The organism is Agrobacterium sp. ST15.13.015 (genome assembly GCF_027871645.1).
Lineage (GTDB): Bacteria > Pseudomonadota > Alphaproteobacteria > Rhizobiales > Rhizobiaceae > Agrobacterium > Agrobacterium leguminum.
In genome coordinates, this window is record NZ_JAQAHF010000001.1 from 337,774 (window position 1) to 450,386 (window position 112,613).

The following is a 112,613-nucleotide window of genomic DNA, read 5'->3' on the forward strand; positions in this document are numbered from 1 at the left end:
GCCTTCGGCAATCGGGCAACCGACGATGGAAAGCCAGCGCTCCGCGACGGGCCTTTGCACCGCCATGCCGCCGCCGAGAACCAGAATAAGCGACGACAGATCGAGTTTGCGGAAATCCTCATTGTTCATCAGCGCATTGAAAAGCGTGTTGATGCCAGGGAAAACATGCGGCTGATAATGCGTCAGTTCCTTCACGAAGCCGGGAATGTCGCGCGGATTGGCGATGAGCAGATTATGACCGCCGAGCGCAATGCCCATCAGCGAATTCACCGTCAATGCGAAGATGTGGCAGAGCGGCAGCGCGCAGATGAAGTTGAGAACTTCCGGGCGGTCCTTTCGGCCATTAAAAGCGGCGTCCAGCCACAGGCTGATCTGAAGCTTGTTGGCCAGAAGATTGGCATGGGTGAGAACCGCACCCTTGGATACGCCGGTTGTGCCGCCGGTATATTGCAGGAAGGCGATGTCCTGCGCCGTAAGGCTGACCGGCTTCAGCGAAAATCCCTGGCCTTCCTTCAGCATCGCCTTGAAGCTGATGGAACCGGGAATGGTGTAGGCGGGCACCAGTTTCTTGACCTTGCGAACCACCAGATTGACGATATGTCCCTTCAGGCCGAGGAGATCGCCCATCGCCGCGACGACCACATGCCGCACCGCGGTTTTAGGCACAGCCTGCTGTGCCACATGGGCGAAGTTTTCCAGCACGAAGATCGCCTTTGCGCCGGAATCCTTGAGCTGATGTTCCAGCTCGCGCGGGGTATAGAGCGGATTGACATTGACCACGATCATGCCCGCCCGCAAAATCCCGTACACCGCGACGGGATTTTGCAGGATATTCGGCATCATCACGGCAACCCGGTCGCCTTTTTCCAGCCCTCTGGATTGCAGCCAGGCAGCGACCGCGCGGGTTTCAGCGTCCAGTTCCCGATAGGTCAGGGACTTTCCCATGCTGGAAAAGGCCTTGCGGTCGGCAAATTGCGCACAGCTCTTTTCGAGAAGTTCGACAAGGGAGGCATGGGCGGATGCGGGGATTTCGGAGGGTACGCCCGGCGGATAGGATGCCAGCCAACGCCTCTCTGCGCTGACGTTTTCCGGGTGTCCCAGGGACAGTTCACTCATGCTTCTCCTCCCAGAGTCTTTGTCGCGCCGCGCATTCCTTGAAACGCGTGAAGGGCGCTTTCGGCTGCCTGATGTTCACGAAGCTCCCGCATTCAGCCGGCCCAATCGGCCGGGTTGAGGGAACCTCATGTGGCGTCACCGGATCGACCGCTCCTCTCGCTCCCCGGTGACGAATGATAGACGCCTAATCCCTTGACGTCTATCTCGTCGGCAAAACCTATTTAACTCTAACGTAAACGTCAATATTGCTGCCGCACATCTCGCCAACTCGTGAAGGGAAAAGCATTTTGCCCGGCTTTTTTGACTTTAATCCTGATTTGAGCGATCAACATAATTCGCAAAGCAGGGCAGGATTGGAAATGGCAGGCAGGGCAGCGCTTGAACTGAAATCGGTCGGGAAGAGATTCGGCGAGACGGAAGTGCTGTCCGATATCGATCTTTCCGTCGAACGCGGCGAAATCATTTGTCTGGTAGGGCGCTCCGGCTGTGGAAAATCGACCCTGCTGCGCATCGTGGCGGGCGTGGAGACGCCGGACCATGGCAGCGTTTCCCTGAACGGCGCTGTCGTTGCCGGCCCTGCTGTTTTCGTCGAGCCGGAAAAGCGCAATATCGGTTTTGTCTTTCAGGATTATGCGCTGTTTCCGCATCTGACCGTCGAGCAGAATGTCATGTTCGGTCTTCGGTCTTTGCCGAAGGTGGAAGCCCGCCGCCGCGCTGCCGAGATGATAGAACATGTTCACCTGCAGGAACTGGCGAAACGTTATCCGCATACGCTGTCTGGCGGCGAGCAGCAGCGTGTGGCGCTCGCCCGCGCGCTTGCCCCGCAGCCCGGCCTGCTCCTGATGGACGAGCCCTTTTCCAATCTGGACAGGGGATTGCGCGACAGCGTGCGCGAGGAAACGCTCGGCCTGTTGCGGCAACTGGGTACGACGGCGATCATGGTGACGCATGATCCGGAAGAGGCGCTTTCGGCAGGCGACCGCGTGGTTCTGATGCAGCGCGGGCGCATCGTGCAGAGCGGCACGGGTTACGAAATCCACGATCATCCCAAGACCCGTTATGCCGCCGATTTTTTCTGCGCCTTCAACAAGATCGAAGGCCGGGTAAGACAGGGCCGCGTCGAAACGCCGCTCGGGCTTCTGGGCGATGCGTCCGATCTGCCTGACGGTCTCGCCGCCGTTGCCTATGTTCGCCCAAATGCGATTTCGATCATCGAGGACGGTGCGGCGAAAGAAGGAATTGCCGGCGAAATATCGAGCCGTGTCTTCCTCGGGGAAATCGAGCAGCTTGGCATAGCCGTGCCCGGACTGTCGGCCGATCTGCGTGTGAGGACAATGCAGCGCACACCCGCCCGGACGACGGCGGTGCGCTTCGGTATCGACCCCAAGGGCGTGCTGATATTTACTGCAAGTTGAGTGAGCGGATTTGTATGTTTATTTCCGCTCCATTTTCAACTCTTGGTGATCGAATCCGCCCGAAAAACAGAGAAATAAAACTTGATTTGGGTCATCAGGTATGATGTCTGCTCCCTCTATATTGCCGCTATCGGAGAGGGAGACAAAACATGACGAAATTTACCAGATTTGCCCTGCTTGCCAGCACGGTTGCCTTTGCAGCCGGAACGGCCAGCGCTGCGGAACTCAACATCTACACCACCCGCGAACCGGGCCTGATCCAGCCGCTGCTGGAATCCTTCACCGCCTCGAGCGGCGTCAAGGTCAATACCGTGTTCCTGAAGGACGGTCTCGCCGAGCGCGTTCTGAGCGAGGGCGCAAGCTCGCCTGCCGACGTTCTGATGACGGTGGATGCCGGCAACCTCGTCGATCTCGCTGAAAAGGGCGTCACCCAGGCAGTCGAATCCGAAACCCTGACCAAGGCTATCCCGGCTGAACTTCGCGACGCCAAGGGTCATTGGTTCGCGCTCTCCATGCGCGCCCGCGTTCTTTATGCGGCGAAGGATGTCGATCTCGCCTCCTTCAACTATGAAGATCTGGCGGATGCGAAGTGGAAGGGCAAGGTCTGCATTCGCGCCGGCCAGCACCCCTATAACACGGCGCTTTTTGCCGACTACATCGCCCATTACGGCGCTGCGGACACCGAAAAGTGGCTTGCCGGCGTCAAGGAAAACCTGGCCCGCAAGGCAGGCGGCGGCGACCGTGACGTTGCCAAGGATATCCTCGGCGGCATTTGCGATATCGGCATCGCCAACTCCTATTATGTTGGCCTGATGCGCTCGGGCAAGGGCGGCGAGGAGCAGGTGAAGTGGGGCGACGCCATCAAGGTGGTTCTGCCGACCTTCAAGAACGGCGGCACGCAGGTCAATATCAGCGGCGCGGCCGTGGCCAAGAATGCACCGAACAAGGCGGAAGCCGTCAAGCTGCTGGAATATCTCGTCTCCGACGAAGCCCAGAAGATCTATGCTGAAGCCAACTACGAATATCCGGTCAAGCAGGGTGCGGCTCTCAACGAGATCATCGCTTCCTTCGGCACGCTGAAGATCGATAACAAGCCGCTGACGGAAATCGTCTCGCACCGCAAGCAGGCGAGCGAGCTGGTCGACAAGGTCGGTTTCGACAAGTAAGGGCCAATCAGCGATAACATGGTGGAAGGCGTTCGCATTCGCGGGCGCCTTTCCGCGTATTTTCTAAAAGCACATGAATCCAGACGCCATCCAGCCATTGACACCTCGTGCCCGAGCCAGGTTTTCATCCTCCTTCTGGTGGCTGTGCCTTTCCGTGCTGGCGGTCTGCGGCGCCATGGTGCCGGTTCTGGCGCTTGTATCGCAGGCGTTGCAGGGTTCTGAAGGCCTGTGGGCGCATCTCGGCTCGACCGTGCTCTGGACGGCGCTTCCGGATACGGCGATCCTTCTCGCCGGGGTCGGGCTGCTGGCCGGCGTCGTCGGAACCTATGCCGCCTGGCTGGTCACCGCCTATGATTTTCCCGGCCGCAAAATATTGGAATGGGCGCTGCTGCTGCCGCTGGCCATGCCCACCTATATCGTCGCTTACGCCTATCTGGATATTCTGCATCCCATAGGACCGGTGCAGGGCGCGATCCGCTGGCTGCTCGGTTATTCCAGCCCGCGCGAATTTCGCCTGCCGGACATAAGGTCCATGGCGGGCTGCATCGTCCTTCTCGGCTTCGTGCTGTTTCCCTATGTCTATATTCCCGTGCGCGCCATGTTCCTGACACAGGCGGGCAACCTGCTGGAAGCGGCGCGAACGCTCGGCGTTTCCAGACGCAAAGCCTTCTTCAAGGTCGCGGTGCCGCTGGCGCGACCGGCGATTGCGGTCGGCATCAGCCTCGCCTTGATGGAAGCGCTCAACGATATAGGCGCATCGGAATTCCTCGGCGTCCGCACGCTCACCGTTTCCGTCTACACCACCTGGGTCACGAAATCCGACCTGCCGGGTGCGGCGCAGATCGCGCTTTCCATGCTGTTCATCGTTGTCGCCCTCGTGGCGCTGGAGCGCTGGGCGCGACGCAAGCAGCGTTATGCCGTTTCGGCGCAGAAAAGCAGGGAACTGGAGCCGCTGCGGCTCAACGGCCTGAAGGGCTGGGCCGCTTTCGTACTCGGCGGCCTGCCGGTCCTGATCGGCTTTGTGGCGCCGGCCGCCTATCTCGTCATCGAGGCATGGAAACGGTTCCGTTTCAGCGGCCTCTCCGCCCGCTTTGCCGACGAAGCTCTGAACACCATCGTCTTTGCCGGACTGGCGACGATCATCACCCTTATCCTCGGCCTTGCGGTTGCTTACGCCATGCGCCTTGCACCGGGGCGTCTCTCGCTCTGGTCCTATCGCCTTTCGACGGTCGGATATGCGGCCCCCGGCACGGTCATCGCCATCGGCGTGCTGATCGCGCTTGGCGGCTTCGACCGGTTTGTCGACCAGACCATGCGTGACTGGTTCGGCATCTCTACCGGCCTCATCTTCATCGGCAGCGGCGCCGCGCTGATCTACGCCTATTCGGCGCGTTTCCTCACCATTGCGGCGGGCGGTGTGGATGCCGGCCTCAGCCGCATACCGCAATCCTTCGATCACGCCTCGCGAACGCTCGGGCGATCCGCGACGCAGACATTCCGCCAGATTCATCTGCCGCTATCCAAGGCGTCGCTTGCGGCAGCGGCGCTGCTGATCTTTGTCGATTGCGTCAAGGAGCTTCCCGCCACACTTCTGTTGAGGCCGCTGAATTTCGAAACCTTCGCTACCCATCTTTATGGCGAAGCGGCGCGCGGCACCTATGAGGAGGCGGCAATCGCAGCGCTGGCAATCGTCGTCATTGGCATGCTTCCGGTCATGCAGCTTGCAAGGATCGGCCGGCGCAAGGGTTGATATCGAAGCCCTGTCCGATAAATCACGGGCGCAAAACTGTGCGAGAGGCCAATAAGCTTCAAATCCCGCCAGAAAACGACAAGCATCCTGCCTTAATCCTGATGTAAATACTCAGCTTAATTGAGGTGCCGCGGCCTGTCGAATTTGGACATCGGCCGCGATCTGTTTCGGGGCATATCTTGAAAAATTTGCATGGGATGTTTTTGAGCCGTCTGGCTTTGGGCACGGCCGCCGTCGTTTTGCTGGCGCCAGCGATGGGCCACGCGCAGGACACGACCGTTCTGCAGCAGATTACCGTTGAAGGGCAGGGCGCGGAGAACGCGACGGGTCTGGTCCGGGGTTATGTTGCGAAGAAAAGTGCGACCGGTTCGAAAACCGAGACGGAAACCAGGGATATTCCGCAATCCGTATCGGTCGTCGGCCGCCAGGAAATGGATGACCGCGGCGCGGTGACGAAAATCGACGAGGTACTGCGTTACACCCCCGGTGTGACGGCGGAGCCCTTCGGCTCGGACCCGGATACGGACTGGATTTACATCCGTGGTTTTCAGGCCACCCAGACTGGCGTGTTTCTGGATGGTCTGAACCTGTTCAGCTACGGTTTCGGCGGTTTCCAGATGGATGCCTACGGTCTGGAGCGCGTGGAAATTCTGAAAGGCCCGGCCTCGGTGCTTTATGGCGGCGCCAATCCCGGCGGTATCGTGCAGATGGTCCGCAAGCGCACGCAGGATGAGCCGGTGCGCGAAACGGAAATCGGCATCAATAATTTCGGCAATGCCTTCTTCGGTTTCGATCTCGGCGACAAGGTCGATGGTGAAGGCGTGTGGAAATATCGCGTCACCGGCAAGGTCTCCGGCGGCGATAATTACACCGATTATTCCGAGGATTTGCGCGGCTTCATCATGCCGCAGATCACCTTCGAGCCGGACGCGCAGACAAGCGCCACGCTCTACGGCTATTTCTCGGCGCTCGATCAGGTTCATATCGGCAACGGCTTCCTGCCCTATGTTGGCACCGTGGTCGACGCGCCCTTCGGCAAGCTCGACCGAAAGGCGTTTTATGGCGAGCCGGATATCGACAATGGCCGCGTCTACCAGTCCATGGTGGGCTACGAGGTCAGCCACGAATTCGACAATGGCTGGAAGATCAGCCAGAACGCCCGCTATGGCCACCTCTACAAGCACGAAACCGGACCCTATGCCGGGGGCTGGGCCAATACAGATGCAAACGGCCAGCCGATCCTCGATGCCACCACCAACGACTATATGCTGACCCGCTTCGGTTATGATGGCGTGTCGAAAGTCGACAGTTTCGGCGTGGATAATCGGGTCGAAGGCCAGTTCGATACCGGCGCGGTCAATCACTCTCTGCTCTTCGGTCTCGACTATAAATATTACCGGCTGGACCAGGTGCAGGCCTGCTGCGGATCGAATGCCATCGGTGCGCGCAACCCGATCTATGGCTCGACGCAGGGAACAAATTTCGTTTATGCCGACAATATCGTGACCCAGCAGCAGATCGGCATCTACGCGCAGGACCAGCTGCGTTTCGGCGATGGCTGGCTGGTCACGCTGAATGGCCGTTACGACTATGTCGACACGGAACTGAACAACAGGCTGCCTGCGGGCCTCTCCCGCCGCTCGAATGACGATGCGCTGAGCGGCCGCGCCGGTCTCGCCTATGAATTCGACAATGGCCTGACACCCTATGTCTCGGCCGCCACTTTCTTCAATCCGCTCATCGATACGCTTGCGGATGGCACTCCTGCTTCGCCGGAAGAGGGACACCAGTTCGAGGCCGGCATCAAATATGAGCCGACCTTCTTCGACGGCAGCATCACGGCCTCCGTCTTCAAGCTGGTCAAGGACAATGCCATCGTTTCCTATACGGCCGGTGGTGTGACCACGAGCGGTCAGTTCGGGCAGGTGGAATCCACCGGCTTCGAGCTGGAGGCCAAGGCCAATCTCAGCGAGAACTGGAAGGCGCTCGCCTCCTATTCCTATACGGATCTGGAGATTACCCGCGATGCCAATCCCAATCTGATTGGCAAATCGCCATGGATCGTGCCCGCCCACACCGCCTCGCTGTGGCTGGACTATGCCTTCACCACAGACGCGCTGGAAGGCCTGAGCCTCGGCGGCGGCGTACGGTATCAGGGCAAATCCTGGGCGGATGAGGCAAATACGTTGCGCGTTCCGGATGCTGCCGTCTTCGACGCGGCAATCCGCTATGAGAAAAATGACTGGACCGCATCGATCAACGTCGCCAATGTCTTCGACAAGGAATATGTGAAGAGCTGCGCCGGCGTCTCCGTCTGCGGCTGGGGCGATAGCCGCACCATCACCTTCAAGCTTTCAAAGAAGTGGTAAGACTTGGCCGAAGGCTGGCGGTTGCGGGGAAAGCAGTTTGCCACTATAAACATGAATAGATTTATCATGTTTATAGTGGCGCCATGGCGCCCTGCGGGATCGAGAGGCCATGGCTTTCCGCGTGCGGATGGAAAATGAGATCGAGGGTTTTGCCGTCATTGGCGGCCCACGCTCGCGGGTCTGGAACGGCATCGTCGCCGATCTCTGGGATGTGCGTTGCGCCCCGAAGGCCGGCGGCCGTTACGTCGGCAAGGATCCGCGTTTCGTTTTCCTGCTGGATATGGACGGGACGGATGACGGCAGGTTCATGATAAACCGCTTCCGTCGCGACAATTACGGGTCGTCCAAGGCGAACCGAATTTCCTTCGTCCCCGCCGATCTGGATGTGCATGCCGAACTGAGCAACGTCTCCTTCGTGCGCCACCTTGATCTGCATTTCGATGCGGGATTGCTGGGTGCCCGGCTGGTGCAGGGCTTCGACCCGCACAGCCTGCTCGATCCGCATCTGATGTTCGAGGATGAGCGCCTGCTGGCGCTGGCGCGACTGATTGCCGCCGAATGCGACAATCCCGATCCGCTGCATGACCTTTATGGCGAAAGCCTCGTGCTGGCGCTATTGACGGACTTCCTGAAAGTGAAGCGGGAGCCGGTTAAAAAACGCAGCAAGCTCGCCGCATGGCAGTTGAGAGCGGCGACGGATTACATCCGCGAACATTGCCTGCGGTCGATCCGGCTGGAGGAGCTGGCGGAACTCACCAATCTGTCGCAATCGCATTTCAGCCATGCCTTCAAGGCCTCCACCGGCGTGCCGCCGCACCAATGGCAGATGCAGGCGCGCATTGATCACGTCAAGGAACTGATGATGCGGACCGACATGGCACTGACAGACATCGCCATTGCCGCCGGGTTTTCGGATCAGGCGCATTTCTCCCGCGTCTTTCGCAAGATGGTCGGTGTTTCTCCCTCCGTCTGGCAGAAAATCCGCCAATAAGGTCGTTTTCGTTCCATTCTCCTTCAAAAAAATTCCCGCCGAAGGGCCTGAAACGCCGCGGAACGAATTGTCCGTCGAGGGGTTTACTAGACGTGACACAAATGAGGAAAATCAAGGAGGAAAGGCACATGATGCATCAGGAACCCCGCGCCGGACAGGACCCCTATGTCAAGGATACGCCGAGCCTGATCGCCAGCGACAAGGTGGAAGGCACGCGTGTTTACGGCGCCGACAGCAAGCATATCGGCTCGATCCAGCGCATCATTCTGGAAAAGCGCGGAGGGCGCGTTGCCTATGCGGTCTTGAGCTTTGGCGGCTTCCTCGGCATCGGTGACGACTATTATCCACTGCCCTGGGAAAAGCTGCATTACGACGAAGAACTCGACGGCTACCGCATCGATCTCACCAAAGAAGAGATCGAAAACGCGCCGCACTTCGCCAATCTCGACGATAACGATCTGCTGAACGCCAAGGACAGCAAGGTCTATGATTATTACGGCGTCGCACCCTATTGGATGTAAAGCGCTTCCGGCCGCTCGATCACCGAAAGCGTCGCAAATAAAAGAACGGCTCCTTTTCAGGAGCCGTTTTCTTTTGGGTGCGTCAATGCGGGTTTTTCTGCATCTCGGAAACCGCGTCGGTGAAGCACTTGCGTGCTTCTTCGGGCGATTTACGTCCGTCAAGGGCGGCACGGCAGGCGCTTCTCGCTCTCACAAAGCTCAATCCGCCAGTTTTGGGCCAGCCTTCGGTCAATAATGTCAATGCTTCGAAGGGGCCGGCGATGACGCTCTTGCCATTCGCCTCGAGATTGACCTCGACAGGCTCTGTCCATCTCTCGTTCTTCATCGTGCACCTCCCAGAGCAACGCGATCCCGAAATACACCCGACAGCGAAGCAACCCATGAACGCAGTCGTGTGTCACTGCTGCTTAGGATATGCGCAAGCGATCGAATTGACAACGGGGATCAGCGGAAGCCGAAAAACGACAGGATCGCCAGAACGATGACGACGAGGCCGACGATGTAGATGATCTGGTTCATGATTTTCTCCTTGACTGGTGTCATCACCATAACGTGAGGGAGAAGACGAGGTTCCAGCAGCCAATGAGAATTTAATCACGTACTAAAATGTTGCGGACGTCCCATCGCCGATGAGAGCGGATATCACCTCCGCAGGATCACCCAGATCGCGTGGATAATGCCGGGAACATAACCGCACAGCGTCAGGAGAATATTAAGCCAGAAATGCAGGCCGAGCCCGACCTGAAGAAACACGCCGACGGGCGGAAGGATGATGGCGATCAGGATCCGAATGACGTCCATGTTGAGAGCTTTCAAGTTAATCAAAACTAGACAATTAACGTGAGTGGAGCCCGGTTGGTTTCAACGTGACGACGAATACCTTCCTTCCATCGGTGTAGCCGGCAGCCGGAAGCCGCCAATTCTGATGAACCCACTCCCGTATGAGGCATCAGGTCGGAGCGACCGGTATCATTCAGCCCTCGTTCAGGCCTGCCGCATCACTCTTCCTAACGGAACCGAGGACACGGACAGACGTTGAGGTCGGTTATTGGGAGATCAGTTCATGAAGATTCTAACCGCAGCAATCTGCCTCTTGTCGGTCGGCATCCTGAGCGGATGCGTTGACGATGGCGGTTACCGCACGGGCGGATATTATTCGTCCGGCGTCTATTATCGAGCTTATGATCGAGACAGATATTACCGCGACTATGACCGCCGGAACTGGCGCCAACACAGAGAATGGCGGGATCGCAGGGAATGGCGCGGTGACTATCGCCACCGCCCGCGCCCACCGTATTACGGTCAGTACGGCGTGATTGTTCGTTAATCGCAGCGCTTTTATCTCGCGGGTCTGCACGGCCGGCCCTATGTCTCGGACTGGTCCTGACAGCGCGTGTCTATTCAGATAATAGTCTGTGAAAAAATGGTGCCGCTTACGTGACTCGAACACGTGACCCCGTCATTACGAATGACGTGCTCTACCAACTGAGCTAAAGCGGCCCGATTGTGACCCGTTTGTTGCGGATCAGCTTCATGGCGGGCTGATACAGGCAATGCTGACGGATTTCAAGCCTTGAATGTGCTGGTTTTGAAATTTCCGCAAAAAGCTTTGCCTGTCCATTGTTTGCCGGAGACTTCAGCCTTTCCCGCAGATGCGCTTTTTGGCCGTTTCATATTCCTTTGCCAGCCGATCGACGAGTGCGGCCACCGGTTCCACCGCCTTGACGGCGCCGATGCCTTGCCCCGCGCCCCATATATCTTTCCAGGCCTTGGCGCCGCCGGAGACCGTTTCGAAGTCCATTTTCGAAGGATCGGCTTCGGGCAGATTGTCGGGATCCATGCCGGAGGCGACGATCGAGCTTTTCAGGTAGTTGCCGTGTACGCCCGTGAAATAGTTCGAATAGACGATATCCTTGGCCTGCGCTTCGACAATCGCCTGCTTGTAGCCTTCGGAAGCGCGCGCCTCCTCGGTGGCGATGAAGGGGGAGCCGATATAGGCCATATCCGCGCCCATGGCCTGCGCCGCGAGAATGGAGCCGCCATTGGCGATGGCGCCGGCCAGCAGCAGCGGGCCGTCGAACCATTCGCGGATTTCCTGAACGAGGGCGAAGGGCGAAAGCGTGCCCGCATGTCCGCCGGCACCCGTCGCCACCGCGATCAGCCCATCCGCGCCCTTGCGAATGGCGGAGCGGGCATGGCGGTCGTTGATGACGTCATGCAGCACGATGCCGCCATAGGAATGCACGGCCGCATTGACCTCCGGCACAGCGCCAAGCGAGGAAATCACCACCGGCACCTTGTATTTCACGCAAAGGCCGAGATCGCGCTCCAGCCGCCGGTTGGACATGTGCACGATCTGGTTGACCGCGAAGGGCGCCGCCGGGCGCTCGGGATCGGCCCGGTTGTGAGCGTCAAGCTCCTCGGTGATCATTGCCAGCCACTCGTCGAGCTGGCTTTCGGGCCGCGCATTAAGCGCCGGGAAAGCGCCGATGACGCCCGCCTTGCACTGCGCCAGCGTCAGCTGCGGATGTGAAATGATGAATAGCGGTGATGCTATGACCGGAAGACGCAGATTGTCTTTCAGCACGGACGGTAGCATGTCTCCTCCCACGAATTACGTTTACGCGCACGTAAGTCAATATCGCGTTCAGCAGCAGATTGAAAGCGAAAACAGCGTGGCGTTCGCCTATGGAATCTGCGTTCGTAGCGCCACAATGAATTGATTTTCCCCAAGGCAATCCGGTCTTTATCACAAACGATGCTTGCGGAGGGGCGGTATAGCCGTTACCGAATCGTGAACCCATGGCGCAGCGCCGCATATTTTTTGCAAAGCGCAATAGAACAAGGATCGGTCGTGAGCGGACTGGAAACGGCAATCAGAAATGCTCTGGAAAAATCGGACAGATCGAACGCCGAAGTTCGTGCACGGATTTACCAATCCTCCCGCCAGGCACTGGAAGCGGGCCTGCGCAAGCAGGGCATAGACGATCCGCAGGTTGTCTCCCAGCAGCGCCAGCGGCTTGAAGGCCTGATCCACCAGATCGAGAATGAAGAGCGCAACCGGCTTCTGGACAGGGTGGAGCAGCAATTGCGCCCGCCCGCACCGGAAAGTCCGGCGCCGGACGATCACTCGGTCGATCCCGTTTCGCAGCCGTCCGATCACGGCGATATGGGTGTTGAGCCGGAACTGCGTGGCGAAACACGCGATGTCCGGCCGGGCGCCGCCGCTGCTGCGGAGCCTCTGAGTGCGGGGCAGCGCAATGGCAAGCCGCCGAAGAGAGGCTCCCGCGCGGGCGATTCTTCGCTTGCCTTCCGGCCGGAAGGCGCGGTTGGCCGCCGCAAGCGCCGGGGGCTGTTTGCCCGGCTTTTCATTTATGTGACTCTTCTGGCCTTTATCGGTTTCGGCGCCTGGTGGGTCTATTCCTCAGGCCTCCTGCTGTCGCCGGAGCAGCGCGATACCAGCGTGCCCAATCCGCCGGCGCAGGTGCAGGCGGAGGATTTCAACGGGACGGAGCCCGCGCCGAGCCTTTCCGCCGGTCGTGGTTTTTCCGATGACTGGGTGGAAGTCTTCAATGCGGAGCGTGGCAGTTCCGGTGTTTCGGCTGGTCCACGCGCCAATGTCGAAAACATCGCCACACCCGCTGGCAAGGCGATAAAGGTAACCTCGAGAAGTGTCTCGCAGGATGGCGCCGTCAGCGTCGAGGTTCCGGTGGAGGTGATGCGGGATATGGCGGGCAAGTCCTCGACCATTTCGATCACGCTGCAATCCTCCAGCGACCGTCAGACCCAGGTGTCCGTCGCCTGCGATTTCGCGACATTGGGCGATTGCTCCCGCCACCGCTTCACGGCTACGGCCGAGCGCGCGGACATGCTGCTGAACGCGACATTCGAACGATCTCTCGCCCCCAATGCGCCGGGCAGGATCTTCATCAACAGCGATATCGATGGCAGCGGCCGTCCGGTCAATCTTTATTCCGTGCGCATTCTGCCGGGCCAGTAAGGGAAAACAGGCGTCTCGAATGGAGGCGCCTGTCAACGTCTTCCGGTCCTATTTGAGAAAATCTGGCCCAGATCCCAAAATCTTGTCGTCGATTTCGCCGATTGCCTTTTTGTCCTTGCCCTCATAGTCGAGCGCAAGAAGGATGTGACGGATGAGGTTTACCCGCGCGCGGCGCTTGTCGTTGGCGCGCACCACCGTCCAGGGGGCGGCGTCGGTGTGGGTCTTTTCCAGCATTTCGTCGCGCTTCTGCGTGTAGTCGTCCCATTTCGTCAGCGCCGCTATGTCCATATCCGAAAGCTTCCAGCATTTCAGCGGGCTGTGGCGACGGTCATGGAAGCGTTCGATCTGCGTTTCGCGGCCGATGTCGAGCCAGAACTTGAACAGATGAACGTCCTCATGGACCAGCATCTTTTCCAGGCGCGGCGTTTCCTTGAGGAAACGCTTGTGTTCCTCAGGTGTGCAGAAACCCATGACCGGCTCTACGCCTGCGCGGTTATACCACGAGCGGTCGAACAGAACGAATTCGCCGGCGGTCGGAAAATGTGAGATATAGCGCTGGAAATACCATTGGCCACGTTCGGTTTCCGTCGGTTTGGTCAGCGCCACCACGCGGGCATAGCGGGGGTTGAGATAGGCCCGGGTCGCGAAGATCGCGCCGCCCTTGCCCGCCGCATCGCGGCCCTCGAAAACCGCCATGACCCTTTTGCCGGTGGCCTGCAGCCAGAACTGCACCTTGACCAGCTCCACCTGCAGCGCCTCGAGGGTGCTGTCGTAGTCCTCCCGCTTCATCTTCTTGTCGTAGGGAAAATTGCCGGCGGAAAGTTTCTTTTCCTCAACCCAGTCAGGAAGAACCGGATCGTCGATGTCGAAGCTGCGCAGTTTGCCGCCTATGGTGATATCGACCGTCCGCTTCTTCGTTTCTTCGCCCATGGTTTCCTCCGGCTGTTGTTGTGTAAAGGCAACTCGACGCCAATGAGTTCACATCCATTGCCAGAATTCAAGTGAAACAGGACCGCTTGACCGGGGTGCTGCGGCGGCAGCGATTGCGGCGTCGATTTTGCGCATATACGTTGTGGAAAATGCGCGATGATGAATCTCTGTCATGAAACTGGCCTATGAGATTTCGATGCGCTGTCAGATGAAAGTGGAAAGAGCAGGCTGAAATGGCAGTCATGGAAGGCGATGGTGGGTTAAGGCGTTTGGGAAGGAAGCTCGGTCGAAACTGGTTGCCCGTTCTCATCGTCAGCATGCTCGCCATCGTGGCCGTTGCCGAGCTCAACACGCCCTACATGCCCGCCGCCCTGTGGCTTTGCGCCGTCATTGCCATCCTCGCCGCTCGGGAGCGGCCGGCGGCGGCTCCCGCAAAGGACGGGAGCCCGGCTGAGGAGGCAGATGAGCAGGAAGTGCCCGGCGAAAGCGTCATTTCCGGCGTAAGGGCGGGCCTCGCGGTTCTGGATACCCCCGTTTTCATTCTCGACAGGAACGCCAGCGTGCTGTTTCAGAACGGCGCGGCCGAGCGTGCCTTCGGCCAGTTGCCCGCCGGGGCGCATATTTCCGCCCGGTTGCGCTCTCCCGGCCTCCTGGATGTCATTCGCGAAACCATCACCACCGGCCAGCCTAACCAGGTCGAACATTCGGAGCGCTTCCCTTCCGAACGGGTCTTCATCGTTCGTATCGCCCGTGCGGATGTGGGAGAGGGGGCAGGCCCGCCATTCTATATCCTGTCGTTCCGCGACGTCTCGGAGCTTCGCCGCATCGACCGCATGCGCAGCGACTTCGTCGCCAATGCCAGCCATGAATTGCGCACACCGCTCGCCTCGCTGCGCGGTTTCATCGAAACCATGCAGGGGCCGGCGCGCAACGACCCGAAGGCGCAGGAACGTTTCCTTGCCATCATGCTGGATCAGGCAACCCGCATGAGCAGGCTGGTGGACGATCTCATGTCCCTGTCGCGGCTGGAATTGCGGGCCAACATAGCGCCCGACCAGAAGGTCGATCTCGTTCCCGTCATCGGCCATGTGCGCGATACCCTGCTGCCGCTTGCCGACGAGCTGGATGTGACCATCACGCTGCACCTGCCCGACCGGCCGGCAGAGGTGCAGGGGGACCGCGACGAGCTGGTGCAGGTATTCCAGAACCTCGTTGAAAATGCTTGCAAATACGGCCAGGAAGGCAAGGTCGTGGATGTCTGGCTGCGGGCCGAACCCGGCAAGCCGGTGGAGGTGAGCGTTATCGACAAGGGGCCGGGCATTCCCGCCGAACATGTGCCGCGTCTGACGGAGCGTTTTTATCGCGTCAGCGTCGCCGACAGCCGCTCGAAAAAGGGCACGGGTCTCGGGCTTGCCATCGTCAAGCACATCCTCACCCGCCACCGCGCCCGCCTCATCATTAAATCGGAATTGGGCAGCGGCACGGACTTCACTGTGAGATTCTGACATAAAATATGCATCTGCTTTCAATGTCGCGCATATTTATAAATAAAATCAATAAGTTAGGTTGTCACAAATCTTTCGTGAAAGTGACATAAAAGGATGGGGCTACGGTGGTTAAGAAAAGGTCGCCGAGCGCAAGCTAAGAGCGAGTGTCGCTATCGGCTGCGTCCACAACAAAGCCCACGACGGGAGAGACAAATGAACATCGTTAAATTTTCCGCAGCAGCTCTGGTGGCTTCTGTCGCCTTCGCTGGCGCCGCCGCTGCTCGCGACCAGATCCAGGTTGCCGGTTCCTCCACAGTTCTGCCTTACGCCAAGATCGTTGCCGAGACCTTTGCCGAAACCTTCCCGAACTTCAAGGCTCCCGTTGTTGAGTCCGGCGGCACGGGCGGCGGTCTGAAGGCGTTCTGCTCGGGTGTCGGCGAAGGCACCATCGACATTGCAAACGCTTCCCGCAAGATCAAGAGCGACGAACTTGCCGCCTGTAAGGCTGCTGGCGTTGCCGACGTTCAGGAAGTGAAGATCGGTTACGACGGTATCGTTTTCGCAATGGACTCTTCCAACAAGGACATCAAGCTCGAGCCGAAGGATCTGTACCTTGCGCTCGCCGCTGAAGTCGTCAAGGACGGCAAGCTCGTTGCCAACCCTTACAAGAAGTGGTCGGAAATCAACAAGGAACTGCCTGATGTAGCAATCGCTGCTTACATCCCGGGTTCCAAGCACGGCACGCGCGAAGTCTTCGAAGAGAAGATCATGGCTGACGGCTGCAAGGAAGCCAAGGCGACGGACGTCATCAAGACGCTCATCACCGACGCCAAGCAGGCTGCTGCCAAGTGCGTTGCAGTCCGTAAGGACGGCGCAGCAGTCGACATCGACGGCGATTACACCGAAACGCTTGCTCGCATCGATGCCAACAAGACCGGCCTCGGCGTTTTCGGTCTCGCTTTCTATGAAAACAACGCTGACCGTCTGAAGGTCGCGACCGTTTCGGGCGTCGTTCCGTCCACCGAAACCGTTGCCAGCGGCAAGTACCCGGTTTCCCGCCCGCTGTTCTTCTACGTGAAGAAGGCTCACCTGGGCGTTATCCCGGGCCTTAAGGAATATGTCGAGTTCTTCGTTTCCGATGAAATGATCGGCCCGGATTCCCCGCTCGCCAACTACGGCCTGGTTGCTGCTCCGGACGCAGAGCGCGAAGAAATCCGCTCGAAGTTCTCGGCCGGCTCCACGATGTAATGAAGAAAGAGGGGTGCGGCTTTGCCGTGCCCCTCATTCGGCTTCGCTTGGGCCGTCGTCCGCGGTTGACAGTTCCTAACCATCGCCATCCACATGATTGTCGATGGATTACAGATGGATAGGATGTATCAACCTTGACGCTTGCCAGACTATGATACAGTCAGGCGGCAGGCATCATGGGATGGTCCAGCGGTCTCGTTTTGATGACTTTTTGATTTGCCCGATATCGCACCGTGCTCTTGAGGCACGCCGAGGGAACTCTAATGAACACATCGATCCTTTTGCTGATACTGGCGCTCATCGGCATCGGCAGCTATCTGCTCGGCAGCCGCCGTGCCGTTGCCCTGTCTGGCGGTCGCCCCTCCAGCATGCATTCCCGTGCCGGTTATCACGGTTCCTACGCGGTCGTCTGGGCGGTGCTGCCCGCGGCGTTCATTCTCTGTGCCTGGCTCATTGTCAGCCCATTGCTCGTCACTTCGGCGGTGCGCGGTAGTTTCCCCGAGGATGTCCGGGCGCAATCCGAAGCGCAGCAGAGCCTGACCTACGGTATGGTGACCTCCATCGCCCGTGGCCTCCAGCGGCTGACGCCGGAGGAAACCGCACAGGTCGAGGCCGATACGGCTGCGGTCCGGCCGCTTCTGGCATCGAAAGGTGTTGCAATCGCCGGCGATCCCGAGCGGTTCATGGTCGATGCCGCCCACACGCTCAACAGCATGACCTCCACCAGCCGTATCGCGATGATCGCCGTTGTGCTGCTGGCCGCGCTCGGCGGCGGCGCCTATGCGCTGCGTGCAATCGCGCCGCGTTTCCGGGCGCGCAACCAGGTCGAGAAAGTCATTCTCGCGGCCCTGCTCGTCGCCTCTTCCATCGCCATCCTCACGACCATCGGCATCGTCCTGTCGATGCTGACGGAGGCGATCCAGTTCTTCACCATGGTTCCGGCGCACCAGTTCTTTTTCGGAACGGTCTGGGATCCGCGTTTTGCAGCGGCAGGCGCTACCGATTCCTCCGGCCAGTTCGGCCTGATCCCGCTGCTCGCCGGCACGCTTTATATCGGCTTCGTCGCCATGCTGGTTGCGGTTCCGGTCGGTCTCTTCTCGGCGATCTACATGGCGGAATATGCCTCGCCGCGCTTCCGCTCCATGGCAAAGCCGCTGCTTGAAGTGCTCGCCGGCATTCCCACCATCGTCTACGGCTTCTTCGCGCTCACGACGGTCGGTCCTTTCCTCAGAGACATTTCCACGCAGATCAACGGTCTGGCGACGGGCAACTACGCCAACTTCATCCAGGCGCAGAGCGTCATCACCGCCGGCTTCGTCATGGGCATCATGCTGATCCCCTATGTGTCGTCGCTGTCGGATGACATCATCACCGCTGTGCCGCGCTCGCTGCGTGACGGTTCGCTCGGTCTTGGCGCCACGCGTTCCGAGACGATCAAGAGGGTCATTATTCCGGCCGCTCTTCCCGGCATCGTCGGCGCCGTGCTGATGACGGCTTCGCGCGCCATCGGCGAAACCATGATCGTGGTTCTTGCGGCCGGTGTTGCTGCCCGCCTGCAGCTCAATCCCTTCGAGCCCATGACCACGGTGACGGTCAAGATCGTCAGCCAGCTCACCGGGGACCTTGAATTCACCTCGCCGCAGACGCTGGTTGCCTTTGCGCTCGGCATCACGCTTTTCGCCATCACGCTTTGCCTGAATATCTACGCGCTTTACATCGTGCGCAAATACCGGGAGCAATATGAATGACCGACATCGTCTCTCCCGCAGCCGGCGCGAGCGCCGTCAACAAGGCCACGCGCCGTGATATCGGCATCAAGCGCCGCTATGCCGCCGAACGCCGCTTCCGTGCCTACGGCATGGCAGCGATTTCCTTCGGCCTCATCTTTCTCTTCCTGCTGCTTTTCTCGGTGGTTTCCAAGGGTTACACCGCTTTCCAGCAGACGATGATCACCGTTCCGGTCGAGTTTTCCGAACAGATCATCGATCCGAAAAATGAGCGGGCCACCAATCCCACAAAGCTGATGACGGCCAATTATCCCGTCATCGCCCGCGATGCTGTCGCCAAGGTCCTTGGCGTTGCGCCGACGGACCGCGCCGGTCTACGCGCCGTCAACCTCTTGATCTCGGACAGCGTGCGCACGCAGCTTCGCGATATCGTCGTCGCCGATCCCGCCGTCATCGGCACCACGCGCACTGTCACGCTGCTGGCGTCTGGCGACGTCGACAGCGCCTTCAAGGGCCAGGTCGACCTGACGGCGGATGAAGCCAATCGCCGTATCTCGAACCAGCAACTCGGCTGGATGAACCAGCTCGCCGAAAGTGGCCAGCTCGGCAAACATTTCAATACCGGCATCTTCGTCAACGGCGCGTCGAGCCGTCCGGAAGCGGCGGGTGTCGGTGTGGCGCTGATCGGCTCCTTCTACATGATGCTGATCGTGCTGGTGCTGTCATTGCCGATTGGCGTTGCGGCCTCCATCTATCTCGAGGAATTCGCCCCGAAAAACCGTCTGACGGATCTTATCGAGGTGAATATCAACAATCTCGCGGCCGTTCCTTCGATTGTTTACGGCCTGCTCGGCCTCTCGGTCTTCATCAACTTCATGGGCTTTCCGCGCTCGGCCTCGCTGGTCGGCGGTCTCGTCCTGACGCTGATGACCCTGCCGACGATCATCATCGCGACGCGCGCTGCCCTGAAAGCCGTGCCGCCGTCTATCCGCGCCGCAGCCCTCGGCCTCGGCGCTTCCAAGATGCAGACGATCTTCCACCATGTGCTGCCGCTCGCCATGCCTGGCATTCTGACCGGCACCATCATCGGTCTCGCCCATGCGCTGGGCGAAACGGCGCCGCTGCTTTTGATCGGCATGGTGGCATTCGTTGCGAATTATCCGACAACGCCGATGGATCCGTCCACGGCCCTGCCGGTGCAGATTTACATGTGGGCGAACGAAGCCGAGCGCGCCTTTGTCGAAAGGACATCCGGCGCTATCATCATCCTGCTTCTGTTCCTCATCGTCATGAATGTTGGCGCAATCCTGTTGCGTCGCCGCTTCGAACGGCGCTGGTAGAGGGAGCTTGAGCAATGAACATGTTGTCGGAAGCAGCAGTTGAAAAGGCGCTGGACAAGAAAATGAATGAAGTCTCATACAAGATGATCGGCAAGGACGTTTCGGTTTATTACGGCGAAAAGCGCGCGCTTTACGACGTGAACCTCAACGTTCGGGAAAATACGGTGACCGCGCTTATCGGCCCTTCCGGCTGCGGCAAGTCCACATTCCTGCGTACCCTGAACCGAATGAACGACACGATCGACGGTTGCCGGGTCACCGGCAAGATCACGCTCGACACCGACGATATCTACGATCAGGCGATTGACGTCGTGGAATTGCGCGCCCGCGTCGGCATGGTGTTCCAGAAGCCGAACCCCTTCCCGAAGTCGATCTACGAAAACATTTCCTACGGTCCGCGCATCCATGGTCTCGCCCGCAACAAGGCGGATATGGACCAGATCGTCGAGCAGAGCCTGCAGAAGGCGGGTCTCTGGAACGAGGTTAAGGATCGGCTGCACGAATCCGGCACCGGTCTTTCCGGCGGTCAGCAGCAGCGTCTGTGCATCGCACGCGCAGTTGCCGTCAGCCCGGAAGTGATCCTGATGGACGAGCCCTGCTCGGCTCTCGACCCGATCGCGACCGCAAAGGTCGAAGAATTGATCCACGAGCTGCGCACCAATTACACCATCGTCATCGTTACGCACTCCATGCAGCAGGCGGCGCGTGTTTCCCAGCGCACGGCCATGTTCCATCTTGGTCATCTTGTTGAGGAAAACGAAACCGACAAGATGTTCACCAATCCGGACGACCAGCGCACGCAGGATTACATCATGGGCCGCTTCGGCTGATCCCGGCCGGCGCTTTATCGAAACCGAACAAGACTGGTGCTTCTGCCGTGCCCGCTTCCGGGTACGCGCATGCAGGCCAAGCCGGAGGACTAGACCATGACACAAACAACGACCCATTCGCATATTCTGTCGGCCTATGACGACGAACTGAAATTCCTTACGCGTCGTATCGCCGAAATGGGCGGTCTCGCGGAACAGATGTGCGCCGACGCCGTGCGTGCGCTCGTCAATTCCGACGCCGCACTCGCCCAGAAGGTCATTTCCGACGATGCGATCCTCGACCACGCCGAGCGCGAGATCGGCGACAAGGCCATCGTCACCATCGCCAAACGCCAGCCGATGGCGGCAGACCTTCGTGAGATCATCGGCACCCTGCGTATTGCAGCTGACCTTGAGCGCGTCGGCGACCTCGGCAAGAACACCGCCAAGCGCGTCATCGCGGTTGCCGGCACCGGCGTGCCGCGCAAGCTCGCCCGTGGCATCGAACACCTGTCGGAACTGGCGCTGGTGCAGCTCAAGGAAGTGCTGGACGTCTATTCCACGCGTTCCGCCGAGAAGGCCAATGCCATTCGCGAGCGCGACGAAGAAATCGACGCCATGTACACGTCGCTCTTCCGTGAGCTTCTGACCTACATGATGGAAGATCCGCGCAACATCACCACCTGCACGCATCTTCTGTTCTGCGCCAAGAACATCGAGCGTATCGGCGACCACGCCACCAATATCGCCGAGACGATCTATTACATGACCACCGGCAGCCAGCCGGAAGGCGAGCGTCCGAAGGACGACAGTTCCAACACCCTCGGTTCGGTGACCGAGTAACAGACAGGCAGCGGCTTGCGGAGTTAGTATATGGTGCCCAAGATTGCAGTTGTGGAAGATGAGGAAGCGCTGAGCGTCCTGCTTCGTTACAATCTCGAGGCTGAGGGGTATGACGTCGACACGATAGCCCGTGGAGACGAGGCGGAAATCAGGCTGCAGGAACGTATTCCGGACCTCCTTATCCTGGATTGGATGCTTCCCGGCGTTTCCGGTATCGAACTGTGCCGTCGGCTCAGGATGCGGCCGGAAACCGAGCGCCTGCCCATCATCATGCTGACGGCGCGCGGCGAGGAAAGCGAAAGGGTTCGCGGCCTCGCCACCGGCGCCGACGATTATGTCGTCAAGCCGTTCTCGACACCGGAACTCATGGCCCGCGTCAAGGCGATGCTGCGCCGCGCCCGCCCCGAGGTTCTGTCTTCGGTGCTGAAATGCGGCGATATCGAACTGGATCGCGAGACCCATCGCGTTCACCGCAAGAGCCGCGAAGTGCGCCTCGGCCCGACGGAATTCCGCTTGCTGGAATTCCTGATGACCTCTCCCGGCCGGGTGTTTTCCCGCTCGCAATTGCTGGATGGCGTCTGGGGTCACGATATCTATGTGGATGAGCGCACCGTCGACGTCCATGTCGGACGTCTGCGCAAGGCGCTCAATTTTTCGCATATGCAGGATGTCATCCGCACCGTGCGCGGCGCCGGATATTCAATGGAAGCCTGAGAAAACCGAAACCGATGGTTTCACTCGGGATAAATTCCCTAAAAATCAGAAGGCCCGAGACCGGAACGGTGTCGGGCTTTCGATTTTGAACCTTCCGCACATGCGTATCCTTGTTCTTTTGAGCGATAGAAGGTCTGCTGAAAGCCGGATTGCGCGGTGAAACCTGTCGGGAGGAAGGGCGCGGCACGTCGCCGATAAATTCTGAGCATTTGCCGCAAGGGGCCCATCGCGGTTTTACATCCGGAGAATGCGCAAGAACAGGGATGGGGAGCGCCTCTTAGACAGCGTGCGCTCTGTTCCAGAACCACCTTGGATTTTGCCGTAAAAAAACGGGCCCGAAGGGCCCGTAGTTTTTGAGTGTCGAATGCGTGCCGCAACACTCAAGCCTTGCGACGCTCGCTTACCGGCTGGTAGGCAAGCTTTGCATGAAACTTGCAATAGGGCGAAGATTCCAGTGCTTCACAACCGCAGAAATGGAAATCATCCTTCAGCGGATCACCGACCGGCCACTTGCAGGTGCGCTCCGTCAGTTCCGTCAGCGTCAGGCGGCGGGAGATCGGCGTCACGACATTTTTGGAGGGAACGTAATCGAGAACTTCGGCGGTCTCGATATCGATCTCCTCGTGCAGCGCCGTTGCCGCGCTCGAGCGGTTCAGGGCGCGTGCAGGTGCTGCGCTGACGCGGGCTGCGAAATTCGTCGCGCGCGGGGCAGGGGCGGCAGTGCGCTTGGGCGCGGAACGCGCCGAAGTAACCGGGCCGCCGGCCTTCACGCGTCCCGGCAGGTTGAGGCGATGGACCTTGCCGATGACGGCATTGCGGCTGACGCCGCCCAGCTGTGCTGCTATCTGGCTGGCGCTAAGCCCCTCGGACCACAATTTCTTGAGTTTTTCGACCCGTTCGTCTGTCCAGTTCATGCCGCTTCTCCGCTCGTCGCGTATAATGTCGGCAGAATCCCTCTCCGCCTCGCGGGCGTGCCGCGAGCGTGGTCTCTGCCTGATTTTTGGTGACTAGTTCCGCCGCAATGCAGTCTAGTAATTAGCGATTAACCTAGTGCCACGCAGACTCCGTGGCAAGAGTCGCGGGAATCATCTCGAATCGATTTTCCGGTTTTCCCCAACTTGCTGGCGAGTTGAGTCTGAAAGGCAACACCTTGGGCCTCATTCGCCGCCACCTACTAGGGCTTGAGAAGCCCGGGAAACGCGGACTTTTGTTGACATCGGCAGGCGAAGTGACAATAGTGCCCCTGCCGCCGCGAGGCGGCATTTTTGATTTTCAGGCAAGGGATAACCCCGAAAGCCTATTGACAACCGTCTGACAGCGCATCCGCGCAAGGAGTGATACAGCCATGGCCGAAGCCGCCGCGCCATTGTTCGATACGTTTGCAAGAGCCCCCCTGCGCTTCGAGCGAGGCGAGGGCGTCTGGCTGTTCACGGAAAGCGGCGAACGATATCTGGATTTTGCAGCCGGCGTCGCGGTCAACTCGCTGGGCCACGCCCATCCGCACCTCGTGGAGGCGATCAAGACCCAGGCCGAGAAGGTCTGGCACGTCTCGAACCTTTATGAAGTACCGGGCCAGGAAAAGCTTGCAAAGCGCCTGACGGAAGCGACATTCGCAGACAAGGTCTTCTTCACCAATTCCGGCGCAGAAGCGCTGGAATGCGCGATCAAGACCGCGCGCCGTTATCATTATTCCAAGGGGCATCCGGAAAAGTTCCGGATTATCACTTTCGAAGGCGCCTTCCATGGCCGCACGCTGGCGACGATTGCCGCCGGCGGCCAGCAGAAATATCTCGAAGGTTTCGGTCCCAAGGTCGAAGGTTTCGACCAGGTGCCCTTCGGCGACGTCGATGCGCTGAAAGCCGCCATCACGGCCGAGACGGCGGCGCTTCTTATCGAGCCCATTCAGGGCGAGGGTGGCATTCGCGCACCAGCCAAGGAATTCCTGCAGCTGCTGCGGTCGCTCTGCGATGAGCATGGCATGTTGCTGATTTTCGACGAGGTCCAGACCGGCGTTGGCCGTACGGGCAAGCTCTTTGCCTATGAGCAGACGGGCGTTGCACCGGATATCATGGCGGTTGCCAAGGGCATCGGCGGCGGTTTCCCGCTCGGTGCCTGCCTTGCGACGGCGGATGCCGCTTCCGGCATGACGGCGGGCGTGCATGGCACCACCTATGGCGGCAACCCGCTGGCCATGGCTGTCGGCAACGCCGTGCTCGATGTCGTCCTCTCCGAGGGCTTTCTGGAAAAGGTTCGTGATGTCGCGCTGGTCTTCCGCCAGGGCCTTGCTTCGCTGAAGGATCGTTATCCTGACGTTATCGAGGAAATCCGTGGCGAAGGCCTGCTTCTCGGCATCAAGGCCAAGGTTCCATCGCGCGAGCTGTTGCAGGCCATGCGCGCCGAGCATCTGCTGGGTGTGCCGGCGGGAGACAACGTCATCCGTCTCCTGCCGCCGCTCGTCACCACGGCGGAAGAGGCCCGCGAGGGTCTGTCACGCGTGGAAGCGGCCGCCGCTTCCCTGACAGCGAAACAGGCAAAAATCGCCTGAGGAAACAATAAAGGGCGGGTCTCTTCCCCGAGGCTCGCGAGCATGGGACAGTTTGAAATGGCTTCACCTAAACATTTTCTTGACCTGTCGGCCGTCAGCTCGCAGGACCTGCGGGCAATTCTCGACGATGCCCGCGCACGCAAGGCGGCCACAAAGGCCGGAACGGCGGAAAAGCCGCTTGCCGGCAAGATGCTGGCAATGATCTTCGAAAAGCCTTCCACCCGCACCCGCGTCTCCTTCGATGTCGGCATGCGTCAGCTCGGCGGCGAGACGCTTTTCCTCTCCGGTACGGAAATGCAGCTCGGTCGCGCCGAAACGATCGGCGATACGGCCAAGGTGCTGTCGCGTTACGTCGACGCCATCATGATCCGCACGACGGAACATTCGCGCCTGCTGGAGCTTGCCGAACACGCGACCGTGCCGGTCATCAACGCCCTGACGGACGACACGCATCCCTGCCAGATCATGGCGGATATCATGACCTTCGAGGAACATCGCGGCCCGGTCAAAGGCAAGACCATTGCCTGGACGGGTGACGGTAATAACGTCCTGCATTCCTTCGTGGAGGGCTCGGCCCGTTTCGGTTACCGCATGACGATGGCCGTGCCGATGGGCTCCGAACCGCATGATAAGTTCCTGAACTGGGCGCGCAACAATGGCGGCGAGATCATGCTGTGCCACGACGCCGACAAGGCCGTTGCGGGTGCGGACTGCGTCGTCACCGATACCTGGGTGTCCATGAACCAGGAACACAAGGCGCGCGGCCATAACATCTTCCAGCCCTATCAGGTCAATGAAGCCCTGATGGCCAAGGCGGAAAAAGACGCGCTGTTCATGCATTGCCTGCCGGCCCATCGCGGTGAGGAAGTGACGGATGCCGTGATCGACGGTCCGCAATCCGTCGTCTTCGACGAGGCGGAAAACCGCCTCCACGCACAGAAGTCCATCATCGCATGGTGCATGGGCGTCATTTGATGAGCAATCGCCCGGCCTGACACGCGTCACGCCGGGTGCTTGAACTTGACCGCATAGATTACCATCTGTGGGACTTCGAAGAGGCTCGTCGGTTTTGCTGGCGGGCCATCATCACGATTTGCACGTTTTTCCCCGGAAGCGGTTTCTCTTCCCGGGTCTCTGTGCGACAAGCAAAAAAAGCACATTTTAAAAGCCGGACTTTTGGACGGTAGCGGCGCCACGGCTGCGCCAGGGAGTATGACATGGCAGATGTAACGGTTGAACTGGACGATCTCGATTTTGCTGGCGACGACAAGGTTGTGCCCTTTCAGGTCGAAGGTCTGGATGTGCGCGGCCGCGCCGTACAGGTGGGTCCGCTGCTGAATGCCATCCTCGAGCGACATGACTATCCCCCGGCGGTCGCCCGTCTGCTGGCGGAAGCGACCGTTCTGACGGCCCTGATCGGCACGTCGCTCAAGTTTTCCGGCAAGCTGACCGTCCAGACCAAGGGTGACGGCCCGGTCGACCTGCTGGTTGCGGATTTCACCGCGCCGGAAAGCATGCGCGCTTATGCCCGTTTCGATGAAGAGCGGCTGGCGGAGGCGATTGCGGCCGGGGCGACGTCGCCCGAGCAATTGCTCGGCAACGGCATTCTGGCCTTCACGATCGATCAGGGTGCGGGCATGCAGCCTTATCAGGGTATCGTGCCGCTCGATGGCTCCTCGCTGGAAGACATTGCCGGGGTTTATTTCCGTCAGTCGGAACAGCTTCCCACCCGCGTGCGGCTGGGCGTTGCCGAATTCTTCGACCGTGATGGCGAAGGTAAGCCGCGCCATGGCTGGCGTGCGGGCGGCGTTATCGCGCAGTTCCTGCCGCAGGCGCCTGAGCGGCTGCGCATGCGCGACCTGCATGGCGGCGATGGCGACGAAGGCGGTCACGAGGTGCAGGAAGACGATGCCTGGACCGAGGCGGTAACGCTGCTGAACACGGTGGATACCGACGAGCTGACCGATCCGCAGGTGCCGGTAGAACGTCTTCTCTTCCGGCTTTTCCACGAGAGCGGTGTGCGCATCTATGATCCGCAGGCGGTTTTCGACCGTTGCAGCTGCTCGCGGGACAAGATTAAGGGCGTCCTGTCCGGTTTCACTGCTGAGGAGATCGAGGCAAGCGAGGAAGACGGCGCCATTGCCGTGACCTGCGAGTTCTGCTCCACGACCTATCGCTACGATGTCAGCGAATTTGAGAATGCCTGAATGAAAGCCGCGTCCTGAAGGGCGCGGCTTTTTCATTGCCGGGTGAATGTCAGTTCAGGACCCGCATCAGGCCGGGTGAATCCAGCGAAAAGGCGGGTATGGTGACGTTGAACACCTCGCCATTTTCCGTTTCCATTTCATAATGGCCGAACATCAGGCCGGAAGGTGTGTCCAGCGGGCAGCCGGAAGAATATTCGTAGCTGTCGCCCGGTTTCAGATGCGGCTTCTCACCCACAACGCCCGGCCCATAGACCTCATCCACCTGTCCGTTCTGATCGGTGATGTGCCAATAGCGATTGACGAGGGTAACCGGAATATCGGAATTGTTCGCGATCACGACTTTGTAGCCCCAGACGTAACGATCGTCATCCGGGTCGGATTGTTCCTCGAGATAATACGGATCGACCGTTACCTCGATATCCCTTGTCAGAGCACGATACATACGCGCCACACCTCGATATTATGCCTGCCGCCGCATCCTAAACTATAGGCTCTGGCTATCGTCAAGAAAATGAATGACTTGACGGGCAGGAGGCGTCTCCTGTTGCGCTGTTTTCCACCGTTAGGGATAACGGTAAAGGTAAATATTGGTTGCCTGAAGCGGTCTTTTTGGACCGGACAGGCGAACCACGGCCCGACACGCGGTCAGGCCATGGTGCCTTGCGGATTGAATTTTCAGGCCGAAACGGCCGCCAGACCCTTCGCCAGATCCTCCAGCAGGTCGTCGGTATCCTCGATGCCGCAGGAAAGGCGCAGGGTGCCGCCGGAAATGCCGAGTTCGGCACGCGCCTCGTCTGTGAGGTTCTTGTGCGTCGTCGTGCCGGGGTGGGTGATGAGGCTCTTGGCGTCGCCGAGATTGTTGGAAATCTTCACGATCTCAAGCGCGTTCTGCAGCTTGAAGGCTGCTTCCTTGCCGCCCTTCAGTTCGAACGCCACAAGCGTCGAGCCGCCGGACATCTGCCGGGCGATGATATCGGCCTGCGGGTGATCGGCGCGGCCGGGATAGATGACCTTGGCGACCTTGCCGTTATCGGCGAGAAAATCGGCGATTTTGCCGGCATTGGTCGTCTGCTGTTTGACGCGCAGCGGCAGGGTCTCGATGCCTTTCAGAAGCGTCCAGGCATTGAAAGGCGACATGGCCGGGCCGGTATGGCGGAAATAATCCTGCAGCTCTTCTTCGATCCACTTCTTGTCGGAAAGGATCACGCCGCCAAGGCAGCGGCCCTGGCCATCAATATGTTTGGTGGCCGAGTAAACCACGATATGGGCGCCGAGTTCGAGCGGCTTCTGGAAAAGCGGTGTGGCGAAGACGTTGTCGACTACCACCTTGGCGCCGATCTGGTTGGCGAGCTTTGCCACGCCGGCAATATCCACCACTTCAAGCGTCGGATTGGTCGGGCTTTCGAGGAAGAACAGCTTGGTGTTCGGCTGGATCGCCTTTTCCCAGTTGCCGAGATCGCGACCGTCGATCAGCGTGCATTCGATGCCATATTTCGGCGCAAGCGTTTCGACCACCCAGCGGCAGGAGCCGAAGAGGGCGCGGGCTGCAACGATATGGTCGCCGGCGCGCAGCTGGCACATGATGGCGGCGGTGACGGCGGCCATGCCAGAGGCAAGTGCGCGAGCGTCTTCAGCGCCTTCCAGCAGGCACATGCGCTTTTCGAACATGTCGTTGGTCGGGCTCGCATAGCGGGCGTAGATGAACCCATCCGTTTCACCCTTGAAGCGCGCTTCGGCGGCTTCGGAGTTTTCATAGACGAAACCCTGGGTCAGATAGATCGCTTCCGACGTTTCACCATAAGGGGAGCGTAGCGTACCGCCGTGAACGAGCTGGGTTGCCGGGCGCCATTTATTGCTCATGTGATCACCTTCAAAACAAAAAAACCGGCCGCAAAAGCAGACCGGTTCCTAGCACCCGGTCTTTTTAGCCACTTGTTTAACGTGGCTGCAAGCCGACCGGCCAAATCACCACGGGATAAGCTTGCCATACTGCCGTTACCGGCTTGCGTCAATGCTTTCCTTTTGGTTTTGTCGCCGTAAAAAGGAATGATGACCATGACCAGAACCACGGGCATTTTGGCGGATGGCGCAATCAAGGCGCTGTTTGCGGGCGGCAAGCTGAAGAGCGAGGCCGATCTCGATGCTGATCAGGTGCAGCCCGCCAGCCTCGATCTCAGGCTCGGCTCGAAGGCCTATCGCGTGCGCGCCAGCTTCATGCCCGGCCCCGGAAACCGCGTCATCGACAAGCTCAATCGTCTCAGCCTGCACGAGATCGACCTTACCCAGGGCGCGGTGCTGGAAACCGGTTGTGTCTATATCGTTCCCTTGATGGAAAGCCTTGCGCTGCCCGCGGACATGTCGGCCTCGGCCAATCCGAAAAGCTCGACCGGCCGTCTCGATATCTTCACCCGCGTCATGACTGACAGTGCGCAGGAATTCGACAAGATACCGGCCGGTTATGCCGGCCCGCTCTATCTGGAAATCAGCCCGCGCACCTTCCCGATCGTGGTGCGACGCGGCTCGCGCCTGTCGCAGATCCGCTTCCGCATCGGCCATTCGCTGCTCAATGAAAGTGAACTGCTGAAGCTGCACGAGACGGAAACGCTGGTTGCCAGCGACACGCCCAACGTGACCGGCGGCGGCATTGCGCTCTCGATCGACCTCAAGGGTTTCGGTGAAAACGGGTTGATCGGTTATCGCGGCAAACATCACACGGCCGTGGTAGACGTCGACAAGAAGGCCCAGCACGACGTTCTCGATTTCTGGGAGCCGCTCTATGCCCGCGGCCGCGCCGAACTGATCCTCGACCCGGATGAATTCTATATTCTCGTCTCGCGCGAAGCCGTGCACGTTCCACCGCTCTATGCGGCCGAAATGACACCCTTCGACCCGCTGGTAGGTGAATTCCGCGTGCACTACGCCGGCTTCTTCGATCCCGGCTTCGGCCATGCGCAGGCCGGCGGCACCGGCAGCCGGGCCGTGCTAGAAGTGCGCAGCCACGAGGTTCCCTTCATCCTCGAACATGGCCAGATCGTCGGCCGGCTGGTTTACGAGCACATGCTGCAGAAACCGGAAGGCCTCTATGGCTCCGGCCTCGGCTCCAATTATCAGGCGCAGGGGCTGAAGCTCTCCAAGCATTTTCGAGCCGAATAACGACCCCGGCGGGTGCTTGACACCCGCTGCGAACTATCCGATGTCTTATGCGCGGCGCGGGTGTAGCTCAATGGTAGAGCAGCAGCTTCCCAAGCTGAATACGAGGGTTCGATTCCCTTCACCCGCTCCATTTTACAGGCATCTGACACTCTTCCTGTGCTGCGTTTAGCCGCCATTGTGTCGGTAGCCACGCGAATATGCAATTCAGCTTGACTACGATTAAATTGCACGTAATAGTTGAGACGGTCGTAACATAGGGGAAGTGTTATGAGTCGCAAACTTCTTTCGGAATTTCTGGGAACCTTTTGGCTCGTCTTCGGAGGATGCGGCAGTGCGGTTTTTGCCGCCGCTTTTCCTGAACTCGGCATTGGCTTCCTTGGTGTCGCTTTCGCTTTTGGTCTGACGGTTCTGACCATGGCCTATGCGGTTGGCGGCATTTCGGGCGGTCATTTCAATCCGGCCGTTTCAGTCGGCCTCACCGTTGCCGGTAAGTTCCCGACGGCGAACCTCGTGCCTTACATAGTGGCGCAGGTTCTGGGGGCGATCGTCGCGGCTGCGGCGCTTTATGTCATCCTCACCGGCAAGGCGGGGGCTGAAATCGGCGGTTTTGCCGCCAATGGTTATGGTGAACATTCGCCGGGCGGATATTCTCTCGTATCGGCACTGCTGATCGAAGTCATCCTGACGGCGTTTTTCCTGATCGTCATTCTGGGCTCTACGCATGGCAGGGTTCCTGCCGGCTTCGCGCCGATCGCCATCGGTCTTGCCCTTACCCTTATTCATCTGATTTCCATTCCGGTCACCAACACATCCGTCAATCCGGCCCGCTCCACGGGACAGGCATTGTTCGTTGGCGGATGGGCGCTGCAGCAGCTCTGGCTGTTCTGGCTCGCTCCGATCCTCGGCGGCGCCATCGGGGCCGTGATCTGGAAAATCTTCGGCGAGGAAGAGAAGGCCGGCCATGCCGGTTCGGTTCAACCTGCGCAGACATGAATAGGAGGCTTTGTTTCCTCGAATAGTCGAGGAAACGACTGAGGAGGATGACATGGATCTTGCTTCGATATTGGCCCAGATCGTCGGCGGTGCGGTAGGTGGCACGGCAGGCGGAAAGATAGTGAAGGACTCCGATCTTGGTTCGCTCGGCAATCTGATTGCCGGCGCCATCGGCGGTCTCGGCGGTGGAACCGTGCTCGGTTCGCTGCTCGGCGCGGCGGGCGATGCGGCAGCCGGAGGCGTGGATATCGGCGCTCTCGCCGGCCAGCTCGTTGGCGGCGGTGTCGGCGGTCTGATCGTGCAGATCATCGTCGGCCTGATCAAGAACAAGCTCGTTACCAAGTAGAGCGGTTCGGCCACCTTCAGGATGAAATGACGGTCCTTGCCGAGGGAGGAGCTTCGTTCGGCAAGGCACTGGCTGCCGTTACCGATGACGGCAGTAACGTAAGGCCTGAAACGGCTTTGCCGGAGCGGCAATGTGAGTGAAGCCGAGAACGGCTGTCGCGGCTGATCGGAAAAAGTATCAGGACTGTTTCGGCTCTGCCGAAGATGCCGGATCATGAGTATTTTTGGCGACAGGCGCGTGTGGCGTCTTGTTCCATGCGAAGGGTTTGGTGTTGAGTTCCACCACGGCCCGCCAGGCCGCGATGGACAGCATCAGCCAATATGCGGGTATTGCCAGCCACCGCCTTCCGACATGCCTTCTTTCATAGGCAATCATTCTGCCGCGGCCCATCAGCACGAAGATCGTGTAGCTTCCGACGATATTCAGCACATCGATAAAAAACAGAAGACCCTGCCAGGTGAGCAGCAGGTCAGCGCCATTTTCCCGGAGGGCGATGGTCATGAATGCGAGCGAAACGAAGAGCAGGGGGTGCGCCAGCGACGACAGAAGCATGCCGCCGATCAGCAGTTGAAAGACCAGATAGGCAAACCATCCCATGTCGCGCGCGGTCGCAAAGGGCGCACGGGTCATCACCAGCCAGCTTTGCAGCCAGCCCTTGTACCAGCGTGTTCGCTGGTTCAGCCACACGGGTAGCGAGGTCGGCGCATCCTCCAGCGTCTGTCGCCGGATGACGCCGCAGCGATAACCCAGCCGATGCAGCCGGAGGCCGATATCGGCATCCTCAGTTACATTATAGGGGTCCCAGGCGCCGGCCTTCCGCAGCACGGCGGTCCGGAAATGATTGGAGGTGCCGCCAAGCGGCAGCGGCAAGCCGTGTGCGGCAAGGGCAGGCAACATGCAGCGGAAGAGACCGGAATATTCCAGTGCGAAACAGGCGCTGAGCCAGGAGGAAGAGGCATTGCTGATGATGAGCGGCGCCTGCAGGCAGGCCACCTCGTCCGGCTCGTTGCGGAAGGTGGCATAGGCTTCACGCAATTGCTGCGGATGGGGCCGATCCTCGGCATCATAGACCGCAACGAATGCGCCACGCGCGCCGGAAAGCGCGTAAGTGAGGGCTTTTGGTTTGGTGCGCGGCAGGGAGGGCGGCACCCTGACGACCTCTATGTGCGGGCCGGGATTTATCCGCTGGATCGCCTCGATCGTCGCGGCGTCGTCTGCTTCGCAGACAAGCTTGATGTCCAGCCGGGATTTGGGCCAGTCCAGACGTTCCAATGCGACGATGAGCTGCCCGACGATAGCCTCTTCCCGGTAAAGCGCCACCAGAACGGTATAGACAGGCAATTCGTTTTCCTGCCGAAGAGGCAAGACGTTCTTCGCGTCGTTCCCCCGGGGCGCATGGACGAGTGCGAACAGCCTGAAAAGCAGGGTAAAAAGGTAAAGCATCGTCAGGGTGACGTGCAGATAAGCAAATGCCGCTTCCGTGTAAAATAGCAGCGACAGAATGAGCAGGGTAAGGAGGACGCCGCTGTAAAAACCCTGCTGGCCCTGTAGCGTGATCCTGGCGGAATGGTGCGGCGCCGTGTTGAAAAGCCGCTGCTGGGTTTCCGCCGAGCGGCGGGCCTCGCCCGCTTTCCAGATTGCGCTGCGCATGGCCTGCGGGGTTGTCACGGCAAATTCGTCGAGAAGACGCGGACGTTGATCCAGCATGTTTTTCAGCGACGCCATTCGCGCCAGTTCCGGTACGATCAGCAGCGTTGGCGTGCCGCTCAGCGGTGTCAGCCGCAGAAACCTCGGTTCGGAGAGCTGAGTGTCCAGCTTATTCAAATCCGTCACACGGTCCGGGCCGATTTCCGGGAGAAACGGCAGTCGCAGGAATCGGGCGAAAGCGCCGAAATAGGCATCCGTCGTGACGAGACCGCTTGCCAGCAATTCGTCCTCCAAAGTCGAGCCATTTTCCAGAGCCCGTTGTTCGAATGCCTCGATATAGGGCCTGCCAAATCCCAGCGACGAGAGAAAGCGGGCCTGTCCGGCCTGGTCCTGTTCGGGAGCGGTTGAAAGCGGATTTTCACTGGCGTGGGAAAATGTAATTTTTCGTGTCGCCGGCGTCGTGCGAAACGAATCTCGTGTATATTGCCTAAAATAATCCATGCATCGCCGCCGCCGTCATGGTAACGCCCCACTTCCTGTCACGGATAGTATAGATGAGAATGACGAATGTAACGCGGAATATAGGTCTCGGATTTACTTTAGCTTTCGCTTTACAATTTACTGGTTTTTTTAGCGATGTACGTGCGGAGGGCCTGTCGGACGGGAACCGGATGCCGGTGCTGTTCGATGCGCAGGAGCGGTTTCCGGGCGGCGATCTTTCTTCCGTTCCCCGCATCAGATTTCTGATGTCGGTCGATTTCCCGCCCTTCAATTTTACCGATCAGGAAGGCCGGCTTGCGGGTTTCCATGTCGATCTGGTGCGTGAAATCTGCGCGCAACTGAAGGTCGAAAGCAAATGCCAGGTGCAGGCGCTGCCGTTTGATGAGCTGGAGGCGGCTTTGGAAATGGGCGAGGGCGAAGCAGTGATTTCCGGCCTCGCCACCACCGCCGACCTGCGCAAGAGTTTTACCTTCTCGCGGCCCTATCTCCTGATGCCCGCCCGTCTTGCGGTGAACAAGGCGGCCAAATTCACCGGCGCGGGTGCCGATGCGCTTTCGGGAAAGAAGGTGGGTGTGGTTGCCGGCTCGCGGCACGAACAGATGCTGAAGGCATTCTTTCCAAAGGCCGCGGCTGAGGGCTTCGATGGTTACGAGCCGATGTATGACGCGCTGAAGAAAGGCAAGGTGGACGCCATCTTCGCCGATGGTCTGCGCCTGCCTTTCTGGGTTTCAGGAAGCGCTTCCGATGGCTGTTGCGCACTCTTCGGCGGTCCCTATATGTCCGACAGGTTTCTCGGTGAAGGCCTGTCCATCATGACCGTCGATCCCGATAACGTGCTCGTTCCGGCTTTCGATCAGGCGCTGGCGGCCCTTTCCCGCAACGGCCGGCTGGAGGAAATCTACCGGCGTTATTTCCCTTATGGGCTCTATTAGGGAGAGCCGGCCACCGGATCGGTTCCTGCGCCAGCGCCTATTTTGCTGGCGCGAAAACTTCTTCATTGCGGCGCAGGCGCAGCAGCGCGATCCATACGGCGGCAGCGATGGCGGTTTCCACCATGAAATAGCTGCCGATCGTTCCTGAAATGCTGAATGACCAGGTGAAGAAGGCGACGACGACGGAGCCGATGAGGTTGCCACTGTTCCAGATCTTCGCGCGAATATCCTGCCGTCCGGATGCGCCGAGCGCCTCGAGAGCGGTGGCGGCAACGGCCATGGGCAGAACCGCCCAACAAAGCACGCGGGTGATGATGGGCAGCGAAACATATTCATCGCCGAACAAAAGCGGCAGGAAGGGCGCAATGATGAAAATGACGAGCGCACTGCCGGTCGCGATGAAAAGCGCGGCCTTCAGCACGTTATAGGCGCGTTCTATGGTCTTGCTGATACCCTGCAGGGCGGCGGAAGCCGAACCCGGATAGATCAGCCGGTTGAGGGCCTCGACGGAGAGATAGGAACTGTCGAGAATGCGCCGGGCGATGGAATAGCTTCCCAGCACCTCCGCGCTTGCAATGGCGCCGAGAACGAGAATATCGGCATTGCCGCGCACGGCCTTGAACAGGAACTGGGTGGAAAACAGGACGCCGATGCGGATTTCCTCACGCACGATGCGGAACACCGGGCGGCCGAGTCTCGCTATCGCCTTGACCGAGATCATGGCTGCAATGGTGTGGGCGGCAAGGTTCCATAGCGCCCAGGCCTCCACCGTTTCCACCTTGAAGATGAGGCAGGCGACCACCGCGGCAATGGTGCGGGCGACGGCAAACATCACTTCCAGCTTGTTGGCGGAGGCGAAGTCGGAATGGGCGATGAAGCTCTGCGTGGAAAGCGAGATGACTTTCAGGAGGACGAGGTTCGTGAACAGGATCAGGAAGGTGGTGATCAGCGTGTGCAGCAATGTTTCCGAGGTCGGGAAAAATACCGGGATCGTCACCATGCCGATGATGGTCAGCACCACGCCTGTCGCGGCGCTCAAAAGATAGCTGTGGCCGAGCATGACGGGAAACATGCTGCGATCCTGCGCGACACGGCGAATCAGCGATTCCTGCGAACCGATACCGCAGATCTGGACGCCGAGATTGGTGACGGCCGTGATGGAGGCGTAAAGCGCGAATTGTTCGACACCGAGATGGCGGGCAAGCAGCGCAAAGGTCAGAAGCTGGGCGGCGCTGGACATGAGGAGCGCTCCGCCGGATGCCATGTAGGTCAATCCCAGTCTGACTAGATGGCCGAGCCGCGGCGTATTGAACGACACCTCATTCTCCATGTTTTCCGGCATTGCCGGGCGAATTCAAAAATGACTGCGCTGCTTTTTAAAATCTGGCGACCTGAGAAAGCCGCAACCGGCCAATAAAGCGAAAGTCCGCGACCCGAATGAATGGCAGTTTATCCTGTCTTATCCCTCTTGAGGTAAGAGAGGGTTAAAGCAATTGCATAATAATGATGATAATGACTGTTTATGGTTATTTGGACATGGCCCTGTTTCAGAAGGGTTTCGTTGTTCGTCACAAGGCAGGCCAATGATCCGACTATCCATTTTCGATGCAGGCGACCATGCCGCGTTTGGCTGATACGCAGCCCGTCTCTGCGCAAGGCAGCGCCATTTCCCTTGCCGGCGGCCGGCGCGACGCGTTTTTCTTCGTCGCCACCATGCTCTATATCTGGATTTCCGTCGCGCCTTTCGAAAATCTCGCAGCACCGCCGGTGCCGCACGCTGCCGCAAACCAGCTGACCGGCCTCGTGATCGCATTGATCCTCGGCGTTTTTGCGCTGCGCCACCGGCTGACGGGGCTTCTGCTGCGGCCGCGGCTGCCCATTCTGCTGCTGTTTTTCTGGCTGGCGATATGCTCGGTGGTCGGAACCCAGCCCGGCACGTCGCTGCAACGTCTAATCTTCACGGCGCTCCTGTGCTTCATAACCAGCGTCCTTGTCGTCATGCCGCGCGACCGGCGGCAGTTCGACCGGATGATGGCCATCTTCGCCATCATTCTCTTGGCGCTGTGCTATCTGGGGGTGATCTTCCTCAGCTCGCGCTCGATCCATCAACCCTATGATCTCGATGAAAAAGCGCTGGCGGGTGACTGGCGCGGTATCTTCAATCACAAGAACGCCGCCGCGCCGGCGATGATCATTCTGTTCATGATCGGGCTTTACCTGCGCAATGCCTGGTCGACGCTGGGCGGCCTCGCCATCACGCTGCTGGCGGGGTTCTTCCTGTGGAAGACCAACGGAAAAACCGCAGCCATGCTGCTGCCCGTCACGGTGGCGCTGATCTGGATCATGGAAAGGCATGCCAACCGTACTTTGTTGATGATCGGCGGTCTTCTGGCCTTCATCAACATATCCGCGGTCGGCTCCACCTATTTTCCGAGTATACAGAATTTCGTCGAAGGCCTGGGCATCGATTCCACCTTCACCGGGCGGACGGACATATGGCGGCTATCCTTCGACACTTTCGCGCAATCGCCGATCTTCGGTCAGGGGTTCCAGGCATTCTGGACGAGCGACCGGCTCCTGTCGCAGGCCGATATTGCCGGCACCTGGGCGGTCACAGCCTTCCATGCCCATAATGGCTATATTGAAAGCCTGCTGAATGGCGGCCTGCCGGCCTTCATTCTCACCGTCATCTGGCTGGTCATCATACCCGCGAACGATTTCCGCACGGCGGTGGACAAGGGCACGGACCCGGCACTTACCCGACTTTTTGCCAGAATTTGGGTGTATGCGTTACTTTCTTCGTGTTTAGAGAGCAATTTCTTTACCGGAACCGGGCCTATCTGGTCTTCTCTTCTAATCGCCATCTATTGTTTGAGGCATCAGGCTTACGACATACTCGAAGAGGGACAGTAATTTGCAGACAGGCCGGGGGGCTTTGTATGACGCAAAAAATCGGGACTTTTACCGACCGGATCAATAACCGGCTGGTGCGCTATTTCCCGGGACCGGCGGTGCGGATCGAAACGTCCGAACCGATCGTGTCCTTCACATTCGACGATGTGCCGGCAAGCGCCTGGACGGCGGGTGCGCGCATTCTGGAAAACGAGGGCGTTTGCGGCACGTTTTATATCGCCGGCGTGTTTATCGACCAATACGATGAACAGCAGCAGATGATTTCCGCGAAAGGCTGCTCGGAACTGGCGGCAGCCGGCCATGAGCTTGCCTGCCACACCTTTTCCCATCGCAAACTCTCGAGCTTTTCCCGACGGGGGCTCGAGGAGGATCTCGATCGCAATGACCGCGTGCTCGGCTCGTTCGATGCAAGCCGCCACGGGCGTAATTTCTCCGTTCCCTTCGGTATGGCTTCACCGGTCATGCAGCCGCTGCTGCGGCGCCGGTTCAGGACGGCGCGCGGCATCATGCCGGGGATCAACCGGGGCAGTGTCGACCCGCATAATCTTGCCGCGGTCGAGTTGCGTTCGGATCAAAACTACCTCGACGCCGCCGATGGCTGGCTGGAGGATGTTCTGCAAAAAGGTGGCTGGCTCATCATCTTCACCCATGATGTTTCGCACACACCGAGCTTTTACGGTTGTCTGGAAGGCAGATTTCAGGGTCTCGTCCGCAGGGCGATGTCGGGCGGCGCGAAGATCATGACGGTCGATGCCGCCGCAAGGACACTCGGTCTTTAGAGGAATATTCTCGGCGCGCGTGCCGGTCGATACCGCGGAAAACGCAATTGCGGGTTATTGGCTGGCCCAGATGATGCGGGCGATCCATTCCACGTCGGCCATGTCGAAGCTGCGGTTCGGATGTTCCGGGTTGAGCGAAAGAAGCTCGATGTTTTTGGGGCTTTGCCGCGCCAGCACCTTTGCCATCACTTCGCCGTCGCGGCTTTTCAGCACCACGCGGTCGCCGCGCCGCACCTGCGCGCCGGGCTCCACGATGAGGATATCTCCGTCGCGGTAGAGCGGCATCATGCTCTCGCCCTGCACTTCCAGTGCATAGACGCCCTGCCTGCGCTCGGGAGAGGAGGGGAATTCCACCACATCCCAGCCCTGACCCGCCGGAAAACCGCCATCGTCGAAAAAGCCGCCGGAGCCCGCCTGCGCGAAACCGAGCAGGGGGATGGCGTTGTCGGCGCCGGAAGGCTGCATGGTCTGCGCCCTGCCGAAAGCATAACCGAAAAACTGGTCGACGCTTGCCCCCGTCGCCTCCAGCACCTTGGAGACGGATTCAGTCGAAGGCCAGCGTTTGCGGCCATCTGGCCCGAAACGTTTCGATTTATTGAACGAGGTGGGATCGAGGCCGGCGCGCTTCGCCAATGCCGAAGGCGTTAGCTGGTGGCGTTCGGCAAGCGTATCGATGGCGCTCCAGATCGTCTCGTGTGACAGCATGATAGAAAGCCCGCAAGTGGAGCCGATAGCGGAAAAGCTCCTGTCGTTTACTGACCGGAATCTAGACCATATCCGGTCAGGAGTAAAGCAAGGAAAGGAATAAAATCCTTTTCTACGCCACCATGGCCGATGTATTTATCTTGGCGAGCTGGATCACCGCCTGGGTGCGGCTGTCGACCTTGAGCTTCAGCAGGATTGCGGAGACATGCGCCTTGATGGTGGCTTCGGAAACATTGAGCTCATAGGCGATCTGCTTGTTCAGCAACCCTTCGGCCAGCATGCCCAGAACCCGGCTTTGCTGCGGCGTCAGCGTTCTGAGCCGGCCGATGAGATCGGCCACGTCAGGATCCTGTTCCTTATCGCCCTGATGACCCGCCGGTATCCAGACATCGCCTTCCAGAACCGCGCGGATGCCGTCCCTGATATCGTCGATACCCGAGGATTTGGAAATGAAACCGGAAGCACCGAGTTCGATGGAGCGGCGCACGGTGGTAGCGTCGTCCGTTGCCGAAACGATGACGATCGGCAGGCTGGAGAATTCCGCCCGGAGCGCCATCAGGCCTGAAAATCCGCTCACCCCGGGCATGGCGAGGTCGAGAAGCATGAGATCGGCGTCGTTGCGCGCTGCGGCTGCACTGCGGGCGGCCTCAAAATCCCCGGCTTCAATAATGCTCTGTTGCCCGTCGAGGCCGGATACGGCCTGTTTCAGGGCGCCGCGAAAAAGCGGGTGGTCATCTGCTATGATAATGACAAGTTCCGACATTCTGACCCCCTCCCAAGGGCGTTATGCGGTTCTTTTTCTGATACTGGCTCACTCCCATTTGCCGGCGGTCGAAAACACGTCCGGCTCCTCCGCGAAAGGTTGCGCCAATCGGTCCCGCATTACAAGGAAAAGCTTGTGGACAGGCGGTCTTTCAGGCTCTCCGCAATAAAAATGCCGTGGAAACTGTGGACAATCTTCGAGCTTTGCGGCAAATCCCGCTGAGTGGAAAGCCTTGGAGAGCCCTATGCAGGAAACGCCCGCGATCATCTATAAAATCGTGCCGGAGACGTTATGGAGCGCGGCAAAGGCGAAGGGCGTCTTCGAAGGTGCGGCCATCGACCTGACCGACGGCTTCATTCATTTTTCAACGGCAAAACAGGCGGCAGAGACAGCCGCGCGGCATTTTTCCGGCCAGGTCGATCTGCTTCTGATCGCGGTCGACGGCGCGGCCCTCGGCGACAAGCTGGTTTATGAACCCTCCAGAGGCGGCGATCTTTTCCCGCATCTTTATGCGCCTCTTCCCCTGACCGCCGTGCTTTGGGAAACGCCGCTTTCGCTCGGTCACGACGGCCAGCACCAGTTTCCGGAGATTTTGTGATGAGCGGATTATTTTCCTCTATCGGCCGCAAGGGCCTGTTTCTGGTCGATCCGGAAAAGGCGCATGGCCTGTCCATTGCGGCGCTGAAAAGCGGCTTCCTGCCCACCTGCATGGTGCCACACGATCCGCGTCTGCAGCAGACCGTGGCTGGCCTCGTCTTCCCCAATCCGCTCGGCCTGGCGGCGGGTTACGACAAGAATGCGGAAGTGCCGGGGCCGCTTCTGAGGCTCGGTTTCGGCTTTACCGAAATCGGCACCGTCACGCCCAAGGCGCAATCCGGCAATCCCAGACCGCGTATCTTCCGTCTGGTCGAAGACGAAGGTGTCATCAATCGCCTCGGCTTCAACAATGAAGGCCATGCGGCCGCGCTGGAGCGCCTGAAGCAGGCAAAGCTGCGTGGCATCGTCGGTGTCAATATCGGCGCCAACAAGGATAGCGAAGACCGCATTGCCGATTATGTGCATGGCATCGAGGCGTTTTATTCGGTTGCATCCTATTTCACCGTCAATATTTCCTCGCCCAACACGCCCGGCCTGCGCGATCTTCAGGCGCGCGAAAGCCTTGCCGCTCTTCTCGCCGCTGTGCTGGAACGCCGGAAAGTGGAAGCCGCACGTTTCGGCAAACGCATCCCGGTTTTCCTCAAGATCGCCCCCGATCTGACCGAAGAGGGACTGGACGACGTTGCCGAAGAGGCGCTCGCCCATGATCTCGATGGCCTGATCGTCTCGAACACCACGCTCTCCCGCGAAGGCCTGAGGCCCGGCCCGCACAAGGGCGAGGCAGGCGGTCTCTCTGGCAAGCCGCTCTTCGAGCTTTCCACCACGGTTCTCGCCAAGATGCGCCGCCGCGTCGGCGGCAACCTGCCGATCATCGGTGTCGGCGGTGTGTCATCCGCAGAGACAGCTTTGGAAAAGGTGAGGGCAGGGGCCGATCTCGTGCAGCTCTATTCCTGCATGGTCTATGAAGGCCCCGGCCTGCCCTCGGCCATCGTCAAGGGCCTGTCGACGCTGGTCGCCCGCGAGGGCGTACAGTCCATTCGCGACCTGCGCGACAGCGCGGTGGATCGCTGGGCGGATCGCAAGCTAGGCTGAGAGCGGACCTTGGACGGTCGGCAGCGTTTCCTCAGGGGCTGTCCTTCCTCATCCCTGTGCTTGTCACAGGGATCCTGCCAGCCCAAGTCCTTGGGCTGAAAGGAGTCTTTCCGTCGCGCAGACGCGCGTCGGCTGGATTCCTGTGACAGGCACAGGAATGAGGGAAGAGGGTGGTTCCCGTCGCTTACCTCAGGCGCAGAGCACCATCGCCCAATAGGGCCGGTTGCGGCTGGCCGCGTCATAAGCGACCGCGACGCCGAGGCCGTTATAAGGCCCGAGCATGTTTTCGAGGTGATGTTGTGAGCCGATCCAGGCCTTCACCACCCGCTCGACGCTGTCCTGCCCGGCGGCCACGTTTTCCGCTGCCGGAAGCGGCACATTGCCGTCTTTCATGCGGATCAGGAAACTGTCGGTCAGGCCGATCAGATGCGCCATCTTCTGCGCCTTGACCATGCGGCCGGCCTGATAGGCGGCAGCACCGCTTGCCGCGCCATTGATGGCAAGCGGCGAAAGCCCCTTGGAGCGGCGCAGATCGTTGACCATGGGAAGCGCCGCCGCCGTTTCGTCGCGGGTGCCGGAGGGCATGCCCTTGTTGGTGGGCATGGAGACGCAGGCGGAAAGAACGGAGCCAGCGGACATCAGCACGAAGCCGCGCCGTGAAAGCGTTTGAAACGGGGAGTGTGTCATGTCAGCGGCGGTAGCTCAGCAGGCGCAGGATGATGAAAACCGGAATGACGATCGTTGCCCCGAGGATCAGATAGTCGCCGATTGCGCCCAGCGCATGGAAACCGCTGCGCCACAGGTCGACCACGAAATCGCGCGCGCCGTAGATGATGTTCCATGGCGTCAATCCGAAGATCGCCATCAGAAAGCCGACGAGCAATGAAACCACCAGCAGCTTCACCACGGTACGGGCCACCGTGTCACCCAGCATTTTGTTGACCTCACCGGCCATCAGCACGTCTCCTGTTTTGTCCTGACATATGAAGCACGACGCTTCGATGCAAGTTTCGGCGCACTATATCGCGTCAAATTCGCCAATTCCACGAGGCCGCCATGAAATAGGACTTGAGTTTTTTTATGGCTTGATAAATGACAGCCGACATCTTCTCAGGAATCTTGAATGGCCCCAAACCAGTTTTCTTCCGGTGACGTCATTGCCGACCGCCGGGCGGACTATGCCCGCATGCTCGCGGAGAGCGGTGACTTTCTCGCCGCCGCCGAACTCATGGAACAGGCGCTGGAGCTTGCGCCGCGGTGGACAGCGGGTTGGTTTCGCTTCGGGGAATATCACGAAAAAGCGGGCGAAACGGAAAAAGCCGTGGCGGCCTACGGGAAAGTCGCCGAGCTGGACACCGAAGGACTGTTTGCAGCCGAACTGAAACTCGCGGTTCTCGGCGCCGCCGAAACGCCCGAGCAACCGCCAAGCCGCTATGTGGAAGGGCTCTTCGACGATTATGCCGACCGTTTCGAAACCTCGCTTGTGGAAAAGCTGGATTACAGCGTGCCGCAAAAGCTGGCGGAACTGATCGGCAAGGCGGCGGGAAGCGGCGTGTTCGACACCATTGTCGATATTGGCTGCGGCACCGGTCTCCTTGGCGTTGAAATCCGCGCTTTCGCAAACCGGCTGGAAGGTTTCGATATTTCCCAGAACATGCTGGCCAAGGCGGAGGAAAAGGGGCTTTACGATCATCTGGACCAAGCCGATCTTTCGCTGGAGCCGGAGGCCTCGGGGCTCTTTACCCCCACGCTTGCCCAGCACCGCGCCGGCCTTGTGGCCGCCGCCGATGTGATGATGTATCTCGGCAGTCTCGAAACCGTCATGCCGCTCGTTTCCGCCCTGCTTGCGCCTTCAGGCTTTTTCGCCTTTTCGGTGGAGGATGCGGGGGAGGAGGACGGTTTCGTGCTTCGGGAATCCCTTCGTTACGCCCACTCGAAGAGCTATGTGAGCGAGCTTCTTGAGCGGACGGGCTTTTCCCTCATCGAAATCCGCAAAACCACCATTCGCAAGGATGCCGGAAAACCCCTTTCCGGCATTCTTTTTCTTGCCCGCGCCAAAGGCTGAACATTCCGTTTCTTGCCATTTTCGCGATAGGTCAGGCTTCCTTACGTATCCATCTTGCTCAGATGTTTTTTGCAGTGCAAAATATGCCTGAAGCTGAGGAAAAAAGCGTGAGCAGAACGAGAAGTGTTTACGGCATGTGGAGTTCCGATCCGGCCAAACATGCGCCGGTGGAAGACGTGCAGGGCATCGTTACCGGTGCCATCGTCTCGGCGCTTGGCTTTTATCTTCTGAACAAGGTCGGCCTTCTGACCGGCGGCACCGCCGGCGTCGCCTTCCTGCTTCATTATGCTTTCGGCATCAGCTTCGGCCTCCTGTTCTTCCTCGTCAATCTGCCCTTCTATTACCTGTCCTTCCGCCGCCTCGGTCTTGCCTTTTCCTTCAAGACCTTCATCGCCATCGGCCTTGTTTCGGTGCTGACGGAAGTCGAAGCGCGCTGGATGGTGATCGACAGCATCAACCCGCTCTGGGCGGCGCTGCTGGGTGGGCTGCTTCTGGGTTACGGCTTGCTGGCGCTTTATCGTCACCGCGCAAGCCTCGGCGGCATCGGCATTCTCGCCATCTATATTCAGGATCGCTTCGGCGTCCGCGCCGGTCTCATCCAGCTCGCCTTCGACGCCTTCGTGATGCTCTGCGCCTTCCTCGTCATCGATCCGGCCACCGTCGTTTATTCGATTGTCGGCGCTTTCGTGCTCAACATGTTTCTGGCCATCAATCACCGCTCGGACAGATATATCGTCGTGCGCTGAGCGACAGCGGTTGAAATCCGTCGCGCTTCGGCGCAATAGCTCGGCAGGGGCCGAAAGACAGGGGAATGGGCATGGATGATACGACTGCGCGCAGGCGTCTGAACCTTTGGGCCTCCGCGCCGGATCGTCATTCCTTGCTGGAAGACGCGCAGGGCGTTCTCGCGGGCAGCATGCTGGTTTCGCTCGGCGTCACGCTGTTTTCCGCTGCCGGCCTTTTGACGGGCGGCACGGTCGGGCTGGCATTTCTCGTGCATTACGGCACCGATCTAAGCTTCGGCGCGGTGTTCTTCCTCGTCAATCTGCCGTTTTATTATCTCGCCTTCCGTCGTCTCGGGCTTGCCTTCACGGTCAAGACCTTCTGCGCCATCGCCATGACGGCGCTGCTGTCGGAATATATGCCCGGCTTTTTCGCATTTCAGAGCATCAATCCGGTTGCCGCCGCACTTTTCGGCGGGCTGACGGTTGCGGCCGGCATGCTGGCGCTGTTTCGCCACCGCACCAGCCTTGGCGGTTTCGGCATATTGGCGCTTTATCTGCAGGATCGTTTCGGCTGGCGTGCAGGCCTCGTCCAGCTCGCCTTTGATGGCATGGTGCTGGCCTGCTCTTTTTTCGTGGCCACACCTTTCGTCATCATCTGCTCCGTCCTCGGCGCGCTGGTCATGAACCTCACGCTCGCCATCAATCACAGGAACGACCGCTACATTGCCATGTAGCGGCCGCCCGTTTCGGGTTTAAGAGGTCACGCTGCCTTCGCAGCCGCATCCACCGGATGCTGCGAGCGGAAACCGACGGCGATGCGGTTCCAGGTGTTGATCGCGCCGATGGCGACAGTGATCTTCACGATATCCTCATCGGAAAAATGCGCCTTCAGCGTCTCGAAGGCGTCATCCGGGGCGCCGGTTTCGGCAATCTTCGTCACCGCGTCCACCCAGCCGAGCAGCGCCCGTTCCTGCTGGGTATAAACGGGGGATTCCCGCCACACGCTCATCAGGTTGATCCATTGTTCGGAAAGCCCGTCATGGCGGCTCTCCTTCACATGCATGTCCACACAGAAAGCGCAGCCGTTGATGATCGAGGCACGCAGCTTGATGAGGTGAACGAAGCGGCGCTCCAGCCCGCTGCCCTGAACGTAATTCTCCAGAGCCATGACGGCCTTGAAGGCTTCGGGGGATGCTTTGGCATAGTTGATGCGGGTTTTCATGGGTCTCTCCATTAGTTGGGTCTGTTTGAAGTCATGCGTCATCGGTCCGGAAAGCTGTGAGGTTTCCGGTATTTCGGTGATCCTGTCTTTTTGGGTCTCAGCGCGTCGCTGTTTTGCGCTCGTTCAGCTCCAGAAAGGCGCAGCCACGCGCGGCAATCCCGCCATCGTCATTGGCGGCAAGATCGCCCAGAATATCGGCGATGGTGGTCTTGGCGAGTTCGGCTCGATAGGCCTTTTCCGCTTTCAGCATCGCGGCATTGATGCCGCAGGGCTTGGTGAAATAACGCCCCGGCAAGGGGTTCGGCCCACGCTGACGAATTTCCGCGCAGCGGAAGGCAGGCTGCGGCCCTTCGACGGCCAGCACGATATCGAGCAGCGTGATCCTGTCGGTCGCCCTCGCCAGACGGTAACCGCCCTTCGGCCCCGGCACGGTGGCGACAATCCCGGCATTGGACAGCGACTGAAGATGCTTCAGCAGATAGCTCGTGGAAACGCCGTGAAATTCCGCCAGCGCCGCCGCCGACAGCACGCCGCCTTCGGAAAGTCCCGCCAGCATGCCCACGCTGTGAATGGCCTGTTCCACGCCGTCGCCGAGTTTCATCCGACTTGTCCCTGTGCGGTTCGTTTCAATATCATGGATAAAATTTATCCGCGATTATGCTTTCTGTCAAGCGGCCCCGTTCCGCCCTTCTTTTTTGCAGGTTTTTCACTACCTTGAAGATGTGAAACACACCGAGTCTCCCATTTCCGGCACCCATGTCGGCGCTTTACCCCTTCCATTCCAGAAATGGTTTGCCGAAAAGGGGTGGTCTCCGCGCGCGCATCAATTGGAGCTGATGGCGCGCGCACGCGGCGGCGAGAACATGCTGCTGATCGCGCCCACGGGCGCCGGCAAGACGCTGGGCGGCTTCATGGCTTCTCTCACCGATCTGGCAGAACGCGGCAAGGTGCCGCCGGGCTCCGGCTTCGTCGGCGTGCACACGCTCTATATATCGCCGCTCAAGGCGCTGGCGGTGGATATCGAACGCAACCTCACCAGACCCGTCTCCGAAATGGGCCTGCCGATTTCCATCGAGACCCGCACCGGCGATACGCCGCAGGGCAAACGCCAGCGCCAGAAGGTCAAGCCGCCGGATATTCTGCTGACGACACCGGAACAGGTCTCGCTGCTGCTCGCCAACAAGGAGGCCGAGCGCTTTTTCCGCGATCTGAAATATGTGGTGCTCGACGAGTTGCATTCGCTCGTCACCTCCAAACGCGGCCATTTGCTGGCGCTGGCGCTCGCCCGTGTGCGCCGGCACGCACCCGATGTGCGCTTCATTGGCCTTTCGGCCACGGTGGCGGAGCCGATGGATTTGCGCCGTTACCTCGCGCCGCAGGGGCAGGATGAGCCGCCCGCCGGCCTCATCACCGTCGAAGGCGGGGCAAAGCCGGATATCTCCATCCTGAGCACGGAAGAGCGCATCCCATGGTCCGGCCATTCGGCACGTTACGCCATGAAGGATTTGTACGCCGCGCTGAAGGACCATCAGACGACGCTGATCTTCGTCAACACCCGCTCGCAGGCGGAGCGGATCTTCCAGGAACTCTGGACCATCAATGACGACAATCTGCCGATTGCACTGCATCACGGTTCGCTGGATGCCGGCCAGCGCCGCAGGGTGGAAGCGGCCATGGCGGAAAACAAATTGCGCGCCGTCGTCGCCACCTCCACGCTCGATCTCGGCATAGACTGGGGCGATGTCGATCTCGTCGTGCATGTCGGCGCGCCGAAGGGCGCAAGCCGCCTTGCACAGCGCATCGGCCGCGCCAATCACCGCATGGATGAGCCGTCGAAGGCCATCCTCGTTCCCGCCAACCGTTTCGAGGTGATGGAGTGCCGGGCAGCGCTTGATGCGAACTATATCGGCGCGCAGGATACGCCGCCGATTGCCGAGGGCGCGCTCGATGTTCTCGCCCAGCATGTGCTCGGCATGGCCTGCGCCGAGCCTTTCGATGCGGACGATCTCTATCGTGAAGTAACCAGCACTTCGCCCTATGCCGACCTGCCGCGCGCCACCTTCGACCGGGTGGTGGATTTCACCGCCACCGGTGGTTATGCGCTGCGCACCTATGAGCGTTACGCCCGCATCCGCCAGATGAAGGACGGTCGCTGGCGCGTCTCCAATCCGGCGGTCGCACAGCAATATCGCCTGAACCTCGGCACCATCGTCGAGGCGGCGGAACTCAATGTCCGCATGGTCAAGCGCAATGCCAAGGGCACGGTCGGGCGCGGCGGCATGTCTCTCGGCAAGGTCGAGGAGTATTTCCTTGAGCAACTGGTGCAGGGCGATACCTTCCTCTTCGCCGGCAAGGTGTTGCGCTTCGAGGGTATCAGGGAGAATGAATGCCTGGTCTCCCAGGCCTTCTCCATGGACCCGAAAATTCCCTCCTATGCCGGCGGCAAGTTTCCGCTCTCCACCTATCTCGCGGATCAGGTGCGCTCCATGCTCTCGGACCCGACGCGCTGGCATGCGCTGCCGGATCAGGTGCGCGACTGGCTGGCGATCCAGAAGGAAAAGTCGATCATTCCCAAGCGCGACGAGCTGCTGGTGGAGACCTTTCCCTTCCGCAAGCGCTTCTTCATGGTCATGTATCCCTTCGAGGGACGCTTGGCGCACCAGACGCTCGGCATGCTGCTGACGCGGCGGCTGGAACGGGCGGGCGCAAAACCCATGGGTTTCGTCGCCACCGATTATTCACTCGCCATCTGGGCCATGGAGGATATCGGCATGCGGCTGAAATCCCGCCGCCTTTCGCTTGCGGACCTGCTGGACGAGGACATGCTGGGCGACGATCTGGAGGCATGGCTGGATGAATCCTTCATGCTGAAGCGCACCTTCCGCAACTGCGCCGTCATTTCCGGCCTGATCGAACGCCGCCATCCCGGCAAGGAAAAGACGGGCCGGCAGGTCACGGTCTCCGCCGATCTTATTTATGACGTTCTTCGCAGCCATGAGCCGGATCATATCCTGCTGGAAGCGACGCGGCGCGATGCCGCAGCGGGACTTTTGGACATTGGCCGTCTTGGCGATATGCTGAAGCGAATCAAGGGCCACACCACCCATCGCGCGCTGGAACATGTCTCGCCGCTTGCCGTTCCGGTCATGCTGGAAATTGGCCGCGAGACGGTGGCGGGTGAGGCGATGGACGATGTGCTGGCCGAGGCCGCCGACGAGCTGATCGCCGAGGCCATGTCCTGAAACATCTGAGCGGAATGAAGGAACAAAGGCAAAAGTGCTGAGCCGGCTGACATTGAGCGACAGGTTTTCCAATGGCTTCGAATGCCTCGGCAGCGAAACTGCCATCAATGGCGTCGCCGCCTGGTGCGATCCTTTGGGCGGGCTTTACCTGCCGGACCTGTCGCTGCTCGTCGTTTCCGACCTGCATCTGGAAAAAGGCGCGGCCTTTGCAAGGCGCGGACGCATGCTGCCGCCTTACGACACCATCGCCACGCTTAAAATCCTCTCCTCCCTTGTCAGCCGTTACGATCCGAAGATCGTGGTCAGCCTCGGCGATAATTTCCACGACCGGGTCGGTTCCGAGCACCTGCCGCTGCCGCTGCGCGAACTCATTCGCGACATGGCCCGTGGCCGCGAATGGATATGGATCAACGGCAATCACGATCCCGACGGCACGGTCGATCTGCCGGGCTCTTCGGTGGACGAGATGTTTTACGGCACTCTCGTCTTCCGCCACGAGCCGAAACCGGGCAATGCCGCCGGCGAAATCGCCGGGCATCTGCATCCCTCCGCCACGGTCCGCCGCCGTGAAAAGACGGTGCGGCGGCCCTGTTTTGCCACCGACGGTTCCCGTCTGTTGATGCCGGCTTTCGGGGTCATGAGCGGCGGGCTGGATCTGCGGCACAAAGCCATGCGCGGCCTGTTCGACCATGCCGCTCTCGTCGCGCATCTGATGGGGAGGGACCGCATCTATTCGGTGCGGTTTTCAAATCTTCTCGGCTGAGGGTCTTTTCCGGACGCAAAACCGCAACGCAGCTTTACTGGAAATGCTCTATTGCCGGTAGACCAGAACCGGTATCTTCGAATTCTTCAGCACCTTGGCCGTGACGCTGCCGAGCAGCATTTCCACGAAGCTCCTGCGCCGGTGCGAGGCCATGGCGATGAGATCGCAGCCGCTCCTGTTGGCGGCTTCGATGATCGCCTCGTCGGGCCTTCCCGCTCGCGCCAGCAGCGCTTCGCAATTCAGCCCCATGGAAGTGGCCCGCGCCTGCGTATCCCTCAGCAGATGTTCCGCTTCCTCGCAGCGGTGGAATTCTTCTTCGGCAATGGCGGCAATGTCCTCGACATCGCTGGCAATCACGTGAAAGGGTTCCGATACCGTCACGACGGTCACCTTTGCGCCTGCCTCCTTGGCGAGAGCGAACCCTTGGTCGATTGCGATCTGCGCCAGCGGCGAGCCATCGGTGGGAATGAGAATGTGCTTGAACATGACATTTCTCCTTTTCATCCCGGTCACAACCACACATGCTCGCCTGGAGCTGCACGTATGATTGTAACGCCTTGAATTTTACTGCAAACCGACGGCGGAAGCGAATGCTATCTTTGCCGACAGGGGCGGCAGACGCTCTCTTTTGCGGGATGAAAACCGATCAGTCCTTGCGGAAGATGATGCTGGCGCCCCAGCCGGTCACGACGGCAAGCAGAACGCAGAGCGCGCCATAGGCAAGCGGCGTCTGATGCGCGGCGTCGGTGATCGCCTGTTCCATGCCGGTCTTGACGACGCGCAGTTTCAGTTCGCGTTGGGCGATGAATTTGCCGCTCTTGAAGAGATAGGCGCGTGCGGTGTGCACACCGTTCGGCACGTTGGCCGGCAGGCGCAAAGTCGCCCAGAACAGGCCGGTGCGTTCCAGCCGCACCCCGGTCGTATCGTTGCGATAGATGCCGCTGGAAAGCTTCAGACGCCGATAGGCTTCCTGAAAATCGAAGACATTGTCGGGCACGCCGGAAAAGACCGCGCTTTTCAGTGACAGATGATCGACGCCAAGCCCCATGGCGCGCAGCGTTCCGGGCGAGGCGACATCGCTTATATTGCGCGTGCTGGCCATGGAATAGGATTCCGGCAGCGGCGTGAAGGTTATGGCGCTGGTATTGATCCAGATGCCCGCCACGCGTTCCTTCTTGCGCACGGTCATATAGTCGCTCGGTCCCTCGAGCGTCACGACAATGTCGTATTGCCCGATGGCGAGCAGCAACTGGTCGGTATTGTTCAGCGCGCCGAAAAGCGTGAAATCCGCGCCGCGAAAATCGGAAGCAATTGGAATTTCGGTCGTCGATGCGCCGATTTCGATATTTTCCAGCAGGGATCGCTGCTGTGGGCCGGGCGGCAGGGCAAGCGGCGGCGTCTGGGCCCAAGCGGTCTGCCCGAAAGTGAGACATGAGGCCAGCGCAAGGGCGGCAAGCAGCAAATGGCGGGTCAATAACCTAACCCCCCGACGGCCACCGAAAACAGGTCTTCCGGGCGCACCACCAGCGATACGGCAAGGCGAAGCGCAACAGCGAGAACGAGAAGCGCCAGCAGGGCGCGCAGCTGTTCGCCGCGCAGTTTCTGGCCGACGCGCACGCCATATTGCGCGCCGATGACGCCCGCCACCATCAGGATGAAGGCCAGCACCACATCGACGGAATAGTTGGTCGCCGCCTGAACCACGGTCGTATAGGCGGTTACGAAAATGATCTGGAACAGCGAGGTGCCGACAACCACGCTGGTGGGGATGCGTAAGAGATAGATCATCGCCGGCACCATGATGAAGCCGCCGCCCACACCCATGATCGAGGTGAGGATGCCGATGCCGAAACCCAGCGTGACGATGGGAATGATGCTGAGATAGATCTTCGATTTCTTGAACCGCATTTTCAGCGGCAGGCGGTGCACCCAGTTGTGATGGCCCGGCCGGCGCAGCGTCACGGTTTCGTTGCGGGCGGCGCGGCGAAGCGCCGAAATGCTTTCCTTCAGCATCAGCCCGCCGACGGTGCCGAGCAGGATGACATAAAGCAGCGAGACGATGAGATCGAGCTGGCCGATGCTGCGCAGGAAGGAGAATATCCACACGCCGACCGTCGCCCCCACCAGACCGCCCACAAGCAGCACGCTGCCGAGCTTGACGTCGAGCGTGCCGCGCCGAAAATGCGTGATCGAGCCTGACACGGAGGAGGCGACCACCTGGTTTGCCCCCGTCGCCACGGCCACCACAGGCGGAATATTGTAGAAGATCAGAAGCGGGGTAATCAGAAAGCCGCCGCCCACGCCGAACATGCCGGAAAGAAAACCGACGGCCGCGCCCATGCCGAGAATGATGAAAATATTCACCGACAGTTCTGCGATCGGCAGATAGACAGTCACGGCTCGGACCTCGGGCAAATGGTTCCGGGCGGCAGGGCTTGTCCGGGTGAGGGGGCCGCGCCGCGATTTACACTTTCTGTCTGAAAAGACCGGGCATGCCCGGCCTTCATCCGTCATGCCCGCGAGGGCCTGACCTGTCAACATTCAACGGTAAATACGTTGATAATTTGGAAAGATAGCGGCCGTGTGTCGGCAGCCGGCCACATTCCTGCGGCGGGCTGATCGAAAGCGGCCCGGGGGCCGCTTCGCCGGTTCTCGAATGTTTATTTGTTGCGGGCGAGGAGCGCGGTTACCAGCTCGTTGGTAATGCGGCCGTCCGGCGTCTGGCCCACGGACTTCTGGAAGTCCTTGATGGCCGTCACCGTGTTCTTGCCGAGCTTGCCGTCAGGCTGGCCGGCATCGAAACCGTTCTTGTTCAGGATCGCCTGAATGTTGCGGATCGCCTTTTCCATGTCCACGGAGGCGGTTTTCACGCCTTCCTTGCCGGCCCATTCCTCGGGCGGGTTGACGCTGTTGGCATCTTCCGAAAGCGGCTTGACCTTCCAGGCGTCCACCTTGGCCTTGGCGATCTGAAGCTGCTGCGGGTTCAGGGCCCCTGCCACTTCGTCGCGCTTCTGGGCGGCGTCGGCGTCGCCATCCTTAGCTGCGATGGCGAACCACTTGTAGGATTCCTCGATGTCCTGCTTCACGCCGCTGCCGCGCGCATAGAGAATGGCGAGGTTGAACTGGCTGTCACGAACGCCGAGGTCGGAAGCCTTGATGAACCATTGCGCGGCTGCGGCGAAATCCGGCTGGCCGGCCGCATCGGAAGCAAGCAGCACGGCAAGATTGTGCATGGCGCCCGCATTGCCCTGTTCCGCAGCCAGCGTGTAATAGCGCTTGGCTTCGGGAAGGTTGCGTTCGACGCCGTTCGCCTTCTCGTAGAGATTGGCGAGACGATATTGCGCGGGTGCAAGGCCGCGATCAGCGGCGAGCTTGTACCACTTTGCCGCCTCGGTGCGGTCGGCGGCAACGCCGCGGCCATCGGTGTAGCGGGCTGCGATCTCGAACAGCGCCTGTGTGTCGCCCTTGGCGGCCGCTTCGGCAAGCGATGCCGGCTCGATGCCGGCGGGAACGGTGATGGCGTCCTGGGCAGGAGCAGCCGTGGCGGCGACCTGTGCCGGAGCCGAAGGTTCGTTCTGCGCGACGGTGCCGGAATTTGCCGCATCCACGGCAGGAACGTCGGCAACCGGCGGCTCGTCAGGCAGCGGTGCGCCGCCGATGGTGCGGGGATCGATGGCGTTTTCCGCCGGTGCGGTGTTTTCGATGCTGTCGGCGGATGCTGCCTGTTCCGGATCGATGGCGAGATCGGACGGAATGGTCACGGCCTTGTCGTCCGCTTCAGGAAGCGCGGAGACCGGGCCATTGTCCCGCTTCTGCTCGATGACCGGAGCCGGAGCTTCCGCGCCGCCGATCAGCGTCTTGACGAGCGGCATGGCCATCATCGCCAGAAGAATGGCGCCGATGCCGAGCAGCAGCGGGCGGCGATAGCGCGAGAGCCCCGATGCCTCGGCCTTGCGGCCCTTCTTGCCGGTATCAAGCTTCTCCGGCGATGTTTCCATGGCGGCGGCCTGCGCCGCACGACGGGCGGCGGCAATGAAATCCGTCCGTCCTTCGGCGTCTGCGGCCTTGCCGCTGGCGGCCACCTGGCTGGCGCGCACGCGCTCGAGGATTTTCTTGATATCGGGCGCACCAGAACCCGGCTCCAGAAGTTCGTTCTCCTGACCCGCCGGCAGAACGTCGATCGGATCGAGAGACGGGGCGGGCTCGACCTGCGTGCGGGCGGAGGAGGAGGCCGATACGGGTTCTTCGGCGGCCTTGATGGTCTTCGCCGTACCCGTCTTGAAACGCTTCGTCAGGCCGGCAAGCAGGCTCTTTTTTTCCGCCTTCGCGGGCTTTGCCGCAGCGGGAGGCACGATGGCATCCCCATCTTTCCCGTCGGCGTCGAGAATGGCCTGTTCTTCGGCGATATAACCCTCTTCCGGGAAGATGGCGGCCGGCATGGATACATCTTCGTGCGCGGGGGCCGACACAGGCTTCGCGACGTTGCGGGGCGCGGCCTCTTCGCGGTAGACGGGGGCATTGTCGAGGTTATCCAGCCGGCCGGCGATCTGCACCAGCGTCTCGTGCAGCGCTTCGAATGTGCGGTGCGTGCGTTCCTCGGTGTTGCGGCTCAAGGCTTCGAGATTGCGCAGATCGGTCGCAAGATCGGTCAGCATGGTCATGTCGGCAAGGTTTGCGCCGGCGGATAGATTATTGCGGGTATAGGCGTCGAGAACGGCCTCGGCCGCCTGCCGGGCTGCTTCGATGATATATTCGTCGTTGGACGCCATGTAGTCTTCGATGGCCGCCATGCGGACATCGAGTTCAGGCGGCATGCCTGCGGCCTGCATCTGCACCGGCTGGCTGATCAGCGTCGAGAGATGGGCGATCTGGTTTTCGAGGCTTGCCAGCGCGTGGCTGTCGGCGGGCGCGGCATGGGCGGTCTCGTCGAGACGGGCGGCAATATTGCCGAGCCGCTCTTCCAGACGCGAGAAGGCGCTTTCGCTGAGGCCCGATGCCGGCTGCGGCTGGCTGTAGCGATAATCGAGGTCCTCGATCCGGCGCGAGAGCAGGTCGAGCCGCTCTGCCAGACCGTCATTGACGGCGCCGTGATCCAGCGCATCGATTTTGCGGGAAATGTCGCTGAGGAAAGACGTTAGCTCCGCCTGTTGCGAGGGGCGCTGCGAACGCTCCAGAAGCAGGGAAAGCTGGTCCAGCCGCTCATGCAACTGGGCGGCGTCGCGGGCGGTGCTGAGTTCGTCGATCTTGCCCGCCAGCGCTTCGAGACGGGCGGTCAGGTCCAGCGCCGGTTCAGGTTTTGCGGCGGCAAGGCGGTTGATGTCGCCGAGCTGTTCGGCAAGGCCGTTCAGCCGGTTTTCCAGACGCTGCGCCAGCGCATTGTCCGTTGCCTGCGCATTGGCGCGCGTGCCGGTTGCGGCAATGGCGCGGCTGATTTCGTCCAGCCGCTGGTCGAGGCCGGAAAACTGTTCGGTAAAGGCCGCTTCGTTCGGCTGCATGTGCTTGCCGAGCTGCTCCACGGCGCTGGCAATGGCGATCAGCTTGTCTTCGAGCACGCGCACGGCCGGATTATTGCTCATGCCGCCGAGCTGCGTCTTGATGTCATCGAGACGATAGGCGAGCGAAACGATCTCATCCTGCAACGCGCCGGCGTCGAAACCGCGCAGCGTGTCTTCCACATTGTTCCAGCGGCTTTCGATCCGGTGCACGCTGTCCTCGCGCGCAAGCTGGTCGATCGTCAGGCGCAGGTCCTCGAATTCGTTGCGCAGCCCGTAGGCATCCGGAGACGCCAGATTGCCGAGCTGGTCGATGCTGCCGGCCAACCGCGCTATGTCGTCGCGCAGATCGCCGATGAACTGCTGGTCTTCCGCCACCGCGCGAATATTGCGGATCTCGGTGCGCAGGCCCTGCGCTTCGCGGGCAACGCCTTCGGCAATGTCGTGCTTCAGCTCATGCCGCAGATTGACGAGCGCCTGGGCGATTTCCTGCAGGGCTGCGTCATTGCGTTGTTGTTCCTGATGGGGCGGAATGGCGCGGGCCCGCGGTGCGGAAGCGGCCGCCTGCTGGGCGTCCCTCGGCCGGTATTCCGGTGCAAGCGGTCTGGTAATCGTCCGTTCCGGGCGGAGAGCGGGTTCCTGCGGACGTTGGAAGCTCGCTTCGAGAAGGCGCTGGCGCTGGCGGATTTCATTGACGGGATCGAGCTGCGGCGGGGTAACACTGGTGCGCGGTTCGCGCGACGCGGCATAAGCCTCGCTTTTCGCTTCGGGCTGAGCGCTCGCGGCCCGGGGGTCGCGCGGGAACTTCTGGCTCATCAGCCCTTCGATACGGGCTTCGAGGCCTTCAATGGTGCGATTGAGCGCATCAAGAGACGATCTGTCGCTTGGCTGTTGGGTTTTCGATCGCAATCCGTTCATCTTTTCGCTCGCTTCGCTTCCGCCCGCCGTGCCCGGTTATCTGTCGCGACGTTGCCTGCCTGGACACGCCGTCGCCGCAACATGCAGCAATCCTAGAGCCGGTATTCGCCCCCGTTGAGGAAAATGCGCCGGAGTACGAAGCAGTTACCTCTGTCGGGAGAATTCACGAAACGTGGTAAAGAAGTGGTTAACTATGGTCGGAATTTTTTAACTTTTACGGCAGGCGACAGCCCTGCGCCGGGTCGGAGGTCCATTCCGCGAAAAAGGAGAAGGATTTCCGCTGAAATTTATTTGACGTTTACGCGCACGTCAAATATTGTCATCCCATATCGGCCGGATTATTGCCGGCGCCCACGATGCGGAGGAACATCGGTAATGCCTGTTTACAAGGCCCCAGTTAAAGACACGCTTTTTATCCTGAACGACGTTCTCGGCCTGGAGCGGTATAACAACCTGCCCGGCTTCGAGGATGCAACCCCCGACATGATCGAGGCCATTACCGGTGAAGCCGCAAAGCTTGCCGAAGAGCGGCTTTTCCCGCTCAACCTTTCCGGCGACCAACAGGGTTGCAAGCGCGCCGATGACGGTTCGGTTTCCGTGCCGGATGGTTTCAAGGAGGCCTATGACGCCTATTGCGAGGGCGGCTGGATCGGCCTTGCCGTTCCGCCGGAATTCGGCGGTCAGGGCCTGCCTTATACGCTGCACGCCGCCATTGGCGAATATATGTCGTCGGCCAACCTGTCGCTGATGATGTATCCCGGCCTGACGCAGGGTGCGATTGCCGCCATTCTGGTGCATGGCACGCAGGAGCAGAAGGACACCTACCTGCCGAAGATGGTGGAAGGCACATGGTCCGGCACCATGAACCTGACCGAACCCCATTGCGGCACCGATCTCGGCATGCTGCGCACCAAGGCTGTGCCGCAGGCTGACGGCAGCTACAAAATCTCCGGCCAAAAGATCTTCATCTCCGCCGGCGAACATTCCATGACGAACAATATCGTTCATCTGGTGATCGCCCGCATCGAAGGCGCACCTGAGGGCACCAAGGGCATTTCGCTCTTCATCGTACCGAAGTTCCTGGTGAAGGAAGACGGCACGCCGGGCGAGCGCAACGGCGTCACCTGCGGTGCGATCGAACACAAGATGGGCATTCACGGCAACGCCACCTGCGTCATGAACTACGATGACGCGACCGGTTATCTGCTCGGCGCTGAGAACAAGGGCCTTTCGGCCATGTTCGTGATGATGAACGAAGCCCGCCTCGGCGTCGGCCTTCAGGGTCTTTCCGTTGGCGAGATCGCCTACCAGAACGCGGTCGAATATGCCCGTGAGCGCATTCAGGGCCGCTCGCTCTCCGGAGCGAAATTCCCCGACAGGAAGGCCGACCCGATCATCGTGCATCCCGATATCCGCCGCACGCTGATGACCATCAAGGCCTATAATGAGGCCGGCCGCGCCTTCCTTCTGTGGACCGCGCTGCAATCCGACATCGCCCACCGCGCCACTGACGAAAAGCAGCGGCAGGCGGCGGACGACCTGCTCGGCCTCGTCACCCCGATCCTGAAAGGTGTCCTGACCGACAAGGGCTTCGAACACGCCGTGATGGCGCAGCAGGTCTTCGGCGGCCATGGCTACATCGAGGAACATGGCATGAGCCAATATGTCCGCGATGCGCGCATCACCATGATCTATGAGGGCGCGAACGGCATTCAGGCGCTCGATCTGGTTGGCCGCAAGCTCGGCATGAATGGCGGCCGCGCCGTCATGGCGCTGTTCAAGGAAATCGGCGATTTCTGCGAGGAAAACCGCGCCGATGAAAAGCTGACCCTCTACACCAAGGGCCTGAAGAAGGGCTTGAACGACCTGCAGGCCGCAACCATGTGGTTCATGCAGAACGCCATGGCGAAACCCGACAATGCCGGTGCCGGCTCGACCGATTACATGCATCTCTTCGGCATCGTGGTGCTGGGCTACATGCAGGCGCGCATGGCGAAAGCCGCCAGCGAAGCGCTTGCAGCAGGCAGCGCTTCGGACGAGGATTACCTCAAGACCAAGCTTGTCACGGCGAAGTTTTATATGGAGCGCATCATGCCGGAAACGGCGCTGCGCAAGGCCCGCATCGAAACCGGCGCGGACACCATGATGGAACTGGCTGCGGAAGCATTCTGAGAAATCTGGCGTTCATAACGCCACAGGGAGAGAGTTATGACCGACGTATTTATCTACGACCATGTCCGCACCCCGCGCGGACGCGGCAAGAAGGATGGCAGCCTGCATGAGGTGCCTTCCGTTCGCCTTGCCGCCAAGACACTGGAAGCCCTCCGCGACCGCAACGGACTTGATACATCCACGGTAGACGACATCATCATGGGCTGCGTCGATCCCGTTATGGATGCCGGCGCGGTGATCCCCAAGGCCGCCGCCTTCGAGGCCGGTTATTCCAACAGGGCGCCGGGAATGCAGATCTCGCGCTTCTGCGCTTCGGGTCTCGATGCCATCAACTTCGCCGCCGGCAAGGTCAAGGCGGGGTCTGACGATATCGTCATCGCCGGCGGTGTCGAAAGCATGTCGCGCGTCGGCATGGGCATGTCGGGTGGAGCCTGGTACATGGACCCCTCGGTCAACTTCCCGGCCTTCTTCATGCCGCAGGGCGTTTCCGCCGATCTCATCGCCACCAAATATGGTTTCTCCCGTGACGATGTGGACGCCTATGCCGTCGAAAGCCAGAAGCGTGCGGCGCACGCCTGGGAAAATGGCTATTTCAACAAGTCGGTCATTCCGGTGAAGGACTCAAACGGCCTGACGATCCTCGACCGCGACGAGCATATGCGCCCCGGCACGGACATGCAGGCGCTCGCCTCCCTCAACCCATCCTTCCAGATGCCGGGTGAAATGGGCGGCTTCGAAGCCGTCGGCATCATGGCCCACCCGGAAGTGGAGCGCATCAACTACGTCCACCACGCCGGCAATTCATCCGGTATCGTCGATGGCGCTGCCGCCGTGCTGGTTGGCTCGAAGGCGGGCGGTGAGGCGGTGGGCGTGAAACCGCGTGCCCGCATCAAGGCATTCGCCAATATCGGCTCCGATCCGGCGCTGATGCTCACCGGCCCGGTGGATGTGACCGAAAAGCTCCTGAAAAAGACCGGAATGTCGCTTGCCGACATTGATCTTTTCGAACTCAACGAAGCCTTCGCCGCCGTGGTCCTGCGTTACATGCAGGCCTTCGACATCGATCACGACCGGATGAACGTCAATGGCGGCGCCATCGCCATGGGCCATCCGCTCGGTGCAACCGGCGCGATGATCCTCGGCACGGTGCTGGACGAGCTGGAACGGCGCGATCTGAACACCGCGCTCGTCACGCTCTGCATCGGCGCCGGCATGGGCACGGCGACGGTTATCGAGCGGGTTTGATTTGGGTATGGCCGCCAACCCCTCCTCCGTCATCCCGGCCTTGAGCCGGGATCCAGCAGCGCGGCGTCTGCCGCGCGAAAGGGCTCTTTGACGCGACAGACGTCGCGTCACTGGATTCCGGCTCAGGGCCGGAATGACGGCTAGGGATTGAAGATTTCACAACGAAATTCAGGGAAGAGGAATCCCAAATGAGCACTTATACCAATTTCACCATCGAGACGGACGCAGACGGTATTGCCCTCGTGACCTGGGACATGCCGGAAAAATCCATGAACGTCTTCACGTCAGAAGTGATGGACGAGCTGAACGCGATTGTTGATGCCACCGTCGCCGACAGCGCCGTCGAGGGCGTTGTCTTCACGTCAGGCAAAAGCACCTTTTCCGGCGGCGCCGATCTTTCGATGATCAAGTCGATGTTCTCCTTCTATAATGATGAGAAGACGAAGAACCCCGATCAGGCGGCGGCAAAGCTGTTCGAGCTGGTTGGCCGCATGACGGGCCTGTTCCGCAAGATCGAGACCAACGGCAAGCCCTGGGTTTCCGCCATCAACGGCACCTGCATGGGCGGCGCGTTTGAGCTGTCGCTCGCCTGCCACGGCCGGGTAGCCTCCAGCGCCAAGAACCTCAAGATCGCCCTGCCGGAAGTCAAGGTCGGCATCTTCCCCGGCGCCGGCGGTACCCAGCGTGTGCCGCGCCTGACGGATGCGCAATCGGCATTGCAGATGATGACCACCGGCCAGTCGCTGACCGGCGCGCGCGCCAAGGCTATGGGTCTGGTGCATCAGGTGGTGGAGCCGGATCAGCTGGTTGCAACCGCAAAGCAGATGATCAAGGACGGCCTGAAACCAGTCGCGCCCTGGGATGAAAAGGGCTTCAAGGCTCCCGGCGGCGGCATCTGGACGCCGGCCGCTGCCCAGCTCTGGCCCGCAGCACCGGCCATTCTGCGCCGTGAAAGCGCCGGCAACTATCCGGCAGCACTCGCCATTCTCAAATGCGTCTATGAAGGCCTGCAATTGCCCTTCGACACGGCGCTGAAGGTGGAGCAGCGTTATTTCACCGAAATCCTTCGCTCGAAGGAAGCCTTCGGCATGATCCGCTCGCTGTTCATTTCCATGCAGGAACTGGGCAAGGGCGCGCGCCGCCCGGCCGGCCAGCCGAAGACCGAGTTCAAGAAGGTTGGCGTCGTTGGTGCGGGCTTCATGGGCGCTGCCGTCGCTTATGTCACGGCTGCCGCCGGCATCCCCGTCACGCTGGTGGATCGCGATCAGGAAGCCGCCGACAAGGGCAAGGGTCATTGCGAAGAAAGCGTCAAGGCGGCCATCGGCAAGGGCAGGCTGACGCAGGAGGAGGGCAAGGCTCTGCTCGACCTCGTCACCCCGACGGCGGATTACAAGGCGCTCTCCGATGCCGATCTCGTCATCGAGGCCGTCTTTGAAGACCGCGACGTGAAGAAGGCCGTCATCGAAGCCGTGGAAGCCGTGCTGCCGCAGGGCGCGATCTTCGCTTCCAACACCTCCACTTTGCCGATCACCGGCCTTGCGAAGAACTCGAAGCGCCCGGCGGATTTCATCGGCATCCACTTCTTCTCGCCGGTCGAGAAGATGATGCTGACGGAAGTGATCCTCGGCAAGGAAACCGGCGACAAGGCGCTCGCCGTCGCGCTGGACTATGTGGCCAAGATCAAGAAAACCCCGATTGTGGTCAACGATACGCGCGGCTTCTTCGTCAATCGCTGCGTGCTGCGCTACATGGCGGAAAGCTACGATATGCTGATCGAAGGCGTACCCGCCGCCATGATCGAAAATGCCGCGAAATTCGCCGGCATGCCGGTCGGCCCGCTGGCGCTGAACGATGAGGTGGCGATCGATCTTTCCTACAAGATCCTGAAAGCCACCGTCGCCGATCTCGGCGAAAAGGCCGTCGATCCGCGCCATATGGAACTGGTGAAGAAGCTGGTGGAAGGCGAGGGCCGCTTCGGCCGCAAGAACGCCAAGGGCTTTTACGACTATCCGCCAAAGCCCGCCAAAAAATCCCTCTGGCCCGGCCTGAAGGACCTTTATCCGCAGCAGAAGCCTGAAGCGGTGGATATGGAGGTGCTGAAACAGCGCTTCCTCGTCACCGTGGCGCTGGAAGCCGCCCGCACGGTGGAAGAAGGCATCGTCACCGATCCGCGTGAAGCGGATGTCGGCTCCATCCTCGGTTTCGGCTTTGCGCCCTATACCGGCGGCGCGCTGTCCTACATCGACGGCATGGGCGTGAAGAACTTCGTGGCACTCGCCGAGAAACTCAGCGAGACCTATGGCCCGCGCTTCAAGCCGACGCCACTGCTGAAGGACATGGCCGCCAAGGGCGAGACCTTCTACGGCCGCTTCGATCCCTATGCCAGCGCCGCCAAGGCGGCCTGAGGCTCCGCGAGACATTGAACAGGCCCTTCGGGGCCTGTTTTATTATGCCTGTCTCCCCGCTTTTCGTGCATCCTTTGCCCGGCTGAGGCGTTGAAAAGGCTGACCGGGCAAAAGCGCCCGCCGCCGCAATTCAGCACGCCTCAGGAGACAGCGATGAAAGCACCACTGCGATCCCACGGTTTCGACAAGCCCTCGGACCTTGACGACCATCTGGCCGAACTGGACGAAGAGGCCGCGGAGAAGGAGGCTGCAAAACCCGCTGCTGCCCGAAGGGCGCGTGCCGCCGCCCCGGCGGAATCATCCTTGCGGGCGGAGTTGGAAGACCTTCGCAAACAGCTCGAAAAAATTCGCCGCGACGTCAAACGGCTGGAAGCCGCCTCCAACACGCCGCATCATAAATCCACCGATGCCCGGCATGAGCGCGACCGTGAGAATTCGCGCCTGATGACGGTGGTGCGCTCCGTTGCCGTCACCTCGCTGGCAGGCCGCATCTTCGCCTCCTCGCCCGTCATGGCGGCGCTGGTGGCCGTGGTGCCAATTGCGCTTGGCCTTGCCGCACGGCGCAACGAGGGAGCGTAAGCCTTCCCCCGCCGCGCCACGGTCCGCTGGCCCGGCGGATGACCAGGAGCGGGTTTTCCGCCGCAATCCGGCCTTCGCCGGGCATAGATTTCAACCATCCACAGGCGCCGTGAAAAAACTGTCAAAAAACTTCGCGATGGCGCTTGCCATGTCCGAACAAGATGTTATAACCCCGCTCACTTTCGGGGCACCAAACAGCCCTGCCCGCCAAAAGCGGAGGTTCTTCAAGGACCTGAAGTGCCCGGATAGCTCAGTTGGTAGAGCAGCGGATTGAAAATCCGCGTGTCGGTGGTTCAAATCCGCCTCCGGGCACCATTTATCTCAATAGCATTGTTGATGAATTGTGCGCATGGACGGCTTGTCCATTTGCAGGCAAATTTCGATGAGTAGCTACCGCCATCTTATGCTTTTGATAGGCCCGGTGTAACCATAGGCCAACCCTGTTTGTTGCAGGCAGTTGGAGAGCAGCCCGCAAATGGATCGTGTCACAAGCCTACCTCTTCTACCGCCCGGCATAGTCTATTTTGACGGCTTTCTCTCTCCAGAAGAGGAGACCTCCGTTGCCGACAAACTGGATGCGGGTGTGTGGAGCACGGAGTTGAAACGCCGCGTGCAGCATTTCGGTTATCGGTACGACTATAAGGCGCGCGCTGTTACCGCGGATGCGTATATCGGGCCGTTGCCGCCATGGCTTGGCGTGTTCGCGGAGGGATTGGTTACCACAGGTTATTGTCGGGATTTGCCCGATCAGGTTATCGCGAACGAATATCTTCCGGGGCAGGGCATCAGTGCGCATGTCGATTGTGTGCCCTGTTTTGACGATGGGATCGTATCGCTAAGCCTTCTATCTGCCTGCGAGATGGTTTTCCGCGAATTGCGTGGGTCAGCCATATGCGGCGTCTTGCTTCAACCTCGCTCCGGCGTCTTGCTGAGAGACGCTGGCCGCTACGGCTGGACCCATGAAATTCCGGCTCGCAAATCGGATATCGTGAACGGAGTTAGGAAAGCCCGAGACAGGCGAATTTCCCTCACTTTTCGCAAGGTCATGGCTTCTAAACAGTCTTGATCAGAGAGGAGAGGGTTCCTCTTTTATCCGCTCGAGCAAAAGGTGGAGAAGCGCTATCGGGTCTTGATCCATTGCCGCCGACAGTTTTGCAAACTCAACGACATCTATGCGTCTTTCAGCCCCTTCAGCCTTTGCGACATAGGACTGTGGCTTACCCAGCCGGTCTGCGACTTGCTGCTGGGTTAACCCCATTTTTCGCCGCGTGTCGGTCAGTATCTCAACAAGAAGCCGATACTCGGGTGTATGCATAGACTTTGTCATGTGCCGAAAAATCTCAAAATCGCAGTGCCAAGGGTCCATCCTGAATTATCCTGCTATGGGATATTGGCGCGGCACTCAAGTTCTCTGCGCACACGCCGCCATTTGCCCTGCTCGAAGCTTCGCGAATAGCGCCATGCCCGGTCTTCTTCCATGGCGGCGAATTCCTCCGCGCGCTCGCCATGTCGTTCAATCAGGTCATCGGCAAGGCGTTTAATCTCCGAGCTTGGCAAGAGCATGGGTCGAATGCGGGTCTGCCATTCGAGCCAGAGGTAAGCTGCCAGAACGAAACTGCAGCCCGCGATGAGATAGGGATAGTCGACACTGAGCGGCATGGCCTACCTATAATGACGTGATCGATAACGCCATAATGTACATAGACCCGTGGTTTCTGTCAGGAACAATCTGTTCCTATGGAATCATTTGCAGCAAATCTGAAAAAGCGCGCGAAGGAGCTTGGTCTCTCCAATGCGGAAGTTGCCCGCCGAGCGGGGCTTACGGAGCGTCGTTACGGCAATTACATCATGGGCCGAAGGGAGCCTGATCTGGCGACACTCGTTCGGATAGCCACCGTTCTGGATAGCACTCCGAACGCATTGCTTGATTTTGAAAAGAAAACAGCCGCGCTGACGGGCCATGATCTGCTGAAAGCAAAGATCGCTGCGGCAGCAAATGCACTGCCGGAAAGCGATCTGGAAGTCATGGCCATCGCAATTGAGGCAGTGGCGAACAGCCGGGCAAAGTAGCCCGGCGCTCTAAAGATGCTCCCGATTATCCGTATTCTGCTCGGCCCGGTCCCGATAAAGTGCGGCGCGTCCCAGCAGCATCAGGGAAACCGGCGTCGTCACCGTCATGAAAATACCGATGAAGATTTCATGGAAGGCGAAGCGGTCGCCGGAGACGGAGAAATAGATGATCGAGGCCATGACGATGCCGCCGGTGCCCCAGCTGGTGCCCAGTGTGGGCGCATGCAGGCGCTCATAGAAGCTGTTGAGCCTGGCAAAGCCGATGGTGCCGATCAGTGTCAGCGAGGCGCCGAGCAGGACGAAGAAGGCCACGGCAATGGCGGCCCAGAGGGGAAATTCGTGCGCCTCGCTCATTCGATCACCTCACCGCGCATCAGGAATTTGGAAAGGGCGACGGTGGAGACGAAGCCCAGGATGGCGATCAGCAGCGATGCCTCGAAATAGATGTCATTGCCGGTGCGCAGGCCGAAGGTCAAAAGAAGCAGCATGGCGTTGACATAAAGCGTATCCATGCCCAGCACGCGGTCCTGCGCGCGCGGGCCAATGGCGATGCGATAGACCGAGATCGCCATGGCGATGGCGAGCATGAACTGCGCCAGCGAAAAGGACCAGAAAAGGATAATCGAACTCATTCGAATATCTCCATCAGCAGTTTTTCATAACGGTTCTTGATGAGGCTTATCCAGGCTGCCTCATCCACATCGTCGAGAACGTGAAGCAGCAGCGTACCCTGGCTGGAATTATATTCGAGCCATGCGCTTCCCGGCGTCGAGGTCAGGATCGTCGCCAGAACCGCAAGCGCCATCGGATCGCGAATATCGAGCGGCACGGCCAGGAAGCCGGATTTGCGGTCCCTCTCGCGTTTGAACAGGATGATCTTCACGACCGAGAGATTGGATCTGACAATATCGTAAAGCACGATCAGGATCAGTTGCACCAGCCTGTGCCAGTTGCGGATGCGCGGCTTGGCGGGCCGGAGCGATGCCATCGCCCAGGAGGCGACAAGCGCAACCCCGGTGCCGAGCAGCAGATGCCCCGGCGAAAAGCTGTTGATCGTCATCCAGAAGAATATCAGCGAGATTGTCAGCAGCGGGTAGGGCAGGACACGGCTTATCATGGCTCTGCCTCCGGGTTGCTTCCCGCCCGGGGCGCGGAAATAACGCCCTGAATATAGCTTGCCGGCAGGTCGAGAATACGCGCCGTTTCCTGCATGTATCGCATTACCGGTCCTGCCTGCACGGTCATGGCAAGCGTCAGGCCGAGCAGCAGCATCACGGGGGCGATTTCGATGACGAGCACGCGGGGCACGGTGCCTTCGATGGAAGCCCAGAAGGTGCGGATGCCGGCGCGCGTCATCGAGATCAGCGAGGCGAAACCGGCAAAGACGATCAGGAAAACCAGCCACCAGGACAGCGTGGAAACGCTGTCATTGGCGCCAAGCCCGGAAGGATTGAGAATGGCGGTCAGCATCGAGAATTTGGCGATGAAGCCCGAAAGCGGCGGCAGGCCGGCCAGAAGAATGCCGCAGGCGGCAAAACAGGCCCCGAGCACCGCCATGGTGGCGGGCATGGTCACGCCGACTTCCTCCTCCTCCTCTTCCTCGTCGCCCTCGCCATAGGCCTCCATGGTCACGGCCAGAACGTTCGCGCCGGCATCCTGTCCGCGCTCGACGAGCTCGATCAGCATGAAGAAGGCGCTGATGGTGAGGGTGGAGCTGACCATGTAATAAAGCGCGCCGGCCGCAACCGTGGGATTGCCTGTGCCCATGGCGGCAAGCAGCGTTCCCGACGAGACGAGAACCGAAAAGCCGGCCAGCCGCCCCAGCGCCTGCGACGCCAGAACGCCGATGGCCCCGAAGATGATGGTGGCAATGCCGCCGACCAGCAGGGCATCATGGCCGAAACCGGCCGATTCCCCGGCCGTCTGCCCGAAAAGCAGGAAGGACAGGCGGGCGATGACATAAATCCCGACCTTGCTCATGATGGCGAAGAGCCCGCCCACCGGGGCCGATGCCGCGCCATAGGCGGAGGGCAGCCAGAAATTCAGCGGCCACATGCCGGCCTTGACCAGAAAAGCGATGCCGAGGATGGCCGAGCCGGTTTCCAAGAGCATGCGTTGATCGGGGTTGAGCCCCTCGATGCGATGGGCGAGATCGCCCATGTTCAGCGTGCCGGTAACGCCATAGATGAGGCTGACGCCGATCAGGAAGAACAGGGCGGCGACGAGGTTGATGGCGATATAATGCAGCCCGGCCTTGACGCGCTGCTGGCCGGAACCGTGCAGCAACAGACCATAGGACGCGGCCAGCATCACTTCGAAGAAAACAAAGAGGTTGAAGAGGTCGCCGGTCAGGAACGCGCCGTTGACGCCCATCAGCATCATCTGGAACAGCGAATGGAAATGCGCCCCCGACCTGTGCCACTTCGCCATCGAATAGATCAAGGATGGGATGGCAAGCAGCGCCGTCAACAGCACCATCAGGCCCGAAAGACGGTCGGCGACGAGCACGATGCCGAAGGGCGCCGGCCAGTTGCCGAGCAGATAGACACCGCTCGACACCACGGCGGCGATCTCGGTATTGACCGTCGAGTTGACCTCGCGGAACAGCAATATGGCGACCACCAGCAACAGCACCGTCGAGGTGAGGCTGATGGCGGCTTTCGCCACGCGCTGGCGCTCGTCGAAGAACAGCAGAAGAGCCGCGGTAATCAGCGGCAGAAGAATGGGCGCTATGACGATATGGAAGGGGAACGACATCATTTCGTCTCCCTCCCGTCCACATGGTCGGTGCCGGTGAGGCCGCGGGCGGCAAGCAGCACGACGAGGAACAATGCGGTGGTGGCAAAGCCGATGACGATGGCCGTCAGCACCAGCGCCTGCGGCACGGGGTCGGCAAGCGTGGAGCTGTCGACGCCGTTGACCAGCACCGGCGGCGCATTGGTCTTGATGCCGCCGACGCCGAAGATGAAGAGGTTGACGGCGTAAGACAGCAGCGAAAGCCCGACAATGACCTGATAGGTGCGCGGGCGCAGCACCAGCCAGACGCCGGAGCCGGTCATGATGCCGATGCCGATGGCGAGAATGAGTTCCATTACACGTCCTCCGCTTTTGCGGCTTCAGGCGTGCGAACGCGGTAGTTACGCAACGATTGGTGTGCCAGTGCGATCAGGATAAGAACAACGGAGCCGACGACCAGCGAGAAGACGCCGAGGTCGAACAGCAGGGCGGATGCCGTCGGCATTTTGCCGATATAGGGTATCTCCGTATACTGGAAATAGGAGGTCAGGAACGGGTAGCCGAAGTACCAGGAGCCGATACCCGTCGCCGCCGCCATCAAAAGGCCGAAACCCATCCAGCGCAGTGGCAGGATGCGGATGCGGTCCTCCGCCCAGCGCGCCCCACCGGCAAGATATTGCAGCAGGAAGCCGATGGCCATGGTGATGCCGGCCGCAAAGCCGCCGCCCGGCAGGTCGTGCCCGCGCATGAACAGGAAGATCGAGAAGGTGATGATGACCGGGAACATCCACTGCATCACGATGGACGGTACATAGAGATAGTCGCGAACCGTATCGCCATTGCTCCGGTCTGGCCGTTCGGCATCGAAGGCGTTCTGCATCTGCTGCTGCTCTGGCACCCCGATGCTTTCATGGGCGGGGCGGAAACGGCGAAGCAGTGCAAAGACGGTGAGCGCCACGATGGCCAGCACCGCTATTTCGCCGAAGGTATCGAAGCCACGGAAATCCACCAGAATGACGTTGACGACATTGGTGCCGCCGCCTTCGGTATAGGCGCGTTCGAGGAAATAGGTCGCAATCGCGTTCGGCACCGGCAGCGTCATCACGGCATAGGCGATGACGGACATGCCGATACCGCTGCCTGCGGCGAGCAGGAAGTCGCGGGCGCGGCGAAGCTGCGCCGGCAGCTCATCGCTGCTGTCGACCTTCTCGACGCGTTTCGGCAGCCATCTGAGGCCGAGCAGGATGAGAACCGTGGTGACGATTTCCACCAGCAGCTGGGTGATGGCCAGATCCGGCGCGGAAAGCCAGACGAAGGTGAGGCAGGTGACGAGGCCCGAGACGCCGAGCATGACGAGCGCGGCGAGGCGATGATATTTCGCCTGCCAGGCCGCACCCATGGCCGCGATCATGCCGATCAGCCAGAGAATGGCGAAGATCGGATCGAAGGTCGTGACCTGCGGCAGCGACAGGGAAAAGTCCGAAAGGAAGAGAGGCGAGAAACCGGCGAGAAGCGCCACGAGGATAAGAAGCCTCAGCTGCGGCTGCAGACGCCGCGTGCCGAGCGTGCTTTCCAGCCACCGCGCCCATTTCCAGGACACGGTGACGAGAATGCGCTCGAAGATGCGCTGTCCACGCAAATGCCGGAAGACCGGCGGACCGTCGTCGCAGCGCGAGAAATAACCGCCGAGCAGGGCATAGATCGTAACCCCGCCGATCAGCGCCGCGATACTCATGATCAGCGGCAGGTTGAAACCGTGCCAGATCGACAGGCTGTAGACCGGCGTTTGCGCACCAAGTACGGAAAGCACGGCCGAATGCAGGAACGGGCCGATGGAGAGGCTCGGAACGATGCCGACGATCAGGCAGGCGAAGACGAGGAATTCGATGGGGAAACGCATCCAGCGCGGCGGCTCGTGCGGATGCGGGTTCGGCAGATCGACGGGCTTGGGGCCGAAGAACACCGTATGGATGAAGCGCAGCGAATAGGCGACGGCAAATGCGCCCGACAGCGTCGCGACATAGGGCAGGGCCCGGTCCAGCAGCGAGTCGGCATGGGTTTCGACGGCCTCGGCGAAGAACATTTCCTTGGAGAGGAAGCCGTTGAACAGCGGCACGCCGGCCATGGCCGCACTTGCCGCCATGGCGAGCGTCGCGGTTGCGGGCATATAGGTGTAAAGCCCGCTTAAGCGCCGCATGTCGCGCGTGCCCGTCTCATGGTCGATGATGCCGGCCGCCATGAAGAGCGAGGCCTTGAAGGTGGCGTGGTTGACCATGTGGAAGATGGCCGCCACCGCCGCAAGCGGGCTGCCGAGGCTGAGAAGCGTGGTGATGAGGCCGAGATGGCTGATGGTGGAATAGGCGAGCAGACCCTTGAGGTCCTGCTGAAACATGGCGAAATAGGCGCCGAGCAGCAGGGTTATGATGCCGGCCGCGCCCACGAGCCAAAACCATTCCGGCGTGCCCGCCAGCACGGGCCAGAACCGCGCCAGCAGGAAAACCCCGGCCTTCACCATCGTGGCTGAATGCAGATAGGCGGAAACGGGTGTAGGCGCCGCCATGGCGTTGGGCAGCCAGAAATGGAACGGAAACTGCGCGCTCTTGGTCAGCGCGCCGCCGAGGATGAGGATGAGCGCGGGCACGTAGAGGGAATGGGCGCGGATAGCCGCACCCGCCTCGATGATCCTGTCGAGATCATAGCTTCCCGCCATATGGCCGAGGATCAGCAGGCCCGCCAGCAGGCTGAAGCCGCCGATGCCGGTCACGGTCAGCGCCATGCGTGCGCCGTCGCGCGCACCGGCGTTCTGATGCCAGTAGCCGATCAGCAGGAACGAAAAGATGCTGGTCATTTCCCAGAAGATCGACAGCAGGATGACGTTGCCGGAGAGCACCACGCCAAGCATCGAGCCCATGAAGGCGAGAAGGAAGGCGAAGAAACGGGGAATCGGGTCTTCGGCCGACATATAATAACGCGCGTAGAGCACCACCAGCAGACCGATGCCGGTAATGAGCATCGTGAAAATCCAGGCAAATCCGTCCAGCCGCAGGGTAAAGTTCAGGCCGAGCTGGGGCAGCCATTCCACATCATACTTGAGAACCGCGCCGCCGCTGACGCTCGTATAAAGAAAAATGCTGCTGACAAGGCCGAAAAGGGCGACTGCGCCCGCAACGGAGGCGGGACCGGCGGCCGCACCCTCGCGCGGCATGAAGGCCGTCAGAAGCGCGCCAACGAAGGGCAATGCGACAATGAATGGAAGAATGGTTGCAAGTGTCATATGCGGCGGCGGTTTTCTCTCTGGAATGGGAGCCTACGGCGGGTTTCCGACGACTCCGATCCCTCAAGGTTCGCAATGAACCGAATGATGAGGACCGCCGGAATGACTAATACATAATATGCGGAGGCGCGCGTGGAACCACGCTGGCAAAGTCTCGGAAAGCTTGTGGCACGATGGCAACAGCAACGAGCGAGACGTCGGCATTATCCCTGAGGCTTGGCGTGGGTGAGGCAAACGCGTCCAGGCGAAGGCCTGAACCGGCATCGCCGGTCCTGCAGCCGAAATCATTGCCGCTATCGCAATCCTTTTGGCGAAGAGAAAGGGAACGGCCCGGATCGACGCTCTGCAATCGTTCGAGACGGCTGGTTTTGGAAAGGGGCTTGACGCCGGCCGGCGCCTGAAAGCCGATCATGACCAGCAGGCTCGCGACCACGAGACCGATCAACACTTGCGGATGGCGCCTTGAACTGCGGCTTTTCTCCATCCATGGCAAGTTGGCATCTCCTTGATCGTAAAGGTCTCTTTAAAGCATCACCGTTGAGCGAATATCCTGTTGATTTGTTTTAGGGGAAGCCGGACATGCTTGTCCAGCGCGCATGCGGGAAAAACCGCCCGCAGCGTCCGATTCCTTTTCGTTTTTGCCCGTTTGCGGCAAAGTGAGGGCGGCATTGGCTAAAAGCTTTTACAAATTTTACCGTTTGACGCCGACGCCCGTGTTTCTTAACTTTCAAGCAAGGAATTAACCATAAAGATTGATGGTATTTCCACGGCGGAATGGGGTTCTCTCCCCTTCCAGGCATGACGCCGCACTGCCGTACCGGTGCCGATCCGGTATTTTCGTTTCTTGGTTCAAGAAGGTCTGGCAAGCGTCGATGCCGCATCGTCCGCGATGGGTATGTTCGTTCAAAAATCCCCTTAGGGTGCTGGCGTTCTGAACCTTGGCCAATTTGGCCGGGTTTTACCGGCCGTCATGTTGTTGGGGACGTCGGTTGGGGCAGGATTTGCCATCAGATCAAGCGCGCAGATCGGCAGGCGGAAGCCTGGCGGGACGGTTGCGTTTTGCCGGCCTCGACGAGACGCAATCCGATTTCCTGCGCAGCTATCGCAGCATGCTGGAGCCTTACGTCAAGGCCGGCCTGCGGGACGTGATGACCCGTTTCCAGTCTATGCCGGACTGTTCTCCGTCTTTCGAAAGCGAAAACCAGCTCGACCGGCTGCACGATCTGCAATCCTCGCATTGGAGCGTTCTGACCGATGCGCGTTTCGACGCGCTCTATGCCGAGCGGGTGAAGGTTCTTTCCGACAATGCCAGTCGCATGGGTCTCGATCCGCGCTGGCAGATCGCCAGCCACGCGGTGGTTCTGGAACATCTCGTCGGCGGGCTGGTGGCCGAACACGCGCCGCGCTCCATCCTGCCCGGCAACCGCAAGAAAACCCGTGAACTGGCGGAAGCCGTCAAGAATGTCGTCCGTCTGGTGATGGTCGATACCGAAATCGCTGTCTCGCTGCGCTTCAACGAATTGCGCCTGCGCCATGGCCGCGAACTGGCGGAACAGCGCGACAATGACCGCTCCGAAGCGGCGAAGTTGCTGGGCACAGCGCTGACGGCCTTTGCCGCAGGCGATTTGCAGGCCCGCATCGGCGGCGAAGTGCCGGAAGCCTATCGCGATGTTGCAGCGTCCTTCAATACGGCCCTGGAAACGATTGGCGCATCGCTGATCGCGGCGCAAAACAGCATCGGCGAGGCCGAGGCGCTCGGCGCGCGCTTTGCCGATATGGGCCGCTCCATGGCCGAGCGCTCCCGCCAGCAGGCCGAAGCCCTTGCCGAAACCTCCCGCGCCATCCAGACGATGATCGGGAACGTTGCTGAAAACGGTGCGCGCATATCGGCCACGGAAACGGCTGTTTCCCGCGCCCGCGAGGCGGCGGTCGAAAGCGGCAAGGCTATCGGCGAGGCGATTGACGCCATGTCGGATATCGAACAATCCGCCGAACAGATCGGCAGGATCATCGGCACGATTGACGAGATCGCTTTTCAGACCAACCTTCTCGCCCTCAATGCCGGCATCGAGGCGGCGCGCGCGGGTGAAAGCGGACGTGGTTTCGCTGTCGTCGCGCAGGAGGTGCGGGCGCTCGCCCAGCGTTCCGCCGACGCTGCAAGGGAGATCAAGAGCCTTGTCGGCACCACCAAGACGCAGGTTGAGGGCGGCGTGCGCATGGTCAACCGCACGCAGGACGCAATCGGCGGTGTCGTCCGGCAGGTCTCTGGCATCAACGACATGATCGCGGAAGTCTCCCGGCATACGGCCGAGCAGGCTGGCGAACTGCAATCGGTTGCCGCCGATATCGGCGAGCAGCAAAGGCAGGCCGGCCGGAACGCCGTCGATATCAGCGCGAGCGCCTCCGAGGCGGACGCGCTTCAAACCGTCATTCTCGAACTCGGCCGCACCATCCGCGAATTCCGCGTTGCCCGTCAGGTACAGGCGAGAGCGGCGTCCGGTGCGGACCGACAGGACACTTCATTTATGGCCCGTGCGGATAATCGCACGGATTACGGCCAGGATTACCAACAATTCAGACGTCAGGGAGTCATGTAATGGCAGCCAGAAAAGCAGCTGAGGCGACGCTGAAACTGTCACCGGTGCTGGATCTCAACGAAGCATCGGCCCTGCACGGCAAGCTGATGACGTTGAGGGGAGCACCTTTGTCGGTAGATGCCTCCGAGGTGGAGCGTATCGGTGCGCTTTGCGCCCAGGTCCTAATGGCCGGCGCGAAATCCTGGGAAGAGGATGGCAAGCCCTTCGGTTTTGCCAGGGTTTCCGATGCATTCGACAAGACGATGAAACTGATAGGCGTCGATATTGACCATTTGCTCCCCAAGGAGATGCAAAAGTGAAGAAAAAAGTTCTTACCGTGGATGATTCCCGGACGATCAGGAACATGCTCCTGGTCACGCTCAACAATGCCGGTTTCGAAACCATTCAGGCTGAAGACGGCATCGAGGGCCTCGAAGTGCTCGAGCAGAGCAACCCGGATGTTATCGTGACGGACATCAACATGCCCCGTCTCGATGGTTTCGGCTTCATCGAGGGTGTACGGCGCAACGAAAAGTATCGTGCGATCCCGATCCTCGTCCTGACGACCGAAAGCGACGCAGAGAAGAAGAACCGCGCCCGTCAGGCCGGTGCGACGGGCTGGATCGTCAAACCGTTCGACCCTGCGAAACTCATCGATGCCATTGAACGCGTAACCGCCTGATACGGGACATTTCACGATGGATATGAACGAAATCAAGGAAATCTTTTTCCAGGAGTGCGAGGAGCAGCTCGCGGAACTGGAATCGGGGCTTCTTAAATTGAATGACGGCGACCGCGATCCGGAAACCGTCAACGCCGTTTTCCGTGCCGTTCATTCCATCAAGGGCGGGGCGGGTGCCTTCGGTCTCGATGATCTCGTGGCCTTCGCCCACGTTTTTGAAACGACCCTCGACTGCGTCCGCTCCAACAAGCTGGAGCCGACACAGGATGTTCTGAAAGTCATGCTGCGCTCCGCCGACGTGCTGGCGGACCTGACCAATGCGGCAAGAGACGGCGGCAGCGTCGATGAAAGCCGCACCCGCGGCCTCGTCAAGGAACTGGAAGCGCTGGCAAACGGCGAAACCGTGCAGGTCTCCGCGCCTGTGGCAGCGCCGGCCGCAGTCAAGGCGCCGCAACCCGTCGCACCCAAGCCGACGGATGAGAGCGGTTTCGAGCCGATCCCGTTCTCCTTCACGGACTTTGCCGACGAAACCACACCGCTGATGGAAGCGCCGTCCTTCCAGATCACCTTCAAGCCGCATGCGTCGCTTTATTCGAAAGGCAACGAGGCGGCACTTCTCCTGCGCGATCTTTCGCGCATCGGCGAAATGAGCATCAATTGCGACATGTCGGAGCTGCCTTCGCTCGACAAGCTCGATCCTGAAGCATCCTATCTTTCCTGGACGGTTTCGATTGCGACCGACAAGGGCGAAGAGGGCATCCGCAGCGTCTTCGAATTTGCCGAATGGGATTGCGATCTGGAAATCGTGCCGGTTGTTTCGGATGCCGCAGACGACGCGGAAGAGCTTCCGATGATCCCGGTGCCGTTCGATCTTTCGGCCCTCGATAGCGGACCGGAAGAGCAGCCCGCTGTTGAAACCGCCACGGCTGAAGCGTCCTACGTTGCCGCAGCCGTCGAAACGGCAGTTGCGACGACGCAGATCGCCCAGAGCGTCAATGCGGCAATCGAAAAGCGTGAAGCTGCGGCAGCGCCTGCCGCAGCCCAGGCGAATGCCAACGCTGCCGCCAATGCGAGCGCCGGCCAGACCATCCGCGTCGACCTCGACCGTGTCGACCGCCTGATCAACCTCGTCGGCGAACTCGTCATCAATCAGGCGATGCTGTCGCAGAGCGTCATCGAGAACGATGCGAGCGGCACGTCTGCCGTCAATATGGGCCTCGACGAGCTGCAGCAGCTGACGCGCGAAATCCAGGATAGCGTCATGGCCATCCGCGCTCAGCCGGTGAAGCCGGTGTTCCAGCGCATGTCGCGTATCGTCCGCGAAGTCGCCGACATGATCGGCAAGCAAATCCGCCTCGTCACCGAAGGTGAGAACACGGAAGTCGACAAGACGGTCATCGACAAGCTGGCCGAACCCCTGACGCATATGATCCGCAACGCCGTCGACCACGGCATCGAAACGCCGGAAAAACGCGAAGCGGCGGGCAAGAACCCGGAAGGCACCATCAAGCTTTCGGCCAAGCACCGTTCGGGCCGTATCCTGATCGAGCTTCAGGACGATGGCGCGGGCATCAACCGCGAGCGCGTTCGCCAGAAGGCAATCGACAACGATCTCATCGCCGCCGATGCGAACCTGACGGATGAAGAGATCGACAATCTGATCTTCGCGCCGGGCTTCTCCACCGCCGACAAGATTTCCGACATTTCCGGCCGCGGCGTTGGCATGGATGTGGTCAAGCGCTCCATTCAGGCGCTTGGCGGCCGTATCAGCATCTCCTCGCGCCCCGGCCATGGCTCGACCTTCACCATGAGCCTGCCACTGACGCTCGCCGTTCTTGACGGCATGGTGGTGACCGTTGCCGGCCAGACGCTGGTGGTGCCGCTGACGGCAATCGTCGAAACCCTGCAGCCGGAAGCGAAGAACATTCATTCCTTCGGCGCGAACCAGCGGCTGATCTCCATCCGCAACTCCTTCTGCCCGCTGGTCGACGTCGGCCGCGTGCTGAACTTCCGCCCGACCCAGGCCGATCCGGTCGAAGGTGTCGCCCTTCTGGTGGAATCGGAAGGCGGCGGCCAGCGCGCCCTGATGGTGGATGCGATCCAGGGCCAGCGCCAGGTTGTCATCAAGTCGTTGGAAGCCAACTATACCCATGTTCCGGGCATTGCCGCCGCCACCATTCTCGGTGACGGACGTGTCGCGCTCATCCTGGATGTCGATGCCATCGTCAGCGCCTCGCGCGGACAGCCCCTGAAGCAGGAAATGTCGCTTGCGGCGACGGGTTGAAAGCGGATCATCCATGGCAGCACTTAATTTCAGCGATCAGCGCCAGTCTCCCGACGAGGTTCTTGCCAGCGGCGAATACCCGCTGACGAGACGCGACCTGTCGGAAATCGCGGCGATGATCTATGCCGATGCGGGCATCTATCTCAACGACACCAAGGCGTCGCTGGTTTATTCCCGCCTGTCGAAGCATATCCGCAATCTCGGCCTGTCGGGTTTTCGCGAATATTGCGCATTGGTGTCCTCGCCGGATGGCGCGCAGGCGCGGCGCGAAATGCTGTCGCACCTGACGACGAATTTCACCCGCTTCTTCCGCGAGAACCATCATTTCGAACATCTGCGTGACGAGGTCCTGCCGGGCCTCATCGCCCGGGCGAAGAGCGGCGGGCGTGTCCGCATCTGGTCGGCCGCCTGTTCCGACGGGCAGGAACCCTATTCCATCGCGCTGACCGTGCTTGCCATGTTCCCGAATGCGGCGGATTACGATTTCAAGATTCTCGCGACGGATATCGACCCCAAGATTTTGGCGCAGGCCCGGGCGGGGGTCTATGATGACAATGCGCTCGAAACCGTGTCTCCCGCCATGCGCAAGCAATGGTTCACGGAAGTCGATGCCGGCGGTCGCCGCAAGTTCCGCATCGATGACAAGGTCAAGCGCCTCATCACCTTCAACGAATTGAACCTGATGACGCAATGGCCCTTCAAAGGCAATTTCGACGTCATTTTCTGCCGCAACGTCGTCATCTATTTCGACGAGCCGACGCAGATGCGCATCTGGTCGCGTTTTGCCGGGCTGCTGCCGGAAGGCGGCCATCTTTATATCGGGCATTCCGAACGCGTCTCCGGTGACGCCAAGAACCTGTTCGACAATACGGGCATCACCACCTACCGCTTCACTGGTCACGCTTCGGGGAGGAAGGCATGAGCGCACTCGCACGGGTACTCGTCGTCGATGATAGCCCCACTATGCGCGGCCTGATTTCGGCTGTCCTCAAGGCCGATCCGGAAGTCGAGGTGGTTGGGCAGGCCGGCAACGCCATGGAAGCACGCGCGGCCATCAAGCAGCTCAACCCCGATGTCGTGACGCTCGACATCGAGATGCCGGAAATGAACGGGCTGGAATTTCTCGAAAAGATCATGCGCCTGCGGCCCATGCCAGTCATCATGGTCTCGTCGCTGACCCATCGCGGCGCGGATGCTTCGCTGGCTGCGCTTGAAATCGGCGCCTTCGACTGTGTCGGTAAGCCGGCGCCGGGCGATGCACGCCCCTTCGGCGATCTGGCCGACAAGGTGAAGGCCGCCGCCCGCTCGCAACACGCCGCCTACCGCGCGGCGCGCCCGGAAGCGGCGGCCGCGCCGCAGCCGGTCCCGGTCAGTGAATATCGGGCTGGGCGCAAGGTCGTGGCCATCGGTTCCTCCACGGGCGGTGTCGAAGCGCTGATCGCCGTGCTGCAGAAATTCCCGGCCAATTGCCCGCCGACCGTCATCACCCAGCACATGCCGCCGACCTTCACCAAGAGTTTTGCCGAACGGCTGAACCGCATCTGCGCCCCCGTGGTGGAAGAGGCGACAGACGGTGCACGTCTTCAGACCGGCAAGATCTATCTTGCGCCGGGCGGCGAGCGCCATTTGCAGATCGCCAACCGGTCCGCACCCTGCTGCCGGCTCGTCGAACGCGATCCCGTCAACGGCCACCGACCCTCCGTCGATGTGCTGTTCGATTCGGTGGCTGAGCTTGCCGGCCGTAACGCCGTCGGCGTCATTTTGACCGGCATGGGCCGCGATGGCGCAGCCGGGCTGTTGAAGATGCGTCATGCCGGCGCGCGCACCGTCGGCCAGAACGAAAAAACATGTGTCGTCTACGGCATGCCCCGCGTGGCCTATGAACTTGGCGCCGTGGAACAGCAACTCCCGCTGGCCTCCATCGGCGAAGAAATCCTGAAACTAACCACTGCCCGTAAAGAAGGTGCTGACTAATGTCTCTCGCAGAAAAGATCAAAGTTCTGATCGTCGACGATCAGGTGACCAGCCGGCTGCTCCTCAGCGATGCGCTGACACAGCTCGGCTTCAAGCAGATCACCGCCGCCGGTGACGGCGAGCAGGGAATGAAGATCATGGAGCAGCAGCCCCATCATCTCGTCATTTCCGATTTCAACATGCCGAAGATGGACGGTCTCGGTTTCCTGCACGCCGTCAGGGCTAACCCGACGACCAAGAAGGCCGCCTTCATCATCCTCACCGCGCAGGGCGACCGCGCGCTGGTGCAGAAGGCAGCCCAGCTCGGCGCCAACAACGTGCTGGCCAAGCCCTTCACGATCGACAAAATGCGCGCTGCCATCGAGGCGGTTTTCGGATCGCTGAAATGATTGAAGCTGCGGCCAAGCGCGTACATATCATTCAGGGCGAGTATAAGGTCGTCAGCGATCCCGATGTGGTGCTGACGACGATACTCGGTTCGTGCGTGGCCGCCTGTCTGAGAGACCCCGTTGCCGGCCTGGGAGGCATGAATCACTTCCTGCTGCCGGGAACGGGAAATGTGACCGGCGGAGATGCCACTCGTTACGGCGTGCATCTCATGGAGCTCCTGATCAACGGCCTCCTGAAGCAGGGGGCGCGGCGCGACCGGCTGGAAGCCAAGGTTTTCGGCGGCGCCAAGACGATTGCCAGCTTCTCCAATGTCGGTGAGCAGAATGCCATCTTCGCCATGCAGTTTCTCAAGGATGAAGGTATTCCGGTCTTAAGCTCCTCCACGGGCGGAGACCACGGCCGAAAGATCGAATTCTGGCCGGTCTCCGGGCGTGCACGTCAGCATCCGCTCAGCGGCGCGGAAACCCAGAAGACGGTTGCCATGGAAACGCGTCCGGTGCCGGCCCCCAAGCCAGTCGCCAACGACATCGAATTTTTCTAGTCACGGAGTTTCCAATGCAGCTTGCAGAGCACACCGCCGCCACTCCGTTCGAAGAAGCCCTGCCGGACGTTCTGATGCGCGTGGTATCGGAACTGCACGACGTCGCCTATCTTATCGAGCGCATCGAGCCGCAATTGCTTGAAGTGACCAGCGGTCAACTGTCCAGTGAAGGCGTCAAGCTGCTGCAGGGCATCGACCTTGCCGTCCAGAAAACCCGCGGCCTTGCGGAATTCATCGATACCATCACCGGTTCCATCCCCGGAGACTGGATCGTGGATGTTTCCACCGCCCTCAGCCTCGTCAAGCTGGCCGAAATGCAGAAGGCGCTCGGCGCGGCCTTCCGCCATGGCCATTCCCAGCCGCTCGACAAGGCATCGGGCGACTTCGACCTCTTCTAGAACTATTTCGGCCAGCGTTGCCGTCCTTCGCGGAATGCGGAGAAAGGCAACGCTCGCGCAAGCTTCGCACCCTATTGTCACGACGGGGCCAAAAGGTCTCGGACTCTATGAATGACGGTGCGGAACAGAATGAATCTGTTAAATCAAATCCCTCAGGTCTTAAAGAATGTCGCGGCGCTGGGGCAGACACGGCTGCTGATGCTGGGCGGCGTGGGCGTTGTGTCCATGGCCATCATCCTTGCCGCAGCTCTTTACGTGAACCGTCCCGCTTACGAGACCCTCTATGTGGGGCTTGAAAAAAGCGACCTTAACAAGATCAGCATTGCGCTTGCCGAATCGGGTCTGGACTTTCAGGTGGGGACCGATGGTTCCAGCCTTCAGGTTCCCGTCGGCCTCACCAGCAAGGCAAGATTGCTTCTGGCTGAGCGCGGCCTGCCCGACAGCGCCAATGCCGGTTATGAGCTTTTCGACAATGTCGGCTCTCTCGGCCTGACCTCCTTCATGCAGGAAGTGACGCGCGTTCGCGCCCTTGAGGGCGAGATCGGCCGCTCCATCCAGCAGATCGACGGCATTGCGGCCGCACGCGTCCATATCGTCATGCCTGACGTCGGCAATTTCCGCCGTGGCGAACAGAAGCCCACCGCATCGGTCATGATTCGCGCCAGTGCTTCGGCCGGCCGCAAGGCGTCCGCCTCCATCCGTCACCTCGTCGCCTCGGCCGTTCCCGGCCTTGAAGTCGACGATGTGACCCTGCTTGATTCGACCGGCCAGCTTCTCGCTTCCGGCGACGATGTCACCAATGCCGCCATGAACCGCTCGCTGACGCTGGCGCAGAATGTGCAGCAGGAAATCGAAACCAATATCGACAAGGCGCTGGCGCCTTTCCTCGGCATGGACAATTTCCGCTCCAGCGTCACGGCGCAGCTCAATACCGACAGCCGTCAGATTCAGGAAACCGTCTACGATCCGGAATCGCGCGTCGAGCGCTCCGTGCGCACGGTAAAGGAAGACCAGAAGTCCCAGGAAACGCAGCCGGATACGGCCGCGACCGTGGAACAGAACGTACCGCAGGCAGCACCCCAGGGCGGCGGCGGCGGTCCGCAGTCCTCCGACCAGTCGGCCAAGAAGGAAGAGCAGACCAATTACGAGATCAATTCCAAGACGGTAGCCACGGTCAAGAACGGCTACACTGTCGAGAAGATTTCGGTCGCGGTCGTCGTCAACAAGGGCCGGATCGCCAAGATGGTCGGCGAGCCCGCCGATCAGGCGAAGATCGACGCCTATCTTGCCGAAATGCAGAAGATCGTCACTTCGGCGGCAGGCATTTCCTCCGACCGTGGCGACATCGTCTCGCTGACGGCGATGGACTTCCTCGAAACGCAATTGCTGGATGAGGCCGCAACCGGCCCGGGCATCATGGAAGTGCTGAGCCGCAATTCCGCCGGCATCATCAACTCGCTCGCCTTTGTCGCGGTTGCCTTCCTTGTCGTCTGGCTCGGCGTACGCCCTCTGGTCCGCACGGTGACCGGCAACGGTGCCGCCGCAGGCCAGCTCAGCCAGGAGGCCGCCGGTCTCGAACTGCCGGATTTCTCTCCCGGCATGGATGCGGGCGCAGGCGGTCTCATGGAAGGTTTCGGGGCGGATTTCGGCTTCGACAGCACCGACGACCTTCTGGCGGGCGGCGATGGCGAGGGCACATTCAACCGCCGGGTTCGCGAAGGACCGGAACGCAGGCTCTCCCGCATGGTGGAAATCAGCGAAGAAAGAGCCGCCAAGATCCTGCGCAAATGGGCGGTGGAAAAAGCAGCATAATATCGAAAAGGCCGGTTTTACCCGGCCTTTTTTCCGTTTTTGGGCTTTTCACTATGCTTGGCGGGCGAGCCGTGGCAATCTCGTTTCAGGACAGTGTTTACAAAAAATTCAGCAACGATACAGTTTGCTGGGAATTGGCTGAGAATGCCGTTTATGGATTGAACAGCTTTTCAGTATGTTTTTTTAGTAATAGACGAGCAGGGAAATACGTGGAAAGGCTGGTGTCAGGTAATGGCAAATCCCAGTCCGTTCCATAAAATGAAGTGATTCGGTCTCCGGGGGCTTGCCGTCCCATTTTGGTAAGCTTCTCGAATGGAATGATTCCATCCCGAGGTATAATCTCCCACTGGGAGCAAGAGGGCGTAGGCGATTGAAAGTCGATGTTGATATCCGCAGGCTGTCTGCCAAGCCTATGGAGGGCATGGGTAAACCCTTGCCGCGCGATCAGCTTGCTAAAAACGTCGCAGCCACGGCTGCTGCCGGTAACGTTGCAGGCGCACTGGATCTGCTCGTAACCTACGCTGGCGCCTCGCATTATCTGCTGGCGCGGGATGATCTTCTCGAAGAAACCGGACTGAAATTCATCGTCACCTCCGACTGGCCTTTCGATCTGGTCCGCAGGCTTGGTGTCGAACTGGCCAACAGCCAGAACAGATCGAGCGAAATGGAGAAATGCCTTTCGCTTCTGCAGCCGCGGCTGCTCTTCCTTCCAGACGATGTTTCTGTCCCCTACGGCATAGACCGGCAATATTCGGCGCTGTCTTTCTGTGTGGGACGCATCCGGCTTTCGCTGCTGCTGCTGTTTCCCGAAGAAGCGGTGCCTTCGCCGGAAAGGCTGCGCGAAATCGCCCTGCTGACGGGCTATTGCGTCAGCTTCGGCATTGCCAGCGAAGCAAAAACCGTGCGCGATATCGATCTCACGGAGCGCGAGCTCGAATGCCTGTTCTGGATTGCGGAAGGCAAGACGAGCGATGAAATTGCGATGATCCTTGGCATTTCGCGCAATACGATCAATAATTACATTACAAGCGTGATGCGTAAAACCGCGACGAAAACCCGCTCGGAGGCAATTGCCTACGCCGTGCGCAACAACCTCGTATAATGGTCGGACGGATGGTACAGACGAAAGACAATGAGGGTTCAGGTCAGACGGGCATGTTTTACCGCAGCCCTGTCGTGACGAGCCGGTCGGATCTTTTTCCGAAGCTCGTCGCCATGCAGAAGCTGGTCGGCGCGCGCAATTTCGTGGTGACGAAGGCTGCGGCTTCCGGTTTCCCGAACAAGAAGAAGCTGACCTGCGAGCTGGAAAACTGGGGCATGAATGCCGCAGAGCAGAGCGCGCAGTTCATCCGCGCCGTCGGCGACATTCTTCTCGATCATATCGAGACATCGCTCCTGCCGGTCATCTGGCGCAACAAGAATGCCGGCGGCTTTGCCGATCTTCCCGATGTGCCCGCACTTCTGCGCCGTATCGAGAACGACACATTGCCCTATGCGGGGCTGGCGCTCCCGGTGCGGCTCGGCACCATCGGCAACGGTTACATTGTCTTCTGCGGCACCAACCTCGTTCTCGACAATGAGGTCGTGATCGAACAGCACATCAAATGCTGCGAGATCATGGTGGACATGCTGGCGCTGGACGAGCGCAAGGCGGCGCCTTCGGAAGCGCTGAGCGAGAGGGAAATCGCCTGTCTGCAACTGGCGGGGGACGGCCGTATCAGCGAAGAAATCGCGGTCAAGCTCGGGCTTTCCGTGCATACCGTAAACGCCTATCTCGGTTCGGCGACGATCAAGCTCGATTCCGTCAACCGTATCCAGGCGATCGCCAAGGCCATCCGGCTCGGTTATATCCACTGATGGTGGACGGGTTTTCCCGTCCCTCATAAGCCGGCAGGCGCCGGCCCGGCTTGTGCCCCCCTAAAAGGCGCTACCGACGCTTCGCGTTTTTTTAACAGTTGCCTACTAGAACTTTTATAAGTTTGGTTTTGGGGAACTGTTTCATGCACAACCGGCTCTTTAAGTCCGTTGCCGGCAAGGTCGTCGCGTTGACGATCGGCCTGATCACGCTCAGCGTGGCGGCAGTTGGTTTTTCGACCTACATTCGCTTGAAGGACAACATCATCACCACCGCGCTGCGTGATACGCACAGCGCAATGCGCAGCATGGCGATCCTTTACGAACTGAAGGTCGGCGGCGTCGCCCTCGAAATGGTGGATGGGGACCTCAAAAGTGTGGGTCGCGCCAGCATCGGAACGATGCGCGACAATGATCTCGTCGACCGCACCGCAGCCGGTAACGGCGGTATTTCTACCGTGTTTGAAGCCAAGGGCGGCGAGTTCATTCGCATGACCACCAATCTGAAGAACGAAAAGGGCGAGAGAGCAGCCGGCACCAAGCTTGCTACCGATCATCCCGCTTTTGCGAAAGTCTCCAAGGGTGAGGCCTATTTCGGCACCGCCACGCTGTTCGGCACCAGCTACATGACCGGTTACATGCCGGTTACGAACAAGACCGGCGCAACCGTCGGCATCCTGTTCGTGGGCGTTCCCATGGATGTCTACGATGCGCAGATATACAGCCTGCGCGACATGATGCTGATCTGCGGCGCGCTCGCCATGCTCGGCGTCGGATTGCTCGCCTATTTTGTCATCAAGCGCACGCTCCAGCCGCTTGGCAAGCTGACCGATGCGGTTAAGTCCCTTTCGGACGGCAATCTCGACACGCCGATCCCCTATGCCACTAACACCAATGAATTCGGCAACATCGCCCGTGCGCTGGTGATTTTCCGCGAGAATGCGATCGAGAAACTGGCGATTGAAGGCAAAAGCGCCGAGGAACGCTCCGCAGCCGAGTCCGAACGTCACCGCAACGACGCCGAGAAACAGGAGCTCGACGGGCAGATCGAGTTTGCGGTCAGCGAGATTGCTTCCGGCCTCGGCAGGCTCTCGCGTGGCGATCTGAGCCGCACGATCGAGACTCCTTTCGCTGGTCGTCTTGATCGTCTGCGCACGGATTTCAACGAATCTCTTCTCAACCTGCGCGATGCGCTGGGGCAGATCCGCGAGCGCACGCTCATCATCCAGCATAGCGGCTTTGAAATCGAGCAATCGTCGGTCGATCTGTCAAAGCGCACCGAAAATCAGGCCGCCTCGCTGGAAGAAACCGCCGCCGCCGTGGACGAAATCACGGTTACAGTCAGATCGTCGGCCGAGCGGGCGCGGGAGGCCAATGAGGCCGTGCGCATCACCAAGCAGAGCGCCGACAGTTCCGGTTCGGTCGTCAGCAACGCCGTCGACGCCATGGGACGCATCGAAGACGCCTCGCGCAAGATCGAGCAGATCATCGAGGTCATCGACGATATTGCCTTCCAGACCAACCTTCTTGCGCTCAATGCCGGCATCGAGGCGGCGCGTGCAGGCGAGGCGGGTAAGGGTTTTGCCGTGGTGGCGCAGGAAGTGCGCGAGCTCGCCCAGCGCTCCGCCGACGCGGCCCGCGAGATCAAGCAGCTCATCAACCAGTCGACGCATGAGGTCAGCTCCGGCTCGAAGCTGGTACAGGAGGCGGGCACGGTTCTTTCCGCCATCAGCCAGCAGATCGTTACCGTCAGCCAGCATGTCGAAACCATCGCGACGGCAACGCAGGACCAGTCCTCCGCGCTTCATAACGTCAACAGCTCCGTCAACCAGATGGACCAGATGACGCAGCAGAATGCGGCGCTTGCCGAACAATCGAGCGCGGCCAGCCGGGTATTGTCAGGAGAGGTGGAAGCACTGCTCGATCTGGTGCAGCGGTTCCAGATGGAACAGGGTTCGGCGACCGGCAGGGATCGCTACAATCAGGCGGCCTGATACGTCTGTTTTTTGAAGGTCAAAACCGCTCCCGGATCGCAAGGTCCGGGAGTTTTTATTCGGCCGCTGCCCGCACCGTACTGGATATCTGGTTGATATAGGCCCGCAGCGCTGCCGGTTTGACCGGTTTGTGCTGAACCGAAATCCCGTATTTTTCGGCATCGCTGCGCACTTCCGGGCTGCGATCCGCCGTCACCAGCAGGGCCGGGATCGTCTTGCCGTAAAATGTCCTGATGAGGCGGATGGCGCTGATGCCGTCGCCATCGTCCAGATGGTAATCGGCGACGATGACGTCGGGGGCTGCGGCCAAAGTGAGGAAGGGCTCCTCCAGCGTCGCCACGGAACCTGCGGGTAAAACCTCACAACCCCATCCCGTCAAGAGCAGCGTCATGCCCTCGAGGATTTTCGGCTCGTTGTCGATGCAGAGCACCCGGACGCCCTGAAGGCGGTCGCTGGCTGCCGGACTGGTTAACCCACTATCGGCTTTAGCCGGTACGAGGCGATCCGCCTCGCGCGGCAGGTGGATGCGGAAGGTCGTGCCTTTTCCCGGGGTGGAAATCAGCTGTACCGGATGGTGCAGCATGCGCGACAGCCGATCGACGATCGAAAGACCGAGCCCGAGGCCGGATGCTGTTCTTGCGCCCTCGTCCAATCGGGCGAATTCCTTGAAGACAGTGCGAAACTTGGAAGAGGGAATGCCGATACCGGAATCCGTCACCTGAATGACCACTTCGCCGCCCCGGCGGCGCGCACCGACGACCACCTTGCCCTTCAACGTGTATTTGATGGCGTTGGAAACGAGATTCTGTATCAGACGCCGCAGGAGATTGGGGTCGGAGCGGACCGTGAGCGAGGTTGGCATGACCACGAGGTCGAGGTTCTTTTCCTGCGCCATCGGCGCGAAATCGGTTTCGATGCGTTTCAGCAGCTCATTCAGCGGCACGGATGTCATGCGCGCCTTCATCGAGCCGGTGTCGAGACGGGAAATATCGAGAACCGCGCCGAGAATGGTTTCGACCGATTCCAGCGCCGAATCGATATTGTGGACGAGATCGCTTTCTCCCGATGCGCCAAGCCGTTCGACCAGCGAGGAGGAATAGAGGCGGGCAGCATTCAAGGGTTGGAGAATGTCATGGCCGGCGGCGGCGAAAAACCGTGTCTTGCCGATATTCGCCTCGTCGGCGGATGCCCTCGCTTCTGCCAGTTCCCGGTTGACGCGGGTAAGCTCCACTGTTCGCTCCGCCACGCGCTGCTCCAGCGTCTCGTTTGCCTGTTTCAGCGCCTGATCGCTCGCCACACGCTGGGTGATATCGGTGAAGGTGGCGACAATGCCCTTGTCCGGCATGGTGTTGGAGCGCACTTCGATGATACGCTCGCCGCCCGCCAGCACCAGAGAGAAGGGCAGGTCCATGGTCAGGAAGCTGGTAATCAGCTCATTCGTGTCGCCTTCGGGCATGTCGCCGCGTTCCTGCAGCATCGAAACGATATCCGTCAGCGGTACGCCGACCTGCCCGAATTGCTCGGGCAAATCCAGCAGCGTGCGGAAGCGCCGGTTCCAGATGGTCAGCTGCTGCGAACTGTCGAAAACCGCGATGCCCTGATCCATCTGGGCGAGCGCCGTTTGCAGCATGTCCTGATTATATTGCAGGGCCTCGCTTGCCTGATCGAGCAGCCATGCCGTGTCCGCGCTGGTATCTTCCGCCTTCTGAAGAATGATCGAAAGCACCAGGCGGGCGGAGGAGGAGCCGATGGCGCTGCCCAGCAACTGTTCGGAGAAATGGATCAACGCCATGTCCGCCGGCTGGTCGTCATTGAGTTTCCTGCCCGCCGTCTTTTCATAGGTCGCGAGTGACCGCAGCATGCGCTCTTCGCCGAGATAGCGCGCCACCGCGCTTTTGAGGTCGCCGACGCTGACACGGGTTTTCCAGCCGCGCGTGGCGAATTGCGATTTCGAATGGCGTTTGACGAAGATGCCGGACTGGATGCGCTCCACAGGCCTCGGATTGCGCGAAAGCGAGCCGAGCACGAAGGCAAGGCTGTTGACGAGCAGGCTGAGAATGACCGCATTCACGAACGGGTCGGCTTCCGGCCCATTGAACACCGTGCTGCCGGAAAACAGGAAGCCGAGAATATTCGCCGCGACCTCGGAATTATCCGGCCCGCCGAAGCTTGGCAGGAACAGCAGATAGGCCCAGACGAAAAAGCCGGAACTTAAGCCGGCGATTGCGCCGCGCGCATTGGCGCGCCGCCAGAACAGCCCGCCGAACAAGGCAGGGGCCATCTGCGCAATGGCGGCGAATGCGAGAAGGCCGATGGAGGCGAGGCCCGTGGCGCTGTCGGCGGCGCGATAATAGCCATAGCCCAGAAGCAGCACCGCAAAGATTGCCGTCCTGCGGATGTTGAGCAGCGTTTTGGCGAAGTCGTCCCGGTGCGGAGAACGGTTCAGGAGCTTCTGCCGCAGGAAGATCGGCATGACGATATCGTTGGAAATCATGATCGATAACGCCACCGAGGCGACGATCACCATCGCGGTCGCCGCCGAAAATCCACCGATGAAGGTGATCAGCGACACGACCGGCATTTGGTGATTGAGCGGCAATTGCAGCACGTAGAGATCGGCATCGCCATTGGCGCCGAGCGTCAGAATGCCGGCCAGCGCAATCGGCAGCACGAAGATGTTGATCGCGATGAGATAAAGCGGCAGCAGGAACCCAGCCATGCGCAGCTCTTGTGGCGTGCGGTTTTCAACCACGGTGACGTGGAACTGGCGCGGCAACAGGATGATGGCGAAGCCGGAAAGCAGGGTCATAACGATCCAGCGGCTGACGGGCGTGTGATAGGATATGGCCCGCATGGCCTGTTCGTTATCGGAGGCGAGCTGCCACAGATGCACGGGACCGTCAAAGAGCACGAACAGCACATAAAAGCCGACGGTGCACATGGCGACGAGCTTGACCAGCGATTCCATCGAGATCGCCAGAATGAGCCCGTCCTGATGCTCGGTGGCATCGGTGTGGCGGGTGCCGAACATGACGGCAAACCCCGCCATGACGATGGTGACGACCAGCGGCAGATCGAGGAAATAAAGATTGCCGCTGCCAATGCCGTAATCGCCGGGATCGACCATCGTCGCAACCGAGCTGGAAACGGCTTTCAGTTGCAGAGCGATATAGGGAATGGCGCCAACGAGAGCGATGATGGCGACGATCATTGCCACTGTGGAGTTCTTGCCGTAACGGGCGGCGATGAAATCCGCAACGGACGTCAGCTTTTCCGTTTTCGCCAGTTCGACGATGCGGCGGATGATCGGCATGCCGATGGTGAAGGCAAGTATCGGGCCGGTATAGATGCCGAGAAATTCCAGCCCCCTGTCTGCCGCAAGCCCCACGCCGCCGAAATAGGTCCAGGAGGTGCAATAAATCGCCAGGCTGAGCGCATAGACGAACGGACGCCCCTTGTTCGGAGCGTTTCTTTTGCGGCTCTTCCTGTCCCCATAGCTTGCAACCGCAAACAGCAGCAGGACATAAGCGAAGGCCGAACCGAATATGATCCACCCAGGAAGCACGCATCCTCCCTATGCAAGAATTCCCTGATATCAAGCATAGGCGAATTCCGCGCCGTTGAGAATGAGCGCGGTCTGAGCATAAAGTTCAAGGTGAGCGTGCAAAAAAGCTAATAAATGCAATCCCGCGGATTCCAAATGAAGCCCGTACCCTATATGGTTTGACCCGTAGGGACAGTCACATAGCTTCAGCTCGCGAAGCAGGAGAGAGGGACAATCTGAATGCTTAACGAATTTAAAACCTTCATTGCCCGCGGCAATGTCATGGATCTGGCCGTGGGTGTTATTATCGGTGCGGCTTTCAGCAAGATCGTCGACTCCGTCGTCAACGATCTCATCATGCCGATTGTCGGCGCGATCTTCGGCGGGTTCGATTTTTCGAACTACTTCCTGCCGTTGAGTTCCAACGTCAACGCCCCCTCGCTCGCCGCCGCCCGCGAGCAGGGCGCCGTCTTCGCCTACGGCAACTTTCTGACGGTTCTCATCAACTTCCTGATCCTGGCCTGGATCATTTTCCTGATGGTCAAGGGCGTCAACAAGCTTCGTGAGTCCGTTGAGCGCAAGAAGGTCGAGGAAAAGCCGGAAGCAGCACCGCCGCCGGAAGACGTCAAGCTCCTCACCGAAATCCGCGATCTGCTGAAGACGCGTTGATTGTCGCCATCGTCCCCGGCCTGATGTGTCGGCCCATGCGGCCGGCGATCTCCTGCCGGGGATGACCCATAAAGAAAATCCATGATCGCCTCACGGAATATCATGCACACGGCTGGTTCGATGCGATAAGAAGGCACCAAACGGAGTGTCTTTAATGTCCATTTTGAACAGTCTGAGTGCGCGCTCTCTGGCGGCTCCCGAGAGCGGCATTGTTGAAGTCGTGAATTATGCCCGGGGGCGGGACAATCTCCTGCCGCTGTGGGTCGGCGAAGGCGATCTGCCGAGCCCGGACTTCATCAATCAGGCTGCCATCGACGGGCTGAATAATGGCGAAACCTTCTATACCTGGCAGCGTGGCATTCCCGAACTGCGGCAGGCGCTGAGCCGTTATTACGAGCGCCATTTCGCAGCATCGCTGCCGCCGGAGCATTTTTACGCGACCGGTTCCGGCATGCAGGCCATCGTGCTTGCCGTGCAGGCGTTGACCTCGCCGGGCGACGAAATGGTCTATCTGTCTCCGACATGGCCGAATATCGTGGCTGCCATCGGCGTGGCGGGTGCGAAGGCGGTTCCGGTCGGTATCGATTTCCGCGACGGCCGCTGGGATCTCGATATCAACAGGCTGGAAAGCGCGATCACGGATAAGACGAAGGCGCTTTTCATCAATACGCCCTCCAACCCGACCGGCTGGACGGCGACGCTCGACAATCTCCGCGACGTTCTGGCTCTCGCCCGCAAACACGATCTGTGGATCGTCGCTGACGAGATTTATGCGCTCTATCATTATTCCGGCAGCCGTGCGCCGTCCTTCCTCGACGTCATGGAGCCGGAAGACAAGATCGTCTTCGCCAATTCTTTCTCGAAGAACTGGTCCATGACTGGCTGGCGCGTCGGCTGGCTTGTCGCCCCGCCGGCCATCGGTCAGGTCATCGAGAATCTCATTCAATATTCCACCTCAGGCGTGGCGCAATTCATGCAGCGCGGCGCGGTCGCCGCCCTCGATCACGGCGATGGTTTCGTCCGTGAGAATTACGAACGCGCTCTGACATCCCGCGACATTCTCTGCGATGCGCTCATCGCGACGAACCGTGTGGAAACCCTGAAGCCGGACGGCGCCCTTTACGCCTTTCTCAAGATTGACGGCGTAACCGACAGCCGGGCGACGGCGCTCGATATCGTCGACAAGACCGGGGTTGGTCTTGCGCCCGGCACGGCCTTCGGTCCGGGAGGGGAACTGTTTCTCCGGGCCTGCTTCCTGCGCAACCCCAGGCAGATAGAAGACGCGGCTGGCCGGCTGGCATCCTATATCCTCGGCAGGTAAGCGTCGGCTTTCCGTGCAATGGTTTCTCCTGCCGCGCCGGGATCGCGCTGCGGTAGGGAAATCGACAACAAAATCACAGCGAAGACCTAAAACTGCAACCCCACGGCGCAACCATCGACGTGGGGGATTTTCTGTGATATGCGCTCCTTGTTCCATTTATGAGAACATTTTCACTAATCGATAAAAAGCACTTCATTGTGCTAACCAATCGTAAGCCACCTTTTAAATGGGGCGGGGGATTGGTCGCGTATTCGCTGTGCAAGTAATCAATGATGAAGAATTATTGGCTTTGATGAGCTCAAGAAAAGCAAACAGGGAAGTAGTGTCATGGCTGTTCTGGTCACGGGTGGGGCCGGTTATATAGGAAGCCACATGGTGTGGGCTTTGCTCGATGCCGGGGAAGAGGTCGTTGTTGTCGACCGGCTTTCGACGGGGTCGCGCTGGGCTGTTGCGCCGGCGGCGCGTTTTTATCTGGGCGATGCGGCGGACCGCGCCCTGCTGGACCAGATTTTCGAAGAAAACCAGATCGAGACCATTTTCCACTTCGCGGGCTCTGTAAGCGTTCCTGAATCGATCAGCCAGCCGCTCGAATATTACGAAAACAATACGGGCACGACCCGCGCCCTCGTCGCTGCGGCGGTCGCCCATGGAATCCGCAATTTCATCTTCTCCTCGACAGCCGCCGTCTATGGAAACCAGCCCTTTGATGGCCCGGTTCCTGAAACCGCGATCCTCAGCCCGGAGAACCCCTACGGCCTGTCGAAACTCGCCTCTGAAATCATGCTGCGCGATGTCGTGCAGGCGCATGATTTCAATTATGTGGCGCTGCGTTATTTCAACGTCGCCGGAGCCGACCCGCAGGGCCGCGCCGGGCCTTCGCCCACGGGCGTGGCGAACCTCATCAAAGTCGCCTGCGAAGCCGCAACCGGTCGCCGCGACCAGGTGGAAGTTTACGGAACGGATTACCCGACCGCCGATGGCACCGGTGTCCGCGACTATATTCACGTCAGCGACCTGATCGACGCCCATATGCTGGCCATGGCGCATCTGCGCGCCGGTGGCGGCACCCGCACGCTTAATTGCGGTTATGGCGTCGGTTATTCGGTTCTGGATGTCCTGCAGGCGGTGCAGCGGGAATCGGAACGCGATTTTCCGATCATCCATTGTCCGCGTCGCCCGGGCGATATTGCGACCATGGTGGCGGATTCGTCGCGTATCCAGTCGGAACTGGGCTGGCGTCCCCGCTTCAACGATCTGGCGACAATTGTTCGCACAGCACTTCAGTGGGAGGCCAAACGTCAGGCCCAGCAAAGCGACAGGATTCCGCCGGTGCGGCGCAAGCTGGCTGCAATAGGCTGAGCGGCCTTCGCCTCACCGGACACGGTCTTTCTTGACGGACGCATAGAGCGCCGGCCGATGCGGTGGAGCGGCTGGGTTAAGCCAGCGATCCCGGTCAAAGAAACTGCGTGTCAGCTTCAATCCCGGCGATTGTTCGTTTGCGAGCAAAATCACGTTCAGGCGATGCGGCGCCGTCGGTTCCGGTTTCATGGAAACCGAAATACCGAAATGTTGTGCCTGATAGGGCTGCATCCGGCGTGCCGGCTCCAGCATGTCCGCCAGATCGGCCCAGCGTGTCTGTCCGATAATCATGGCGAGCGCTTCATCGAGCTTCGTCAGAACGGCCGCCCCGTCCGGTGTCTTGGGCGCAACGGCCTTCATCCTGATGGAGCGAATTTCTCCGGACGCTTCGCCCCTGATTTCAAGAAAGAGCGATGCCCGCTCGGCCGGGTCCGATGCGTTTCCTGCCGCAAGATCGGCCATGCATTCGAAATTGCGGATGTTGACCGGGCTCGCGTGCCAGCCCTGCGGGTTGGAGAAACCTGCGGCTGTAAAGCGCTCGCAAAGCTCCTTGCCGGAAACAACGAAATCGCGGGCAAAAGATGCTCTGTCGCCCACTTGCTCGAACTTCAGCAGATGCGGCGGCAGCGAGACTTTCTGGGTGGCGAGTTTCTGCCGTTTGACGGGCTTCATCTTCGGTGGCGTGGCGGATTGTATGGCGGGCGTCAGATTGAGATAGGCCAGCAGGCTTTTAAGGTGCTTTTTGTCATTGGCCAGCAGCACCGTTGCGCCTATGGCAAGGCAAACGGCCAGCACCGCAAACAGCAGCGCGCCATGGCTCACTCTCTTCTGCAAGCCTGCGTCCATCACAAGACCTTAAGGGGCTGGCGGAAAAAGGCGTCAGCCGGTTCTGATATGGTTTTTCGGGCTGTCGGCAACCCGGTGAATATGTGGTGCGAGCGGTTGCTCTGAAAATCTTATGCAATCACCGCCGAAGTTTCCGGCGGTGCAGGTTCTCATTCGGCGTTATTCTTGCCGCCGTCCTGTCCGCCGGCGCTGCTTTCATCGTCCGCAACCGGAATGGCGTAGGAGCCGTTCAGCCAGCGGGCGAGATCGAGCGAGCGGCAGCGATCCGAGCAGAAAGGATAGTCTTCGCGCGTCGAGGGCCGCCCGCATTCAGGGCATGGCTGGGATTTGCGAAGCGGGGTGACGTTTCCAGCGCCTTCGGTGGGGGACTTTGCCATGGCCTATCCTTCGAGCCAGCCCGAAGTCACCTCAAATCCTTCTCCGGAAAGAAGCGACATGGTTTCATAAAGCGGCAGGCCGACGACATTGGTATAGGAGCCGGTCAGTTTCTGCACGAAGGCGCCGGCAATGCCCTGGATGCCATAGGCTCCCGCCTTGCCGCGCCACTGGCCCGACGCGATGTAAGCCTCGATCTCCCGCGTGGAGAGGCGCTTGAAGCGCACCTTGGTCTCCGCCACCTTCTGCCGGATCTTGCCGCAGGGGGTCACAAGGCAGATGCCGGTATAGACCCAATGGCTGCGTCCCGAAAGAAGATGCAGCGCCGCCGAGGCCTCTTCCGTATATTCGGCCTTGCCGACGATGCGGCGACCGACGGCGACCACCGTATCGGATCCCAGAACATAGGCGTCTTTCCACGCCTGTTCGTTCTTCAGCGCCGCCTGCGCGGCTTCCGCCTTCTGCAATGACAGACGGCGGCAGAGCGTGCGCGGATGCTCGAGCTTGGCCGGCGTCTCGTCGATATCCATCGGCATCAGACGTGCCGGTTCGATACCGATCTGATGCAGCAGCTCCAGACGCCGCGGCGAGCCGGATGCCAGAACGAGCTTTTGTTTTGAATTGGTCATTGCGCTGCCCGGGCGTCCGATGCGGAAGGTGGATTACTTGAAGCGATAGGTGATGCGGCCCTTGGTGAGGTCGTAAGGCGTCATTTCGACCAGCACCTTGTCGCCTGCCAGAACGCGGATACGGTTCTTACGCATGCGGCCCGCCGTGTGGGCGATGATTTCGTGGTCGTTCTCAAGCTTCACGCGGAATGTTGCGTTCGGCAGCAATTCGGTTACGATGCCCGGGAATTCAAGGACTTCTTCTTTTGTCATGTAAGGGTTTTCTTCCTGTTGATAGTGCCGGACATATCGAGTCCGGGAAAATTGCGCGGAAACTACACAATCCCGGCACATTTGTGAACCTCTAAAGCATCGGCTTGAAAATCGCGATTGATTTTAACAGGCCGAGGCAGTTTTCAGTCTTTTGAAAGCGTATCCGCCACCGGCTGCTGCCGCCTCGGCAGTCGTTCCGAGATCAGCTTTGCCAGATGGTCCCGCACCTCGCGGTAGGCGTCGAGAATCTGCTCGCGCGTGCCTGTGATAACTGTTGGGTCCATGGTCGGCCAATAGACCACGTCCAGCGAATTTGAGCGCGTCAGTTCCAGTGCGGCGTGATGGGCTTCTGGCGTCAATGTAATGATCAGATCGAAAAAATCATCCTCGATCTCGTCCAGAGTGCGTGGTTTGTGCTTGCCCAGCGAAAAACCCTGTTCTTCCAGCACCGCATCCACGAATGGATCGCGCTCGCCGGCTCGCACGCCGGCGGACTGGATGTAGATGCCGGGCGCCACCAGCCGTTTGGCGATGACCTCCGCCATGGGGGAACGGATGGAGTTCATGCCGCACATGAAGAGGACCGATTTGGGCGCTCGTCCCTCGTTTGGCGCTGCGGCAGGATCGATCATCTCTAACCCCGCCAATAAAGCACGCAGACAAGGGTGAAGAGGCGGCGCGCCGTGTCGAAATCGATCCTGATCTTGCCCGAAAGCCGGTCCATCAGCGTCTGCGAGCCATCATTGTGAATGCCGCGCCGGCCCATGTCGATCGCCTCGATCTGGCTCGGCGTAGAGGAGCGGATCGCTTCGTAATAGCTTTCGCAGATCAGGAAATAATCCTTGATGATGCGGCGGAACGGCGTAAGCGACAGAATATGGGTCGCGACATCCTTCTCGTCTTCGGTGCGGATTGAAAAAACCAGCTTGGCGTCGACCAGCGATATATGCAGCCGATAGGGGCCGCCATCATGGCCGAAGGGTTCGAAGCTGTTTTCTTCGATCAGGTCGAAAATGGCGACGGCGCGTTCATGCTCCACGTCGGGCGTGGACCGGCCGATGCTGTCGTCCAGTACCACGTCGCAAAGCCGGAAATCGCCTGAAGCCATCGCTTAACTTTCCGGATTGAGGCGAATGGAGACGGAACGCGCATGCGCGTCCAGTCCCTCGGACCGGGCAAGGGTGATGGCCGCGGGCGCGAGCTGTCGCAGCTGCTCCGGTCCAAGCCGCAGGATCGAGGTGCGCTTGACGAAATCCAGCACCGAAAGCCCGGAGGAGAAGCGCGCCGACCGCGCCGTCGGAAGCACGTGGTTGGAGCCGCCGACATAATCGCCGATCACTTCCGGCGTATGGCGTCCGACGAAGATCGCGCCCGCATTGCGGATATGCGCCATCAGGGCATCCGGGTCATCGACGGCGAGTTCCAGATGCTCGGCAGCGATGCGGTTGGCGAGCGGAATGGCGTCGGTGAGCTTTTCGACCAGAATGACCGCGCCGAAATCGGCCCAGCTTGCCGCCGCCGTCTCGGAGCGTGACAGGCGCTTCAACTGCCGCTCGACAGCGGCTTCAACGGCCTTGCCGAGTTCGGCATTGTCGGTGATGAGGATGGATTGCGCACCACGATCATGCTCCGCCTGCGCCAGAAGATCGGCGGCAAGCCAGTCGGGATCATTGTCCCTGTCGGCAATGACAAGCACTTCGGAGGGACCGGCGATCATGTCGATGCCGACGGTGCCGAAGACCTGGCGTTTTGCGGCTGCCACATAGGCATTGCCGGGGCCGACGATCTTGGCGACCGGCGCGATGGTTTCCGTGCCGTAGGCAAGTGCGGCGATGGCCTGCGCGCCGCCGATGCGATAGATTTCCTCGACACCCGCAATACGCGCCGCAGCCAGCACCGCCGGATTGACCGCGCCGCCATTGGCCGGCACGACCATGACGATGCGCTCCACACCGGCGACCCTGGCAGGCACGGCGTTCATCAGCACCGAGCTGGGATAACTGGCCGTGCCGCCGGGCACATAAAGGCCAACGGCTTCGATGGCGGTCCAGCGCGAGCCGAGGCCCACGCCGATATCGTCCTCGTAAATATCATCCTTCGGCATCTGCCGCGCATGGTGTTTTTCGATACGCCGGGCGGCGAGTTCAAGCGCCTCGATGACGCTCTTGTCGACGGCGGCGAAGGCCGCATCGATCTCGTCCGCCGTGACACGCATCGAGACCTTGGTGAAATCGATGCCGTCGAATTTCTGGGAATAATGGGCAAGGGCCGCATCGCCGCGATGGCGGACATCGTTGATGATGTCGCGAACGGTTGCGTTGACGTCTTCGGAAACTTCTCTCTTGGTTGTCAGGAAGGCCGCGAATTTCTGTTCGAAATCCGCCGACGCCTGCTCCAGCCAGATTGCCACGCCATTACCCTTTCATTGTCCCCGCGGGCGATCCCGCGAGGTGCACGAACTTACCGCAGAAAAATTGCGGCTCTGGTATGTGGCATAAATCGAAACGGTGACGAAAGGCAACCGTTGCAGTGGCGCGGCGTGCTTATTCGCTGTCTGGATGATGCGGTTTGGCAGCCGTTTCCCAGGCGCCGCTCACATCGGTCAATTGCGCCTCGATGCATTCGACATCGAGCGCGATGGCGCCGCCACCCGAAAGCGTCAATTCCACGGCTCCATCAGGTCCTTCACCGTTCTGCACGAAGCGGATGGCGAGAAGCGACAGCACCTGTTCCCTGTCGGCGCGGTTGATGCCGTGCGAGCGGACGGCCGAGACGCGTTTCAGGAAAACGACGCTGCGGCAGCGTTCCGGCGGCAGGTTCTTTTTGTCAGTGCTTTCCCAGACGAAACGGTTGGCGGAAAGCGTGAACTGGCCGTGCTTCGGCTCGAAGGCAACATCCTTCAGCTTGAAGACACTGTCCTGCATATGCGTCGAGATGACGGAGAGATCTTCAGTATCCAGCGCGAGCAATTTCAGGCCGCTCATCTTTTTCTTCCTTCTTTTGCGGTGCGGACCGCTATTTCCATGACTTACATTGGAAATAGGCAGTCCGGGCTCACTCTGCAACGGTAGAAAACGGATGAGCGGCGAAGACAGGATCAATCGCTGACGCGTTCGACCAGCGCACCGCAGCGGGTGAGCTTTTCCTCAAGGCGTTCGAAGCCGCGATCGAGGTGGTAGACGCGCGAAACCATGGTTTCGCCTTCCGCCACGAGGCCGGCAATGACCAGCGATACGGAAGCGCGCAGATCGGTCGCCATGACAGGCGCGCCCTTCAGGCGGGAGACACCCTCGATGCGGGCCATCTGGCCGGAAAGCGAAATCTTCGCACCGAGACGGGCGAGTTCCTGCACATGCATGAAGCGGTTTTCAAAGATGGTTTCGGTGATATGCGAAACACCCTGCGAACGAGTCATCAGCGCCATGAACTGTGCCTGCAGATCGGTGGGGAAGCCGGGGAAGGGCTCGGTGACGATATCGACCGGCTGGATGCCGTTGCCGTTGCGCACGACGCGAAGGCCTGTCTCCGTCTCGCTGATCGTGGCGCCTGCGAGCCTGAGCGTGTCGAGCGCGTTGTCGAGCAGCGCTGCGCGCGTGCCTTCCAGCACCACATCACCGCCGGTCATTGCCACTGCCATGGCATAGGTGCCGGTTTCGATGCGATCCGGCAGAACGCGGTGGCGCGCGCCGGAGAGAGAGGTCACGCCTTCGATGGTGATGGTGGAGGTGCCGGCGCCTTCGATCTTCGCGCCCATGGCGATCAGGCATTGCGCCAGATCCACTACTTCCGGCTCGCGGGCTGCGTTGTGGATGACGGTGGTGCCGCGGGCAAGGCTTGCGGCCATCAGCATCACATGTGTCGCGCCGACGGAAACCTTCGGGAAGGTGTAAACCGCACCGATCAGGCCGCCCTTGGGTGCCGTGGCGTTGATGTAGCCGCCATCGATCTCCATCGTTGCGCCGAGCGCTTCGAGGCCCTCGATGAACAGATCGACCGGGCGCGTGCCGATGGCGCAGCCGCCGGGCAGGGAAACGCGGGCGCGGCCCTCACGCGCCAGAAGCGGGCCGATGACCCAGAAGCTTGCGCGCATCTTGGACACCAGCTCGTAAGGTGCGGTGGTATCGACAATGGTGCGGCAGGTGAAGTGCACGGTGCGGGAATAGGCCTCGCCCTGGCTTTCGCGGCGGCCATTGACGGAAATATCGACGCCGTGATTGCCGAGAATGCGGATGAGCTGCTCCACGTCCGCCAGATGCGGCACGTTTTCGAGCGTCAGCGTGTCGCTGGTCAGAAGCGATGCGATCATCAACGGCAAGGCGGCGTTTTTGGCGCCGGAGATGGGAATGATGCCGTTTAGCTTGTTGCCACCCGTAATTCTGATGCGATCCATGCGTCCCTACGGGCCTGTGCCCGCCTTTCTTTATCGTGCCTTGCGGAAAGGCGCGTCCTTAGACGAATTTCCGCGGCGTTTCAATTTATGCTTGGTGAATTCTCTATGAGGATGATTCGTCCGTTTTTGCGGCAGGCAGGCCAATCGTCTCGTCCTCTTCGCCTGCACGGCGCGCGCGAACCTGCTGTTTGCGCTTCAAAAGATTTTCACGAAGCTTCTTGGCCGCCCGCGCCTTGCGCTCCGCCTCACGCTGCCGCGCCTTTTCGCCAGGCCCCGCCTGCGGCTTGCCATCGGCCACCGGAGCGGATGCTTCCGCGGAAGAGCCGGCGGAAACCGCTGCCTTTGCCTGTTTGTCATGATGTTCGTTCATAGATTCAGCAATATCTGAAAAATGTATTTTTCAACAGGGGGCACGCTTTTTTGCCCCGCTTGGTGAAGAATATCGTTTTGCGACTTGCGCTCGTCAAAAACCTATGGCAATAGGCCGCCACGCTTGATGCTGAAGCAAACGCTTCGGCACCGGATGCTGCTATAGCTCAGGGGTAGAGCACTCCCTTGGTAAGGGAGAGGCCGAGAGTTCAAATCTCTCTAGCAGCACCATTTCTCTCCAAAGTTTCAAATGTTTACGCGGTTGTTCAACCGGTCGCCTGCAGCGGTTGATGCATGCGCGCGCCACGCATTTCGCGGCAAATGGAAAACCGCGCCCCTTGCGAAGCGCGGTTTCCATATCCGAATATTCTGTTGCTGCCAGAGCGGGACGAAACCGCCCGTAGCCATCGGGCGCCGCTTACTGACGGAATAGCGACAGGATATTTTCGGAACTGGTATTGGCGATGGAAAGCGACTGGATGCCCAGCTGCTGCTGTGTCTGCAATGCCTTGAGGCGGGTTGATTCTTCGTTCATGTCCGCATCCACCAGGCGGCCGATGCCGCTGTCGATGGAGTCGGTAAGCTTGGAAATGAAATCTTCCTGCAGCCCGATGCGCATCTTGATGGAGCCGAGCGCGGAAGATGCGCTGCTGAGCGACTGAAACGCGGTTTCGACATCGGTGAGAAGATTGCCGATGGTGTAGGTCGGCGGCGTTGCGCTATCGAAAAGCTTGAGATCGATGTCCCATACGGAAATGCCCGAGGCTACGCCGGCCTCTCCGATGATGCCTTTTGTGGTGTCGAGCGTTGCGGGCGTGCCGGTCAGGCCAAAAATCACATTGGGTGTTTCCGTCGCGGTCGTCGTGTCAACAAGGGTATAATCGGTTTTCGTAACGTTGACGGAACCGCTGCCGTCACGGACAAAGCCGGAAACGACGGTCTTTGCGCCGGTGCCGAGCAACCAGTTTTCACCGCTGAAAGATGCGCCCTGCGCAATCGATTCCAGCTGCTTTTTCAGCTGGTCGATTTCTTCCTGGATCTTCGTCTTGTCGACGCCCTCTTCAGTTGCCGCGACGATTTTCGATTTGATTTCTTTCACGACTTCGACGGCGCTTTCCATTGCGGAATAAGCGACATCGATCTTCGCAGCACCCAGTCCCAGTGCATCCTGAACCGCGGAAAGGGCCATGTTGTCCGAACGCATGGTGGTCGCGATCGACCAGTAAGCGGCGTTGTCGGAAGCCGTTTTAACGCGCAGCCCGGAAGAAACTCTGGATTGTGTCTCTTCGAGCTGGCCGCTGATCGCACGCAGTGTCTGAAGCGCCGACATGGCGGCGGTGTTTGTCAGAATACTTGTCATAATTGCCCCTCTGAGCTGGCTAAATGGGAAGGGACATTCCGGGATCGCCGGAAACGACAACGCGGCGTGATGCCTGTTAACCTCTTTTTCGTCTTGGTTAACGAGTCGTTTCGATGGCCTGATTTAGCGGTGATTTGGTTAATGAAGTCTTAATCAAGAAATTTCTAAATTTTGCAGTCAATTGCACAAACAAAAACCGCGCCTTTCGGCGCGGTTGATTTTTTCGCTTTCGGTCTTCGATTAACGGAAGAGCGACAGGATGCTTTCGGAGTTGCTGTTGGCGATCGAGAGAGCCTGAACGCCGAGCTGCTGCTGGGTCTGCAGGGCCTTGAGGCGGGTGGACTCTTCGTTCATGTCAGCGTCCACGAGGCGGCCGATGCCCTTGTCGATGGAGTCGGACAGCTTGGAAGCAAAGTCTTCCTGCAGGCCGATACGCATGGAGAGCGAGCCGAGCTTGGCTGCGGCGCTCGTCATTGCCTTCAGGGAGTTTTCAACCAGCGTCAGTGCTTCGGCCATGTTGGTGGCGCGGTCTGCGGCTGCATACTGGGTGATGTCCAGTGTGTAGACGGACTGGGCGGCGACGGTCGTGAACGTTCCGGTCGTGCCGAGAATACCGCTCGTGTCAGGGGCGCCCGTGGCGTCAACCGAACCGAAAAGAGTGTTGCCGGTTGCGGTGTTGTCGAGGGCGTATTTCGTGGTCGTGACGTTAACGGCACCGCCGGTGGAGCGAACGAAGCCAGCAACGACCGACTTGTCCGGGTCCGTGCCGGGCGTGGCAGCGCCGAGGGTCGAAGTGCCTACGAGCCAGTTTTCGCCGTAGAAGGATGCGCCCTGTGCGATCGATACGAGCTGGTTCTGCAGCTGATCGATTTCTTCCTGAACCTTGGTGCGGTCGACGCCTTCTTCAGTTGCCGTGACCAGCTTTGCCTTGATTTCCTTAACGACTTCGATTGCCGATTCCATACCGGCAGAAGCGGTGTCTACCTTGGCGGCGCCGAGGCCGAGAGCGTCGGAAACCGAGGAAAGCGCCATGTTGTCGGAGCGCATGGTGGTCGCGATCGACCAGTAGGCAGCATTGTCAGCAGCTTCGCCAACGCGGAGGCCGGAGGAAACGCGTGCCTGGGTGGATTCCATGTTCTGGCCGATGGTGCGCAGAGTCTGGAGCGCAGACATTGCTGCGACATTGGTAATAATGCTCGTCATAGTAGTGTGCCCCTTGAATGGCTGATTAAAGAAGGGACATTCCGGTTTCACCGGGAACGGCGCACAGCATCATGCCTGCTAACTGGCTGATTTTTAACGTTAGCTCGCCGTTTCGATGAGCTTAGGTAACGCCAGTTTGGTTAATGAATTGATAAGCGGGAAAAGAAAATCAGCATTATGAAAATTCAAAATTACAACTCTCGCGCGTGCGCGCGCGTATCCCGAAATATTTAAAAAAAAGATAAGGCCGCATCCTTATTCGGGATGCGGCCTGTCTGGTGCATTCGGTTCGATTCAGCCTATCGAACCTTTATGCTTTCTGCCCGGATATGCATTTGGTCAGCCCCCGAATGCATGTGGGAAGAAAATGGGTCCCCCAGCCCCGAAGGGCTATGAGAAGCTCAGCTCTTAGCGGAAGAGCGACAGGATGTTCTGCGAGTCGCTGTTGGCGATCGACAGAGCCTGAATTGCCAGCTGCTGCTGCGTCTGCAGAGCCTTCAGCTTGGTGGACTCTTCGTTCATGTCGGCGTCGACGAGGCGGCCAACACCCTTTTCGATGGTGTCGGACAGCTTGTCGGCGAAGTCGGTCTGCAGGTCGATACGTGCAGACAGCGAACCGAGCTTGGCGCCGGCGCTGGTCATCTTCGTCAGAGCGGTTTCAACGGAGTAGAGGGCGTTGTCGAGATCGTCGGTGGTGACGTTCATGTCGAGAACGGAGATCTGGGTGTAGGTCTTGGCGCCGACAGTCGTCGTCGCACCGGTGGCGTTCAGGATGCCGGAGTTGGCGTCGATCGTGCCGGGCGTAGCTTCCGTGTAAAGCATGGAGTTGGCGTCGAGAGCGTAGTCCGTCGTCTTGACACTGACGTTGCCGCTGGCGTCACGAACGAAGCCGGAAACAACCGTCTTGGTGGCGTTGGCGCTGGAAACGAGCCAGTTTTCACCGTTGAAAGACGCGCTCGTGCCGATCGACTTCAGCTGGTCGAGCAGCTGCGTGACTTCTTCCTGAACCTTGGCCTTGTCAACGCCCTGTTCCTTGGCGGCAACGACCTTTGCCTTGATGTCGGTGACAACCTTGATGGCGGCGTCCATACCGGCAGATGCGGTGTCAACCTTGGCAGCGCCCATGCCCAGTGCGTCAGATACTGCACCGAGAGCCTTGTTGTCGGAGCGCATGGTGGTCGCGATCGACCAGTAAGCAGCGTTGTCCGAAGCCGAACCAACCTTCAGGCCGGAAGAAATGCGGTCCTGCGTGGTCGACAGGTCGGAAGCAATGGAACGCAGGGTCGAGAGAGCGGCCATTGCGTTGGTGTTGGTGAGAATGCTTGCCATAATAAATGTGTCCCTTGTTTTTACGAGATACTGGAGTGGGGACATACCGGGTTTGGTATTACCGGTCGCAACGTTTCGGCTTCATGCCACTCGGTTCGGAAATGCTTAGTTTCAGAAACCAAACCCGCTGCGTGTAGAAAGAAACTCGCAGCGAAAAATTGCCCAATTATTAATTTGAGCGCCAAGAAATATTGGAAAATACTTATAGTTACTTTTTGATTTAGTTAAATGGTAATTTTTTTATTGAAAAATATAGTTACCAAGTCGCCATAAAAACTGGTAACCAAAACGTAAAAACGCGCAAAACCCGCGTAGCTGGGCACGCGGGGTTAAAAAACAGGGTTAACGGGTGTCAATCAGGCACAGAGGCCGTCAGTTGAACGATCTGACGAGACTGCCGACCAGCAGGTTCCAGCCGTCGATCAGCACGAAGAACAGGATCTTGAACGGCAGCGAAATCGAGGTCGGCGGTAGCATCATCATGCCCATCGCCATGGTGATGGTTGCGACGATCAGATCGATGACCAGAAACGGCAGGATGATGAGAAAACCGATCTCGAAACCGCGCCGGATTTCCGACAGCATGAAGGCGGGAACCAGCACACGGTAATCGACGACATTGTCGGTCATCACTTCCTGGCCGCGCTCGCGGGCGATGTCGACGAAAAGCTTCAGATCCTTGTCACGCGTATTGGCGTTCATGAAGGTGCGGAAGGGCTCGGCGATGCGCTGCACGGCTTGCTGTTCGTTGATCTGGTTCTGCAGAAGCGGCTGCACGCCGTCGGTCCAGGCTTTGTCGAAGGTGGGCGACATGACGTAGAAGGTCATGAACATCGCCATCGACAGCAGGATCATGTTGGACGGGGTCGAAGCCAGTCCCATGCCGGATCTGAGGATCGAAAAGGCGATCACGAAGCGCGGAAAGCTCGTGACCATGATCAGGATGCCCGGCGCGACCGAGAGAACCGTCAGCAGGCCGAAGGTGCGGATGATCCATGCCGCAACGGAGCCGTCTATCTGCGTGTTGAACAGATCGGACGGAAATTGCTGGGCACTGGCAAGACCCGGCAAGGCAAGGAGGACGGCGATGGTTACAAGAAATCGAATCATTCGATGACAAAGGTCCGGAACATGACCTTGGATACGCGCCCTTGAGAGCGCAGGTCAACTCGTTCCTGAATGTCATCCTTAAGATATTGAAAGCCGCGCGGCCCTTCCAGCTGCTGAAGGGAAACGGTACGGACATAGGCCATGATGTCCTGGTGTATTTCTTCCGCGAGACCCACCTCGACCGGCCCCTTGAACATCAGCGCCACTTCCAGCCGCACCCAGTTCGTCGAGGGATAGGCGAGGTTGGTGGTAATGGGATCGAGCTGGACGATGCCGTTCGCCTCGGCCGAGATTTTCTCGATGCCCTCTTCCTTTTTCTCGCCGTGTCCGCCGGCGGCAGCCGGGGCATGCGCCTCCGCGCCTGCGATCTTCGGCGCGATCATGCCGCCCACCAGCCAGCCGCCGCCCGCGCCGAGCAGGGTGAGGATCGCAACGCCTGCGATGGTCATGACCAGAGGGGAGGATTTTTTCTTGCCCTCAGCCTGTTCGTTTTCCATGGGTCAGTCCCGTTCCCGTGTGCCGAGGTCAGAGCGGCGAGAACAGGTCGACGACCTGTTGCCCGACCGGGGGCTGCTGCACTTCCGTCAGACGTCCGCGACCGCCATAGGAGATGCGCGCTTCGGCGATGCGCTCGTAGGAGATCATGTTCTGTGCATCGACATCCTGCGGCCTGACGATACCGCCGACATTGAGGATGCGGATTTCGTGGTTCACGCGCACTTCCTGCGAACCGCTGATGATGAGGTTGCCGTTTTCCAGAATGCCGGTCACCACGGCGGCCACCAGCAGCGTCAGCTTTTCAGAACGCTTGGTCTTGCCCTTTGCCTGGGTGTCGGTGTCGGAACCGTAATTGATGCTGGAATCCGCATCCGGCGTCCATCCCAGAATCTGAGCTTTGGCCTTCCAGTTCAGCCCACTGGAATTGGTGCGGTTGCGCTCGGTCTCGTTGTCGAAGTCGGCCTTGTCGTTGATCTGGATGTTGACGGTCAGGATGTCGCCGATGTTGAGCGCGCGCAGATCCTTGAACAGGGCGCCCTGGCTGTCGCTCCACAGCGAATAGCCGCTCGCCATGTGCTTCGGCTGCTTCGGATACATGCCCATCTGCGGCGTCTGGCTGAATTGCAGGCCGCTGCCGATCGGGCTCATCGCGGGTGCGTTGCCGATTTCCTTCAGGGTCTGGTTGTTCTGGCAGCCGGCAAGCAAGGCGAGCGGCAGGAGGAGGGCCGGAAGACGACGCGTGCTCATGAAGGATCCTTCGAAGTGTTTTTATCGGTTGCCTGCGACATGATGCCGGCGACGACGGCGGCCTTCTGCGCATCCATCTCGCTGAGGATGAGGCCCGACTGGCGCGGGGGCAGCTGCATGATGATGGCGGCCGCTATCTCCACATGCATCTTTTCGAGCTGCGGCGCGGCGGCATCGGCCTTCATCGTCTTGTAGATATCGACGAGATTGCTTTTCGCCTGATTGAGGAAATGTTCGCGGCGGGCCAGCCAGTCCTCATATTCCGCCTTGCGGTCTTCCAGCACGGCAATGCGCGCATTGACGTCGGACTGCAGCTTTTCCAGCTCCTGCTTTTGCAGCAGATAGCGCTGGTCGCGGGCCGCATCGGCGATGTTGGTGCAGAATTTCTGGATTTCATCCTGCGTGCTGAGTTCCGAAACCACGTTCTGCTGGCTTTCCGCGCCAGCAGCGGGAAGCAGGAAAAGCAGCGAGGCGACGGCCGCGAAGCGGACAAGGCCATTCGGGAAAGAGTTGTTCTTCCGAGTTTCCATCATTGCAGCACAAGCTCCGCCTGAAGGGCGCCGGCGGATTTGATGCCTTGCAGAATGGCGATGATGCCGTCCGCCTTGAGCCCGATGCTGTTGAGACCGGCAACCAGCGTGCGAAGGTCAGGCCCTTCGACGATGGCGACCTTACTGCCTTCCTGCAATGCCATGATATCCGTCTGCGGCTGAACGGCCGTCTGGCCGCGTGAGAAGGGCGCCGGCTGGATGACCTGCGGCGTTTCCGTTACCTGCACGGTCAGCGTTCCGTAGCTGACGGCGACGCGGGAGATGCGCACATCCGCGCCGATGACGATCGTGCCGGTGCGCTCGTTGATGACGACCTTGGCCGGCGTATCCGTTTCCACGGTCAGGTTTTCGATTTCCGCCATCAGCCGGGTCAGATCCGCGACACGGGGCTTCTGCACCGCGATTTCCTGCGAATCGCGCGGCTCGGCGATGGGATCGCCATAACGGGCGCGCGCAAACGCGTTGACGACATCCGCGACGCGCACCGCTGTCGAAAAATCGGGATTGCGCAATTGAAGGACCAGATTGACCGAATCCTTGAACTTGGACGGCAGTTCCCGCTCGATGATCGCGCCGTTTGGCACGCGGGCGGAGGTGGTGACGCCCTGCGTCAGCGTCGCGGCATCGCCCTGGGCGGAAAAGCCGTTGACGATCAGCGCCCCTTGGGCGACTGCGTAAATCTGCCCGTCCGCGCCGGAAAGGGAGGTCATGATGAGCGTGCCGCCGCGCAGCGACGAGGCGTCGCCCAGCGAGCTGACCGTCACGTCGACACGGCTGCCGGGGCTGGCGAAGGGCGGCAGATTGGTCGTCACCATCACGGCGGCGATGTTCTTGGCGTTCGACTGGCCGCCCTGCGTGGTGATGCCGAGATTCTGCAGCATCGCGCGCATGGATTGCTCGGTAAACGGCGAGGAGCGCAGGCTGTCGCCCGTGCCCTGCAGGCCGACCACGAGACCGTAACCGATCAGCTGGTTGTCACGCCCCGCCTGCAGCGATGCGATATCCTTGATGCGGGATGTATCCGCATGCGCTGCCGGAACGGAAAGGAAGGGCTGGGCCGAAAACAGAATGGCCGCGGCCAGAATACGAAGCACTCTCATTTCGCCATCACCTGAATGGTTCCGTCCTTCATGACCGTGCCGTTGACGATGACGCCGGAATCGATGTTGCGCACCCGCACGATTTCGCCGAGCGAGCCGTCGGTCATCGGCGTTCCCGAAGCCATCAGCGTCATGTTGCCGATGGTGAAGACGAGTTTGACGCTGGTGCCGCGCGTGACGAGCGAAGGTTCGCGCAGGGCGGCAACGGGGATCGTGCGTCCGGGAAGCAGGGTCTGCTTGGAGATCATGCCTTCCACTTCGCTGATATCGCTCGCATAACCCGAGGAAATATTGGGATTGGTCACTTCCACCGGCTTCACCTGTTCGGGCGTGATCGTCTCGCCCGGATAGATCGTGCGGGTGGGAACCAGCGCCATCGGCGCCTGGGCAAGAGCGGGCGTCAGGGCGCCCAGTGAAAAGGCAGACGCAAGGCATATACGGACGAGCGCCGTTCTGCTGCTGCTATGTTTCCGGCCAAACCTCATGTTCGCCTGCCTTTCCGTTCTTACTTCAGGTTCTTGCTGACAATCGAAGCCATTTCGTCAGCGGTGGTGATGACCTTGGAATTCATCTCGTAGGCGCGCTGCGCCGTGATCAGGTCGGTGATTTCCTTGACGGCGTCGACGTTCGAGCCTTCGAGATAGGACTGCTTGATGTAGCCGTAGCTCGGATCGTCGGGCACGCCGATGACGGCGTCGCCGGAAGCCGGCGTCTGGGCGAAGAGGTTGTCGCCGAGCGGCTTCAGGCCGGCTTCGTTGGCAAAGTTGGCGATGGTGAGCTGGCCGAGTTCGGTGAATTCCGTGGCATTGCCGATACGGGCGGTCACCTGGCCCGTGCGGGTAACGGTGATGTCCTGCGCATCGGTCGGGATATTGATGTTCGGAATGACGTTATAGCCGTCGATCGTCACGAGATTGCCGTCGGCATTCTTGTTGAAGGCGCCAGCGCGGCTGTAGAGCGTCGAACCGTCCGCCGCCTCGATCTGGAACCAGCCCTGGCCGATGATCGCCACGTCCAGCTTGTTGCCGGTCTCGATCAGGTTGCCCTGGGTGTGGATGTTGCGCACGGCCGAGGTCTGCACGCCGAGGCCGATATTGGCGCCTTCGGGCACGATCGCCTGGTTGGCGCGGTTCGGCACGCCCTGCATGCGCTCGGTCTGGTAAAGAAGATCGGTGAACTCCGCACGCGCGCGCTTGTAACCGGTGGTGTTGATATTGGCGATGTTGTTGGCGATGACTTCCAGATTGGTCTGCTGGGCGTCCATACCGGTGGCAGCGATGGCAAGAGCTCTCATGTCAATATTCCTGCTGGGCTAGATCTGCATCTTGGTAATGTCGAGATAGGCCGACACGATCTTGTCTCGGAGCGCGATGGCGGTTTGCAGCGACTGTTCGGCCGAAAGCATGGCGTCGACCACTTCACGCGTATTCGCCTTGCCCTGAATGCCTTCGAAGGAAGCGACTTCCGCCTTCTTCAGATTGTTCATCGCATCCACCGAGATATTGCCGAGAACGCTGGCGAAGCTTGCGCCCGTCTGCTGGGCGGGCGTCGTCTGCTCGCTGCCGAAAACGCTTTCCGTCAGCGAGGAAATGCCGCTTGCGCCGCGGGTGAGCGAAAGGGAACTGACTTGTTTGATACCGTCGATCATTGCGATGCCTTCAGAAGGTCGATTGTGGAGGCGACGAGGTCGCGTGTCTGGCGGATGACCTGAAGATTGGCGTCGTAGCTGCGGTTTGCTTCGCGCATGTCCGCCATTTCGATCAGGATGTTGACGTTCGGCATCTTCACCATGCCGTTGCTGTCGGCGGCCGGGTTGCCGGGATCGTACTCGTTGACGAAATCGCCACGGTCGACGCCGAGCTTTTTCACCGTCACGCGTTCCACGCCGCTGACGCGGTCGAGCTCGGAACCGAAAGTGATGGTCTTGCGGCGATAGGGGTCGGCGCCGGGGGTGTCGCCGGTCGATCGGGCGTTGGCGATGTTTTCGGAGACGATGCGCAGTCGCGTGGACTGCACTTCCAGGCCGCTGCCGGCAATCTTGCTCGCCGCACTCAAGGGATCCATGGCTTACCTCTTAACCGTCATCAGCATCATGCGATGGAAGGATTTGACGAGATTGGCGTTCAGCTCGTACTGCCGCTTGATCTCGCCGGTCTTGGTCATTTCTTCCGCAAGCGCGACCGAATTGCCCGATTCCTGCATGCCGATCTCGTTATTGACCGGGTTGTCGCGCACCGCGATATTGTCGCTGAGTGTGCTCTCGCCAAAGTGGGCAGGGTTGGTCCTCGCCATGCCAACCTGCTGGCTGGTGGCCTGCATGACCGCTTCGAAAGGGCTGACATCCTTGGCGCGGAACTTGGGTGTGTTGGCGTTGGCGATGTTGGTCGCCACGACTTCCTGCCGCACGCTCAGCCATTCCGCTTGGCGGGATGCCAGATCGAACAGTTGAATCGGTTGCATAGACTTCTCCATCTCGTATGGCCCGAACCTAAGGGGCTAATCTTGCGTCAGACTTGCGGAGAGGGGAGAAGGCGCGGAACGGCGCAAGACGCGGATATGGATGCGGCCTGCCAAAAACAAAAAAGGCGCGCCGGCAGATGCGGCGCGCCTTTCGGACCAGAGAAAAATCTTTTATTTTTCAGGACGATAGGTCTTGCCGGAAGACGTCTCTATCAGCCATTCGCCGTTGCGCTGTTCGATCTTCGTCAGCAACGCATTGTCCGGCAGGGTCGAACCGACCCTCACCATATACATGCCCGAACCGTCCTCGATCAGGGCGCGCCCGTTGGAAACATGCAGCAGACGGAAGGAGGTCTGGCCGGGGAACGGTTGGTCCTCGATTCCGGCTGCCAGATTGTTCTGCTTTTCCTTGCCGCCTGCGTTCACGGTCGCCGTCGTCAGCATGTCGGGCAACTCCGCCGGCGGCGGGGTGTCTTCCTTGTTGCGATTGGTCATGGCCATCGGCGAAACGCTGAAGACTTCCCGTGGGCCGGTATGGGGCAGATCGCGGGTGCGGTCGCCGCCCGCCACTTTCATGCCGAACTTTTCTTCGTTGAAGAAAACGTACCAGGGAAAGAAGGCTGCCGCGGCAGCAAGCGTAATGCCTGTCCATGCGAGAATACGGTCGGGCGTGAAGAAAGCGGGCTTGGGCAGCACGTCTTCATCATGGCTATCGTTGGTCCGTTTTTTCTTCACGGGTCAGCCTCTCGCTCTGGGAGTTACCTGCGGCTGACCGTTCTGCGCGCCGCTCCGCAAGGCGGTCGCCAGATCAGCATAGGCATCCTGCGCCGCCGGTTCGTTCGGCAGCTGCTTTAACGTTTCGTAGATGATCGGAACCTGCTTCACCGCCATGTCGAGATCAGGATCGGTGCCGGGCCGATAACCGCCGATGAGGCGAAGATCGCGAGTTTCCTCGAAGCGATGCACCAGCGCCTTGAGGCGCGACACCAGCTTCTCCTGATCCGGTGTCCAGGCCTTCTTGGCAAGACGCGAGATAGAGGCGAGCGGATTGATTGGCGGGTAACGGCCTTCTTCTGCAAGGCTGCGGTCAAGCACGATATGGCCATCGAGAATACCGCGCGTCGAATCGGCAATCGGGTCGTTGTGATTGTCGCCATCCACCAGAATGGAGACGATGGCGGTGATGGTGCCGGTGCCTTCCGCGCCCGGTCCTGCCCGCTCCAGAAGGCGCGGCAATTCGGTGAAGACCGAGGCCGGATAGCCGCGCGCCACCGGCGGCTCGCCCGAAGCGACCGCCACTTCGCGGATGGCATGGGCAAAGCGCGTCACGCTGTCGATGATCAAGAGGACATTGTCGCCCTGATCGCGAAAATGTTCGGCGATGGTGACGGCGGAAAGCGGGGCCATCTTGCGCAGCATCGGGCTTTCATCGCTTGTCGCAACGACGGCGATGGACTTGCTCATATTTTCGCCCATCGTGTCTTCGATGAATTCGCGCACTTCACGGCCGCGTTCGCCGACAAGAGCAATTACCACCTTGTCGAAGGCGTCTGCCTTGGCGAGCATCGACAGCAGCGTGGATTTGCCCACACCGGAACCGGCGAAAATGCCGAGGCGCTGGCCGAGGCAAAGCGGCGAGAAGATATCGATTGCCCGCACACCGGTCTTGAAAGGCGTTTCCACCCTTTTGCGCGTCATCGAGGGCGGCGCATTGTTGGAAATCGAACGGCGCTCGATGCCGGAGGCCAGCGGCCCCTGGCCGTCGATGGGTTCGCCGAGCGCATTGATGGTGCGTCCGCACCAGCTATCATCGGGCGAGACGCGGAAGGCGCCCTTGCGGATGACGGTGTCGTGAATGCCGATCGGCTCGCCGGGCTCGATGGGGCAGACATAGCAGATGTCCGGTTCCACGCGCACCACTTCGCCGAGATGAATGCCGGTCGCGCTGCGATGGGCGACGAATTCTCCGAGCCGCACATGCCGTGACAGGCCGGAAACCGTATAGTGCCCGGCGGCGATGGTGCGGACATGCCCGCCATGCGCCACCGAAAACTCCGGATCGGCATAATGCCCGGCCAAGCTGGCGAGCTGTGCAAGCTTCGGTGAAATGGCGTCAGCCGAGAGCATGGATTCCGGCATTGTCATTACTCAGTTCCTCAACGCGCGCCGCCAAGCGTCTTGATGCCTTCGCCGAAGGTCGATTCGGTATCGCGCATCAGCGAGGAGATGCTTTCAAAGGCGCGGTTGACCTGAATGAGCTGGGTCATCTGGGAAATGCCGTTGACGTTCGACTGTTCGAGATAACCCTGAACGACGCCGACTTCATGATTGTTGACCACCGGAACCGGCTGGGCCACCGGCTTCACGCCGCTATTGGGATGTCGCAGGAACCCTTGCGAGAAATCCGCCTGGAAGATGCCGAGGGTGGCGACGATGTTTTCGTTCTGCCGGATGGCGCCATCGAGACCGACGGTGATCGGGCCGCCATTCGGATTGAGCTGGATCGGGCCGCCGCCGGCATCGAGAACGGGATAACCGTTCGAGGAGATGAGCGCGCCGTCCGGACGCATGGTGAAGCGGCCGTCGCGGGTCAGAATCTGGCCATCGGGCGTATCCAGCGAAAACCAGGCGTCGCCCTTGATGGCGAAATCGAAGGAGTTGCCGGTCTGCTCGAAAGCGCCCTGACGGGTGGAGAGATAGTCGTTGCCCTGCGAAACGAAAGCCACCCTGGCATTCATGTCATTGTGGTTCTTGGCGACCATTTCGTCGAATTTCACTTCGGAGCCGCGGAAGCCGACCGTGTTCACATTCGCCATGTTGTCGGAAATGGTGGTGAGACGGCGCTCCAGCGCGATCTGCGAGGACAGGGCGACGTATAGTCCGGATTGCATATCATTTGCCTCCGAGTTTCAGGGAGTTGATGGAGATCAGCAGGTCCGGGGAAATGCCGTAGCCGCTGGAGGAGCCGAAAACGGCAAGAGGATCATAGGTCGTCGAGGGGTTTTGCATTTCCCACATGATGGTGAAACGCTCGAGCAGCTTGCCGACCTTTTCGGGATCCTGCAGATCCTTGATATCGATGGTTTTTTCGATGAGCGCCGCCTGTTTGTCGACATCGGCGGCGGCAAACTCGTCGGGAAGGTTGTAGGCCGTGCGAAACACCTGCGCGAGCGCATCGTCCGCCAGAAAGTCGAGGCCGGATGTAATGGTTGACGCCTTGCGTTCGAAATAAAGGGCAAGCCGGACGCCGTTATTGTCGTCGCCCGCTTCCTGTTCCAGCGTCTGGCGGGTGTATTTGCCGATGACGCCCGATTTGGCGGCCTCGGTGGAGGTCGCCGCGGCCCCCAGGCCGGCAAAATCCAGCGACTTCGCAAAATCCGCATAACGGCTGTCGGAGAGCTTGTTGGCGAAGGCGTCCTTGTCCGAGGTGCCTTCCGTCAGCACCTTGCGGATGAAGGCCTTCGCATAGGCCATATCCTCGAGCCCGTG

General features: G+C 60.0%; 110 protein-coding genes, 4 tRNA genes and 1 riboswitch (2 of these 115 only partly in view). Of the genes, 56 read left to right on the forward strand and 58 right to left on the reverse strand.

The window, feature by feature from the left end; all coding sequences use genetic code 11:
- Positions 1–1,116: the 5' portion of a long-chain fatty acid--CoA ligase gene (locus PIB16_RS01665; protein ID WP_271044867.1), read on the reverse strand. The gene continues 597 nt to the left of window position 1, outside the view; only the first 1,116 of its 1,713 coding nucleotides appear in the window; its start codon is at positions 1,114–1,116; its stop codon lies beyond the left edge, outside the window.
- Between the two features lie 359 nt (positions 1,117–1,475).
- On the opposite strand from PIB16_RS01665, the gene PIB16_RS01670 reads away from it, so the two are divergent.
- The 6 genes from PIB16_RS01670 to PIB16_RS01695 all read left to right on the forward strand — a co-directional run bounded on the left by PIB16_RS01670 (position 1,476) and on the right by PIB16_RS01695 (position 9,328).
- A complete protein-coding gene (locus tag PIB16_RS01670; protein WP_174038773.1) occupies positions 1,476–2,531 on the forward strand; it encodes an ABC transporter ATP-binding protein in 1,056 nt (351 codons plus the stop codon).
- Between the two features lie 149 nt (positions 2,532–2,680).
- Complete coding sequence (locus PIB16_RS01675; protein WP_003503602.1) at positions 2,681–3,697, forward strand: extracellular solute-binding protein; 1,017 nt, start codon at positions 2,681–2,683, stop codon at positions 3,695–3,697.
- Between the two features lie 73 nt (positions 3,698–3,770).
- On the forward strand, positions 3,771–5,447 hold the full coding sequence (locus PIB16_RS01680; RefSeq protein ID WP_271044868.1) for an ABC transporter permease: 1,677 nt from the start codon (positions 3,771–3,773) through the stop codon (positions 5,445–5,447).
- Between the two features lie 179 nt (positions 5,448–5,626).
- Complete coding sequence (locus tag PIB16_RS01685) at positions 5,627–7,816, forward strand: TonB-dependent siderophore receptor (RefSeq protein ID WP_271044869.1); 2,190 nt, start codon at positions 5,627–5,629, stop codon at positions 7,814–7,816.
- A 109-nt stretch (positions 7,817–7,925) separates the two neighbouring features.
- Positions 7,926–8,807 (forward strand): helix-turn-helix transcriptional regulator, encoded by an 882-nt coding sequence (locus PIB16_RS01690; protein ID WP_065654541.1) that lies wholly within the window; start codon positions 7,926–7,928, stop codon positions 8,805–8,807.
- A gap of 128 nt (positions 8,808–8,935) precedes the next feature.
- Positions 8,936–9,328 carry a PRC-barrel domain-containing protein gene (locus PIB16_RS01695; protein ID WP_065654852.1) on the forward strand — a complete coding sequence of 131 codons (393 nt, stop codon included), beginning with the start codon at positions 8,936–8,938 and terminating at the stop codon, positions 9,326–9,328.
- A gap of 82 nt (positions 9,329–9,410) precedes the next feature.
- Here PIB16_RS01695 and PIB16_RS01700 read toward each other — a convergent pair whose 3' ends face one another.
- Together PIB16_RS01700 and PIB16_RS01705 are read right to left on the reverse strand one after the other, a co-directional pair.
- A complete protein-coding gene (locus PIB16_RS01700) occupies positions 9,411–9,653 on the reverse strand; it encodes a DUF982 domain-containing protein (RefSeq protein WP_065654540.1) in 243 nt (80 codons plus the stop codon).
- A 317-nt stretch (positions 9,654–9,970) separates the two neighbouring features.
- Positions 9,971–10,129, reverse strand: coding sequence for a YqaE/Pmp3 family membrane protein (locus PIB16_RS01705; RefSeq protein WP_020811433.1), 159 nt, complete (start codon positions 10,127–10,129; stop codon positions 9,971–9,973).
- Positions 10,130–10,391: 262 nt separating this feature from the next.
- Here PIB16_RS01705 and PIB16_RS01710 point away from each other — a divergent pair, with 262 nt between their 5' ends.
- On the forward strand, positions 10,392–10,655 hold the full coding sequence (locus PIB16_RS01710) for a hypothetical protein (RefSeq protein ID WP_078051301.1): 264 nt from the start codon (positions 10,392–10,394) through the stop codon (positions 10,653–10,655).
- A gap of 97 nt (positions 10,656–10,752) precedes the next feature.
- Here PIB16_RS01710 and PIB16_RS01715 read toward each other — a convergent pair.
- Positions 10,753–10,828: transfer RNA gene (locus PIB16_RS01715), tRNA-Thr, on the reverse strand.
- A gap of 136 nt (positions 10,829–10,964) precedes the next feature.
- Positions 10,965–11,927, reverse strand: coding sequence for an NAD(P)H-dependent flavin oxidoreductase (locus PIB16_RS01720; RefSeq protein WP_271044870.1), 963 nt, complete (start codon positions 11,925–11,927; stop codon positions 10,965–10,967).
- A gap of 255 nt (positions 11,928–12,182) precedes the next feature.
- Between PIB16_RS01720 and PIB16_RS01725 the strand changes: the two genes are divergently transcribed.
- Positions 12,183–13,328: a hypothetical protein gene (locus PIB16_RS01725; RefSeq protein ID WP_078051299.1), complete on the forward strand. Its 1,146-nt coding sequence runs from the start codon at positions 12,183–12,185 to the stop codon at positions 13,326–13,328.
- 48 nt (positions 13,329–13,376) lie between these two features.
- Here PIB16_RS01725 and ppk2 read toward each other — a convergent pair whose 3' ends face one another.
- A complete protein-coding gene (ppk2, locus tag PIB16_RS01730) occupies positions 13,377–14,258 on the reverse strand; it encodes a polyphosphate kinase 2 (protein WP_271044871.1) in 882 nt (293 codons plus the stop codon).
- A 233-nt stretch (positions 14,259–14,491) separates the two neighbouring features.
- Here ppk2 and phoR point away from each other — a divergent pair, with 233 nt between their 5' ends.
- From phoR to phoB, 7 genes are all read left to right on the forward strand, one after another.
- Positions 14,492–15,763: a phosphate regulon sensor histidine kinase PhoR gene (gene phoR, locus PIB16_RS01735; protein WP_125145255.1), complete on the forward strand. Its 1,272-nt coding sequence runs from the start codon at positions 14,492–14,494 to the stop codon at positions 15,761–15,763.
- A gap of 195 nt (positions 15,764–15,958) precedes the next feature.
- On the forward strand, positions 15,959–16,993 hold the full coding sequence (locus tag PIB16_RS01740) for a substrate-binding domain-containing protein (RefSeq protein ID WP_065654533.1): 1,035 nt from the start codon (positions 15,959–15,961) through the stop codon (positions 16,991–16,993).
- A 263-nt stretch (positions 16,994–17,256) separates the two neighbouring features.
- Positions 17,257–18,741: a phosphate ABC transporter permease subunit PstC gene (gene pstC / locus PIB16_RS01745; RefSeq protein ID WP_065654532.1), complete on the forward strand. Its 1,485-nt coding sequence runs from the start codon at positions 17,257–17,259 to the stop codon at positions 18,739–18,741.
- Complete coding sequence (pstA, locus tag PIB16_RS01750) at positions 18,738–20,060, forward strand: phosphate ABC transporter permease PstA (protein WP_003519987.1); 1,323 nt, start codon at positions 18,738–18,740, stop codon at positions 20,058–20,060. The genes pstC and pstA overlap by 4 nt, the downstream gene beginning before the upstream one ends.
- A gap of 14 nt (positions 20,061–20,074) precedes the next feature.
- Positions 20,075–20,890 carry a phosphate ABC transporter ATP-binding protein PstB gene (pstB, locus tag PIB16_RS01755; protein WP_003519986.1) on the forward strand — a complete coding sequence of 272 codons (816 nt, stop codon included), beginning with the start codon at positions 20,075–20,077 and terminating at the stop codon, positions 20,888–20,890.
- A gap of 96 nt (positions 20,891–20,986) precedes the next feature.
- Entirely contained in the window at positions 20,987–21,712 is a 726-nt protein-coding gene (gene phoU, locus PIB16_RS01760) for a phosphate signaling complex protein PhoU (protein WP_065654531.1), read from the forward strand.
- A 30-nt stretch (positions 21,713–21,742) separates the two neighbouring features.
- Entirely contained in the window at positions 21,743–22,426 is a 684-nt protein-coding gene (gene phoB, locus PIB16_RS01765; protein WP_271044872.1) for a phosphate regulon transcriptional regulator PhoB, read from the forward strand.
- A 380-nt stretch (positions 22,427–22,806) separates the two neighbouring features.
- Here phoB and PIB16_RS01770 read toward each other — a convergent pair whose 3' ends face one another.
- Entirely contained in the window at positions 22,807–23,340 is a 534-nt protein-coding gene (locus PIB16_RS01770) for a GcrA family cell cycle regulator (protein WP_078051295.1), read from the reverse strand.
- Between the two features lie 431 nt (positions 23,341–23,771).
- On the opposite strand from PIB16_RS01770, the gene PIB16_RS01775 reads away from it, so the two are divergent.
- The 3 genes from PIB16_RS01775 (at position 23,772) to PIB16_RS01785 (ending at position 27,178) form a co-directional block, all read left to right on the forward strand.
- Positions 23,772–24,971 carry an aspartate aminotransferase family protein gene (locus PIB16_RS01775; protein WP_271044873.1) on the forward strand — a complete coding sequence of 400 codons (1,200 nt, stop codon included), beginning with the start codon at positions 23,772–23,774 and terminating at the stop codon, positions 24,969–24,971.
- A 57-nt stretch (positions 24,972–25,028) separates the two neighbouring features.
- Positions 25,029–25,946 (forward strand): ornithine carbamoyltransferase, encoded by a 918-nt coding sequence (gene argF / locus PIB16_RS01780; RefSeq protein WP_271044874.1) that lies wholly within the window; start codon positions 25,029–25,031, stop codon positions 25,944–25,946.
- 242 nt (positions 25,947–26,188) lie between these two features.
- Complete coding sequence (locus tag PIB16_RS01785) at positions 26,189–27,178, forward strand: Hsp33 family molecular chaperone (RefSeq protein WP_065654528.1); 990 nt, start codon at positions 26,189–26,191, stop codon at positions 27,176–27,178.
- A gap of 49 nt (positions 27,179–27,227) precedes the next feature.
- On the opposite strand, the gene apaG is transcribed toward PIB16_RS01785, so the two are convergent.
- Positions 27,228–27,620 (reverse strand): Co2+/Mg2+ efflux protein ApaG, encoded by a 393-nt coding sequence (gene apaG / locus PIB16_RS01790; protein ID WP_003503545.1) that lies wholly within the window; start codon positions 27,618–27,620, stop codon positions 27,228–27,230.
- Between the two features lie 233 nt (positions 27,621–27,853).
- Positions 27,854–29,038 carry an O-succinylhomoserine sulfhydrylase gene (locus PIB16_RS01795; RefSeq protein ID WP_271044875.1) on the reverse strand — a complete coding sequence of 395 codons (1,185 nt, stop codon included), beginning with the start codon at positions 29,036–29,038 and terminating at the stop codon, positions 27,854–27,856.
- A 43-nt stretch (positions 29,039–29,081) separates the two neighbouring features.
- A riboswitch (SAM riboswitch) is annotated at positions 29,082–29,160 on the reverse strand.
- 73 nt (positions 29,161–29,233) lie between these two features.
- Between PIB16_RS01795 and PIB16_RS01800 the strand changes: the two genes are divergently transcribed.
- From PIB16_RS01800 to PIB16_RS01815, 4 genes are all read left to right on the forward strand, one after another.
- Positions 29,234–30,331, forward strand: coding sequence for a 2'-deoxycytidine 5'-triphosphate deaminase (locus tag PIB16_RS01800; protein ID WP_080856951.1), 1,098 nt, complete (start codon positions 29,234–29,236; stop codon positions 30,329–30,331).
- A 56-nt stretch (positions 30,332–30,387) separates the two neighbouring features.
- Positions 30,388–30,461, forward strand: a tRNA-Gly gene (locus PIB16_RS01805).
- A gap of 137 nt (positions 30,462–30,598) precedes the next feature.
- A complete protein-coding gene (aqpZ, locus tag PIB16_RS01810; protein ID WP_271044876.1) occupies positions 30,599–31,324 on the forward strand; it encodes an aquaporin Z in 726 nt (241 codons plus the stop codon).
- A 52-nt stretch (positions 31,325–31,376) separates the two neighbouring features.
- Complete coding sequence (locus tag PIB16_RS01815) at positions 31,377–31,670, forward strand: hypothetical protein (RefSeq protein ID WP_003519942.1); 294 nt, start codon at positions 31,377–31,379, stop codon at positions 31,668–31,670.
- 177 nt (positions 31,671–31,847) lie between these two features.
- Here PIB16_RS01815 and PIB16_RS01820 read toward each other — a convergent pair whose 3' ends face one another.
- Positions 31,848–33,818 (reverse strand): glycosyltransferase family 2 protein, encoded by a 1,971-nt coding sequence (locus PIB16_RS01820; protein ID WP_271044877.1) that lies wholly within the window; start codon positions 33,816–33,818, stop codon positions 31,848–31,850.
- Between the two features lie 170 nt (positions 33,819–33,988).
- On the opposite strand from PIB16_RS01820, the gene PIB16_RS01825 reads away from it, so the two are divergent.
- Positions 33,989–34,750: a transporter substrate-binding domain-containing protein gene (locus PIB16_RS01825; protein ID WP_142844052.1), complete on the forward strand. Its 762-nt coding sequence runs from the start codon at positions 33,989–33,991 to the stop codon at positions 34,748–34,750.
- A 37-nt stretch (positions 34,751–34,787) separates the two neighbouring features.
- Here the strand turns inward: PIB16_RS01825 and uppX are convergent, their stop codons facing one another.
- A complete protein-coding gene (gene uppX / locus PIB16_RS01830; protein ID WP_026363784.1) occupies positions 34,788–36,080 on the reverse strand; it encodes a Wzx-type polysaccharide biosynthesis protein UppX in 1,293 nt (430 codons plus the stop codon).
- A gap of 287 nt (positions 36,081–36,367) precedes the next feature.
- Here uppX and uppY point away from each other — a divergent pair, with 287 nt between their 5' ends.
- A complete protein-coding gene (uppY, locus tag PIB16_RS01835) occupies positions 36,368–37,663 on the forward strand; it encodes a Wzy-type polysaccharide biosynthesis protein UppY (protein ID WP_078051518.1) in 1,296 nt (431 codons plus the stop codon).
- A gap of 26 nt (positions 37,664–37,689) precedes the next feature.
- Positions 37,690–38,442, forward strand: coding sequence for a polysaccharide deacetylase family protein (locus PIB16_RS01840; RefSeq protein ID WP_271044878.1), 753 nt, complete (start codon positions 37,690–37,692; stop codon positions 38,440–38,442).
- A 54-nt stretch (positions 38,443–38,496) separates the two neighbouring features.
- On the opposite strand, the gene PIB16_RS01845 is transcribed toward PIB16_RS01840, so the two are convergent.
- Together PIB16_RS01845 and PIB16_RS01850 are read right to left on the reverse strand one after the other, a co-directional pair.
- On the reverse strand, positions 38,497–39,147 hold the full coding sequence (locus PIB16_RS01845) for a S24 family peptidase (RefSeq protein WP_003519935.1): 651 nt from the start codon (positions 39,145–39,147) through the stop codon (positions 38,497–38,499).
- A 112-nt stretch (positions 39,148–39,259) separates the two neighbouring features.
- The gene (locus PIB16_RS01850) at positions 39,260–39,910 is read right to left on the reverse strand and encodes a response regulator (protein WP_035265127.1); all 651 of its coding nucleotides are present in this window, start codon (positions 39,908–39,910) and stop codon (positions 39,260–39,262) included.
- Positions 39,911–40,154: 244 nt separating this feature from the next.
- Here PIB16_RS01850 and PIB16_RS01855 point away from each other — a divergent pair, with 244 nt between their 5' ends.
- Together PIB16_RS01855 and PIB16_RS01860 are read left to right on the forward strand one after the other, a co-directional pair.
- Entirely contained in the window at positions 40,155–40,508 is a 354-nt protein-coding gene (locus PIB16_RS01855; RefSeq protein WP_059759483.1) for a DUF952 domain-containing protein, read from the forward strand.
- Complete coding sequence (locus tag PIB16_RS01860) at positions 40,508–41,599, forward strand: quinone-dependent dihydroorotate dehydrogenase (RefSeq protein WP_271044879.1); 1,092 nt, start codon at positions 40,508–40,510, stop codon at positions 41,597–41,599. Before PIB16_RS01855 ends, PIB16_RS01860 begins: the two co-directional genes overlap by 1 nt.
- A gap of 189 nt (positions 41,600–41,788) precedes the next feature.
- Here PIB16_RS01860 and PIB16_RS01865 read toward each other — a convergent pair whose 3' ends face one another.
- Together PIB16_RS01865 and PIB16_RS01870 are read right to left on the reverse strand one after the other, a co-directional pair.
- A complete protein-coding gene (locus tag PIB16_RS01865) occupies positions 41,789–42,286 on the reverse strand; it encodes a CAP domain-containing protein (RefSeq protein WP_065654499.1) in 498 nt (165 codons plus the stop codon).
- Position 42,287: 1 nt separating this feature from the next.
- Complete coding sequence (locus PIB16_RS01870; RefSeq protein ID WP_003493739.1) at positions 42,288–42,554, reverse strand: DUF6460 domain-containing protein; 267 nt, start codon at positions 42,552–42,554, stop codon at positions 42,288–42,290.
- A gap of 168 nt (positions 42,555–42,722) precedes the next feature.
- On the opposite strand from PIB16_RS01870, the gene PIB16_RS01875 reads away from it, so the two are divergent.
- From PIB16_RS01875 to PIB16_RS01885, 3 genes are all read left to right on the forward strand, one after another.
- Complete coding sequence (locus PIB16_RS01875) at positions 42,723–43,664, forward strand: class I SAM-dependent DNA methyltransferase (protein ID WP_271044880.1); 942 nt, start codon at positions 42,723–42,725, stop codon at positions 43,662–43,664.
- 134 nt (positions 43,665–43,798) lie between these two features.
- Entirely contained in the window at positions 43,799–44,410 is a 612-nt protein-coding gene (locus PIB16_RS01880) for a YitT family protein (protein ID WP_065654497.1), read from the forward strand.
- Positions 44,411–44,481: 71 nt separating this feature from the next.
- Positions 44,482–45,123: a YitT family protein gene (locus PIB16_RS01885; protein WP_035236609.1), complete on the forward strand. Its 642-nt coding sequence runs from the start codon at positions 44,482–44,484 to the stop codon at positions 45,121–45,123.
- 26 nt (positions 45,124–45,149) lie between these two features.
- Here PIB16_RS01885 and PIB16_RS01890 read toward each other — a convergent pair whose 3' ends face one another.
- The gene (locus PIB16_RS01890) at positions 45,150–45,611 is read right to left on the reverse strand and encodes a carboxymuconolactone decarboxylase family protein (RefSeq protein WP_035227571.1); all 462 of its coding nucleotides are present in this window, start codon (positions 45,609–45,611) and stop codon (positions 45,150–45,152) included.
- 97 nt (positions 45,612–45,708) lie between these two features.
- Complete coding sequence (locus tag PIB16_RS01895; RefSeq protein WP_003519926.1) at positions 45,709–46,212, reverse strand: RrF2 family transcriptional regulator; 504 nt, start codon at positions 46,210–46,212, stop codon at positions 45,709–45,711.
- A gap of 121 nt (positions 46,213–46,333) precedes the next feature.
- Between PIB16_RS01895 and PIB16_RS01900 the strand changes: the two genes are divergently transcribed.
- Both PIB16_RS01900 and pdeM read left to right on the forward strand, forming a co-directional pair.
- Positions 46,334–48,853 (forward strand): ligase-associated DNA damage response DEXH box helicase, encoded by a 2,520-nt coding sequence (locus tag PIB16_RS01900; RefSeq protein WP_271044881.1) that lies wholly within the window; start codon positions 46,334–46,336, stop codon positions 48,851–48,853.
- Between the two features lie 34 nt (positions 48,854–48,887).
- The gene (gene pdeM, locus PIB16_RS01905) at positions 48,888–49,616 is read left to right on the forward strand and encodes a ligase-associated DNA damage response endonuclease PdeM (RefSeq protein ID WP_271044882.1); all 729 of its coding nucleotides are present in this window, start codon (positions 48,888–48,890) and stop codon (positions 49,614–49,616) included.
- A gap of 48 nt (positions 49,617–49,664) precedes the next feature.
- On the opposite strand, the gene PIB16_RS01910 is transcribed toward pdeM, so the two are convergent.
- The 4 genes from PIB16_RS01910 to podJ all read right to left on the reverse strand — a co-directional run bounded on the left by PIB16_RS01910 (position 49,665) and on the right by podJ (position 56,026).
- Complete coding sequence (locus tag PIB16_RS01910; protein ID WP_271044883.1) at positions 49,665–50,102, reverse strand: universal stress protein; 438 nt, start codon at positions 50,100–50,102, stop codon at positions 49,665–49,667.
- A gap of 160 nt (positions 50,103–50,262) precedes the next feature.
- Entirely contained in the window at positions 50,263–51,090 is an 828-nt protein-coding gene (locus PIB16_RS01915) for a TIGR02186 family protein (RefSeq protein ID WP_065654492.1), read from the reverse strand.
- Positions 51,087–52,013: a sulfite exporter TauE/SafE family protein gene (locus PIB16_RS01920; RefSeq protein WP_003522786.1), complete on the reverse strand. Its 927-nt coding sequence runs from the start codon at positions 52,011–52,013 to the stop codon at positions 51,087–51,089. The genes PIB16_RS01915 and PIB16_RS01920 overlap by 4 nt, the downstream gene beginning before the upstream one ends.
- 263 nt (positions 52,014–52,276) lie before the next feature.
- Positions 52,277–56,026 (reverse strand): cell division protein PodJ, encoded by a 3,750-nt coding sequence (gene podJ / locus PIB16_RS01925; protein ID WP_271044884.1) that lies wholly within the window; start codon positions 56,024–56,026, stop codon positions 52,277–52,279.
- 375 nt (positions 56,027–56,401) lie between these two features.
- Between podJ and PIB16_RS01930 the strand changes: the two genes are divergently transcribed.
- From PIB16_RS01930 to PIB16_RS01955, 6 genes are all read left to right on the forward strand, one after another.
- The gene (locus tag PIB16_RS01930; RefSeq protein WP_271044885.1) at positions 56,402–58,198 is read left to right on the forward strand and encodes an acyl-CoA dehydrogenase C-terminal domain-containing protein; all 1,797 of its coding nucleotides are present in this window, start codon (positions 56,402–56,404) and stop codon (positions 58,196–58,198) included.
- Between the two features lie 36 nt (positions 58,199–58,234).
- Positions 58,235–59,443 (forward strand): acetyl-CoA C-acetyltransferase, encoded by a 1,209-nt coding sequence (locus PIB16_RS01935; RefSeq protein ID WP_271044886.1) that lies wholly within the window; start codon positions 58,235–58,237, stop codon positions 59,441–59,443.
- Positions 59,444–59,631: 188 nt separating this feature from the next.
- Positions 59,632–61,848: a 3-hydroxyacyl-CoA dehydrogenase NAD-binding domain-containing protein gene (locus PIB16_RS01940; RefSeq protein ID WP_271044887.1), complete on the forward strand. Its 2,217-nt coding sequence runs from the start codon at positions 59,632–59,634 to the stop codon at positions 61,846–61,848.
- A 153-nt stretch (positions 61,849–62,001) separates the two neighbouring features.
- The gene (locus tag PIB16_RS01945; protein ID WP_271044888.1) at positions 62,002–62,427 is read left to right on the forward strand and encodes a hypothetical protein; all 426 of its coding nucleotides are present in this window, start codon (positions 62,002–62,004) and stop codon (positions 62,425–62,427) included.
- A gap of 239 nt (positions 62,428–62,666) precedes the next feature.
- A tRNA-Phe gene (locus tag PIB16_RS01950) sits at positions 62,667–62,742 on the forward strand.
- 160 nt (positions 62,743–62,902) lie between these two features.
- Positions 62,903–63,493, forward strand: a complete 591-nt coding sequence (locus PIB16_RS01955) for an alpha-ketoglutarate-dependent dioxygenase AlkB (RefSeq protein ID WP_271044889.1) — start codon at positions 62,903–62,905, stop codon at positions 63,491–63,493.
- On the opposite strand, the gene PIB16_RS01960 is transcribed toward PIB16_RS01955, so the two are convergent.
- Positions 63,494–63,742, reverse strand: coding sequence for a helix-turn-helix domain-containing protein (locus PIB16_RS01960; protein WP_271044890.1), 249 nt, complete (start codon positions 63,740–63,742; stop codon positions 63,494–63,496).
- Between the two features lie 65 nt (positions 63,743–63,807).
- The gene (locus PIB16_RS01965; RefSeq protein WP_271044891.1) at positions 63,808–64,086 is read right to left on the reverse strand and encodes a hypothetical protein; all 279 of its coding nucleotides are present in this window, start codon (positions 64,084–64,086) and stop codon (positions 63,808–63,810) included.
- 78 nt (positions 64,087–64,164) lie between these two features.
- Here PIB16_RS01965 and PIB16_RS01970 point away from each other — a divergent pair, with 78 nt between their 5' ends.
- Entirely contained in the window at positions 64,165–64,497 is a 333-nt protein-coding gene (locus PIB16_RS01970) for a helix-turn-helix domain-containing protein (RefSeq protein ID WP_059760526.1), read from the forward strand.
- A gap of 9 nt (positions 64,498–64,506) precedes the next feature.
- Here PIB16_RS01970 and mnhG read toward each other — a convergent pair whose 3' ends face one another.
- The 7 genes from mnhG to PIB16_RS02005 all read right to left on the reverse strand — a co-directional run bounded on the left by mnhG (position 64,507) and on the right by PIB16_RS02005 (position 70,991).
- Positions 64,507–64,851 (reverse strand): monovalent cation/H(+) antiporter subunit G, encoded by a 345-nt coding sequence (gene mnhG / locus PIB16_RS01975; RefSeq protein ID WP_003522773.1) that lies wholly within the window; start codon positions 64,849–64,851, stop codon positions 64,507–64,509.
- Positions 64,848–65,129, reverse strand: a complete 282-nt coding sequence (locus tag PIB16_RS01980) for a K+/H+ antiporter subunit F (protein WP_078051276.1) — start codon at positions 65,127–65,129, stop codon at positions 64,848–64,850. The genes mnhG and PIB16_RS01980 overlap by 4 nt, the downstream gene beginning before the upstream one ends.
- The gene (locus PIB16_RS01985; RefSeq protein WP_003522771.1) at positions 65,126–65,614 is read right to left on the reverse strand and encodes a Na+/H+ antiporter subunit E; all 489 of its coding nucleotides are present in this window, start codon (positions 65,612–65,614) and stop codon (positions 65,126–65,128) included. Before PIB16_RS01985 ends, PIB16_RS01980 begins: the two co-directional genes overlap by 4 nt.
- Positions 65,611–67,257, reverse strand: coding sequence for a monovalent cation/H+ antiporter subunit D (locus PIB16_RS01990; RefSeq protein WP_035239397.1), 1,647 nt, complete (start codon positions 67,255–67,257; stop codon positions 65,611–65,613). The genes PIB16_RS01985 and PIB16_RS01990 overlap by 4 nt, the downstream gene beginning before the upstream one ends.
- A complete protein-coding gene (locus tag PIB16_RS01995; RefSeq protein WP_020810384.1) occupies positions 67,254–67,589 on the reverse strand; it encodes a Na+/H+ antiporter subunit C in 336 nt (111 codons plus the stop codon). The genes PIB16_RS01990 and PIB16_RS01995 overlap by 4 nt, the downstream gene beginning before the upstream one ends.
- Complete coding sequence (locus tag PIB16_RS02000) at positions 67,589–70,507, reverse strand: monovalent cation/H+ antiporter subunit A (RefSeq protein ID WP_271044892.1); 2,919 nt, start codon at positions 70,505–70,507, stop codon at positions 67,589–67,591. Before PIB16_RS02000 ends, PIB16_RS01995 begins: the two co-directional genes overlap by 1 nt.
- A 106-nt stretch (positions 70,508–70,613) precedes the next feature.
- Positions 70,614–70,991, reverse strand: a complete 378-nt coding sequence (locus PIB16_RS02005) for a hypothetical protein (RefSeq protein WP_078051275.1) — start codon at positions 70,989–70,991, stop codon at positions 70,614–70,616.
- A gap of 517 nt (positions 70,992–71,508) precedes the next feature.
- On the opposite strand from PIB16_RS02005, the gene PIB16_RS02010 reads away from it, so the two are divergent.
- From PIB16_RS02010 to PIB16_RS02070, 13 genes are all read left to right on the forward strand, one after another.
- A complete protein-coding gene (locus tag PIB16_RS02010) occupies positions 71,509–73,104 on the forward strand; it encodes a globin-coupled sensor protein (protein ID WP_271044893.1) in 1,596 nt (531 codons plus the stop codon).
- The gene (locus PIB16_RS02015; protein WP_003503483.1) at positions 73,104–73,403 is read left to right on the forward strand and encodes an STAS domain-containing protein; all 300 of its coding nucleotides are present in this window, start codon (positions 73,104–73,106) and stop codon (positions 73,401–73,403) included. The genes PIB16_RS02010 and PIB16_RS02015 overlap by 1 nt, the downstream gene beginning before the upstream one ends.
- On the forward strand, positions 73,400–73,765 hold the full coding sequence (cheY1, locus tag PIB16_RS02020; RefSeq protein WP_003493773.1) for a chemotaxis response regulator CheY1: 366 nt from the start codon (positions 73,400–73,402) through the stop codon (positions 73,763–73,765). The genes PIB16_RS02015 and cheY1 overlap by 4 nt, the downstream gene beginning before the upstream one ends.
- Before the next feature lie 16 nt (positions 73,766–73,781).
- Positions 73,782–76,049: a chemotaxis protein CheA gene (locus PIB16_RS02025; RefSeq protein ID WP_065654479.1), complete on the forward strand. Its 2,268-nt coding sequence runs from the start codon at positions 73,782–73,784 to the stop codon at positions 76,047–76,049.
- Between the two features lie 13 nt (positions 76,050–76,062).
- Entirely contained in the window at positions 76,063–76,971 is a 909-nt protein-coding gene (gene cheR / locus PIB16_RS02030; RefSeq protein ID WP_003522764.1) for a protein-glutamate O-methyltransferase CheR, read from the forward strand.
- Complete coding sequence (cheB, locus tag PIB16_RS02035) at positions 76,968–78,023, forward strand: protein-glutamate O-methylesterase CheB (protein ID WP_003522763.1); 1,056 nt, start codon at positions 76,968–76,970, stop codon at positions 78,021–78,023. Before cheR ends, cheB begins: the two co-directional genes overlap by 4 nt.
- Positions 78,023–78,412, forward strand: a complete 390-nt coding sequence (gene cheY2 / locus PIB16_RS02040) for a chemotaxis response regulator CheY2 (RefSeq protein WP_003503467.1) — start codon at positions 78,023–78,025, stop codon at positions 78,410–78,412. The genes cheB and cheY2 overlap by 1 nt, the downstream gene beginning before the upstream one ends.
- A complete protein-coding gene (gene cheD, locus PIB16_RS02045; RefSeq protein ID WP_003522762.1) occupies positions 78,409–78,954 on the forward strand; it encodes a chemoreceptor glutamine deamidase CheD in 546 nt (181 codons plus the stop codon). The genes cheY2 and cheD overlap by 4 nt, the downstream gene beginning before the upstream one ends.
- Before the next feature lie 14 nt (positions 78,955–78,968).
- Complete coding sequence (cheT, locus tag PIB16_RS02050; protein ID WP_035262798.1) at positions 78,969–79,352, forward strand: chemotaxis protein CheT; 384 nt, start codon at positions 78,969–78,971, stop codon at positions 79,350–79,352.
- Positions 79,353–79,481: 129 nt separating this feature from the next.
- Positions 79,482–81,164 carry a flagellar basal-body MS-ring/collar protein FliF gene (gene fliF, locus PIB16_RS02055; RefSeq protein ID WP_035262795.1) on the forward strand — a complete coding sequence of 561 codons (1,683 nt, stop codon included), beginning with the start codon at positions 79,482–79,484 and terminating at the stop codon, positions 81,162–81,164.
- Positions 81,165–81,534: 370 nt separating this feature from the next.
- Positions 81,535–82,266: a transcriptional regulator VisN gene (gene visN, locus PIB16_RS02060; RefSeq protein ID WP_065654475.1), complete on the forward strand. Its 732-nt coding sequence runs from the start codon at positions 81,535–81,537 to the stop codon at positions 82,264–82,266.
- A gap of 53 nt (positions 82,267–82,319) precedes the next feature.
- The gene (gene visR / locus PIB16_RS02065; protein ID WP_003522758.1) at positions 82,320–83,021 is read left to right on the forward strand and encodes a transcriptional regulator VisR; all 702 of its coding nucleotides are present in this window, start codon (positions 82,320–82,322) and stop codon (positions 83,019–83,021) included.
- A gap of 143 nt (positions 83,022–83,164) precedes the next feature.
- Entirely contained in the window at positions 83,165–85,012 is a 1,848-nt protein-coding gene (locus tag PIB16_RS02070; protein WP_078051270.1) for a methyl-accepting chemotaxis protein, read from the forward strand.
- Positions 85,013–85,067: 55 nt separating this feature from the next.
- Here PIB16_RS02070 and PIB16_RS02075 read toward each other — a convergent pair whose 3' ends face one another.
- The gene (locus tag PIB16_RS02075) at positions 85,068–88,577 is read right to left on the reverse strand and encodes a PAS domain-containing hybrid sensor histidine kinase/response regulator (RefSeq protein ID WP_271044894.1); all 3,510 of its coding nucleotides are present in this window, start codon (positions 88,575–88,577) and stop codon (positions 85,068–85,070) included.
- Positions 88,578–88,796: 219 nt separating this feature from the next.
- Between PIB16_RS02075 and mscL the strand changes: the two genes are divergently transcribed.
- The 3 genes from mscL to galE all read left to right on the forward strand — a co-directional run bounded on the left by mscL (position 88,797) and on the right by galE (position 91,905).
- Positions 88,797–89,225, forward strand: coding sequence for a large conductance mechanosensitive channel protein MscL (mscL, locus tag PIB16_RS02080; RefSeq protein ID WP_065654472.1), 429 nt, complete (start codon positions 88,797–88,799; stop codon positions 89,223–89,225).
- Positions 89,226–89,379: 154 nt separating this feature from the next.
- Positions 89,380–90,546, forward strand: a complete 1,167-nt coding sequence (locus PIB16_RS02085) for a pyridoxal phosphate-dependent aminotransferase (protein WP_174038792.1) — start codon at positions 89,380–89,382, stop codon at positions 90,544–90,546.
- Positions 90,547–90,873: 327 nt separating this feature from the next.
- A complete protein-coding gene (galE, locus tag PIB16_RS02090) occupies positions 90,874–91,905 on the forward strand; it encodes a UDP-glucose 4-epimerase GalE (protein ID WP_220319002.1) in 1,032 nt (343 codons plus the stop codon).
- Positions 91,906–91,917: 12 nt separating this feature from the next.
- Here the strand turns inward: galE and PIB16_RS02095 are convergent, their stop codons facing one another.
- The 10 genes from PIB16_RS02095 to PIB16_RS02140 all read right to left on the reverse strand — a co-directional run bounded on the left by PIB16_RS02095 (position 91,918) and on the right by PIB16_RS02140 (position 98,767).
- A complete protein-coding gene (locus tag PIB16_RS02095) occupies positions 91,918–92,751 on the reverse strand; it encodes a DUF6030 family protein (protein WP_271044895.1) in 834 nt (277 codons plus the stop codon).
- A gap of 149 nt (positions 92,752–92,900) precedes the next feature.
- The gene (gene yacG / locus PIB16_RS02100; RefSeq protein ID WP_065654468.1) at positions 92,901–93,128 is read right to left on the reverse strand and encodes a DNA gyrase inhibitor YacG; all 228 of its coding nucleotides are present in this window, start codon (positions 93,126–93,128) and stop codon (positions 92,901–92,903) included.
- A 3-nt stretch (positions 93,129–93,131) separates the two neighbouring features.
- Complete coding sequence (locus tag PIB16_RS02105; RefSeq protein ID WP_271044896.1) at positions 93,132–93,755, reverse strand: Maf-like protein; 624 nt, start codon at positions 93,753–93,755, stop codon at positions 93,132–93,134.
- Positions 93,756–93,788: 33 nt separating this feature from the next.
- A complete protein-coding gene (gene infA / locus PIB16_RS02110; protein WP_003503453.1) occupies positions 93,789–94,007 on the reverse strand; it encodes a translation initiation factor IF-1 in 219 nt (72 codons plus the stop codon).
- Between the two features lie 143 nt (positions 94,008–94,150).
- Entirely contained in the window at positions 94,151–94,639 is a 489-nt protein-coding gene (locus tag PIB16_RS02115; RefSeq protein WP_004432476.1) for an arsenate-mycothiol transferase ArsC, read from the reverse strand.
- A 2-nt stretch (positions 94,640–94,641) separates the two neighbouring features.
- Positions 94,642–95,115 (reverse strand): UPF0262 family protein, encoded by a 474-nt coding sequence (locus tag PIB16_RS02120; protein WP_004432477.1) that lies wholly within the window; start codon positions 95,113–95,115, stop codon positions 94,642–94,644.
- A gap of 3 nt (positions 95,116–95,118) precedes the next feature.
- A complete protein-coding gene (hisD, locus tag PIB16_RS02125) occupies positions 95,119–96,417 on the reverse strand; it encodes a histidinol dehydrogenase (RefSeq protein WP_271044897.1) in 1,299 nt (432 codons plus the stop codon).
- 133 nt (positions 96,418–96,550) lie between these two features.
- Complete coding sequence (locus PIB16_RS02130; protein ID WP_004432481.1) at positions 96,551–96,991, reverse strand: DUF2948 family protein; 441 nt, start codon at positions 96,989–96,991, stop codon at positions 96,551–96,553.
- A gap of 113 nt (positions 96,992–97,104) precedes the next feature.
- Positions 97,105–98,397: a UDP-N-acetylglucosamine 1-carboxyvinyltransferase gene (murA, locus tag PIB16_RS02135; RefSeq protein ID WP_004432483.1), complete on the reverse strand. Its 1,293-nt coding sequence runs from the start codon at positions 98,395–98,397 to the stop codon at positions 97,105–97,107.
- A 103-nt stretch (positions 98,398–98,500) separates the two neighbouring features.
- Positions 98,501–98,767 (reverse strand): hypothetical protein, encoded by a 267-nt coding sequence (locus tag PIB16_RS02140; RefSeq protein ID WP_125144832.1) that lies wholly within the window; start codon positions 98,765–98,767, stop codon positions 98,501–98,503.
- Positions 98,768–98,922: 155 nt separating this feature from the next.
- On the opposite strand from PIB16_RS02140, the gene PIB16_RS02145 reads away from it, so the two are divergent.
- Positions 98,923–98,997: transfer RNA gene (locus PIB16_RS02145), tRNA-Thr, on the forward strand.
- 187 nt (positions 98,998–99,184) lie between these two features.
- On the opposite strand, the gene PIB16_RS02150 is transcribed toward PIB16_RS02145, so the two are convergent.
- From PIB16_RS02150 to PIB16_RS02230, 17 genes are all read right to left on the reverse strand, one after another.
- Positions 99,185–100,126 carry a flagellin N-terminal helical domain-containing protein gene (locus PIB16_RS02150; RefSeq protein WP_065654466.1) on the reverse strand — a complete coding sequence of 314 codons (942 nt, stop codon included), beginning with the start codon at positions 100,124–100,126 and terminating at the stop codon, positions 99,185–99,187.
- A gap of 240 nt (positions 100,127–100,366) precedes the next feature.
- Positions 100,367–101,329 carry a flagellin N-terminal helical domain-containing protein gene (locus PIB16_RS02155; RefSeq protein ID WP_078051263.1) on the reverse strand — a complete coding sequence of 321 codons (963 nt, stop codon included), beginning with the start codon at positions 101,327–101,329 and terminating at the stop codon, positions 100,367–100,369.
- A gap of 408 nt (positions 101,330–101,737) precedes the next feature.
- A complete protein-coding gene (locus PIB16_RS02160) occupies positions 101,738–102,658 on the reverse strand; it encodes a flagellin N-terminal helical domain-containing protein (protein WP_065654464.1) in 921 nt (306 codons plus the stop codon).
- 372 nt (positions 102,659–103,030) lie between these two features.
- Positions 103,031–103,768 (reverse strand): flagellar type III secretion system pore protein FliP, encoded by a 738-nt coding sequence (gene fliP, locus PIB16_RS02165; RefSeq protein WP_059760555.1) that lies wholly within the window; start codon positions 103,766–103,768, stop codon positions 103,031–103,033.
- On the reverse strand, positions 103,765–104,265 hold the full coding sequence (locus PIB16_RS02170) for a flagellar basal body-associated FliL family protein (protein WP_065654462.1): 501 nt from the start codon (positions 104,263–104,265) through the stop codon (positions 103,765–103,767). Before PIB16_RS02170 ends, fliP begins: the two co-directional genes overlap by 4 nt.
- 28 nt (positions 104,266–104,293) lie before the next feature.
- Entirely contained in the window at positions 104,294–105,013 is a 720-nt protein-coding gene (gene flgH, locus PIB16_RS02175; RefSeq protein WP_078051262.1) for a flagellar basal body L-ring protein FlgH, read from the reverse strand.
- Positions 105,010–105,546, reverse strand: a complete 537-nt coding sequence (locus tag PIB16_RS02180; RefSeq protein ID WP_271044898.1) for a MotE family protein — start codon at positions 105,544–105,546, stop codon at positions 105,010–105,012. Before PIB16_RS02180 ends, flgH begins: the two co-directional genes overlap by 4 nt.
- Positions 105,543–106,664 (reverse strand): flagellar basal body P-ring protein FlgI, encoded by a 1,122-nt coding sequence (locus PIB16_RS02185; RefSeq protein WP_078051260.1) that lies wholly within the window; start codon positions 106,662–106,664, stop codon positions 105,543–105,545. The genes PIB16_RS02180 and PIB16_RS02185 overlap by 4 nt, the downstream gene beginning before the upstream one ends.
- Complete coding sequence (gene flgA, locus PIB16_RS02190; RefSeq protein ID WP_065654459.1) at positions 106,661–107,149, reverse strand: flagellar basal body P-ring formation chaperone FlgA; 489 nt, start codon at positions 107,147–107,149, stop codon at positions 106,661–106,663. Before flgA ends, PIB16_RS02185 begins: the two co-directional genes overlap by 4 nt.
- A 20-nt stretch (positions 107,150–107,169) precedes the next feature.
- Positions 107,170–107,958: a flagellar basal-body rod protein FlgG gene (gene flgG / locus PIB16_RS02195; RefSeq protein ID WP_004432499.1), complete on the reverse strand. Its 789-nt coding sequence runs from the start codon at positions 107,956–107,958 to the stop codon at positions 107,170–107,172.
- Between the two features lie 18 nt (positions 107,959–107,976).
- Entirely contained in the window at positions 107,977–108,312 is a 336-nt protein-coding gene (locus PIB16_RS02200; RefSeq protein ID WP_020811276.1) for a flagellar hook-basal body complex protein FliE, read from the reverse strand.
- Positions 108,309–108,728 carry a flagellar basal body rod protein FlgC gene (gene flgC / locus PIB16_RS02205; protein WP_004432501.1) on the reverse strand — a complete coding sequence of 140 codons (420 nt, stop codon included), beginning with the start codon at positions 108,726–108,728 and terminating at the stop codon, positions 108,309–108,311. The genes PIB16_RS02200 and flgC overlap by 4 nt, the downstream gene beginning before the upstream one ends.
- A 3-nt stretch (positions 108,729–108,731) precedes the next feature.
- Positions 108,732–109,124, reverse strand: coding sequence for a flagellar basal body rod protein FlgB (gene flgB, locus PIB16_RS02210; RefSeq protein ID WP_004432502.1), 393 nt, complete (start codon positions 109,122–109,124; stop codon positions 108,732–108,734).
- Between the two features lie 171 nt (positions 109,125–109,295).
- A complete protein-coding gene (locus tag PIB16_RS02215) occupies positions 109,296–109,820 on the reverse strand; it encodes a hypothetical protein (protein ID WP_374996852.1) in 525 nt (174 codons plus the stop codon).
- Positions 109,821–109,862: 42 nt separating this feature from the next.
- Complete coding sequence (fliI, locus tag PIB16_RS02220; RefSeq protein WP_078051257.1) at positions 109,863–111,269, reverse strand: flagellar protein export ATPase FliI; 1,407 nt, start codon at positions 111,267–111,269, stop codon at positions 109,863–109,865.
- Between the two features lie 11 nt (positions 111,270–111,280).
- Positions 111,281–112,015 (reverse strand): flagellar basal-body rod protein FlgF, encoded by a 735-nt coding sequence (gene flgF / locus PIB16_RS02225; RefSeq protein ID WP_004432506.1) that lies wholly within the window; start codon positions 112,013–112,015, stop codon positions 111,281–111,283.
- 1 nt (position 112,016) lies between these two features.
- On the reverse strand, positions 112,017–112,613 hold the 3' portion of the coding sequence (locus tag PIB16_RS02230; protein WP_035263933.1) for a DUF1217 domain-containing protein. The gene runs 183 nt beyond the window's last position; 597 of the gene's 780 nt are visible here — the last part of the coding sequence; the start codon falls outside the window, past its right edge; its stop codon occupies positions 112,017–112,019.

Excerpts from the sequence above, each read along its gene's own strand:
- PIB16_RS01995 (WP_020810384.1), bottom strand. The coding sequence starts at position 67,589 with ATGGAACTCATTCTCGCCATCGGCATCGGCATCATGACCGGCTCCGGC.
- fliP (WP_059760555.1), bottom strand. The coding sequence starts at position 103,768 with ATGATTCGATTTCTTGTAACCATCGCCGTCCTCCTTGCCTTGCCGGGT.
- yacG (WP_065654468.1), bottom strand. The coding sequence starts at position 93,128 with ATGGCAAAGTCCCCCACCGAAGGCGCTGGAAACGTCACCCCGCTTCGC.
- PIB16_RS01885 (WP_035236609.1), top strand. The coding sequence starts at position 44,482 with ATGGATGATACGACTGCGCGCAGGCGTCTGAACCTTTGGGCCTCCGCG.
- PIB16_RS01775 (WP_271044873.1), top strand. The coding sequence starts at position 23,772 with ATGGCCGAAGCCGCCGCGCCATTGTTCGATACGTTTGCAAGAGCCCCC.
- PIB16_RS02140 (WP_125144832.1), bottom strand. The coding sequence starts at position 98,767 with ATGAACGAACATCATGACAAACAGGCAAAGGCAGCGGTTTCCGCCGGC.
- PIB16_RS02015 (WP_003503483.1), top strand. The coding sequence starts at position 73,104 with ATGGCAGCCAGAAAAGCAGCTGAGGCGACGCTGAAACTGTCACCGGTG.
- PIB16_RS01945 (WP_271044888.1), top strand. The coding sequence starts at position 62,002 with ATGAAAGCACCACTGCGATCCCACGGTTTCGACAAGCCCTCGGACCTT.
- PIB16_RS02095 (WP_271044895.1), bottom strand. The coding sequence starts at position 92,751 with ATGGACGCAGGCTTGCAGAAGAGAGTGAGCCATGGCGCGCTGCTGTTT.
- PIB16_RS01860 (WP_271044879.1), top strand. The coding sequence starts at position 40,508 with ATGAGCGGATTATTTTCCTCTATCGGCCGCAAGGGCCTGTTTCTGGTC.
- infA (WP_003503453.1), bottom strand. The coding sequence starts at position 94,007 with ATGACAAAAGAAGAAGTCCTTGAATTCCCGGGCATCGTAACCGAATTG.
- cheB (WP_003522763.1), top strand. The coding sequence starts at position 76,968 with ATGAGCGCACTCGCACGGGTACTCGTCGTCGATGATAGCCCCACTATG.
- phoB (WP_271044872.1), top strand. The coding sequence starts at position 21,743 with ATGGTGCCCAAGATTGCAGTTGTGGAAGATGAGGAAGCGCTGAGCGTC.
- phoU (WP_065654531.1), top strand. The coding sequence starts at position 20,987 with ATGACACAAACAACGACCCATTCGCATATTCTGTCGGCCTATGACGAC.
- PIB16_RS01690 (WP_065654541.1), top strand. The coding sequence starts at position 7,926 with ATGGCTTTCCGCGTGCGGATGGAAAATGAGATCGAGGGTTTTGCCGTC.
- phoR (WP_125145255.1), top strand. The coding sequence starts at position 14,492 with ATGGCAGTCATGGAAGGCGATGGTGGGTTAAGGCGTTTGGGAAGGAAG.
- flgA (WP_065654459.1), bottom strand. The coding sequence starts at position 107,149 with ATGAGGTTTGGCCGGAAACATAGCAGCAGCAGAACGGCGCTCGTCCGT.
- flgB (WP_004432502.1), bottom strand. The coding sequence starts at position 109,124 with ATGCAACCGATTCAACTGTTCGATCTGGCATCCCGCCAAGCGGAATGG.
- PIB16_RS01970 (WP_059760526.1), top strand. The coding sequence starts at position 64,165 with ATGGAATCATTTGCAGCAAATCTGAAAAAGCGCGCGAAGGAGCTTGGT.
- fliI (WP_078051257.1), bottom strand. The coding sequence starts at position 111,269 with ATGACAATGCCGGAATCCATGCTCTCGGCTGACGCCATTTCACCGAAG.
- PIB16_RS01980 (WP_078051276.1), bottom strand. The coding sequence starts at position 65,129 with ATGAGTTCGATTATCCTTTTCTGGTCCTTTTCGCTGGCGCAGTTCATG.
- PIB16_RS02180 (WP_271044898.1), bottom strand. The coding sequence starts at position 105,546 with ATGATGGAAACTCGGAAGAACAACTCTTTCCCGAATGGCCTTGTCCGC.
- pstB (WP_003519986.1), top strand. The coding sequence starts at position 20,075 with ATGAACATGTTGTCGGAAGCAGCAGTTGAAAAGGCGCTGGACAAGAAA.
- PIB16_RS01895 (WP_003519926.1), bottom strand. The coding sequence starts at position 46,212 with ATGAAACTCGGCGACGGCGTGGAACAGGCCATTCACAGCGTGGGCATG.
- PIB16_RS02105 (WP_271044896.1), bottom strand. The coding sequence starts at position 93,755 with ATGACCAATTCAAAACAAAAGCTCGTTCTGGCATCCGGCTCGCCGCGG.
- PIB16_RS02025 (WP_065654479.1), top strand. The coding sequence starts at position 73,782 with ATGGATATGAACGAAATCAAGGAAATCTTTTTCCAGGAGTGCGAGGAG.
- PIB16_RS01740 (WP_065654533.1), top strand. The coding sequence starts at position 15,959 with ATGAACATCGTTAAATTTTCCGCAGCAGCTCTGGTGGCTTCTGTCGCC.
- flgG (WP_004432499.1), bottom strand. The coding sequence starts at position 107,958 with ATGAGAGCTCTTGCCATCGCTGCCACCGGTATGGACGCCCAGCAGACC.
- PIB16_RS01870 (WP_003493739.1), bottom strand. The coding sequence starts at position 42,554 with ATGGCCGGTGAGGTCAACAAAATGCTGGGTGACACGGTGGCCCGTACC.
- PIB16_RS02115 (WP_004432476.1), bottom strand. The coding sequence starts at position 94,639 with ATGATCGATCCTGCCGCAGCGCCAAACGAGGGACGAGCGCCCAAATCG.
- PIB16_RS01825 (WP_142844052.1), top strand. The coding sequence starts at position 33,989 with ATGCCGGTGCTGTTCGATGCGCAGGAGCGGTTTCCGGGCGGCGATCTT.
- pstC (WP_065654532.1), top strand. The coding sequence starts at position 17,257 with ATGAACACATCGATCCTTTTGCTGATACTGGCGCTCATCGGCATCGGC.
- flgH (WP_078051262.1), bottom strand. The coding sequence starts at position 105,013 with ATGAGCACGCGTCGTCTTCCGGCCCTCCTCCTGCCGCTCGCCTTGCTT.
- fliF (WP_035262795.1), top strand. The coding sequence starts at position 79,482 with ATGAATCTGTTAAATCAAATCCCTCAGGTCTTAAAGAATGTCGCGGCG.
- PIB16_RS01955 (WP_271044889.1), top strand. The coding sequence starts at position 62,903 with ATGGATCGTGTCACAAGCCTACCTCTTCTACCGCCCGGCATAGTCTAT.
- PIB16_RS01705 (WP_020811433.1), bottom strand. The coding sequence starts at position 10,129 with ATGGACGTCATTCGGATCCTGATCGCCATCATCCTTCCGCCCGTCGGC.
- PIB16_RS01795 (WP_271044875.1), bottom strand. The coding sequence starts at position 29,038 with ATGAGCAATAAATGGCGCCCGGCAACCCAGCTCGTTCACGGCGGTACG.
- PIB16_RS01890 (WP_035227571.1), bottom strand. The coding sequence starts at position 45,611 with ATGAAAACCCGCATCAACTATGCCAAAGCATCCCCCGAAGCCTTCAAG.
- PIB16_RS01670 (WP_174038773.1), top strand. The coding sequence starts at position 1,476 with ATGGCAGGCAGGGCAGCGCTTGAACTGAAATCGGTCGGGAAGAGATTC.
- PIB16_RS01850 (WP_035265127.1), bottom strand. The coding sequence starts at position 39,910 with ATGTCGGAACTTGTCATTATCATAGCAGATGACCACCCGCTTTTTCGC.
- PIB16_RS01815 (WP_003519942.1), top strand. The coding sequence starts at position 31,377 with ATGGATCTTGCTTCGATATTGGCCCAGATCGTCGGCGGTGCGGTAGGT.
- apaG (WP_003503545.1), bottom strand. The coding sequence starts at position 27,620 with ATGTATCGTGCTCTGACAAGGGATATCGAGGTAACGGTCGATCCGTAT.
- cheY2 (WP_003503467.1), top strand. The coding sequence starts at position 78,023 with ATGTCTCTCGCAGAAAAGATCAAAGTTCTGATCGTCGACGATCAGGTG.
- PIB16_RS02185 (WP_078051260.1), bottom strand. The coding sequence starts at position 106,664 with ATGAGAGTGCTTCGTATTCTGGCCGCGGCCATTCTGTTTTCGGCCCAG.
- PIB16_RS01865 (WP_065654499.1), bottom strand. The coding sequence starts at position 42,286 with ATGACACACTCCCCGTTTCAAACGCTTTCACGGCGCGGCTTCGTGCTG.
- uppX (WP_026363784.1), bottom strand. The coding sequence starts at position 36,080 with ATGGAGAATGAGGTGTCGTTCAATACGCCGCGGCTCGGCCATCTAGTC.
- PIB16_RS01910 (WP_271044883.1), bottom strand. The coding sequence starts at position 50,102 with ATGTTCAAGCACATTCTCATTCCCACCGATGGCTCGCCGCTGGCGCAG.
- PIB16_RS02000 (WP_271044892.1), bottom strand. The coding sequence starts at position 70,507 with ATGACACTTGCAACCATTCTTCCATTCATTGTCGCATTGCCCTTCGTT.
- mnhG (WP_003522773.1), bottom strand. The coding sequence starts at position 64,851 with ATGAGCGAGGCGCACGAATTTCCCCTCTGGGCCGCCATTGCCGTGGCC.
- PIB16_RS01875 (WP_271044880.1), top strand. The coding sequence starts at position 42,723 with ATGGCCCCAAACCAGTTTTCTTCCGGTGACGTCATTGCCGACCGCCGG.
- PIB16_RS01940 (WP_271044887.1), top strand. The coding sequence starts at position 59,632 with ATGAGCACTTATACCAATTTCACCATCGAGACGGACGCAGACGGTATT.
- PIB16_RS02130 (WP_004432481.1), bottom strand. The coding sequence starts at position 96,991 with ATGAGCGGCCTGAAATTGCTCGCGCTGGATACTGAAGATCTCTCCGTC.
- PIB16_RS01840 (WP_271044878.1), top strand. The coding sequence starts at position 37,690 with ATGACGCAAAAAATCGGGACTTTTACCGACCGGATCAATAACCGGCTG.
- PIB16_RS01960 (WP_271044890.1), bottom strand. The coding sequence starts at position 63,742 with ATGCATACACCCGAGTATCGGCTTCTTGTTGAGATACTGACCGACACG.
- PIB16_RS01985 (WP_003522771.1), bottom strand. The coding sequence starts at position 65,614 with ATGATAAGCCGTGTCCTGCCCTACCCGCTGCTGACAATCTCGCTGATA.
- galE (WP_220319002.1), top strand. The coding sequence starts at position 90,874 with ATGGCTGTTCTGGTCACGGGTGGGGCCGGTTATATAGGAAGCCACATG.
- PIB16_RS01855 (WP_059759483.1), top strand. The coding sequence starts at position 40,155 with ATGCAGGAAACGCCCGCGATCATCTATAAAATCGTGCCGGAGACGTTA.
- PIB16_RS01680 (WP_271044868.1), top strand. The coding sequence starts at position 3,771 with ATGAATCCAGACGCCATCCAGCCATTGACACCTCGTGCCCGAGCCAGG.
- PIB16_RS01990 (WP_035239397.1), bottom strand. The coding sequence starts at position 67,257 with ATGATGTCGTTCCCCTTCCATATCGTCATAGCGCCCATTCTTCTGCCG.
- flgF (WP_004432506.1), bottom strand. The coding sequence starts at position 112,015 with ATGCAATCCGGACTATACGTCGCCCTGTCCTCGCAGATCGCGCTGGAG.
- PIB16_RS02200 (WP_020811276.1), bottom strand. The coding sequence starts at position 108,312 with ATGATCGACGGTATCAAACAAGTCAGTTCCCTTTCGCTCACCCGCGGC.
- PIB16_RS01785 (WP_065654528.1), top strand. The coding sequence starts at position 26,189 with ATGGCAGATGTAACGGTTGAACTGGACGATCTCGATTTTGCTGGCGAC.
- ppk2 (WP_271044871.1), bottom strand. The coding sequence starts at position 14,258 with ATGGGCGAAGAAACGAAGAAGCGGACGGTCGATATCACCATAGGCGGC.
- PIB16_RS01800 (WP_080856951.1), top strand. The coding sequence starts at position 29,234 with ATGACCAGAACCACGGGCATTTTGGCGGATGGCGCAATCAAGGCGCTG.
- PIB16_RS02085 (WP_174038792.1), top strand. The coding sequence starts at position 89,380 with ATGTCCATTTTGAACAGTCTGAGTGCGCGCTCTCTGGCGGCTCCCGAG.
- cheR (WP_003522764.1), top strand. The coding sequence starts at position 76,063 with ATGGCAGCACTTAATTTCAGCGATCAGCGCCAGTCTCCCGACGAGGTT.
- PIB16_RS01880 (WP_065654497.1), top strand. The coding sequence starts at position 43,799 with ATGTGGAGTTCCGATCCGGCCAAACATGCGCCGGTGGAAGACGTGCAG.
- PIB16_RS01700 (WP_065654540.1), bottom strand. The coding sequence starts at position 9,653 with ATGAAGAACGAGAGATGGACAGAGCCTGTCGAGGTCAATCTCGAGGCG.
- PIB16_RS01710 (WP_078051301.1), top strand. The coding sequence starts at position 10,392 with ATGAAGATTCTAACCGCAGCAATCTGCCTCTTGTCGGTCGGCATCCTG.
- PIB16_RS02120 (WP_004432477.1), bottom strand. The coding sequence starts at position 95,115 with ATGGCTTCAGGCGATTTCCGGCTTTGCGACGTGGTACTGGACGACAGC.
- PIB16_RS01695 (WP_065654852.1), top strand. The coding sequence starts at position 8,936 with ATGATGCATCAGGAACCCCGCGCCGGACAGGACCCCTATGTCAAGGAT.
- uppY (WP_078051518.1), top strand. The coding sequence starts at position 36,368 with ATGCCGCGTTTGGCTGATACGCAGCCCGTCTCTGCGCAAGGCAGCGCC.
- murA (WP_004432483.1), bottom strand. The coding sequence starts at position 98,397 with ATGGATCGCATCAGAATTACGGGTGGCAACAAGCTAAACGGCATCATT.
- PIB16_RS01935 (WP_271044886.1), top strand. The coding sequence starts at position 58,235 with ATGACCGACGTATTTATCTACGACCATGTCCGCACCCCGCGCGGACGC.
- PIB16_RS02150 (WP_065654466.1), bottom strand. The coding sequence starts at position 100,126 with ATGACAAGTATTCTGACAAACACCGCCGCCATGTCGGCGCTTCAGACA.
- mscL (WP_065654472.1), top strand. The coding sequence starts at position 88,797 with ATGCTTAACGAATTTAAAACCTTCATTGCCCGCGGCAATGTCATGGAT.
- visR (WP_003522758.1), top strand. The coding sequence starts at position 82,320 with ATGTTTTACCGCAGCCCTGTCGTGACGAGCCGGTCGGATCTTTTTCCG.
- PIB16_RS02005 (WP_078051275.1), bottom strand. The coding sequence starts at position 70,991 with ATGGAGAAAAGCCGCAGTTCAAGGCGCCATCCGCAAGTGTTGATCGGT.
- aqpZ (WP_271044876.1), top strand. The coding sequence starts at position 30,599 with ATGAGTCGCAAACTTCTTTCGGAATTTCTGGGAACCTTTTGGCTCGTC.
- PIB16_RS01720 (WP_271044870.1), bottom strand. The coding sequence starts at position 11,927 with ATGCTACCGTCCGTGCTGAAAGACAATCTGCGTCTTCCGGTCATAGCA.
- flgC (WP_004432501.1), bottom strand. The coding sequence starts at position 108,728 with ATGGATCCCTTGAGTGCGGCGAGCAAGATTGCCGGCAGCGGCCTGGAA.
- cheT (WP_035262798.1), top strand. The coding sequence starts at position 78,969 with ATGCAGCTTGCAGAGCACACCGCCGCCACTCCGTTCGAAGAAGCCCTG.
- podJ (WP_271044884.1), bottom strand. The coding sequence starts at position 56,026 with ATGAACGGATTGCGATCGAAAACCCAACAGCCAAGCGACAGATCGTCT.
- argF (WP_271044874.1), top strand. The coding sequence starts at position 25,029 with ATGGCTTCACCTAAACATTTTCTTGACCTGTCGGCCGTCAGCTCGCAG.
- PIB16_RS02070 (WP_078051270.1), top strand. The coding sequence starts at position 83,165 with ATGCACAACCGGCTCTTTAAGTCCGTTGCCGGCAAGGTCGTCGCGTTG.
- PIB16_RS02170 (WP_065654462.1), bottom strand. The coding sequence starts at position 104,265 with ATGGAAAACGAACAGGCTGAGGGCAAGAAAAAATCCTCCCCTCTGGTC.
- PIB16_RS01965 (WP_271044891.1), bottom strand. The coding sequence starts at position 64,086 with ATGCCGCTCAGTGTCGACTATCCCTATCTCATCGCGGGCTGCAGTTTC.
- PIB16_RS02160 (WP_065654464.1), bottom strand. The coding sequence starts at position 102,658 with ATGGCAAGCATTCTCACCAACACCAACGCAATGGCCGCTCTCTCGACC.
- cheD (WP_003522762.1), top strand. The coding sequence starts at position 78,409 with ATGATTGAAGCTGCGGCCAAGCGCGTACATATCATTCAGGGCGAGTAT.
- PIB16_RS01930 (WP_271044885.1), top strand. The coding sequence starts at position 56,402 with ATGCCTGTTTACAAGGCCCCAGTTAAAGACACGCTTTTTATCCTGAAC.
- PIB16_RS01770 (WP_078051295.1), bottom strand. The coding sequence starts at position 23,340 with ATGAACTGGACAGACGAACGGGTCGAAAAACTCAAGAAATTGTGGTCC.
- pstA (WP_003519987.1), top strand. The coding sequence starts at position 18,738 with ATGACCGACATCGTCTCTCCCGCAGCCGGCGCGAGCGCCGTCAACAAG.
- PIB16_RS01845 (WP_003519935.1), bottom strand. The coding sequence starts at position 39,147 with ATGCTGTCACACGAGACGATCTGGAGCGCCATCGATACGCTTGCCGAA.
- PIB16_RS01820 (WP_271044877.1), bottom strand. The coding sequence starts at position 33,818 with ATGGATTATTTTAGGCAATATACACGAGATTCGTTTCGCACGACGCCG.
- PIB16_RS01675 (WP_003503602.1), top strand. The coding sequence starts at position 2,681 with ATGACGAAATTTACCAGATTTGCCCTGCTTGCCAGCACGGTTGCCTTT.
- PIB16_RS02155 (WP_078051263.1), bottom strand. The coding sequence starts at position 101,329 with ATGACGAGCATTATTACCAATGTCGCAGCAATGTCTGCGCTCCAGACT.